General features: G+C 57.7%; 97 protein-coding genes and 2 pseudogenes (1 of these 99 running past the window's edge). 72 read left to right on the forward strand and 27 right to left on the reverse strand.

What is annotated here, in order from left to right; all coding sequences use genetic code 11:
• From dnaA to RSQ48_RS00065, 13 genes and pseudogenes are all read left to right on the forward strand, one after another.
• The gene (gene dnaA / locus RSQ48_RS00005) at positions 1 to 1,398 is read left to right on the forward strand and encodes a chromosomal replication initiator protein DnaA (RefSeq protein ID WP_003800768.1); all 1,398 of its coding nucleotides are present in this window, start codon (positions 1 to 3) and stop codon (positions 1,396 to 1,398) included.
• Positions 1,399 to 1,400: 2 nt separating this feature from the next.
• A complete protein-coding gene (gene dnaN / locus RSQ48_RS00010; RefSeq protein ID WP_003800766.1) occupies positions 1,401 to 2,510 on the forward strand; it encodes a DNA polymerase III subunit beta in 1,110 nt (369 codons plus the stop codon).
• 76 nt (positions 2,511 to 2,586) lie between these two features.
• Positions 2,587 to 5,040, forward strand: a complete 2,454-nt coding sequence (gene gyrB, locus RSQ48_RS00015; protein ID WP_415302014.1) for a DNA topoisomerase (ATP-hydrolyzing) subunit B — start codon at positions 2,587 to 2,589, stop codon at positions 5,038 to 5,040.
• Between the two features lie 365 nt (positions 5,041 to 5,405).
• Complete coding sequence (avs1a, locus tag RSQ48_RS00020; RefSeq protein ID WP_415302015.1) at positions 5,406 to 6,590, forward strand: AVAST type 1 anti-phage system MBL fold metallo-hydrolase Avs1a; 1,185 nt, start codon at positions 5,406 to 5,408, stop codon at positions 6,588 to 6,590.
• Positions 6,583 to 12,417 (forward strand): AVAST type 1 anti-phage system protease Avs1b, encoded by a 5,835-nt coding sequence (gene avs1b, locus RSQ48_RS00025; protein ID WP_415302016.1) that lies wholly within the window; start codon positions 6,583 to 6,585, stop codon positions 12,415 to 12,417. The genes avs1a and avs1b overlap by 8 nt, the downstream gene beginning before the upstream one ends.
• Positions 12,418 to 12,443: 26 nt before the next feature.
• Complete coding sequence (gene avs1c, locus RSQ48_RS00030; protein ID WP_415302363.1) at positions 12,444 to 12,695, forward strand: AVAST type 1 anti-phage system protein Avs1c; 252 nt, start codon at positions 12,444 to 12,446, stop codon at positions 12,693 to 12,695.
• A gap of 711 nt (positions 12,696 to 13,406) precedes the next feature.
• A complete protein-coding gene (locus RSQ48_RS00035) occupies positions 13,407 to 14,255 on the forward strand; it encodes a hypothetical protein (RefSeq protein ID WP_415302017.1) in 849 nt (282 codons plus the stop codon).
• Positions 14,228 to 16,270 (forward strand): Mu transposase C-terminal domain-containing protein, encoded by a 2,043-nt coding sequence (locus RSQ48_RS00040; protein ID WP_415302018.1) that lies wholly within the window; start codon positions 14,228 to 14,230, stop codon positions 16,268 to 16,270. Before RSQ48_RS00035 ends, RSQ48_RS00040 begins: the two co-directional genes overlap by 28 nt.
• Entirely contained in the window at positions 16,267 to 17,274 is a 1,008-nt protein-coding gene (locus tag RSQ48_RS00045; protein ID WP_415302019.1) for a TniB family NTP-binding protein, read from the forward strand. The genes RSQ48_RS00040 and RSQ48_RS00045 overlap by 4 nt, the downstream gene beginning before the upstream one ends.
• Positions 17,274 to 17,627: pseudogene (locus RSQ48_RS00050) on the forward strand (TniQ family protein); the annotation flags it as partial. The gene RSQ48_RS00045 and the pseudogene RSQ48_RS00050, both read left to right, overlap by 1 nt.
• Before the next feature lie 12 nt (positions 17,628 to 17,639).
• Positions 17,640 to 19,136: a hypothetical protein gene (locus RSQ48_RS00055; protein WP_415302365.1), complete on the forward strand. Its 1,497-nt coding sequence runs from the start codon at positions 17,640 to 17,642 to the stop codon at positions 19,134 to 19,136.
• A gap of 46 nt (positions 19,137 to 19,182) precedes the next feature.
• Positions 19,183 to 19,440, forward strand: coding sequence for a hypothetical protein (locus RSQ48_RS00060; RefSeq protein WP_083055128.1), 258 nt, complete (start codon positions 19,183 to 19,185; stop codon positions 19,438 to 19,440).
• A gap of 633 nt (positions 19,441 to 20,073) precedes the next feature.
• Entirely contained in the window at positions 20,074 to 20,775 is a 702-nt protein-coding gene (locus RSQ48_RS00065; protein ID WP_003800762.1) for a pseudouridine synthase, read from the forward strand.
• A gap of 404 nt (positions 20,776 to 21,179) precedes the next feature.
• On the opposite strand, the gene RSQ48_RS00070 is transcribed toward RSQ48_RS00065, so the two are convergent.
• The 7 genes from RSQ48_RS00070 to RSQ48_RS00100 all read right to left on the reverse strand — a co-directional run bounded on the left by RSQ48_RS00070 (position 21,180) and on the right by RSQ48_RS00100 (position 29,096).
• A complete protein-coding gene (locus tag RSQ48_RS00070) occupies positions 21,180 to 21,854 on the reverse strand; it encodes a GntR family transcriptional regulator (protein ID WP_059318429.1) in 675 nt (224 codons plus the stop codon).
• 70 nt (positions 21,855 to 21,924) lie between these two features.
• Complete coding sequence (locus RSQ48_RS00075) at positions 21,925 to 23,694, reverse strand: TRAP transporter large permease (RefSeq protein ID WP_131071109.1); 1,770 nt, start codon at positions 23,692 to 23,694, stop codon at positions 21,925 to 21,927.
• Complete coding sequence (locus tag RSQ48_RS00080) at positions 23,691 to 24,284, reverse strand: TRAP transporter small permease subunit (RefSeq protein WP_003800755.1); 594 nt, start codon at positions 24,282 to 24,284, stop codon at positions 23,691 to 23,693. Before RSQ48_RS00080 ends, RSQ48_RS00075 begins: the two co-directional genes overlap by 4 nt.
• 169 nt (positions 24,285 to 24,453) lie before the next feature.
• On the reverse strand, positions 24,454 to 25,464 hold the full coding sequence (locus tag RSQ48_RS00085; RefSeq protein ID WP_240209149.1) for a PDR/VanB family oxidoreductase: 1,011 nt from the start codon (positions 25,462 to 25,464) through the stop codon (positions 24,454 to 24,456).
• Between the two features lie 51 nt (positions 25,465 to 25,515).
• Complete coding sequence (locus RSQ48_RS00090) at positions 25,516 to 27,021, reverse strand: Rieske 2Fe-2S domain-containing protein (RefSeq protein ID WP_003800752.1); 1,506 nt, start codon at positions 27,019 to 27,021, stop codon at positions 25,516 to 25,518.
• 33 nt (positions 27,022 to 27,054) lie between these two features.
• Complete coding sequence (gene ilvC / locus RSQ48_RS00095) at positions 27,055 to 28,071, reverse strand: ketol-acid reductoisomerase (RefSeq protein WP_003800751.1); 1,017 nt, start codon at positions 28,069 to 28,071, stop codon at positions 27,055 to 27,057.
• Positions 28,072 to 28,190: 119 nt separating this feature from the next.
• Positions 28,191 to 29,096, reverse strand: coding sequence for a LysR substrate-binding domain-containing protein (locus RSQ48_RS00100; protein WP_039943134.1), 906 nt, complete (start codon positions 29,094 to 29,096; stop codon positions 28,191 to 28,193).
• Between the two features lie 170 nt (positions 29,097 to 29,266).
• Between RSQ48_RS00100 and RSQ48_RS00105 the strand changes: the two genes are divergently transcribed.
• The 11 genes from RSQ48_RS00105 (at position 29,267) to RSQ48_RS00155 (ending at position 40,574) form a co-directional block, all read left to right on the forward strand.
• Positions 29,267 to 30,106 carry a class II aldolase/adducin family protein gene (locus RSQ48_RS00105; RefSeq protein WP_003800746.1) on the forward strand — a complete coding sequence of 280 codons (840 nt, stop codon included), beginning with the start codon at positions 29,267 to 29,269 and terminating at the stop codon, positions 30,104 to 30,106.
• Positions 30,107 to 30,180: 74 nt separating this feature from the next.
• Positions 30,181 to 31,263 (forward strand): TRAP transporter substrate-binding protein, encoded by a 1,083-nt coding sequence (locus tag RSQ48_RS00110; protein ID WP_059318425.1) that lies wholly within the window; start codon positions 30,181 to 30,183, stop codon positions 31,261 to 31,263.
• A gap of 325 nt (positions 31,264 to 31,588) precedes the next feature.
• Positions 31,589 to 32,746, forward strand: coding sequence for an ABC transporter substrate-binding protein (locus RSQ48_RS00115; RefSeq protein ID WP_003800741.1), 1,158 nt, complete (start codon positions 31,589 to 31,591; stop codon positions 32,744 to 32,746).
• 64 nt (positions 32,747 to 32,810) lie between these two features.
• On the forward strand, positions 32,811 to 33,671 hold the full coding sequence (locus tag RSQ48_RS00120) for a branched-chain amino acid ABC transporter permease (RefSeq protein ID WP_003800738.1): 861 nt from the start codon (positions 32,811 to 32,813) through the stop codon (positions 33,669 to 33,671).
• Entirely contained in the window at positions 33,668 to 34,648 is a 981-nt protein-coding gene (locus RSQ48_RS00125) for a branched-chain amino acid ABC transporter permease (protein ID WP_131071112.1), read from the forward strand. Before RSQ48_RS00120 ends, RSQ48_RS00125 begins: the two co-directional genes overlap by 4 nt.
• On the forward strand, positions 34,645 to 36,252 hold the full coding sequence (locus RSQ48_RS00130; protein ID WP_415302020.1) for an ATP-binding cassette domain-containing protein: 1,608 nt from the start codon (positions 34,645 to 34,647) through the stop codon (positions 36,250 to 36,252). Before RSQ48_RS00125 ends, RSQ48_RS00130 begins: the two co-directional genes overlap by 4 nt.
• Positions 36,245 to 37,762: a class I adenylate-forming enzyme family protein gene (locus RSQ48_RS00135; RefSeq protein ID WP_003800730.1), complete on the forward strand. Its 1,518-nt coding sequence runs from the start codon at positions 36,245 to 36,247 to the stop codon at positions 37,760 to 37,762. The genes RSQ48_RS00130 and RSQ48_RS00135 overlap by 8 nt, the downstream gene beginning before the upstream one ends.
• Complete coding sequence (locus RSQ48_RS00140) at positions 37,762 to 38,133, forward strand: hypothetical protein (protein WP_003800728.1); 372 nt, start codon at positions 37,762 to 37,764, stop codon at positions 38,131 to 38,133. Before RSQ48_RS00135 ends, RSQ48_RS00140 begins: the two co-directional genes overlap by 1 nt.
• Before the next feature lie 2 nt (positions 38,134 to 38,135).
• Complete coding sequence (locus tag RSQ48_RS00145; RefSeq protein ID WP_003800726.1) at positions 38,136 to 38,936, forward strand: alpha/beta fold hydrolase; 801 nt, start codon at positions 38,136 to 38,138, stop codon at positions 38,934 to 38,936.
• Positions 38,937 to 38,948: 12 nt separating this feature from the next.
• Positions 38,949 to 39,716 carry a GntR family transcriptional regulator gene (locus RSQ48_RS00150; RefSeq protein ID WP_059318421.1) on the forward strand — a complete coding sequence of 256 codons (768 nt, stop codon included), beginning with the start codon at positions 38,949 to 38,951 and terminating at the stop codon, positions 39,714 to 39,716.
• Positions 39,717 to 39,743: 27 nt separating this feature from the next.
• A complete protein-coding gene (locus RSQ48_RS00155) occupies positions 39,744 to 40,574 on the forward strand; it encodes an enoyl-CoA hydratase/isomerase family protein (RefSeq protein WP_003800723.1) in 831 nt (276 codons plus the stop codon).
• 228 nt (positions 40,575 to 40,802) lie between these two features.
• Here the strand turns inward: RSQ48_RS00155 and RSQ48_RS00160 are convergent, their stop codons facing one another.
• From RSQ48_RS00160 to RSQ48_RS00170, 3 genes are read right to left on the reverse strand one after another with little or no spacing between them, the layout of a single operon-like run.
• A complete protein-coding gene (locus RSQ48_RS00160; protein ID WP_003800720.1) occupies positions 40,803 to 41,558 on the reverse strand; it encodes a hypothetical protein in 756 nt (251 codons plus the stop codon).
• 17 nt (positions 41,559 to 41,575) lie between these two features.
• Complete coding sequence (locus RSQ48_RS00165) at positions 41,576 to 42,544, reverse strand: Bug family tripartite tricarboxylate transporter substrate binding protein (RefSeq protein ID WP_003800718.1); 969 nt, start codon at positions 42,542 to 42,544, stop codon at positions 41,576 to 41,578.
• A gap of 46 nt (positions 42,545 to 42,590) precedes the next feature.
• Positions 42,591 to 43,319, reverse strand: coding sequence for a GntR family transcriptional regulator (locus tag RSQ48_RS00170; RefSeq protein WP_003800716.1), 729 nt, complete (start codon positions 43,317 to 43,319; stop codon positions 42,591 to 42,593).
• A 166-nt stretch (positions 43,320 to 43,485) separates the two neighbouring features.
• Here RSQ48_RS00170 and RSQ48_RS00175 point away from each other — a divergent pair, with 166 nt between their 5' ends.
• The gene (locus RSQ48_RS00175) at positions 43,486 to 44,412 is read left to right on the forward strand and encodes a DMT family transporter (protein ID WP_415302021.1); all 927 of its coding nucleotides are present in this window, start codon (positions 43,486 to 43,488) and stop codon (positions 44,410 to 44,412) included.
• A 28-nt stretch (positions 44,413 to 44,440) separates the two neighbouring features.
• Here the strand turns inward: RSQ48_RS00175 and RSQ48_RS00180 are convergent, their stop codons facing one another.
• Entirely contained in the window at positions 44,441 to 45,322 is an 882-nt protein-coding gene (locus RSQ48_RS00180; protein WP_059318420.1) for a LysR family transcriptional regulator, read from the reverse strand.
• A 120-nt stretch (positions 45,323 to 45,442) separates the two neighbouring features.
• On the opposite strand from RSQ48_RS00180, the gene RSQ48_RS00185 reads away from it, so the two are divergent.
• The 6 genes from RSQ48_RS00185 to RSQ48_RS00210 all read left to right on the forward strand — a co-directional run bounded on the left by RSQ48_RS00185 (position 45,443) and on the right by RSQ48_RS00210 (position 52,579).
• Positions 45,443 to 46,426 (forward strand): ABC transporter substrate-binding protein, encoded by a 984-nt coding sequence (locus RSQ48_RS00185; RefSeq protein WP_081050078.1) that lies wholly within the window; start codon positions 45,443 to 45,445, stop codon positions 46,424 to 46,426.
• An 11-nt stretch (positions 46,427 to 46,437) separates the two neighbouring features.
• Positions 46,438 to 47,502 (forward strand): ABC transporter ATP-binding protein, encoded by a 1,065-nt coding sequence (locus tag RSQ48_RS00190; RefSeq protein WP_059318419.1) that lies wholly within the window; start codon positions 46,438 to 46,440, stop codon positions 47,500 to 47,502.
• Positions 47,499 to 49,157 (forward strand): ABC transporter permease, encoded by a 1,659-nt coding sequence (locus tag RSQ48_RS00195; protein WP_059318418.1) that lies wholly within the window; start codon positions 47,499 to 47,501, stop codon positions 49,155 to 49,157. The genes RSQ48_RS00190 and RSQ48_RS00195 overlap by 4 nt, the downstream gene beginning before the upstream one ends.
• Positions 49,154 to 50,380 (forward strand): pyridoxal phosphate-dependent aminotransferase, encoded by a 1,227-nt coding sequence (locus tag RSQ48_RS00200; protein WP_240209151.1) that lies wholly within the window; start codon positions 49,154 to 49,156, stop codon positions 50,378 to 50,380. Before RSQ48_RS00195 ends, RSQ48_RS00200 begins: the two co-directional genes overlap by 4 nt.
• Before the next feature lie 19 nt (positions 50,381 to 50,399).
• Positions 50,400 to 51,278: a phosphonopyruvate hydrolase gene (locus RSQ48_RS00205; RefSeq protein WP_336580048.1), complete on the forward strand. Its 879-nt coding sequence runs from the start codon at positions 50,400 to 50,402 to the stop codon at positions 51,276 to 51,278.
• Between the two features lie 68 nt (positions 51,279 to 51,346).
• The gene (locus RSQ48_RS00210; protein ID WP_415302022.1) at positions 51,347 to 52,579 is read left to right on the forward strand and encodes a CobW family GTP-binding protein; all 1,233 of its coding nucleotides are present in this window, start codon (positions 51,347 to 51,349) and stop codon (positions 52,577 to 52,579) included.
• A 213-nt stretch (positions 52,580 to 52,792) separates the two neighbouring features.
• Here RSQ48_RS00210 and RSQ48_RS00215 read toward each other — a convergent pair whose 3' ends face one another.
• The 4 genes and pseudogenes from RSQ48_RS00215 to RSQ48_RS00230 all read right to left on the reverse strand — a co-directional run bounded on the left by RSQ48_RS00215 (position 52,793) and on the right by RSQ48_RS00230 (position 56,292).
• On the reverse strand, positions 52,793 to 53,770 hold the full coding sequence (locus tag RSQ48_RS00215; RefSeq protein ID WP_003800710.1) for a tripartite tricarboxylate transporter substrate binding protein BugD: 978 nt from the start codon (positions 53,768 to 53,770) through the stop codon (positions 52,793 to 52,795).
• A 221-nt stretch (positions 53,771 to 53,991) separates the two neighbouring features.
• Entirely contained in the window at positions 53,992 to 55,155 is a 1,164-nt protein-coding gene (locus tag RSQ48_RS00220; RefSeq protein WP_039943166.1) for an MFS transporter, read from the reverse strand.
• A 126-nt stretch (positions 55,156 to 55,281) separates the two neighbouring features.
• Positions 55,282 to 55,506: pseudogene (locus RSQ48_RS00225) on the reverse strand (antibiotic biosynthesis monooxygenase); the annotation flags it as partial.
• Positions 55,507 to 55,590: 84 nt separating this feature from the next.
• Positions 55,591 to 56,292 (reverse strand): glutathione S-transferase, encoded by a 702-nt coding sequence (locus RSQ48_RS00230; protein ID WP_059318414.1) that lies wholly within the window; start codon positions 56,290 to 56,292, stop codon positions 55,591 to 55,593.
• 124 nt (positions 56,293 to 56,416) lie between these two features.
• Between RSQ48_RS00230 and RSQ48_RS00235 the strand changes: the two genes are divergently transcribed.
• A complete protein-coding gene (locus tag RSQ48_RS00235; protein ID WP_415302023.1) occupies positions 56,417 to 57,376 on the forward strand; it encodes a 5'-nucleotidase in 960 nt (319 codons plus the stop codon).
• A 32-nt stretch (positions 57,377 to 57,408) separates the two neighbouring features.
• On the opposite strand, the gene RSQ48_RS00240 is transcribed toward RSQ48_RS00235, so the two are convergent.
• Entirely contained in the window at positions 57,409 to 58,149 is a 741-nt protein-coding gene (locus RSQ48_RS00240; RefSeq protein WP_039943129.1) for an IclR family transcriptional regulator, read from the reverse strand.
• Between the two features lie 252 nt (positions 58,150 to 58,401).
• On the opposite strand from RSQ48_RS00240, the gene RSQ48_RS00245 reads away from it, so the two are divergent.
• Together RSQ48_RS00245 and RSQ48_RS00250 are read left to right on the forward strand one after the other, a co-directional pair.
• Entirely contained in the window at positions 58,402 to 59,997 is a 1,596-nt protein-coding gene (locus RSQ48_RS00245; protein ID WP_059318413.1) for a sulfatase-like hydrolase/transferase, read from the forward strand.
• A 64-nt stretch (positions 59,998 to 60,061) separates the two neighbouring features.
• The gene (locus RSQ48_RS00250) at positions 60,062 to 61,045 is read left to right on the forward strand and encodes a Bug family tripartite tricarboxylate transporter substrate binding protein (protein WP_415302024.1); all 984 of its coding nucleotides are present in this window, start codon (positions 60,062 to 60,064) and stop codon (positions 61,043 to 61,045) included.
• A 219-nt stretch (positions 61,046 to 61,264) separates the two neighbouring features.
• On the opposite strand, the gene RSQ48_RS00255 is transcribed toward RSQ48_RS00250, so the two are convergent.
• Positions 61,265 to 61,723 (reverse strand): MarR family winged helix-turn-helix transcriptional regulator, encoded by a 459-nt coding sequence (locus RSQ48_RS00255; protein ID WP_003800695.1) that lies wholly within the window; start codon positions 61,721 to 61,723, stop codon positions 61,265 to 61,267.
• 250 nt (positions 61,724 to 61,973) lie between these two features.
• On the opposite strand from RSQ48_RS00255, the gene RSQ48_RS00260 reads away from it, so the two are divergent.
• From RSQ48_RS00260 to RSQ48_RS00350, 19 genes are all read left to right on the forward strand, one after another.
• On the forward strand, positions 61,974 to 64,184 hold the full coding sequence (locus RSQ48_RS00260; protein WP_003800693.1) for an indolepyruvate ferredoxin oxidoreductase subunit alpha: 2,211 nt from the start codon (positions 61,974 to 61,976) through the stop codon (positions 64,182 to 64,184).
• Between the two features lie 23 nt (positions 64,185 to 64,207).
• Positions 64,208 to 65,713: an indolepyruvate oxidoreductase subunit beta family protein gene (locus RSQ48_RS00265; RefSeq protein ID WP_003800690.1), complete on the forward strand. Its 1,506-nt coding sequence runs from the start codon at positions 64,208 to 64,210 to the stop codon at positions 65,711 to 65,713.
• 242 nt (positions 65,714 to 65,955) lie between these two features.
• A complete protein-coding gene (locus RSQ48_RS00270) occupies positions 65,956 to 66,471 on the forward strand; it encodes a MarR family winged helix-turn-helix transcriptional regulator (protein WP_003800688.1) in 516 nt (171 codons plus the stop codon).
• Between the two features lie 96 nt (positions 66,472 to 66,567).
• Positions 66,568 to 67,011 (forward strand): acyl-CoA thioesterase, encoded by a 444-nt coding sequence (locus RSQ48_RS00275; protein WP_003800684.1) that lies wholly within the window; start codon positions 66,568 to 66,570, stop codon positions 67,009 to 67,011.
• A gap of 130 nt (positions 67,012 to 67,141) precedes the next feature.
• Positions 67,142 to 69,478 carry a bifunctional salicylyl-CoA 5-hydroxylase/oxidoreductase gene (locus RSQ48_RS00280; protein ID WP_003800683.1) on the forward strand — a complete coding sequence of 779 codons (2,337 nt, stop codon included), beginning with the start codon at positions 67,142 to 67,144 and terminating at the stop codon, positions 69,476 to 69,478.
• A 21-nt stretch (positions 69,479 to 69,499) separates the two neighbouring features.
• Positions 69,500 to 70,624 carry a cupin domain-containing protein gene (locus RSQ48_RS00285; protein ID WP_003800681.1) on the forward strand — a complete coding sequence of 375 codons (1,125 nt, stop codon included), beginning with the start codon at positions 69,500 to 69,502 and terminating at the stop codon, positions 70,622 to 70,624.
• Positions 70,625 to 70,719: 95 nt separating this feature from the next.
• Entirely contained in the window at positions 70,720 to 71,643 is a 924-nt protein-coding gene (locus RSQ48_RS00290; RefSeq protein WP_003800679.1) for a fumarylacetoacetate hydrolase family protein, read from the forward strand.
• A 15-nt stretch (positions 71,644 to 71,658) separates the two neighbouring features.
• Entirely contained in the window at positions 71,659 to 72,687 is a 1,029-nt protein-coding gene (locus RSQ48_RS00295; protein WP_003800676.1) for a carbon-nitrogen hydrolase family protein, read from the forward strand.
• A 244-nt stretch (positions 72,688 to 72,931) separates the two neighbouring features.
• Complete coding sequence (locus RSQ48_RS00300; RefSeq protein ID WP_003800674.1) at positions 72,932 to 73,720, forward strand: cyclase family protein; 789 nt, start codon at positions 72,932 to 72,934, stop codon at positions 73,718 to 73,720.
• A 319-nt stretch (positions 73,721 to 74,039) separates the two neighbouring features.
• Positions 74,040 to 75,008, forward strand: a complete 969-nt coding sequence (locus RSQ48_RS00305; RefSeq protein WP_059318411.1) for a PDR/VanB family oxidoreductase — start codon at positions 74,040 to 74,042, stop codon at positions 75,006 to 75,008.
• Between the two features lie 24 nt (positions 75,009 to 75,032).
• Positions 75,033 to 76,367 (forward strand): aromatic ring-hydroxylating dioxygenase subunit alpha, encoded by a 1,335-nt coding sequence (locus tag RSQ48_RS00310; protein ID WP_003800670.1) that lies wholly within the window; start codon positions 75,033 to 75,035, stop codon positions 76,365 to 76,367.
• Positions 76,368 to 76,369: 2 nt separating this feature from the next.
• Positions 76,370 to 76,852, forward strand: coding sequence for an aromatic-ring-hydroxylating dioxygenase subunit beta (locus RSQ48_RS00315; protein WP_003800667.1), 483 nt, complete (start codon positions 76,370 to 76,372; stop codon positions 76,850 to 76,852).
• Positions 76,853 to 76,871: 19 nt separating this feature from the next.
• Positions 76,872 to 78,503 (forward strand): AMP-binding protein, encoded by a 1,632-nt coding sequence (locus tag RSQ48_RS00320; RefSeq protein WP_059318409.1) that lies wholly within the window; start codon positions 76,872 to 76,874, stop codon positions 78,501 to 78,503.
• Between the two features lie 4 nt (positions 78,504 to 78,507).
• Positions 78,508 to 79,689 carry a thiolase family protein gene (locus RSQ48_RS00325; RefSeq protein WP_003800664.1) on the forward strand — a complete coding sequence of 394 codons (1,182 nt, stop codon included), beginning with the start codon at positions 78,508 to 78,510 and terminating at the stop codon, positions 79,687 to 79,689.
• Complete coding sequence (locus tag RSQ48_RS00330) at positions 79,689 to 80,090, forward strand: Zn-ribbon domain-containing OB-fold protein (protein WP_003800661.1); 402 nt, start codon at positions 79,689 to 79,691, stop codon at positions 80,088 to 80,090. Before RSQ48_RS00325 ends, RSQ48_RS00330 begins: the two co-directional genes overlap by 1 nt.
• A gap of 20 nt (positions 80,091 to 80,110) precedes the next feature.
• Entirely contained in the window at positions 80,111 to 80,842 is a 732-nt protein-coding gene (locus tag RSQ48_RS00335; protein WP_003800659.1) for an SDR family NAD(P)-dependent oxidoreductase, read from the forward strand.
• A gap of 536 nt (positions 80,843 to 81,378) precedes the next feature.
• Positions 81,379 to 81,882 (forward strand): TRAP transporter small permease, encoded by a 504-nt coding sequence (locus RSQ48_RS00340; protein WP_003800657.1) that lies wholly within the window; start codon positions 81,379 to 81,381, stop codon positions 81,880 to 81,882.
• Between the two features lie 15 nt (positions 81,883 to 81,897).
• Positions 81,898 to 83,187: a TRAP transporter large permease gene (locus tag RSQ48_RS00345; protein WP_003800654.1), complete on the forward strand. Its 1,290-nt coding sequence runs from the start codon at positions 81,898 to 81,900 to the stop codon at positions 83,185 to 83,187.
• A gap of 89 nt (positions 83,188 to 83,276) precedes the next feature.
• On the forward strand, positions 83,277 to 84,314 hold the full coding sequence (locus tag RSQ48_RS00350) for a TRAP transporter substrate-binding protein (RefSeq protein ID WP_415302025.1): 1,038 nt from the start codon (positions 83,277 to 83,279) through the stop codon (positions 84,312 to 84,314).
• Positions 84,315 to 84,450: 136 nt separating this feature from the next.
• Here the strand turns inward: RSQ48_RS00350 and RSQ48_RS00355 are convergent, their stop codons facing one another.
• Entirely contained in the window at positions 84,451 to 85,836 is a 1,386-nt protein-coding gene (locus RSQ48_RS00355; protein WP_415302026.1) for a DUF6056 family protein, read from the reverse strand.
• Positions 85,837 to 86,165: 329 nt separating this feature from the next.
• Between RSQ48_RS00355 and RSQ48_RS00360 the strand changes: the two genes are divergently transcribed.
• From RSQ48_RS00360 to RSQ48_RS00380, 5 genes are read left to right on the forward strand one after another with little or no spacing between them, the layout of a single operon-like run.
• Positions 86,166 to 87,053 (forward strand): transporter, encoded by an 888-nt coding sequence (locus tag RSQ48_RS00360; protein ID WP_003800647.1) that lies wholly within the window; start codon positions 86,166 to 86,168, stop codon positions 87,051 to 87,053.
• Positions 87,054 to 87,075: 22 nt separating this feature from the next.
• Entirely contained in the window at positions 87,076 to 87,858 is a 783-nt protein-coding gene (locus RSQ48_RS00365; RefSeq protein ID WP_003800645.1) for an SDR family oxidoreductase, read from the forward strand.
• A 56-nt stretch (positions 87,859 to 87,914) separates the two neighbouring features.
• Positions 87,915 to 89,159, forward strand: coding sequence for a styrene monooxygenase/indole monooxygenase family protein (locus RSQ48_RS00370; RefSeq protein WP_003800644.1), 1,245 nt, complete (start codon positions 87,915 to 87,917; stop codon positions 89,157 to 89,159).
• 25 nt (positions 89,160 to 89,184) lie between these two features.
• Positions 89,185 to 89,796: a flavin reductase family protein gene (locus RSQ48_RS00375; protein WP_003800641.1), complete on the forward strand. Its 612-nt coding sequence runs from the start codon at positions 89,185 to 89,187 to the stop codon at positions 89,794 to 89,796.
• Position 89,797: 1 nt separating this feature from the next.
• Entirely contained in the window at positions 89,798 to 91,390 is a 1,593-nt protein-coding gene (locus RSQ48_RS00380) for a phytoene desaturase family protein (protein WP_059318405.1), read from the forward strand.
• Positions 91,391 to 91,399: 9 nt separating this feature from the next.
• Here the strand turns inward: RSQ48_RS00380 and RSQ48_RS00385 are convergent, their stop codons facing one another.
• Positions 91,400 to 92,377 (reverse strand): AraC family transcriptional regulator, encoded by a 978-nt coding sequence (locus tag RSQ48_RS00385; RefSeq protein WP_003800638.1) that lies wholly within the window; start codon positions 92,375 to 92,377, stop codon positions 91,400 to 91,402.
• Positions 92,378 to 92,538: 161 nt separating this feature from the next.
• On the opposite strand from RSQ48_RS00385, the gene RSQ48_RS00390 reads away from it, so the two are divergent.
• Positions 92,539 to 93,156: a flavin reductase family protein gene (locus RSQ48_RS00390; protein ID WP_003800637.1), complete on the forward strand. Its 618-nt coding sequence runs from the start codon at positions 92,539 to 92,541 to the stop codon at positions 93,154 to 93,156.
• Positions 93,157 to 93,488: 332 nt separating this feature from the next.
• Here RSQ48_RS00390 and RSQ48_RS00395 read toward each other — a convergent pair whose 3' ends face one another.
• Positions 93,489 to 94,268: an ABC transporter ATP-binding protein gene (locus RSQ48_RS00395; RefSeq protein WP_003800636.1), complete on the reverse strand. Its 780-nt coding sequence runs from the start codon at positions 94,266 to 94,268 to the stop codon at positions 93,489 to 93,491.
• Positions 94,269 to 94,529: 261 nt separating this feature from the next.
• Between RSQ48_RS00395 and panD the strand changes: the two genes are divergently transcribed.
• On the forward strand, positions 94,530 to 95,093 hold the full coding sequence (panD, locus tag RSQ48_RS00400; RefSeq protein ID WP_003800635.1) for an aspartate 1-decarboxylase: 564 nt from the start codon (positions 94,530 to 94,532) through the stop codon (positions 95,091 to 95,093).
• 135 nt (positions 95,094 to 95,228) lie between these two features.
• On the opposite strand, the gene RSQ48_RS00405 is transcribed toward panD, so the two are convergent.
• The 5 genes from RSQ48_RS00405 to RSQ48_RS00425 form a co-directional block, all read right to left on the reverse strand.
• Complete coding sequence (locus RSQ48_RS00405; RefSeq protein WP_059318404.1) at positions 95,229 to 96,233, reverse strand: ABC transporter ATP-binding protein; 1,005 nt, start codon at positions 96,231 to 96,233, stop codon at positions 95,229 to 95,231.
• Positions 96,230 to 97,204, reverse strand: coding sequence for an ABC transporter ATP-binding protein (locus tag RSQ48_RS00410; RefSeq protein ID WP_003800633.1), 975 nt, complete (start codon positions 97,202 to 97,204; stop codon positions 96,230 to 96,232). Before RSQ48_RS00410 ends, RSQ48_RS00405 begins: the two co-directional genes overlap by 4 nt.
• A gap of 3 nt (positions 97,205 to 97,207) precedes the next feature.
• On the reverse strand, positions 97,208 to 98,122 hold the full coding sequence (locus RSQ48_RS00415; RefSeq protein WP_003800632.1) for an ABC transporter permease: 915 nt from the start codon (positions 98,120 to 98,122) through the stop codon (positions 97,208 to 97,210).
• 1 nt (position 98,123) lies between these two features.
• Positions 98,124 to 99,110, reverse strand: coding sequence for an ABC transporter permease (locus tag RSQ48_RS00420; protein WP_415302027.1), 987 nt, complete (start codon positions 99,108 to 99,110; stop codon positions 98,124 to 98,126).
• A 154-nt stretch (positions 99,111 to 99,264) separates the two neighbouring features.
• Positions 99,265 to 100,836, reverse strand: coding sequence for an ABC transporter substrate-binding protein (locus tag RSQ48_RS00425; RefSeq protein WP_003800630.1), 1,572 nt, complete (start codon positions 100,834 to 100,836; stop codon positions 99,265 to 99,267).
• Between the two features lie 213 nt (positions 100,837 to 101,049).
• Between RSQ48_RS00425 and dinB the strand changes: the two genes are divergently transcribed.
• Entirely contained in the window at positions 101,050 to 102,219 is a 1,170-nt protein-coding gene (gene dinB / locus RSQ48_RS00430) for a DNA polymerase IV (protein ID WP_268885614.1), read from the forward strand.
• A 273-nt stretch (positions 102,220 to 102,492) separates the two neighbouring features.
• A complete protein-coding gene (locus RSQ48_RS00435) occupies positions 102,493 to 103,683 on the forward strand; it encodes an acetylornithine transaminase (RefSeq protein WP_415302028.1) in 1,191 nt (396 codons plus the stop codon).
• 105 nt (positions 103,684 to 103,788) lie between these two features.
• Here the strand turns inward: RSQ48_RS00435 and RSQ48_RS00440 are convergent, their stop codons facing one another.
• Both RSQ48_RS00440 and RSQ48_RS00445 read right to left on the reverse strand, forming a co-directional pair.
• Positions 103,789 to 104,115 (reverse strand): helix-turn-helix domain-containing protein, encoded by a 327-nt coding sequence (locus RSQ48_RS00440; RefSeq protein ID WP_415302029.1) that lies wholly within the window; start codon positions 104,113 to 104,115, stop codon positions 103,789 to 103,791.
• Entirely contained in the window at positions 104,099 to 104,362 is a 264-nt protein-coding gene (locus RSQ48_RS00445) for a type II toxin-antitoxin system RelE family toxin (RefSeq protein ID WP_003800623.1), read from the reverse strand. The genes RSQ48_RS00440 and RSQ48_RS00445 overlap by 17 nt, the downstream gene beginning before the upstream one ends.
• 334 nt (positions 104,363 to 104,696) lie before the next feature.
• Here RSQ48_RS00445 and RSQ48_RS00450 point away from each other — a divergent pair, with 334 nt between their 5' ends.
• From RSQ48_RS00450 to RSQ48_RS00495, 10 genes are all read left to right on the forward strand, one after another.
• The gene (locus tag RSQ48_RS00450) at positions 104,697 to 105,524 is read left to right on the forward strand and encodes a MetQ/NlpA family ABC transporter substrate-binding protein (RefSeq protein ID WP_003800621.1); all 828 of its coding nucleotides are present in this window, start codon (positions 104,697 to 104,699) and stop codon (positions 105,522 to 105,524) included.
• On the forward strand, positions 105,524 to 106,366 hold the full coding sequence (locus RSQ48_RS00455; RefSeq protein ID WP_415302030.1) for a MetQ/NlpA family ABC transporter substrate-binding protein: 843 nt from the start codon (positions 105,524 to 105,526) through the stop codon (positions 106,364 to 106,366). Before RSQ48_RS00450 ends, RSQ48_RS00455 begins: the two co-directional genes overlap by 1 nt.
• Position 106,367: 1 nt before the next feature.
• Positions 106,368 to 107,573, forward strand: coding sequence for a methionine ABC transporter ATP-binding protein (locus tag RSQ48_RS00460; RefSeq protein WP_219235406.1), 1,206 nt, complete (start codon positions 106,368 to 106,370; stop codon positions 107,571 to 107,573).
• Positions 107,545 to 108,207 (forward strand): methionine ABC transporter permease, encoded by a 663-nt coding sequence (locus RSQ48_RS00465; protein WP_003800613.1) that lies wholly within the window; start codon positions 107,545 to 107,547, stop codon positions 108,205 to 108,207. The genes RSQ48_RS00460 and RSQ48_RS00465 overlap by 29 nt, the downstream gene beginning before the upstream one ends.
• A gap of 156 nt (positions 108,208 to 108,363) precedes the next feature.
• Positions 108,364 to 109,629: an SfnB family sulfur acquisition oxidoreductase gene (locus RSQ48_RS00470; RefSeq protein WP_219235408.1), complete on the forward strand. Its 1,266-nt coding sequence runs from the start codon at positions 108,364 to 108,366 to the stop codon at positions 109,627 to 109,629.
• A gap of 4 nt (positions 109,630 to 109,633) precedes the next feature.
• Complete coding sequence (locus RSQ48_RS00475; RefSeq protein ID WP_415302031.1) at positions 109,634 to 110,833, forward strand: SfnB family sulfur acquisition oxidoreductase; 1,200 nt, start codon at positions 109,634 to 109,636, stop codon at positions 110,831 to 110,833.
• A gap of 165 nt (positions 110,834 to 110,998) precedes the next feature.
• Positions 110,999 to 111,823: a MetQ/NlpA family ABC transporter substrate-binding protein gene (locus RSQ48_RS00480; RefSeq protein WP_059318397.1), complete on the forward strand. Its 825-nt coding sequence runs from the start codon at positions 110,999 to 111,001 to the stop codon at positions 111,821 to 111,823.
• Positions 111,824 to 111,838: 15 nt separating this feature from the next.
• Positions 111,839 to 113,206, forward strand: coding sequence for an LLM class flavin-dependent oxidoreductase (locus RSQ48_RS00485; RefSeq protein WP_240209167.1), 1,368 nt, complete (start codon positions 111,839 to 111,841; stop codon positions 113,204 to 113,206).
• A 10-nt stretch (positions 113,207 to 113,216) separates the two neighbouring features.
• Complete coding sequence (locus tag RSQ48_RS00490; protein ID WP_240209168.1) at positions 113,217 to 114,062, forward strand: MetQ/NlpA family ABC transporter substrate-binding protein; 846 nt, start codon at positions 113,217 to 113,219, stop codon at positions 114,060 to 114,062.
• A 12-nt stretch (positions 114,063 to 114,074) separates the two neighbouring features.
• Positions 114,075 to 115,343 carry the 5' portion of an acyl-CoA dehydrogenase family protein gene (locus RSQ48_RS00495; protein ID WP_219235414.1) on the forward strand. Its footprint extends 36 nt past the window's final position, so the window shows 1,269 of its 1,305 coding nt (coding positions 1-1,269); its start codon is at positions 114,075 to 114,077; the stop codon falls past the right edge of the window.

Here is a 115,343-nt window from a genome sequence, read left to right on the forward strand (position 1 = left end):
ATGAATGAATTCTGGCAGTCCTGCGTTCAGAAATTGGAGCAGGAGCTTCCCCCCCAACAAATAAGTGCGTGGATTCGTCCACTGGTTCCCCTGGACTTCGATAGTGAGGCCGGGGTGTTGCGCGTTTCTGCTCCTAACCGTTTCAAGCTGGATTGGGTCCGCAAGAATTTTGCTACGCGCATCGAGGAACTGGCCTCGGATTTCTACGAATGTCCCGTAACGGTTCAGTTCGAGCTGCCTTCGGCCAGCGCGGCGCCTCGTCGCGCCCTGGCTGACCGGGCCGCGCCCGCGCCTGCCGGCAGTCCAGCCGGTGAGAACCTGGCCCCGCCCGGCGCCAATCCGGCCGTGACCGCGGTGGTGGATGCGGTACAGGATCGCTCGCGCCTGAATGCCGAACTGACCTTCGACAATTTCGTAACGGGTAAAGCCAACCAGCTGGCACGCGCTGCGGCCTTGCAGGTGGCCGAGAATCCTGGTGTCTCCTATAACCCGCTCTTTCTGTATGGTGGCGTGGGTTTGGGCAAGACACACCTGATTCACGCGATCGGCAATGCGCTGGTCGCCAATGGCAATGGTGTGCGGGTACGGTATGTCCATGCCGACCAGTACGTGTCAGACGTGGTCAAGGCCTACCAGCGCAAGGCGTTTGACGAGTTCAAGCGTTATTACCATTCGCTGGATTTGCTGCTGATTGACGATATTCAGTTTTTTGCCGGCAAGAACCGCACGCAGGAAGAGTTTTTCTACGCCTTTGAAGCGATGGTGGCCCAGCGCAAGCAGATCATCATCACCTCGGATACGTACCCCAAAGAGCTGGCCAATATTGATAGCCGCCTGATCTCGCGCTTTGACTCCGGTCTGACCGTGGCCATCGAGCCACCCGAGCTGGAAATGCGTGTAGCAATTTTGCTGCGCAAAGCTCAGGCCGAAGGCATCGCCATGCCGGAAGAAGTGGCCTTCTTTATCGCCAAGCATTTGCGCAGCAACGTGCGTGAACTGGAAGGAGCTTTGCGCAAGGTCTCGGCTTATGCCCGTTTTCATGGTCGCGATGTCCTGACGGTGGAAGTGTGCAAGGATGCGCTCAAGGATTTGCTGTCCGTCTCCAATGGGCAGATCACCGTGGAAAATATCCAGAAAACCGTAGCCGATTTTTATAAAATCAAGGTCGCGGATATGTACTCCAAGCGCCGCCCCGCCAATATCGCCATGCCGCGTCAGGTGGCCATGTATCTGGCCAAGGAACTGACCCAAAAGAGTTTGCCGGAAATTGGCGATCTTTTCGGTGGCAGGGACCACACAACGGTGCTGCACGCAGTGCGCAAGATCTCGGACGCACGCACCAAGCAAGCCGAATTGAATCACGCATTACACGTACTGGAACAAACTCTCAAAGGATGACCATGCAACTCGTTCAAGCTACCCGCGACGCATTGCTAAAGCCCTTATCCACAGTTGTTGGCATTGTGGAGCGCCGCCATACTTTGCCGATTCTGGCCAACATCCTGCTGCGTAAAAACGGCTCGGACGTCTCTTTCCTGGCCACAGATCTGGAAGTGCAGATCACCACCAATGCCGGCTTTGGTGTGGGTGAGGACAATGCGGCCACCACGGTGGCAGCCCGCAAGCTGCTGGACATTCTCAAAGCCCTGCCCGATTTTGGTGACGTGCGTCTGGGTCTGGACAGCGGCAAGCTGACCATTCAGTCTGGCAAGAGCCGTTTTCAGTTGCAGACGCTGGAAGCGGCTGATTTTCCAGTGCTTACCCTGCCCGAGCAATGGGATGTGTCGCTGAGCATGCCCCAGCGCACCCTCAAGCACCTGTTCAACACGGTGCACTTTGCCATGGCCCAGCAGGATATCCGCTACTACCTGAACGGCATGTTGCTGGTGTTCGAGCCCGGCATGGTGCGTACGGTGACCACGGACGGGCACCGCCTGGCCCATAATGCCACTGCGATTGACGGTGTGCAGGAGCGCCACGACATTATTGTGCCTCGCAAGACCGTGCTGGAAATGCAGCGTCTGCTGGGCGATACCGACGATCTGGTCAATATTGATGTGTCCAGCCGTCAGATCCGTTTCCGTTTTGGCGATGTGGAGTTGATCTCCAAACTGGTGGAAGGCAAATTCCCCGACTTTGCGCGCGTGATCCCTTCCAACTACACCCGCCACTTTGATGTTAGCCGCGACGTGCTGCAAGGCAGTTTGCAACGTGCGGCCATCCTAACCACCGACAAACTGCGTGGCGTGCGACTGCAACTGTCGCAAAACCAGCTGAAGATTTCCGCTTCCAATGCCGAGCAGGAAGAAGCGGTCGAAGAGCTGGATATTGATTATGAACACGAAAGTCTGGACGTTGGCTTTAACGTCAGCTATCTGCTCGATGTGTTGGCCAGCATCAAGGACGAAACAGTCCGCTGGTCTGTGCAGCCCGATGCCAACGCCTCGGTGTTGATGACGCTGCCCGAGCAAGAACACTTCAAGTACGTGGTCATGCCGATGCGCATTTAATGCGGCATGTTCGACAGGCATGGCCCGCCGGGTCATGCCCGCTTGAAGCAGACAGGCTATTACAAGGTTTTATGCTATGACCGATCAAACCACGACCACCCAGCCAGCCGATTACGGTGCTGATTCCATCAAAATGCTCAAAGGCCTGGAGGCCGTGCGCAAGCGTCCAGGCATGTACATCGGGGATACGTCCGATGGCACCGGCCTGCACCACATGGTTTTCGAGGTGGTGGATAACGCGATTGATGAGGCCTTGGCCGGTCATTGCGACGATATCGTCGTCACCATCCATTCCGATAACAGCATTTCGGTGTGTGATAACGGCCGCGGTATTCCAACCGATATCCACAAGGACGACGAGCATCAGCGCAGCGCCGCTGAAATCGTCATGACCGAACTGCATGCCGGCGGCAAATTTGACCAGAACTCCTACAAGGTGTCTGGCGGCCTGCATGGTGTGGGTGTGTCATGTGTGAATGCCCTGTCCGAATGGCTGTTGCTGACGATCTGGCGCAACGGTAACGAACATCAGGTGGAGTTTCGCCGTGGTGAGCGCACGGCGCCCTTGTCGGTGACCGGCCCCGCAGAAGGCCGCACGGGCACCTGCGTGCGTTACCTGGCCGACGTGGAGATTTTCAGCAATATCGAATACCACCACGAAATTCTGGCCAAGCGCTTGCGCGAGCTGTCTTTCCTGAACAATGGCGTCAAGATCCGTCTGGTTGACGAGATTCAGGGCAAGGAAGAAGACTTTGCCTTCCTGGGCGGGGTCAAAGGCTTTGTTGACTTTATCAACCGCAACAAGACTCCGCTGCACCCAAATGTCTTTAGTGTTGCCACCGAATCCAGCGCCGGCGGCACGACAGTGTCCGTTGAAGTGGCCATGCAGTGGAACGACAGTTATGCCGAGACGGTGCTGTGCTTCACCAACAATATCCCCCAACGTGATGGTGGTTCCCACCTGACCGGTCTGCGTGCGGCCATGACCCGCGTGCTGAACAAATACATTGCCGATAACGAGCTGGCCAAGAAAGCCAAGGTCGACACCTCGGGCGATGACATGCGCGAAGGCCTGGTGTGCGTTTTGTCGGTCAAGGTGCCCGAACCCAAATTCAGCAGCCAGACCAAAGACAAGCTGGTGTCCAGCGAAGTGCGCCCTGCCGTTGAAGAAGCGGTGGGTCGGACCCTGGAAACCTGGTTGCTGGAGAACCCCGGCGACGCCAAGGCGCTGTGTGGCAAGATCGTGGAAGCGGCCCGTGCTCGTGAGGCGGCCCGTAAAGCCCGCGAGATGACACGTCGCAAAAGCGTGCTGGAAGGTGCTGGCCTGCCCGGCAAGCTGGCCGACTGTCAGGAAAAAGATCCCGCCCTGTGCGAACTGTACATTGTGGAGGGTGACTCCGCAGGCGGTTCGGCCAAGCAAGGCCGGGACCGTAAATTCCAGGCTATTCTGCCTTTGCGCGGCAAGGTGCTGAACGTTGAAAAAGCCCGTTTTGATCGTCTGATTTCCAGTGAACAGATCACCACCTTGATCACCGCGCTGGGCACCAGCATTGGCCCGGACTTTGATATCGACAAACTGCGCTACCACCGCATCATCATCATGACTGACGCGGACGTGGACGGTGCTCACATTCGTACGCTGCTGCTGACGCTGCTGTACCGCCAGATGCCTGAGCTGATCGAGCGTGGCTACGTCTACATTGCCCAGCCGCCGCTCTACAGGGTCAAGGTGGGTCGTGAAGAGATTTATCTGAAGGACGACGCCGAGGAAGCCGAATTCATGTTGAGGTTGGCCCTGCGCGATGCTGTGCTGACCCCATCCGAAGGCGCGGCTCCCATCACCGGCGAGGCCCTGTCCGATTATGCTCACCGCTATGTGAAGGCCAAGGGCGTGATAGAGCGTCTGTCGCGCCATATGGACGGTGATGCTTTGTCTGCGCTGGCTGAAGGCGTGAAGCTGAATCTGGATACTCAGGAGCAGGCTGAGCAAAGCGCGCAGGATTTGGAAAAAGCACTGTATAACGAGGCGATGCCTAACGTGGTGAAAGTGTTTGCGGCCTTTGATGAGGCCAGCGAATCCTGGCGCGTAGTGGTGCAGCGTTTGCATCACGGCAATATCCGCGTGACCGTGTTCGACCGCAACTTCATGCGTGGCGCCGACCATCAAACCCTGGCCCGTGCGGGCGAGACCTTTGCCGGCCTGATTGGTGAGGGGGCAAAGGTCGCACGTGGTGAAGGTGACAAACGTCGTGAAACCGAGGTCGATGACTTCCGTGAAGTCATGCAATGGTTGTTGACCGAAGCCGAGCGTGGTATGAGCAAGCAGCGCTACAAAGGTCTGGGTGAGATGAACCCCAGCCAGCTGTGGGAAACCACCATGGACCCCAACGTCCGTCGCCTCTTGCGTGTGCAGATTGCCGATGCCATCGACGCGGATCAAATCTTCACGACCCTGATGGGCGATCACGTGGAGCCACGCCGTGCCTTTATCGAGACTCATGCCTTGCAGGCGGGGAACCTGGATATTTGATGACGTGTTGGTTTAGAGAATAGTTGGCCAGTTGTGATTGGATAAGTTGGCCACTGTTTCTGAGGGTATGAGAAGCGGCTTACTTTTCAGGAGCCGCTTTCTTTATCTGAATCGCACCATGGTGTGAATTCTGCTTGAGTTAACTGACAGAGTTTGGCCAGTTCCGGTCATCGGATGACTGAGCACCGTCGTCCGATATAGGCTAGGAGGCGAAGCTTACCGAGGACTGCTTTTCGGTAACGTAGTGCTGGATATCTCAACAGTGTACGCTGAAAAGCAGCTATCCTTAGTAGTAAGCACAGTTGGCTGTGCGAACAGGGTTAAGTACAACGGATACAGAGGCAACCAACCAATCCCACATTCATATGTTCAGACTGAAGATGTATCCCGCCAAGAACGGCGACTCCTTCCTTGTCAACGCTGACGGTACGTACATCCTTATTGATGCAGGCTTTGCGAGTACCTACCAAGACTTCATTGCGACGGACTTGGAGCTTCTTGCAAAGGAAGGGGGCCGGCTCGACTTGGTTGTATGCACGCACATCGACGCCGACCACATCGGCGGCCTTTTGGAGTTCTTCTCGCTTAATGGCACTCCTGACAAACGTGGTATCGAGGTCGACGCCGTATGGCACAACAGCTTGCGGTCATTGCCGTCAACCCCTACAGCGCAGTCTGACGGCTTGTATGACCAGGTGGTTCTTGAAGCCATTCGGCGGCGTGGCTTTCAAGGAGTCGCAACTTCGTCGCCTAACCCCATCAGCGCTCGACAAGGAAGTTCACTCGCCAAGCTCCTTCGACAGTATGGTTACACCTGGAATTCGGGTGACGGCACGAGTTGTATAAGTGAAAATGATTCTCCTGTTTCTCTGCCAAACAATGTGGGTGTTCAGGTTATTGGGCCAAGGACCGTCCGACTGGAGAAGCTGCGCGACTTTTGGTTGAGGGAGGTCCGAAAGCTAGGCTACAAGGGCTCCTCGCAGCCTAGCGACCTCCTCGACGATGCCTATGAGATGTGGTGCGCTACCTTGCCTCCCCCGCCTATCCCTCAGGTAACGCCTATATCGGCCAACAGCAGTCGACGACTCGTGGACGTCTACGCGCCAGATGCATCTATTCCAAATGGCAGTTCTATCGCACTTCTTATCTTCAATGAAAACACTCGACTGCTCTTCTTAGGAGACGCGTGGGCGGAAGACGTCGTAGACCGCTTAAAGGCGCTCCAGCCAACAGCCGACCCCCTCATTTTTGACGCCATCAAGGTCTCTCACCACGGGAGCCTCCACAACACAAGTGTGGAGCTGCTCTCAATCGCAGACTCGCCATGCTTTCTCATTTCATCTGATGGAAGCCGCCACGGTCATCCAGATTTTGAGGTGCTGACCGAAATCGTGGACCGACCGGCGCCGTTTAAGAGACAACTATTTTTTAACTATGAAACTGCTGCGTCCAGGAAACTTGAATCACATATCTCGAGGTCCGACACAGCCTTTAGCGTACATGTAGCTGAGAACAACTGGATTCAAGTGGGAGGACACAACTATGACTGAAGAGGAAATCAAGCAAGCTACCTGCCAAGTCATGGGCAAGGACGAAACTGGTACCGGATGGCTTATCACTGCGGACCTCATTCTCACGGCTTATCACTGTGTAAAATGCGCAGTGAATGCTGGCGAGCCCGTCGTCGTTCAGTTTGGAGCTGGCTCATCTGCGATTAAGTATACAGTGGCCGTGGGTTCATATGACGATGACCTCGATGTTTGTCTGCTGCAACTACCTCTTCAGCTCAATGTCGAACCCATACCGATTGACGCTGATGGCCTGCGTCCTGGTGAGAGGTGGTTCGCATTCGGTTACCCGGTGGCAAAGCTACTGCTAGGGCACGTTGCCAAGGGCGAGATTCAGCAGACCTTAACCGAGCGGGTGCACGGTGTCGACTTGGACCTTTCGGTGGAGCCAGGCACGCACCTGTCGGACTATCGCGGTCTCTCCGGTGCTGCATTGATGGTCGGTGCCGTCTGCAAAGGCCTGCTGCGGCTCAACATCGACAGCGCCATCGGGGCCTTGAGTCTCGAGATGCTGAAGCCTTTCCTGGTGGCGAACTGCCTGCTAACTGATGAACCGGCTGGTAGTGCAGAGTCCGGACCAATCGGAACGCGGCCAGCCTTTGACGCAATCTTCGAGTCCGCTATTGTCACCAAGCGCGGTGGATACATATTTGTCGAGGGCTCACACGGTATCGGCAAGTCTACGTACTGCCAACAATTCAGGCCAGAATCGCCTGAATTGGAAAGGCTCGGCATCTACCAATTTAATGAATGCGCTCGTGGCTCAACGCCAGCACATCAAGCACAACCGGAGGTCTTTTTCGACTGGGTGAACTCGTTGTTCTCCACATGGACGACGGGCAAGCCTGCTAGGTTGATGGAGCTTTCGTACAGCCAGCTAATTGAAAAGACCAACGAGGTACTTCAATCTTTGGCGAAGCGCTGCGCGAAGGCAGGTAAGATTGGCGTGCTTTTTATCGATGGCATCAATGAGGCTGCCGTTGTGGGCGAAGAAGCCCTAAAGCGATTCGTCAACCTATTGCCGCAAACGGTTCCTGACGGCCTAGTGGTGGTCGTTACTGGCGTTGGGTTGGATTCAATTGCCAGCAGCCTCGGGGCAATCTTTCGAGGTGGGGAGCGTCTTTCCCTCCCAACTCTTGACCGAGACGTCCAATACGGGGTTTGTGTCGAATTTCTGGATAAGGATAAGGCGACCACGGAAATCGTAGCGGCGCTTTGTGACCGAGCGATGGGACACCCGCTCTATCTTCGGTACCTGGCTGACTTGGTAAATGGTGGAGCCACCCCGGATGACATCGCTGAGCTGCCGGTGTTTAGTGGCTCCATTCAAGACTACTATGAGACCATCTGGGCCAGGTTCGCGCTTAACGCTGATGTCGTCAACCTGCTTGGCATCATTGCCCGCCTGCGCTGGGGTGTCCCGACCAATACCCTGACAAGCATGCTTACCTCTGCGGAATTGGGAATATTTCCATCCGCTCTCCTGCGCGTCCGGCACCTACTTGCCAATCCTGAGAACACTGCTATTTATCACCCATCATTCTCAGAGTATGTTGTGCACAAGACGGTAGCCATCGATGAATGGGTACACGCGCGTCTCGCAGCTTTTTGCAGCGTAAGAGAGAGCGGTGACTACGGGGCCTTGAACAAGGTCTACCATGCGCTGAGGGGGGGCCAAGAGCACCAGTTGCAGGCTATTCAGGGTTGCGACCAAGCGTGGGTGGACGATTCTGTGTTGCTCGGCGCAGAGCCAGACGTTTTGCTTGCAGATATTGAAGAAACTCTCGCTGCAGCCACCAGATTCGGGACAGTAACTGATGTCGTTCGCCTGCTGCTGCTCTCTCAGCGTCTGACCTTCCGCTACAACGTGCTCTTCGTGCAGTCGGCTGAGCTCGTGGCTCTAGCACTCATCTCACTCGGAAAAACTGAGAGCGCGCTTCGGCATGTCGTCCGCAACGGTCGTTTAATCGTCTCGGTAGATGAGGCTTTCGCCGTGGCACATGCCCTGACACAACAGGGCAGCCCTGAGCAGGCTATAGAAGTTTTGGAGCTAGCTCAGCGTGAAATAAATACAGTCTTTGAAAAAATGCACTCTGAAAACGGCGTCAGCACTGGAGAGTTGTTCAGGGCCGTGACTCTTCGACTGCATGCTTTTTCACTTGCGCAAGCCGCGGGTGACGACCCACCGTTCACTAGATTCCTTCGCGCCATCGTCGAAGGAATCCTGCGCAGCCCTCATGGCAACTTCTCGAAAGATGAGGGGGATGAAATACTTCGGCAGTTGACCGGCGAGATGATGGGGGCGCGGCTTTGCTTCAAAGGCGATTATCGGCCTTTTCTGAAGCTAGGTCTGCCGGCCGAAGTGGATTTGCGCCACCAATTGCTTTTCTTTCTTCAGACCCTGAAGCATGCCGAAATACACTCAGAATATTACGGATTCGCGCTCAAGCGAAACATGGTTGACCTCGTCCTTTCGGATATTGAAAGAGCTATTGATGCGCCTCTGCGTCCCGAGGACAGGCGATTCGACTTCGCGGATGTTTTGATTGAAACGGGGGCGGCTGCCGGTCTCGTCAAGGCGTACTCCATGGGCGTAGATATGGGCGACGGGAAGCTGCCCTTTTACACTCAGAATCCAGCTGCTCCTGACGAAGCTCTCTTCGAGAGTGCGATGCTGTACCTTCGAGCATCTTCATTCCTTGAGAACGGAAACGCCGTACCTTCAGTGCAAATGCCGACCTCAGAGGATTGGGAATCGTCGCTTGAGGACATCGCACGAGTCGTTGCATGGTGTGACGGCAAAGGCCGAAGGGCAATGGCTACAAAAGACCAAGCAGGTCTGGACGCCGTATGGTCGTTCGTAGCCGACGTGCTTCTTCCGTGCTTCGCCTTCAAGCTTGAATCGCGTATCAGCTGGGAGGCAAGTTACTTGATTCCAGAGACCGTGGTTCCGCGGCTATACCGGCGCATCGCAAAGCTGGTGGTTGATTGTTTTCCGACGAAAGCGGCAGTATTGCTCGACGCGATAGAGGACGGGTTCGACGTACAACTTGGCCTCTACAACGAAGGGTTTCGACAAACGCTCCAAGGAGTGCTGAGCCTCTTCGTCGAACGCAGCCCGGAAGGACAGAACGCGGATAAGGTCTTCACGCTCGTATTACGTTGGAGGGATTACGTCGTAGCGAACTTGGAAAACAGGTTTGAACTTATTCCAGAGCTTCTGCAGATTGTCCAGTTGTTGGCCCGGCAGGGAGCGAACGAGGAGGCGCTTGGAACATATAAATCGGTGCTCTCGTTCTCGATGGGACCTAGCTGGTACAAAGAAGACCAGCTGTCCATGATGACCGGCACACTGGAGACGCTACCCACTGCATTCCCCGTGAAGACGACGTCGCTCGCCCAAATCGCTGGTCTCTTAGAACGTGCAACTGGTGAGATGACGTTTCAGCGTTTTATCCGTGCCGACAAGGGTAATTTCATTGGGCAGCTCTGCCGACGGTCGCTTTTCTCGGATGCTGTTAGATATTTCCAGCATCAGAGCTGTGGAACGCTCGATGAGTTGTTCTTACAGGCGACGAGTGGCAGTCTCGACCGCGTCTCAACTCTTGTAGGCATGAGGTTTCCGGGGGCCGCCCTGGAAGAGCAGGCCGCCCTGCTTGCGCTGCTACGCCACAGCCGTGGGCAAGCGAGCTGGCAGTTGCGTTGGGCACTCCTCGAAGTGTACCAGCACGGTGACGAACGACATCTGACTGACTGGGGGAGGGAATACGCAGCCATCATCACGGAACTGGTAAGTAGCGCAGATGACTTGGCACAGGCAAAGGTCCGGGTCCACTCGATTGTAAACACTTTGAACTCTGAACGAGCTTGGCTGTTGTTAAGGGCCCTTGTCCCTAGCTTGCCGCCCGCCCTTCGTCCCGATTACGCGTATCTCTTGGATGAAGTGAAGTCCAAACTCGATGAGCGCCAGCTTGAACAACTGACATCGAGTTTTGGTCTTCGCTATGAGCAAGAGGAAAGAGACAAGACGCCGAGATTTGACGTTGACACTAAGCAGCCGAACGATGGCGTAGTTGAGGAGGAGGATGCCGAGGATGACCGCTTATTTATGCCCGGGATGTTTGGCAAACGTGCAGCAGTAAAGGACGCCTGTACTCAGATTGAGACCGCGCGCATACTGCTGAAGCGACGCAACTTCTCGGCAGCGACTCAAGAGTGCATCGGGGCGCTACAGACGTTGCAGGCAGGGGGATGGTCGGTTTGGTCGAATAACCATTCCGGCAGCGACGCCGACCGACTCATCAGCGCTCAAGTTCAGAATGCCGATGACCTCGCCAGACTGTATGGACCACTTGCTCTCGAAGAGCGCCATACGCAACGCTGGGTGATTGCATCCCACCTCATATCTTTGGTTGGGGAAAAGGTCGACGCAGCTCAGCAAGCTGCACTGTTGGAGGTAGTTATTGACCATGTCCGGCAAATTGTGGGCGACGCCTCATCGGCGCAGTTTGCATATATTGGTAACTCTGCAACTGGTACTGCATCTGAGTCCCTATTTGAACTCTTGCTTTGGACATTAGACCATCCGGCTTGGGAGCGTCGCGACAGCGGTGCCGCCATGATACTGTGGCTTGCACGCGCTAACGGAGATTGGCTTTCAAGTCTCGCTGGTCTGGCTATCTCGATGGACAGGAGAAATCGCGCTGATATTGCTTCGGCAACGCTGGACATTCTCTCCCGTGAAGACCCTGTCGGATTGTGGCAGCACATCGAGTCGCACATCGAGATTGTTCGGGTTACCGAGCAGTGTCGGCATGTCGGTAGATTCACGACATTCATACGAATCGCTGAGCGCGCGAGCAAGCGTGGTATTGATTCAGCCGTGACGGCCTTCAAAATGTTGCAAGAGAGGTTCCCTGATAACTCTCCAAGCCCCATTCCTGCCACAGACGTGCGGCCACCAAGTTTCGTGCCGGCGACGCTGTATATGCTTTGGCACGATTTGTCCAAGCTCGGTGTACTTACCGAAGACGTCCTTCACGCGTTCACGGCTCAAATGGCCGCCTCTTGTTCCCCGCAGACAGTTGAAATGGCCTGCGAGTTGGAATCGCTGGTCGCGGAGGGTGGTCGAGAAGACCCGAATCTTCCAATCGGCCGTTGGGCTTCAATCGTTCACTATGCCTTAAATACCGCGCTCTTCCAGTCTATTCCTGCCAGCAAGTTAAGAAGTACTGAGGCCTTGCTCAGGGTCTACAATCCCGAGAGTCTCCTAGAACCAGAAAACGGGAGGAACTTGTTGGCAAGTCTCGTTGCATGTTTGGAAAGTCGTAGGGAACGAAACTACCGGCCATCGAATGAAGAGTTGGTCTTCCTTGACTTTCAATGCTTCCTAGAAATGGAACGACGTGTCGTTCATGTAGAACTCACATCGCACCTTGTTCCTCCTGGGCAGTCAAATCACGTGAAGACCATCCCACATACGTTCAAGGCGACCGAGTTGCCCCGACCAGGGCCGGATGAGCCCATTGCTGTCTGTGGCAGAGCCAGGCCGACTATTGCTTATTTTGGCTCCATTAGTCCAGCAATCCCTACGCCTCGATTTCTGCATCTCGTGGGGACACAGGTATCGAGCACTGTTCGGTACCATTGGAGGGACGGCGGTACTATCGAGAGCTTAGGCTCAAATCGTCGATACGAGAACGCCTTGCTTGCAATTGAACGCGATGCATTTTCCCTGCCTTGCGGTTGGAAAATGCTATGGATACTACGAGTCGATGGAGAAGTCCGAGCAGTGTTAGACAGTTTTTAGAGAGGAGCTAAGCAATGTTTACAAAGATGCATACACCCTTCACTAGGGCCGAGTTTGAGGAGCGTGTGAACTATGCACGAGAACAAATGATAGGCGGGAAGATGCATTTCTCCAAAGGTCTCAGGGGGTTGGATAGTCTGCTCAATGTTCGCTACCTTCCAAATCGTCGAATTGACCTTCTCAGTATTGACGAGATGGCACGAGTGCACGTAAATACGATTTATCAGATGCGTAATATAAACTTGGATGGAGGGTTATTAGACGAAAAAGAACAGTGAAGGGCGGCAGAGCGCCGTAATGTCAATACTCCGCGTGTGTACTCATCTTGGCCTAAAGTGCCATGTACTAACAAACGGGGGAAAGGTATTTGACTTTGTAAGAGCCAGCAACTGGTGCACTGCTGAGATTTATATCAACCCTCTCGCCGTTAACTTATAGCTCAATGTGAAGAGCTGTAAGTTTGTTGTATGAAAATGGACCTAGTACGTGCTAAGCAAAGTTATGTGAATAAGCACTAAATTCTTGCCAATTTCGTAATTGTTGGATACCTTAAGCATTAAGTAGTTTAAGCAGGTAATTGATTTTACTGACTATTTTCACAGTGTTTTCCCGCTGTTCTGGGAGGTTGCCCTATTTATGAGAGGGTACTGAACAGGCGGGAGGGACAAAATGCTGTCGAAACATGTCGTTGAGGTAGTCAATTTAGAGGCTTGCGCGATGCCGCAGGCCTTGAAGCTTGCACAGTGCTGTGAATATTCTCAGTGCTCTGTGTCGTCTACTCCCCTGCCCCGTCTATGCTTATCTGACTTGACCCAGATAACGCCCCCAAATCCGCAGTTTCAAAAATCCACCGTCAAAAAAGCGACCTTTTTCACTATACGTGCCTCGAGTCATATTTTTATCGAGGTTAGCGTGTCGTATTCGAGTGGGAAAACTCCCGTCATAGGGAATAAATCAGAGCACAACGTAAATGCCATGGGAAGCACCCCATGGTGAATAAACTACATATCGACCCGTTGGGCGCTACGCGTCAGCTGGGCAAGCGCGGTGCACTGAAGCAAGCTACCTTTCTCCAGCTTAAGAAGAATCCAGAGCTGTTATCTGTAGAGAGCTCCTTTGAGGTTCTGCTGGCTAAGCTGGCAGACCTGTCTAATGCCGTCACACAGATTGATTACCAGCCGTTCACGGTAGATGTCGTGAACGAGCGGATGCTGCTCAATCACGCCCAGCTGCAAACTCACCGTCAGAAACTTAAAGACTCAGGGATGAGCGGTGTGTTCTATACGCCGGATTTGCGCTTTCGGTGGCGAACGCCGAAGGGCAATGTTGATGAGGTGATAGAAGCCAAAGATGTGAATTGGGTGCCTTCGTTGGGGGATGAGTACACCGAAAAGCTGCTGCACACGCGTGCTCTACTGGCGCAGCGCGGCATTCAGTTTGGCTTATATGCGGCAGGCGTCACAGAGCTGTATTTATGGGCTTTGGTGTCGAACGTGAACAAGCTTCATGCACTGATGCTGCGTCGTAAAGATGCGATGAACACCCCAAGCCCTGACTACCTTCAGTATCTCGAGCACCGGGATGCGTTGTTGGCGTGTGTGAAAGCAGAGCCTGCAATCAGTCTTGCACAGCTGGCCAAGCGTTTTGATATGACGCTTTGGGCGACTTGGCATTTGTTGATTGATGAGTTGGTAAGTATAGACCTGTGGTGTGCGCCGTTGGGGCCTCAAACTACGGTGGTGGATGCGGGTAATGCACCAGAGGAGCCGGCGCTCTTTAGGCGCTCTATGCTTGCCTTGAGAAACACGTCTTGGGAGGTTTTATGCCAGGACAACTGACTGAGCTAAAAGAGGGGCAAGTGTTTGTACGGGGCGACGAGCGTTTTTTTGTCGTTGCTATTAACCGTGCTTTGAACCAAGTCCAATTACAAAATGCTCACTCTGAACAGCGTGAGTTTGTGGACTTACCCCAGCTATACACAGCCGTTGCGGAAGGTCGTTTGACCTATCTGCAGAGCAATACGGGCCAGAGCGCAGATGCGCCGATTGTGGCCTTGAGCGATGCGAGCTTGTCCGAACTATCAAAGGCAGAGTTTACGTTTCGATTGCGTGCGGTGAAAGAGATTGAGCGCTTGCTTGAGCAGGGGCATTCCGCTTGTCAGGTATATGAGATGTGCAGTCAGTTGGTACCTGAGCCCTCTTCTGGACCTGTGCGCTGCGTGAGTGCGCGAACGGTTAGACGCTGGTATGCCGTATACCGACGTCGGGGGCAACAAGCCTTACTTCCGGGCCACAGCCGTAAGGGCCGTACGAAGTCAGTCTTGACCCTTACTCAAGAGGAGTTGATACGCAAAGTCGTTTACGACAACAGTGAGAAGCCCTACCTGAGTATTAAGGATTTATGCATTAAAACCAACCAGCGCTTATCGGTACAGGAGGCCGTTGACTGCCCAGCCAAGCCGATTTCTTACGCTCGGGTGCGAGACGTTGTCGTTCGACTGCCCTGGACGGTACGTCATGCGCATAAGTTCAATCCCAAACTACGCCGTGCGATTACCAGCTTTGGTGTGGAGAGCTACAAAGTGCAGTGGCCCTTTGAGCGTGTGGAGATGGATTACTGCAAGCTGCCGATTGTTGCCCTGTTTGGTCAAGGTGGTAAGCCGGTTGAAGTATGGGCTGCAGTAGCGATTGATGTGGCCACCGGCCACCTTCTGGCGGCTGAGGTATTCATGCGCCCGCCTAACGGTACGGATGCACTGCAAACCTTCCAGCGAGCATGTTGTGGGTTGGATGAGACTGAGTTTGAACGCCTAGGCATTAAGAACCGGTTGCAGGTGACAGGCGCTATCAGTGAGGTCGTTGTCGATAACGGCTCGGAGTTTCGTAACAGCGCGTTCACACAACTGACAAACCTGGGGACAAAAGTGACATTCGCCCCCGCGTATTCACCCTACCGAAAGCCCTTCGTGGAGCGTGCGATTGGAGCTCTGAAGTCTTTCGTTAGTAGCTTGCCTGGCTCTACGGTGAACTTAGCAGACCGCAGTGCAGCGGACTTGGAGGAAGGAGCACGCCAGGCATGCATTACCGTCGATACATTACGCGACTACATCAATGGTTTTATTTTTGATGATTACGCTCTGAGAACAATAGGACGCCATGCGCTTACGACGTGCTTGCTCGGTGAGACGACGGGTTTCACCCCTACCGCGCGGATGACGGCGACGCTAGCAAGTTTCACCCCTGCCCCGCCCCCATCAAATGAAGCGTTTCGCTTGGCGCGTATGGTGCGCCATGAGCGAACACTACAGAAATCAGGCATTGAGTATGAAACGCTGCCTTACTCAAGTCCAGAGCTTCATGCGCTCTACAACGAGATTGGTATCAGTACGCGCTCTCGGCTCGTGCCCGATAAGCTGGAGATTTTTGTCGACCCGCTGGATGTACGAACGATTCATGTTGTGCATCCCGTATCGAAACAGCGCTTACAGGCACATTTGAAATACAACTTGCCGTATGCCATGACGCTGGAGCATTTTAAAGATGCTCGTGATTTTGCACGCACCAAATTCAAGTCTGAGACATCAGAGGCTATCACGCAGGCTTTCCGTATTCGCGTGATGGGTGCGGCTGAAGAGCTGGAGCGGACAGTCAAAGTCTCGCGTGCCGATAAAAAGGCGAGACGCTCTCAGGCGACATTTCTCGGAACAGCCCAATCAGCGCTTGAGCAGCCGGCGCTTAGACAGCATCGGTTCGAGTCGACAGCGTCGCAAGAGGTGTTGCCTCAGCCTCCGGAAATGGCTCTGGAACTGGCCGATATTACGCCTGTGAGTCGCCACAGGAGGCCGGGTAAATGAGTGCAGCAGAAAAGCAAGCACGGGTGAATTCTCTGCGCGCATGTGTGCAGGAGGATTTTTATCACCATAGCTATGAGCGGTTTTATACGACGTTAAAGGCGCTGGTCGTTAGTAAGCTTCATGCGGATGCAGGGATGCGTGAGGTCATCATGTTTCTGGGGCCTGCACGTATTGGGAAGACGCGTATTTTGGAGGCGTTGGACTTGGGGTTTGGTCAGACACGTCATACCGGTGCGGGACGCAGTAAAGACTTGGTGTATGTCAGGGTGCCAGAAGGTGGCACGGCAGGTTCAATCTTAAGCGCCATATTGCGTGCTATGGGTGAGCCCTATCAGACAGCGATAAAGTTGAATGAAATGCGAAACCGCGTGCGGCAGCGATTCTTGAGTACAGGCCTCAGAGTGGCGATATTTGATGAAACCCAGCACATGGTTGAGGAAGGCAGAAAAACGGCTGTACGTGCCGCATCCGACTTCATTAAAGGGCTGATAGAAGAAAACCCACAGGTGACGTTCATCTTTTCAGGAATTCCCTTAGCTGCGCGACTGCGAGAGGAGAATCCGCAGCTTCGTGGGCGATGCGATAAGCCCATATATTTCCTGCCTTATGGCTGGCACAGTGCGCCGGAGCGAGAGTGTTTTGCAGCCGGTGTATTAGCGGTTTATCAAACCGTGTGCAGTGTCATGGATGATGAGTCTGTGGATGCGATGCGGTTTATTAAGGCTTGTTATTTGCTGGGTGGCGGATGCTTTGGCTTTGTGATTAATTTTGTACGTAGCCTAGCGAATGCGTTAGAGCAGGATGCTCAAGCCTCTCATCTACAACCGCATCATCTCGCCCTCGCGTTTGCGAAAAACTCTCGTGATACCGAGTACAGCCTGAACCCTTTTGAGTCGGCTGATGAAATTTCCGATGAGATGCTTCTGCAGGCTTGGAAGCTTGTGATGGTGGAGCACGGGTTGCAACGCTTTATCCCCATCGGGGCATTGGTGGGGGCGGCATAATGCAGACGGTTTTTAACGTACTACCCATCCAGACGGATGAGTCGCTAGCCTGCTATTTATTACGCGTTGCGACGTCAGAGTCTGTGCCGGGGATACGCGGTTTAGTCGGACACCTCGACTGTGGGGTGAGTAATGCGGCATTGAATCGGAGTATTGAGCGCTTAGCCGATTTTACGAGGCAACCAGTGGCCGCCTTGCAGGCGGCGCAGGTGTGTCTACATCCGACGCAACGTACGCTACGCGAGAAGTTTGCACGCATGAGCCGTCATGCTTATTGCCCGCACTGTGTTAGCGAGTATGGATACTTTCGTAGCGCATGGCGTCATGGTTTAGTGACGGCCTGTACGCGTCACCGATGCCAGCTTGTGGATACCTGTTCTGCGTGCAGTAAACCGGTTGAGCTGTCACGAGCAAACCTACTGTTCTGTGACTGTGGACAAGAGTTGGCGGCTACACAGGCGCCCCCTGCTGAGTCGGCAGCTCTTTGGGTTGCAGCAGCGATTGGGGGCGAGGTCTCGCAAGAGCAAGACTGGCCAGACTTTGGAAATACGACCACTGAGCAGTGGCGAACCTTTGATGAACTGATTTTCTTGTTTGGCAGCTATAACCAATCTGGTTCGGCAGAGATTACACAGCCTAGAAGAACTGTAAAGTTTAGTTCGGTATCTGAGGCCAGAGACTTTCTAAAAACGGCGTGCGCGAGCTTTGTGAGCTTTCCGCAGGGGTTCGAGAGTGAGGTGAAACACCGCTTGGAGCATGGCGATAAGCGTAAAGCAGGATTGGCCAATCGCCTGGGGGCTTGGTTTCGAGCGTTTCGCAGCCTAACCGATGGGGCCTACCCTGAACTGCGTTCGGCGTTTGCGCGTAGTGTGGCGTCAAACTTTGATGGGCATGACTCAAAGAATGCCTGGATATACGAACTGGCGCCAGCACGCTATCTCAGCCTGACTGACGCGGCGGCAAGGCTTGGTGTGAAAACGTCGAGATTGCGCATGATGCTGATGCACATGCCTAGTGCAGCACCGGTTAAGGAAAACTCGTTCAACACGGTGACTCAAGAGCAGTGTGATGAGCTCAGGCAGCATCTGGATTCAGCGCTTAACTTTTCGCAGGTCATCGACATCACCGGGCTGACAGAGTCCGTGCTTCGGCAATTAATACGTGTTGGACTACTGCCCAAGCGTGAGCGCCAGGCTTGGGATTTAAGTCTCTATAAGCCATTTGACCGAGCAGATGTTCAGGCTATGCAGTGTGCGTTATTTGGCTACATCGAAGCGGATGACAGGACTGATTTACAAACCGTCAGTATCAATGATTTGAACAAGCGTATGGCTACGAATAAAGCCGTATTGGATGAGGTGTTCGAGCAGCTTGCACAAGGCTCTTTAAAGGCGGTGAATGCCAACATACCTACGAAGCTGGGTGATTTGCAGTTTGACCGCGAGCAAGTGAGGCTTATCGTGGGTAATTCGCATGATGTAGCCATGCTAACGGCAGAGCAATTGTCGCGTATGACAGGCTGGAAATCAGAGAGTATTCGCCACTGGGTAAAGAGTGGTTTATTGGTCGGTGAAGAGGGACAACTGCGCGGGCGCCCCGTGTATTGGGTGTCAATGCGAGCGGTGCATCAGTTCATGCGTGACTACAAGGTGGTCAGTGAGTTGGCTGGTCACCTTGGGACAAGTCCAAAAGCGGTGAGCGAGCGCTTGAAAGCACTAGGAGTACCCATTCTTGGGACGATGCAGGTGGCACCGGGAGTGATGCGAGGAGGGCTGGTTGCGGTGAAGGATATTTTGTTCAGTGGGTTAAGCCCTAAGCAGGCACAACTGTTTGATTTGCCATCTAAGCCAACGCGCTCATGATGGTTTAAATAGTGTTTTTTGTTCTGTCCGAACCTCAGGAGGTTTTATGCAAGTAACTCTACAACGTCGTGGTGACGAATGGTTTGTGGTCGTACCCGATGAGTTCGTCAAACAGCAGCAACTGAAGGAAGGTGACTATGTGCATCTGTTGGCACACAGCAAATCAGAAAGTACCGTAGGTCGTGACAGGCCAGCCCGTAGATACACCCTCAAAGAACTACTCGCTGAGATGCCGGATGAAGTACCTCGTGTTGAGGGCTGGGAGGAAATGCCTTCAGTAGGACGAGAGTTATCTCCGGACTAGGCTTTTGCGTGAACGCTGCTCCTGACACATAAGGCCCTCGCTCTAGGCGAGGGCTTTTTTATGTCCCATGCTTTGTGGTTGCCAGGCAAGTGTCTTTGCACGAGCTCTGATAAAGGGGTGGCCAAGTTATCCATACATACTGTCCAACTATTTTTCGCACACACTGGGTAAAATGCTTGTGGGTCAATGAGTCCCTTGGCCAAGTTATGTGGAAACCAACAGACGGTGTTCACAATTCCTGCATTCAGGAATTCGTGAAAAACCTTGTGTTGATGTGGGTACCCAAAATGGGCTCTGGCATTTTTGCTGGGGCTCATTTTTTTGATGATGGCGAATGAGTGCTGAGCCCTGAAGATTCAGGCTCATTGGGCAGGCTCAATTAATCTTTGACAGCAAACACTGGCTGATCAAGTGCCAGGTAGCTTAGTTGTCATGAGGTCGCGCGCTCCAGGAATGTAAAGGCGCACAATCACGCTTATATGGTCTACTTGCAGTGATTCACCCTGCTTCAGAACGAACGAAAAGAAGGGGCGAGTGGGTCTGAAGGTGGCACTTGGCGTCGGCCTTGCAAGGCCTCTTGGTCGATAGCGCTGACGCTATAAATTATTCAATAACTCTTTGTTTGGAAATGGTATGCGACTGGACAAGTTTCTTGGTGAGAGTACGGATCTGAGTCGTTCAGACGCACGTAAAGTGCTTAAAAGCGGGGAGATCACGGTTAACGGGGAGGTGGTGACCAAAGGCACCCACGTTGTGCAAGAGGGCGATGTGGTGTGCTGGGACGATGAGCCGCTTGCCTTGATTGGCCTGCGTTACATCATGCTTAATAAGCCCGCTGGTTACGAGTGCAGCCTTAAAAATAGCGCCTACCCGTCCGTGATGATGCTGATCGATGTAGAAAAGCGCGAACGCTTGCACACCGTCGGTCGATTGGATGTGGATACTACCGGCTTGATTTTGATTACGGATGACGGCCAGTGGACGCATCGTATTATCTCGCCCCGTCATCAGTGCGATAAGGTCTACGTGGCGACATTGGCAGAGCCTTTGCCTGACAATGCAGAAGAACTGTTCAAGGCCGGTATCTTGTTAAATGGCGAGGACAAGCCAACGCTGCCAGCCGTGCTGGAACGCATTGATGAACGCACCGCAAGGCTGACCATCCAGGAAGGGAAATACCATCAGGTGAAACGTATGTTCGCGTCCCTGGGGAATCTGGTTCAGACCTTGCATCGTGAGCGTATTGGCTCCCTTTCCCTGGATGACAGTCTGGAGCCCGGAGAGTCGCGTTATTTGACCCCTGCCGAGGTGCAGCAGTTTGCAGAAGAGGGTTAAACGGTTTACCTGTTCCAGTACGTGGGACGAAGCCTGTTCTTGAAGCAAACTGCCGAAGGCACGGTGCTGCTTGGCGTTTGCTGGCCTTCTAAGCTGCATCACCGTATGGGATCGCGGATCTGGGACGCAAACCCAGCCTGAACCTGGATTCTTTGCCACGTAGCGTGCATACCGCCTGCCGTGTCGTTCCTGAGCTTGCCCCTTTGCCTGTATCGCCAGCTCGCAGGGTTTAACCGTAGCCGTGATGGACGAGCAGCCGCGCTTTGACGGGCAGGTATTCAGGCAGGCGCCCGGGGAGTTTGCGGCGGCGGCTCCGGACTCCCTGCACACCTCTCTTTTTCACACAGCTTGTTTGAACCGGCGCGTGACCTAAGGCTGTGCAGTGGCATTCTTTTGCCGTTTCCTCAGACCGGTTGTTCCAGTATTTCCTGCAGACGGCTCAGCAGTTTGTCGCTGGCGTTGTGCATATGCCGTTCGCAGATGGCGATGGCACCTGCTTCGTCACCCGATGCAATGGCCGCAGCCAGCTCTTCATGCTCGTCCCAGATGGACAGGCGCTGCTCTGAAGATTGCAGTACTGCCCCCATGACACGGCGCAGGTGCACCCAGTGGACTTGGGCGCTTTCAGCGATCATGGGATTGCCGGACGCGTCGTAAATGGCCTTGTGAAAGGCCTCATCGGCTTCGATCATGGCGCGCACATCGTGCCCCCGGGCCACCTTGCGTCCCATGCGGATCAGGTCCGGGTCCAGCACGGCACTTTGGCGTGCCGCCAGCCGGGTCGCCAGGACTTCCAGAGCGCCACGTACTTGATACAAATGCCCGATATGTTCCAGATCCAGTGGCGCGACCATCACGCCCCGCCCTTCGGCATCTTGCAACAGCCCATCTTTTTTCAGTAACTGGATCGCTTGCAGGACCGGCGAGCGCGATACGTTGAGTTGCTCGGCGATGTCTTCTTGCGTGATGCGCGAGCCAGGGGCCAGGGAGCCGTCACTGATCGCATCGAGCAGGATGCGATAAACCTCGTCCACGTAGTGGGGACGGGCCTGCAACTTACCGGAAAGCTTGGCATGCATGAGGTCTGGAACTCCGATACAAACAAAAAAACAGGTGAAGGCCGCAACGGCGTTGCGGCCCCGGGTTTCATCAAGGCGTGGAACGCATGGATTGCAAAAGCATGGCCATGGGGTCCGAGTCCGAGCTCGCCTGTGCGTCAAAGGGGTTGCCAAGCGGGTCATCGGCCTGCCGCGCACCGGGTGTCAGGCTGGGCGAAGGTCGGTTGAGCTGGAGGAGAATTTCTTCTTCGCTCAGGCTGACCGTCTTGTGCAGTCCACCCGTCACCAACTGCGGATAGGCAATCACAATACCGACCACCAGCAATTGTAGTACGACGAAGTAGGCTGAGCCCTTCCAGATCTGCTGGGTACGAACCCGAGGAATAGTTTGGCGACTAATTGAATCCACATAATCTGAACGGGGTGCCACGCTACGCAAATACAGCAGAGCAAAGCCAAAAGGCGGTGTCAGAAAGGAGGTTTGCAGGACCAGGGCGATGACAATGCCGAACCAGATCAGATCAATGCCCAGGCTGTTGGCAACGGGTGCCAGCAGCGGTACCACAATGAAGGCAATCTCAAAGAAGTCCAAAAACATGCCCAGCACAAAGATGATGGCACTGACGGCAATGACAAACCCCAGTTCGCCGCCGGGAATGGCATCAAACAGATGCTCTACCCACAGGTGGCCGTCTGCGGCGCTGAAGGTGAAGCTAAAGACTGTCGAGCCGATCAGGATGAACATGACGAAAATAGCCAGCTTGGCGGTATTTTCCAGGGCCTGGTTCAGCAAGGTCCAGTTAAGGCGTTTGCGGATCAGGGCCAGGATTAGCGCACCAATAGCACCCATGGCACCGCCTTCCGTGGGTGTGGCAATACCCAGGAAAATCGTGCCCAGTACCAGAAAGATCAGGATGACCGGAGGGATCAGGGCGAAGACAAAGCGTTCTGCCAGCTGCGAGAGCAGCCCCCAGCCTGTAACCCGATTGACGGTCGCAAACAGGAGTGCGCTCAGGGAGGCGACAACCAGGGCAGTGATGGCAACTTGATCCGTGGGGGCCTGAGCCGGCTGGGAAAAGACCTGGGCCATGACTTCGTTGTGCAGACCTGCCCAGGTAAAGCCGATGAAAGCGCACAACAGAACCAGCATGCCCAGTGACCGGCGTCCGCTGGCGCCCGCGGCGGTGACCTGGCTTCGGGCCTGCTCAGGCAAGGCGGGCATCCAGCTGGGGCGAAGCAAGGCCAGAATGATGACAAAGCTGATGTAGATCACCAGCAGCAGCAAACCGGGGCCCAGCGCAGCGGCATACATATCACCGACGGACCGGCCCAACTGGTCGGCCATCACAATCAGAACCAGAGACGGTGGCAAGGCTTGCACCAGTGCCCCCGAGGCCGTGATGACGCCGCTGGCGATTTCCGGCTTGTAGCCGTAACGCAGCATGACAGGCAGGGAGATCAGGCCCATGGAGATGACAACCGCCGAGGTGACGCCGGTGGAGGCTGCCAGCAAGGCGCCAACCAGAATCACGGAGACGGCCAGACCGCCGCGGACGGCGCCAAACAACTGCCCCATGGTCTCGAGCAGGTCTTCAGCCATGCCCGAGCGTTCCAGAATGATGCCCATCAAGGTGAAAAAAGGGATGGCCAGCATGGTCTCGTTTTGCATGATGCCAAAGATGCGCAGCGGCAAAACCTGGAACAGGTTGGTGGGAAACAGATCCAGGGCGATGCCCAGAACGCCAAAAATCAGCCCGGTGGCCGCCAGGCCAAACGCGACGGGAAAGCCGGTCAGCAGGAGCACAATCAGGCTCAGGAACATGATGGGGACGAAGTTGTCCGTGATAAAGGAGACAATCATCGCGCGCCCTCCTGGACAGTCGATAGCGCTTGGGCAGGCACATGAATAGGCGTGTCCTGGGCGTTATCTTCGGCAATGCAGTCCGGTCCTTTGCCTGTCAAGAACAGGATACGTTTGACCAGCTCGGCCAAGCCTTGCAGCAACAGCAGACTAAAGCCGGCGGGAATCAGCAGATAGGCGGGCCAGCGCACCAGTCCACCGGCATTGCCGGACATTTCACCTGAATGCCAGGCGGCGGTGAAAAAGCCCCAGCTCAGGTTAATGACAAAAAGACAGAACGGGATCAGGACGACAACAATCCCGGCGATATCGACCCAGTTGCGTCCCCGCGCCCCCAGGCGGGTGGAGATGAAGTCGATGCGAACATGGCTGTTATGCAGAAATGCGTAGCCCCCTCCCAAGAGAAAGACAGCCGCATACAGGTACCACTGAGCTTCCAGCATGCCGTTGGAACTCAGGTCAAAGGCCTTGCGAGTAATGGCGTTGCTGGCGCTCAGAATGGTGGTGGCCAGCAAGAGCCATTTGATGATGAATCCGATACAGCGGTTCAGGTGGTCTATTCCCCCCACCATGGTTTTCAATGCAGTCATTTTTGTCTCCGCGAATATTGTTGTGTTCGTCGTTGTGCTGCCGGGGAGTGTTTGATAGCGGACGTGTGCAAGCCGCGTGGTAGCAGGTGCTGTGGTGACTCCTTGGGCCACGATCGTGCCCGAAGTAAATGGGGTGTGCCCTGGCGGGAGCCAGGACCAGGGGATGGCCTTACAGGTCCAGAACCAGTACGTCCGAGCGTGCGCGTGAAACGCAGGCGGTCAGGCAATGGCTTTGCTCATCGGGACTGAGGATGTAGTCCTGGTGATCAACATCCCCTTGCAGGTAGGTGATGCGACAGGTGCCACACAGGCCCGATACGCAGGAGGTGGCAATAGGCACGCCTGCTTGTGTCAAGGCATCGCTCAGGGATTGATCGGGGGCAACCTCAATGCACTGGCCGGTACTGGCAATTTGCGCCACGAAGGCACCGGGAGGCAGGGTATTGGCATTGGGGGCGGGTTCGGGCGCCTTGAAGTGTTCGCAATGCACGGAACCGGCAGGCCAGTGTGAGCTGGCCTGGGCACAGGCCTGCATGAAACCGGCTGGGCCGCAGTAATACACGTGGGTGCCTTCATCTGTATTGGCCAGCAAGTCCTGCAGGTTCAGACCTTGTGCCGGATTGCCATTGTCCAGATGCAGATGCAGGCGGCCTTGTTCCTGCCACCTGCGCAGTTCAGGGCCGAAGGCTGCCGTGTTGGTGTTGCGGGTGCAGTAGTGCAATTCAAAGGGCTGGCCCTGAGATTCCAGAAAGTGGGCCATCGCCTTGATGGGGGTAATGCCTATCCCCCCGGCCAGCAAGATGGAGCGGCGGGCGTGCGGGTCCAGTCTGAAATGATTGCGGGGTGTGCTGACGGTTACCTGCTGCTGGACCTGCAAGGCGTCGTGCAAGGTGCGTGAACCGCCTCGTCCATTGGCATCGCGCAAGACAGCAATGACGTAGCGGTGACGCTCATGCGGCGGGTTGCACAGCGAGTATTGGCGGATCAGTCCGGCCTGGATATGGACATCAATGTGGGCCCCGGCTTCGAAAGGGGGGAGTTCCCCGCCGTGAGGACAGCAGAGCTCGTAGGAATTGATACCCTGCGCTTCGTAGCGGATCTGCCGGATCTGCAGCGATAGCAGCCCGTCTGGTTGGGTGACCGCCTGGACGGGAGTGGCGGGTTCTGCAATGGCGTTCATGGTGCTCTCCGTAGGGGGCACCCGCTCCGATGGGGCGGGTGCGGCGGGCGATCAGGCCTGGGCAGCGACAGCGCTGAGCGATTGTTGCAATTCCTGCATGCTTTGCTTGACGAAGGCTTCACGTTCGGCGCCTTTCATGCCATCGGCAGAGGTCAGGATGCGCACGATCTCGCGGGTGGCATGGCGGCGGCGGGAGACTTCCTGCGCCACATCGTCGGACTCGGGGATGGACAGCACATTGCCCGAACAGTAGCTGTTGGGCGCGCCACCGCAGTCTTTGAGCCATTGGGCAAAGCCTTCCGGGGTGGCGGCCGGGTTGGCGCCACGCAAGGCATCGCGCAGCATCTTGCGGAACATGTACAAGCCAGCGTCAAACTTGGTCGGGTTCTCCAGCGCATGGACGGCAATCGGACGCTGGCTGATGATGGCCTCGTAATCGCCGGGTGCCTGCTGGCATTCCTTGTAGTTGTGGCGGGCACGGTGATCGGACGGGATGGGCGGCAGGTCTTCCAGCTTGTACTTGCCGAAGCGTTCAGGGCGTCGCATGGCGACCTGCCCTTCCAGAAAGTCGATGGTCTCATAGCCCACCATGTCCTTGTTGCCCACTGCGCGTGTATCAATCCCTGGCCCCATGACGCGCCAGCCGATCATTTTGCTGTTCTGGTCGTCTACCGGCACCGTCCAGCGCACGATGTGAAAGCGGCTGAAGAATTTTTCTTGCGAGCCATCTTCCGAGGTGTAGGCATGCAGGCTCAGGTTGGGAAGTACCTGGTGCTGAACACGGATAAACAGATGATCCTTGCTGGCACGACGCGCGCCGGCGCAAGCCAGACTGCGACCGTTGTGGACAGGGATGAACTGCATGTCGGGCGCCACTTCCATGGAGGCCGCGCCCACCTCATCGAAGGTGGTGCCCTGGTAGTTGCCGCCCACCACGTTTTTGGCGGCGTGCAAGGCCGTGGGATGGAAGTTGTCGGCCGCATTGTCCTGTACTTGCAGCCAGTTGCAGTGCTGGAAGTTGCTGAAAGCCACCAGTTCATCGCCGGGCATGACGGTGAAGTTTTCCTCCCATTCGGGGAAAGGTGGTTCGGCATCGGGTGGGCCCATATAGGCAAAAATCAGGCCATGGCGCTCGAAGGCCTTGTAGGCACCCTGACGGATGGAGCAGGCATATTTTTCGCCTTCGGCCTCTTCGCCTTTGGGGTACGGCACATGCAGACAGGTGCCGTCCACGTCGAACACCATGCCGTGGTAACAGCACATGATGCCCTTTTCCTGAATGGCACCGTATTCCAGCGAGGCACCACGGTGCGCACAATGGGCGTGCAAGACGCCGATCTGGCCGCTTTTGTCGCGAAAGGCGACCAGTTCCTCACCCAGGATCTTCAGAAAGCGGGGCGTGTCTGTCAGCTCTGCCGCCATACAAACGGGGTGCCAGAAACGACGCATGTACTCGCCCATGGGCGTGCCAGGGCCTACTTCGGTCAGTTCAGGGTCATGCTCGGGGATGCGGTTGGTGTAATAGCCGCCGTAGGGAATCAGTTTTTTTTCGGTCATGTCGTCCTCGTGTACAGATCAATGGTGGAAGGGTCAGGCTACTTTTCGGTCGACCAGGGCCTGGGCCTGAATCCAGGGCATCATGGCGCGCAGCTGCTCGCCGACGATTTCAAGGCGGTGGCGCTGGTTCAGGCGTCGATGGGCATTCAAAGAGGGTTGGCCGGCACGGCTTTCCAGGATGAAATTCTTGGCATAGGTGCCGTCCTGAATGTCGCGCAGCAGCGCTTTCATGGCCTGGCGTGTGTCTTCGGTCACGATGCGTGGACCGGCCTGGTATTCGCCAAATTCGGCATTGTTGGAGATGCTGTAGTTCAGGTTGGCGATGCCGCCCTCGTATAGCAGATCCACAATCAGCTTGAGTTCATGCAGGCATTCGAAATAGGCCATTTCTTCGGCATAGCCGGCTTCGACCAAGGTTTCGAAGCCACACTTGACCAGATCCACCATGCCGCCACAGAGCACCGCCTGCTCGCCAAACAAGTCCGTTTCGGTTTCTTCACGAAAATCGGTTTCGATGATGCCGGAGCGCCCGCCGCCATTGGCGATGGCGTAGGACAGGGCCAGGTCACGAGCCTGACCGGAACGGTCGGCATGAATGGCGATCAGGTGGGGAACCCCGCCGCCTTCCACATAGGTGGAGCGCACCGTGTGGCCGGGCGCCTTGGGGGCGACCATGATGACGTCCAGATCGTCGCGGGGCTGGATCTGACCGTAATGGATGTTGAAACCGTGGGCAAAGCCCAGCGTGGCGCCGGGGCGGATGTGGGGAGCGACTTCCTGCTCGTAGACTCGGGCAATGTCCTCGTCAGGCAGCAGCATCATCACGATGTCGGCTTGTTGAACGGCAGACGCGATGTCGGCCACAGCCAGACGGGCAATGGCGGCCTTTGGACGCGAGGTACTGTTGGGGCGCAAACCCACAACCACTTCCACGCCAGAATCGCGCAGATTCAATGCATGTGCATGGCCTTGAGAGCCGTAGCCGATGATGGCAACCCGGCGTTGCTGCACCAGGGCCAGATCGCCGTCCTTGTCATAAAACACCTTCATACTGCCTCCTTTTGGTGGATTCTGTGTTCTGTATACAGAGTCCAGTATTGTGGGGCGATATTCGAGGTGTCAAGGAAAAATTGTCAGGTCGGGGGAAATCCCTAGGGCAGTGTGTTTGCTCAGCGCACGGGGCTGAGGCTGGCCTCGCGCAGTAGCCATTCACGCAGGTGTTCCACGCGTTTGAGCGTGTCGCGGTGATTGCGGTAGTAGAGAAAATGCATCTCGCGCTGCAGGCTGCGACCATTGGGAGCGGGCAGAACGATCAGCTCCCGGTTGTCCAGTTCGCGCTCGGCAAAACGTTGGGTTTCCAGACAGACGCCCAACTGGTCCACGGCAGCGGCTACCGCCATGGCGCCGCGATCAAAGGACAGCCTGGGGCCGGGAGAGACGGCCATGCCATTGCTGCCGAACCAGTCCGCCCAACTGACCGGGCTGATGGTGGAGTCGATCAGGGGCAGGTGCAGGTACCAGGGTTGGTGCAGGGCCAGACTGGCGTAGAGCTTGGGTGAGCACAAGGGCAACAACGGTTCGGGATGCAGCGACTCGACCACCAGTCGGGGGTCGTGGCTTGGTGCGTGTCCGTAACTGATGACGCAGTCAATGTCGGTGGACTGATGCAGATCCGGGGGAGTGGCGTCGGTACGCAGATGGATGGGCAGGCCAGGATGATCGCGCATGAAAGCATGCAGACGTGGTCCCAGCCATTTGACCGCCAGGCTGGGGGCGCAATGCACGGTCAGCGCCGGGTGAATTGCGGTCTTGCCCTGGGTGTCCTCGCACAAGCGGGCCAACTGGTCCAGCAAGGGGCTCAGCTCCCGATAGAACTGCTGACCGTGACTGTTCAGGCTGACACGGCGGTTATGGCGCACAAACAGATTGCGACCCAGATGCGTTTCCAGGCTTTTGACCTGATGGCTGATGGCCGAGGGGGTCAGGTGCAGCTCGTCGCCTGCCAAGCGGAAACTCTCTAAGCGGGCGGCGGATTCAAATGCCCGTAACCAGGCGAAATTTGGAATGGCTCGCATCAGTGGCGCCTTGTTCAGGTGAATATTTTTAATCAATAGCTGAAAAAGCTTCGTTTGTCATTCATGGTTTTCGACCTCTACCATGGTTTTACGTTTTACCCGTACGCTGCGCTCGATGGGCTGGCGTGCGGGCAACGCAACATCTTGCCGAACCCGAAGGAGACCCTCCCATGAACGCTAAACCCGATATCAATGAAATGTTGGCCATGACGGGCCGAAAGTCGATTTACCAGCCCGAACAGCAAGGCCTGATCTACCCGCAAGAGCCTCAATTCGATTCTTTTGAGGAAGCGCGCACGCATTTGAAGCAGCGCCTGGTGGCCGCCTGCCGTGCTTTTGCGCTTCATGGTCTGGACTATGGTTTCGCAGGCCACCTGACCATTCGCGATCCCGAGCACCCCAGCTTGTACTGGACCAATCCCATGGCCGTGCACTTTGCTGACGTGAAGGTATCGAACCTGATCCTGGCAGACCATGAAGGCAAGGTTGTGGAAGGGGATTACGCCCTGAACCGCGCGGGTTTTGTGCTGCATGCCGCTGTGCATGAGGCTCATCCTGACATTGTGGCGATGTGCCATGCGCATACCGTCTATGGCACGGCCTTCGCCTCGTTGGGGCAGGAGATTTTGCCCATTACGCAGGATGCGGCCGCCTTTTTTGAAGACCATGTCGTCATTCGCGAAGAAGCCGGTCAGGTTGCGGTGGAAACCAAAGCGGGTCACAAAGTGGCCAATGCCTTTGCCGGTGTCAAGGCGGCCATCCACCAGAACCATGGTTTGCTGACGGCCAGCCGCCACAGCATTGAAGCGGCTGCTTTCTGGTTTATTGCGCTGGAACGCTGCTGCCAGCAGCAATTGATGATTGCCGCAACCGGCATGACTCCGACGCTGGTGACGCCCGAACGCGCCCGCTACAGCCGTGAGCACGTAGGCAGTGAATACATTGGCTGGCTGCACTTTCAGCCCATCTGGGAAAACCTGTTGCGCACCCAGCCCGATATGTTTGATTGATCCGTCCCGCAGGCAGCTTGGCCGTTGGGGGACAAGCTGCTGATTTCGCATAAATAAAACGAGGAGACACAAGCGTGGAACGACGAGCAATGCTGAAACTGACCGGCCTGGCCGGTATTGTGGCCAGTGGCATGGCCCCTGCCCTTGTCAAGGCGCAAGAGAATCTGCGCTGGCGACTGGCATCGAGCTTCCCCAAGAATCTGGATACGATTTATGGCGGGGGCGAAGTGTTTGCCCAGAAGGTGCGGGAACTGAGCGATGGCAAATTTACTATCTCGGTGCATGCGGGCGGAGAGCTGATGCCGGCGATGGGGGTGGTGGATGCGCTTGAGCAAAACTCGGTGGAAGCGGCCCATACGGCGCCCTACTACTTCTTTGGTAAAAACGAAGCCTTTGCCCTGAGCTGTGCCATCCCCTTTGGCATGAACTCCCGGCAGTTGACGGCCTGGATGTATCACGGCAATGGCTTGAAGCTGACCCGGGATTTTTATGCCAACTACAACATCGTCAATTTCCCCTGTGGCAATAGCGGGGTGCAAATGGGGGGCTGGTTTCGCAAGCAGATCAATACGCCGGATGACATCCGGGGGCTGAAGATCCGCATTGGGGGACTGCCGGGCAAGGTGATTGAAAAGCTGGGTGGCATTCCGCAGAACATCGCCGGTGGCGAGGTGTACCAGGCCCTGGAAAAGGGTGTCATTGATGCCGCTGAGTGGGTGGGGCCGTATGACGATTTGCGACTGGGCTTTCACAAGGTCGCGCCCTATTACTATTACCCCGGTTGGTGGGAAGGTTCAGTAGGGTTGGATCTGCTGGTGAACAAGAAAGCCTATGAGGGCTTGTCCCAGCATTACAAAGACATCGTCGCGGCGGCCAGCACCTATGCACACCTGGATATGCAGGCCAAATACGATGCTCGCAACCCGGGTGCCTTGAAAGAACTGGTTGGGCAGGGAGCCAAGGTGCTGCCGTTCTCCAAAGAGGTGCTGGACGCTTCTTTCAAGGCCAGCGAGCAGTTGTATGCCGAACTGAGTGAAAGCAATCCGCAATGGCGAACAATCTATGCCGACTACCGTGCCTTTCAAAAAGATGAGCTGTTGTGGTTCCGCTTTGCGGAAGCACGCTTTGACCAATATATGCAGTCTGTGAATCTGTAAATGCTGGGTAGAGACATGTTTGGACTGCAAGCCGCTTTCCATGATGGAAAGCGGCTTTTTTGTCAGCCTGCCAGCGGTGTGCTCTGTCTGGCAGGCAGGTGACTGCATTCGTTATGCGTTTTTTTTATAAACATATGAATTAAGGTCCGTACAAATAGCTTGACCGACTGGGTCGGTGTTTTCCCTTAACTTCAGACGAATCGCTCTGTGTGCGCTGGTTATAAGGTCATTATCAATCCATATTTCCGTAGACAAGTATCGCCTCCTTATTATATTGTTCGTATCAAACAATAATTATGTCCGGTCAATTAATAGGAGCAGGTCCATGAAAAACGGGATTCGGAGTGTACTGGCGGTCGCAGGGATGGTGGCCGCGCTGGGCGCGCAGGCTCAAACGCTCAAGCTGGGTGTGGTGGGAGGCATGACGGGACCAGGCGCGCCCTGGGGACTGGCGATTGATGGAGGCGTGAAAATCGCCGTGGATGAAGTCAATCAGGCCGGTGGTCTGCAGGTGGGCGACAAGAAATACAAGGTTGAGGTGTTGACCTACGACGATCATTACAAGGCTGCCGATGCGGTCACGGCCACCAACCGTCTGATCGATCAGGACGAAGTGAAATACATCATCGGCCCGATTGGCTCGGCCTCGGTCATGGCCATGAAGCCCATTACCGAGCGCAACAAGGTCATCATGCTGTCCAACAGCTACTCGACCGAAGTGCTGGATGCAAACACAAAATATATGTTCCGCGTGCTGCCTACGCAGTATGAATACAACCGCCAGTTGATTGGCTGGCTGAAACAGGAACGTCCTGAGCTGAAACGTCTGGCGATTCTCTCGCCCAATGACGCCACCGGCTGGAGCACCCAGAAAATTCAGACGGCTGCTTATAAGGATGCCGGTTACGACGTAGCCGAGACCAAGTTCTTTGAGCGGTCGCAAAATGACTTTCGTACCTTGCTGACCAGCATTCTGGCCAAAAATGTGGACTTTATCGAACTGGATACGGTGCCCCCCGGCCCGGCCGGTATCGTGATTCGCCAGGCGCGAGAGATGGGATTCAAAGGCCAGTTCACCAAATTTGGTGGCAATAATGTGGCTGAAACCGTGAAGTCTGCCGGTGCTGACAACGCACAAGGCACGTTGGTCTATTTATCGGCTGATCCGTCCAGCGAGCCTTATCAGAAGCTGAGCCAGGCCTACGCCAAGATCCACAGCAACAGCATGGATGACTTTGCTTTCTACTTCTACGATGCCACCCGTCTGCTGTTCAAGGCCATCCAGGAAGCCGGCACGGTGGAGGATACCGATGCCGTGCGTGCCCGCATTGAGGCCAATACCAGCTATGACGGCATTCAGGGCGCCATTGTCTGGGGCGGCAAAGATGTTTACGGCGTGAACCACCAGATCGCGACCCCGGCCTATCTGGGCGTGATCGAGGATGGCAAGGCCAAGGTCATCAACAAGTTCGACGCCCGTTAAATATCGGGCTTGTCTCAGTTCGCACTGCGCCACGCGGGTGCAGTGCCCCTTGATACGGTTAGCAATGATGCAGATTGCAATGCAAATCGCCATCATCGCCCTGATGTCCACCTTTGTGTATGCCCTGGTAGCCCTGGGCTTCACATTGGTGTTTGGCATCTTGCGGGTGGTGAACTTCGCCCACGGCGAGTTCTACATGCTGGGCGCGTATGCCATGTATGTGTTTTACGGACAGTTTGGCTGGTCCTATCTGCCTTCTATCGCGGCCGCTGCCGTGCTGGTGGGATTCCTGGGTTTACTGGCTGAACGTGGCCTGTTCCGTCGCTTTGTGGGCGACGAGATGGGCGGCATGATCATGTCCCTGGCGTTGGCGATTACCTTGCAAGCCGGGATTTCGCTGCTGTTCTCGGTGGACGAGCAATCGGTACGCCGTCCGGTGGAAGGCGCCTGGCAGATCGGTCAGGCGTTTTTCGCCAAGGACCAGTTGTTGATCGTCGGCATGAGTGTGCTGGCGCTGGCGGCCTTTTACTTCTTGATTGAGCGCACCCGTATCGGCATGACCATACGTGCGGTGGCGCAGGACCGGGAAGTGGCGCGTCTGCAAGGCGTCAGCTCCTGGAAGATCATGGCCTTCACCTTTGCACTGAGCTGTGGCTTGGCGGGTGTGTCTGGCGCTCTGATGGCACCCGTCTATACCGTGCATCCCTATATGGGCGAAGCCGTAGTGGTGAAGGCTTTCATTATTGTGGTCCTGGGGGGCCTGGGCAGCTTGCCCGGTGCCGTGGTGGCCGCCTTGATTCTGAGCGTCACCGAGGCGGTGGCGTCTACCTTCTATAACGCGACCGTGGCCACCATGCTGTCCTTCCTGATCGTGATGGCTGTGTTGCTGGTCAAGCCCAGCGGCTTGATGGGGAAATCGTCATGAGCGCGATCAAGACAGTGTCTTTTTATCCGCGCGATGGCGTGTTGAACTGGGTTTGGCATGCCGTGGTGGTGACGGTGCTGCTGGGCTGGCCCGTGTGGGCCGGACAGCCTCGCTTTGCCCTGCATCTGGCCATCATGGTGTCCTTGTACGCCTGCCTGGCCATGAGCATGAATCTGGTGCTGCGCATCGGCCAGCTCTCGCTGGCGCATGGTGCCCTGTTCGGGCTGGGGGCGTATGCCTCGGCCATTTTGAGCCGGGATTATGGCTGGTCTTTTCCAGCCGCGTTTTTGGGCGCCGGAGTACTGACGGCAGCATTGGCTGTGATCACCGGCCCTATTTTTATGCGTATCAAGGGTGTGCATTTCGCACTCTTGACCTTCGCCCTGGGCGAAGCCGTGGTGCTGTGCTTTATCGAGTTCCACGAACTGTTTGGCGGCAATAACGGCTTTGGGCAGATTCCGCCTTTGCAGGACAGCCTGCCGATTCCCGAAGGGCGGTATGGCGTGTACCTGATGGTGGTCAGCTTTGCGCTGCTGGTGTATTTCGTGCTGCGGGCCTTGTACCGTCGCGAATGGGGCATGGTGGCCGACTCCTTGCACCAGAACGAACAACTGGTGCGCTCCGGAGGCTTGAATGTGCTGCGTTTCCGGGTCAGTGTGTTTGTTCTTAGCGCCCTGATTGCTGGCTGGACGGGCAGCTTGTACGCCCACTATCAAGGCTATATCTCGCCCGATTCCTTCGGTTTCTGGACAGCGGTGAACGCCGTCATCATGAATGTGCTCGGGGGTGTGGGGGCATTGGCCGGTGCGGTGATTGGCGCAGCCATCTTGATCCCCTTGCCGGAGTTGCTGCGCGACCTGCAGCAGTATCAACGCCTGATCTACGGCCTGACCTTGATTCTGCTGCTGTTGTTCATGCCGCAAGGACTGGCCGGACTGTGGAACAAGTGGCGCGGCGCGCGCAAGGAGGCCGCATGAGCGTGCAATTGAATGTCCAGGGCCTGAGCCGACATTTTGGTGGTATCCGTGCGGTCGATGAGGTGTCCTTTAGCACTGCTCCCGGTCAGATTACCGGGGTGATCGGTCCTAACGGAGCTGGCAAAACCACGCTGTTCAACCTGATCGCCGGTACGACCAAACCCAGTGCGGGTGTGGTCACCCTGGATGGTGCCGCCATTACGGGTCGTCCGGCTGCAGCCTTGGCGCGTCAGGGCGTGGTGCGCACGTTCCAGATGACGCATGTTTTTGCCGGTCATACGGTACTTGAAAACCTGTATCGCGCTGCCCTGTTCCGTCAGTTTCCCTCCCCCTGGTCGCTGTTCAACCCTTGGGGTGTGCGTCGTGGCCGCGAAGAGGCCGCGCGGCAGGCAGAACAGGCCTTGGCCTTGATTGGCCTGGAGTCTGTCGCCAATGAGCAGGCCGATTCACTGGCCTACGGTTTGCAGAAGATTTTGGGTGTGGGCATGGCCCTGACCGCCATGCCGCGCCTTCTTTTAATGGATGAGCCCGCTGCTGGCCTGAACCCGGTGGAAACCGTGGCCATGGCCGACCTGATCGAACGCATCCATGCCAGTGGCATTGATGTGGTGGTGGTTGAGCACGATATGGGCCTGGTGATGCGCCTGTGCCAAAAGCTGGTGGTGCTGGTTAACGGTCGTTTGCTGGCCGAAGGCCCGACCGCGCAAGTGCGTCAGGACCCGCGGGTGATTGAAGCCTATCTGGGTGCGGATCTGGACAAGGAGCCGGGGCTGGAGCCAGCCGTGGAGGCCCACGCGGCGCAAAACGGGACGGGACGCTCGGCTTCGGTCTCTACGGCTGGTCAGGGAGCGCCCAAGGTCAACAAGCCTGTGCCCATGCTGGAAATCAAGGACTTGAGTGTGTCCTATGGCGCGGTACGGGCCTTGGACAAGGTCAGTTTTGCAGTAGAAGAAGCCAGTGTGTGTGCCGTGATCGGAGCCAATGGTGCGGGCAAATCGACCTTGATGAAAGCCATTAGCGGCCTGGTGCCGGTGGCCGAAGGAGAAATCCGGCTCGAAGGCCAGCCCATTCAGGACTTAAGCGCGGAGCGCCGGGTGACTCTGGGCATTGCCTTGTCCCCCGAAGGTCGGCGGCTGTTCCCTGAATTGACGGTACGCGAGAACCTCTTGATGGGAGCCTATCTGCGCAAGGATCAGGCCGACATCACGGTGGATCTGGAGCGTATCTACGCCTATTTCCCGCGTCTGCTGGAACGGGAGCAAAGCCAGGGGCGCCACCTGTCTGGAGGTGAGCAACAGATGTGCGCGATTGGTCGCGCGTTGATGTCCCGACCGCGTTTGCTGTTGCTCGATGAGCCTTCCTTGGGCCTGGCGCCTGCCGTCACGCTGGAGGTGGCGCGCGCCATCCGCCAGATCAGCCAGGACGGCACCACGATTGTGCTGGTGGAGCAAAATGCCCGTCTGGCTCTGAAGCTGTCGCAACATGCCGTGGTGCTGGAAACCGGGCGTTTGAGCCTGTCCGGGCACAGCAGGGACATCATGAACAACCCACAGATTGCGGCGGCCTATCTGGGTCACGCCGGAGAGTCATCGCATCATGCCTAATATTTACCAGGTCGCCATGTTTAACGCCGAGCGCTACCCCGACAAGGTTGCGGTCTCGGACGATCGCCAGGCACTGTCCTTTGCCCAGTTCTGCGCCCGTGCGCGCGCCTTGTCGGCTTATCTGAACGGGCTGGGGGTGAAATCGGGGGACCGGGTGGCGATCATGACACCCAATTCCATCGACTATCTGGCCTTGCTGCATGCCACGGCGGTAGGCGGTTTTTCTCTGGTGCCGGTCAATACCCGTTATGGCGTTGCCGAGTTGCGCTACCTGCTGGATGATGCCCAGCCCACGGTGTGCATTGTGGACCCGGCCTACCGGCCCTTGCGTGAGCAGATCGAGTCTGCGGGTGGTTTGAGCCGTGCTGTACAGTGGCTGGAAAAACTGCCTGAGTCTTTGCCTGATCCCCGCGGGGACGACCCGGTGCAGTATCGCTTTGGTCGTGTGGATGATGAGGATGTGGCCATCATCATGTATACCTCGGGTACGACATCGGCCCCCAAGGGGGCGATGCTGACGCACGGCAATCTGTCGGCCAATGCCGTGAACTACATCATGGAGCTGGGCATTGATGCCACGAGCCGCTCGTTGCTGGCGACACCGCTGTTTCATATCGGGGGCTTCGGGGTCATCAATGGCCCGATCTTGTACGCAGGGGGCAGCTTGCATGTGGTGCCGCGCTTCGACGCCGATGCGGTGATGGATGCATTGCGTTTGTATCAGCCTACGCATGTGTTCTTGCTCTCTGCCATGTGGGTGGGACTTACCGATCATCCGGAATTCAAGGAGCTGTCCCTGCCCGCGGCCCGGTTTGTGCAGACTGCGGCTGCGCCTTTGGGCCAGTGGCGTCAGGACCTGATTCGCACCGTGTTTCCCAATGCCGAGTTCAGCTGGGGCTTTGGCATGACGGAAAGCTGTGTCACCACGATCAAGAATCGCTACACGCAGGAGATTCTGGAGCATCCCGGTTCCATCGGTTACCTGTGGCGGCATGTGCAATATCGACTGGTCGATGCAGACGGCAAGGTGCTGCCCGATCAGCGTGGCCCTGGCGAGATGCAGGTACGCGGCCCCACGGTTTTTAAAGGCTATTGGCGCCAGCCCGAGCTGACCGCTCAGGTGCTGGATGCCGAGGGATGGCTGCACACGGGCGATGTGATTCGTGTGGATGATGAAGGCTTTGCCTATTTCATGGGCCGCAGCAAAGATATGATCAAGACAGGCGGGGAAAATGTGGCCGCGCTGGAAGTGGAAAACTGTCTGGCCAGCCACACCGATGTGCGCGAGGCTGCTGCGTTTGGCCTGCCGCATGAATATTGGGGCGAGGAGCTGGTCGCGGCCATTGTGCCGGCCAAGGGGCGCGAACCGGATGTGGAAGCCTTGCGTGCGTTTTGCCGGGAAAAACTATCGGGCTTTAAAGTACCCAAACGCATCTTTATTGTGGATTCCCTGCCTCAGTCCTCGTCGGGCAAAGTGCAGAAGTTCCTTCTTCGACAAAGGTATGTCTGATGCTGACTTCGTTATCTCTGTTTGATCCTGCGGTGCTGGCTGCCTGGGCGCAACGCGCCAGCGCCGATGAGTTTGTACGGCAGCACAGCGTTTTGGCCGATGTGTGTGTGGCGCTGCGCAATACTGACACCGGCGAGCACATTTGGCTGGCCGTGTCAGAACAGGGGGTGCAGGCAGGCACAGGGCCGCGTGAGGTGCCGTTCTGGCTGGAAGGTGATCGTGCCGCCTTTGCGGATCTGGCCCAGGGCTTTCCATTTAACCGCTTGGTGCGTCAGCACCGATTGGTTGTGGGAGGCGATTTGCGTGCCTGCGTGCAGAACTGGATGTTGTTGTATGCCTTGACCCGTCTGACGGGCGAGCTGGAGGTCTGAGCATGCCTTATGTGACAACCGCGGACGGTATCCGTGCCTATTACGATCTGGCCGGTTCCGGTCCGGCCTTGGTGATGGTGCATGGCGCCAGCCAGGACAGTCTGTCCTGGCAATATGTGCTGGAGCACTTTGCGCCCTTTTACACGGTGTATGCGCTGGATTTGCCCGGCCATGGCAAAAGCGGCATGCCGGCTGGCGGGCCGCATACCGCGACTCCCCAGAACGCGCAGTATCTGCTGCAGTTCCTGGAGGCGGCGGGTATCCGGAATCCGGTCTTGATGGGCCATTCCATGGGCGGGGGCGTTGTCGCCCAGGCCGCTGCCATGGCGCCCGAGCGGATTCGTGGTCTGGTGCTGGTCGATGGCGCGTCAGTCAATGTAGTGAAGTCCTCCGGCTATAACCCGCGCATTCTGGAGATGGCGCGCATCAACCCGGGCGACTGGTTTGAAGTGACCTTCCGAACCCTGATGGGCACCCTGTCCGACCCGACGCGTGCGCTCGAAGTGGTGACGGATGCCCGACGTTGCATTCCGGCGGTGGCCTTTGCGGATATCTGCGCGTTTGGCGGCTTTCGGATGGAGCAGATTTTGAGCGATATTCGCTGCCCGGTGGTGATTGTGGAAGGCAGCGAGGACTGGTCCGTGCCACCAGAGTCCGCCCGAGAGGTTGAACGCTTGCTGCGAGAAGGCAAAGTTCCGGTGGAATATATAGAATGGCCGGGCATCGGGCATTTTCCCCAAAGTGAATGTCCGGAGCAGTTCACCCGCGACACCTTGGCTGCGATGCGCCGCCTGTCTCTTTAAACTGAAAACCGTATGGCAAACAACGAATCCCAGTCCAGTGCCAAGCCAACCCTGTATCAGAACATGAGCGATCGCTTGTTGGAGCTGATCCGTTCGGGGCATTACCCGGTCGGCTCCAAGCTGCCTACCGAGATGGAGCTGTGCGAGATGTACGGGGTCGGTCGGCACACGGCGCGTGAAGCCATACGCAAGCTGACCGATCTGGGTTTGATCGAGCGGCGTCGCCGTGCCGGTACCACCGTGATACGCCAGCATCCCAAGCCGCAGTTCGGCCTGGCGCTAGATACCACGGATCAGTTGCAACGCTATCTGGAATTTACCGATCTGCACGTGCATAAAAAGGCGGCGGGTGTGGACAAGCAGCCGCCGGAGACCGCGCTGGACGGTGAACCGTCCGATTGGGTGAAGGTGGAGACCTATCGCAGCGTGCCGGGCAGCAAGCGCGGTATTTCCTGGACAGATATCTATCTGCGCAAGGAATACCAGGCGGTGGCGGATCTGATTTCCACCCAACCCGGGGGTGTCTATCCGCTGCTGGAGGAGCACTGTGGCGAAGTGGTGGAAACCATCGAGATGGAAATTTCCGCCTCGCGCTTTCCCCCGCATGTCGCCCGCTTTCTGGGTTACGAAGATGCGGACCCCGCCTTGCTGATTATCCGTACCTTCCGCAATCAGGCGGGCAAGGTCATGGAAGTGGCGGTCAGCTTTTACCCGCCTTATGAATTCCGCTACGTCACACGCCTGTCGCGCAGTGACGGAAGCCACCGCTCGCAGAGCTGATTTTTCCGTACCTTTGGGGAGACATTCATGAAACGCAAATATGGCCGCAGTGTGACGGTCAAGGTGACGGGCGACCACGCACTGGTGCGCTTTGATCGCGGCGTGAACCGCAACGCGATCGATCAGGACACCTTGCTGGCCTTGACGCAGGTGGCGCAGGATCTGGCCTTGTCGCTGGAGATTCACACGGTGGTGCTGACGGGGGCCAAGGATATTTTCTCGGCTGGAATCGATCTGAAGGACCCGCAAAAGTGGAATGACGAACAGGCCGGTTTGCTGGAGCGTCGGGATGTGGCCCAGCGGGGCGCGCGTCTGTGCCGCCTGTGGGAAGAGCTGCCGCAGCTGACTATTGCCGCCATTGAAGGCGCGGCGGTGGGAGGCTCGGTCGCCCTGGCGCTGGCTTGCGACTGGCGTGTGGCCTCGCAAGCGTCATTTCTGTATTTGCCCGAGGCCAAGGTGGGGCTGAATATGGGCTGGGGTGCCATTCCGCGCATGGTGAACATGCTGGGAGCGGCCCGTACCAAACGAGCCATCTTGCTGGCCGAACGTTTCGGTGCTGAACAGGCGCTGGAATGGGGCTTGCTGGATGAAGTCTGCGAACCCGGTCAGGCCGTGGCAGTGGCGCAGTCTTTAGCCAAGCGGGCTTCGGAGTCGCCTGCGGCGATTATTCGCATGACCAAGGAATCGGTGAATCAGGTCGCCAATGCGTTGAATCGCTTGGGCATTTATATGGATGCCGATCAGGCGCTGGTATGCCGTGACAGCGTAGAGGGAGTCCAGGCGCGTGCGGGTTTTTTGTCGCCGGGCCGCCCCAAGACAACAAGCTCCTCCTCGGCGGGCAGCACACCGAAGGCGTAGCGTGGGGGCTTTTCGTGTCTATGCACGATGAGCAATTCAAGCTGGATGTGGCTTAGCCTGGGTTACCGCGACGCTGGGAGGCCGGAACCGCCTTTTGCGTTGCGTGGACACCGAACCGGTCACGTCCGACTGTGGGGTGGCACACGCTACGTGGTTGTGGTGTCCAACCATAGCGTCTTATGTGCCCCTTCCCGCGGGTGCGGACAAGGGGCTGTCCATATCGTGGTATCAGGCGGTTTGACGCGTTTGTGCCAGTCGTCCCATCCCCTGTGGGAATAAATCCAGGCCAGCTGTCGCCACCAGATCCCAGAAGCCAGCGGGGGAACTGGACACGACGGTGACGCCCAGTTTGTCCTCGACCTGACGCACGGCTTCCAGCGAGACCAGACCACCGCAAGACAGCAGTAGACCTTGTGCCTGACCGGGAGCCTGCTTTTGGGCGATGTCCCATGTTTTCAGGCACAGATCGACCAGCTCTTGCGTGCTGATTTGCGACATGGCGGTGACGTCATTGACGCCCAAACCATACGCGCACACGGCCTGAATCTGGTTCTGGGCCAGAAAGCGGACCAGACGCTGGTTCACGTCATCAATATAAGAAGACGCGACCGCAACCCGTTCGATGCCGCTGACACGCAGGCCGCGCAAAATGGCGTGGCTCATGGTCGAGCATGGCAGACCGGTGGATTCGCGCAGGCGTGCCACCAGTTCCTCGTTAAAGTCCGAGCCGCGGTAAAAGCTCAGTGAGGTCCCCATCAAGGACACGGCCTGGGCTCCCCGAGCGGCCAGCTTTTGAGCGGCGTCGACGACCTGGTCAATAACCTGGTCATAGCCTTCCTTGTCCACGGAACTGAGCGCCAGGCCTTGGGCGATGAAGTCAATTTCCGGGTACATTTCCGGGCCTTCCGGAGGCACCAGACCGGCGGCTGGTGGCACGATCAGGCCAAGTACGGGGCGCTGGGCGCCAGAGTTGTCAGTCGTCATAACAGTAGCTGCTTGGTTCATTGTTTAAAGTCGAGCTGGGCACTTTCGATGACTTTGGCCCAGCGTTGTGTTTCTTCACCCAGCCATTGTTCGGTGGCTTGGGCATCTTGATAGCCGGCAACGGAGCCTTGGGCCAGGAACGCGTCCTGCACCTGTTGTTGCTGCATGCTGTTTTCCAGGGCTTTGCTGACCGTGGCGATAAAGGCCGGGTCCACGTTCTGGGGTGCCAGCATGAACAGCGACGGCGTCACGCTATAGCCGGCGATGGTTTCCGAGACGCTGGGCAGCTCGGGCATGCCGGGAAAGCGGCGCTCGGACAAGGTGGCCAGCAGACGGATACGGCCAGACTTGGCCAGGCCGATCGAAGAGGCCAGGCTGGCAAAGGACATGGAGACTTCGCCGGCAGCCAGTGCCTGACTGGCCGGGGCGCCACCGCGATATGGGACATGCACCAGTTCTGTCTGGGTTTTCAAGGCGAACAGCTCGCCACCCAGGTGGTGTACCGAGCCCACGCCCACCGAGGCAAAGGTTTCGGTTTGAGGGGGAGATTTGCGGATGGCTTCGACCAGTTCGGCCACGTTCTTGACGGGGCTGTCGCCGGGGACTGCCAAAGCCAGATCGGACTGACCGACCATGCCGATCGGGGCAAAGTCGCGCTGCAGGTCGTAGCGCAAAGCCGGGTAGATATAAGGTGCGACCAGCAAAGAGGTGTCTGCAAACAGCAGCGTATTGCCGTCGGCTTGGGATTTGGACACATAGTCGGCAGAAATTGTGCCGCCTGCGCCGGATTTGTTCTCCACAATGACGGTGCGGTCCAGTTCTTTGCTCAGCGCCTGGGCGGTTACCCGCGCCAGGGTATCGACGCCGCCGCCGGGGGCAAAGCCCACGACCAGACGAATGGGCTCGGCAGCGTGTAAGGCGGCCACAGGGCTGAATGTCAGGACGAGCGCAGCCAGCGCCCGCCGTGTGAAACGGCTTGCAAACATGAGAAAGTCTCCTCGGTATGAGTGGTTGTTTTTAGCTAGTTATGAATTAGTGCCGCATATAAAATCCGGCCAAGGGATTGAGCTGGGCATTGAGCCAGCTGTAGCGCTCGCGCTTGTCGAACTCCCATTTTTCGGGATGGGCTTGGGCGACACGGCGCAGGGATTCAGCACCGGACAGCACATGGCTGGCCGCGGCCTGCATGGCGCTGGGGCCATCGCGCAGGGCCAGTGCCTGGGTCAGTGCCTGATGCTCATGCCAGGACTGTTCCATGCGATTTTCCTGATCCAGATGACGATGACGATAGGGATTGGTCAAACGGCGCAGATGTTCAATCTGCTGCACCATGAAGGAGTTGCCGGCAATGCTGTGAACCAGGGCATGCAGTTCGGCGTTATAGGCGGCGTAATCGCCCAGACTCTTGTCCTGCAAGGCCTTGGCGCCCCGCTTTTGCAAACGCTCCAGCTCACGAATCTGGGCATTGCTGATCCGGTAGGCGGCCAGTTGGGTACAGGCACCTTCGAGCAAAGCCAGGGTTTCCAGCATTTCTTCCAGTTCCTCAATGGTGTGCTGGGTGACAAAAATACCGGCACGCGGGGCGATGCGCACTTGACCGGTGGCGGCCAGTTGCAGCAAGGCCTCACGCACCGGCGTGCGTGACACCCGAAAGAAGGTGCAGAGCAAGGACTCGTCAATGGCGCTGCCCGGCGGCAGATCACCGCTGGCAATGCGGTGCTCCAGTTCGATTCGTACCCGGTCGGTATTGCTGAGCGTCATGGCTGTCTCCCACGCCTGGTGCTGTTTTTTAGGCTTAAATCATTCTAGGTAGAGCTTTTTGATATATCAATTAAGGCTTATCCGAGGGTAAAGAAGCGGGCGGCCCGTTTTGATTCGGCCGTTTTTCGCGGATAATCAATTTTTTCTGTCCGAGTCCCCCTGCCTGATGAGCAATGAACGTAAACCCCTGGATGCCCTGGCCAGTGGTGCCATGCTGGTCCTGTGTATGATCTGGAGTTTTCAGCAGATTCTGCTCAAGGCTACGGCCAATGACATGGCGCCTGTCTTTCAGATTGGCCTGCGCTCGGGCGTGGCCTGCGTGCTGGTGGCCCTGCTGGTTCTGGTGCGCACGCACAAATTGGCTTTTACTGAAGGGGCCTGGAAACCGGGACTGATGGCCGGCCTGTTGTTTGCGCTGGAGTATTTGCTGCTGGGCGAGAGCTTGCGTTTTACTTCGGCCGCGCATGTGGTGGTGTTTCTGTACACGGCACCGGTGTTTGCAGCCCTGGGCCTGCACCTGCTTTTGCCCTCTGAGCGGCTGGCGCGCCTGCAATGGGTGGGGATCGGGCTGGCGGTGGCGGGTATTGCGATTACTTTTCTGGGGCCGGGCAGCCCCGACGGCGCCGATGTGGGGCACATGCTGATAGGCGATTTGATGGCCTTGGCGGCGGGGGCCTTATGGGGCTTTACCACCGTGCTGATCCGTAGCACGCGCCTGTCTGCCGTCCCGCCTTCGGAAGCCTTGCTCTATCAGCTGTTCAGCGCTTTTGTCATTCTGATGGTAGCTGCTGCCGTGACCGGACAAACCGAGATTCAATGGTCAGGCTTGCTGGTCGCCAGCCTGGTGTTTCAGTCCGTCGTGGTGGCGTTCTTGAGCTTTCTGGTCTGGTTCTGGTTGCTGCGTAACTATCAGGCGTCGCGTCTGGGGGTCTTTTCCTTCGCCACCCCTTTGTTCGGTGTTCTGTTCGGGGCGTTTTTGCTGGGTGAGCCCATAGAACCCCGTTTTGTGATGGGCGCTTTACTGGTGTTGATGGGCATTACCTTGGTCAGCGCCTATAGCTGGATCAGTCAGTTGCGACGTCGCAGAGCCTGACCGAATCAGCGACATGACGTGAACGGCCTCAAGGCGCAATGCGTTGTCGCAAGCTGCTTTTCAACCATCGGCAAAACTGGCGGGCCTCACTTTGCTGGGGTGATTGTGCGTTGACATAGGCCATGTAGGTTGCGCCCGTGGCGACTTGGCCAGGGCCGACTTCCCGCAGAACGCCATCGCGTAGATGATCCATCACCAGTAAACGCGGCACAACTAGAAATCCGGAGCCGGCAATGGCCCCGGCAATTGCGAAAAACAGGTGATCGTAGGTGGCGCTCAACAGCAGCCGTGAAGGCTCAATACCCTGATCCAAAGCCCATAAACCCAACATGTCCGGTCGTGAGCGTGCGGTCACCATAGGCCAGTGCTCCCAGGCCTGCCTGCTATGTTGCTGGATTAAGGCGGGCGCTGCCACGCATACCAGTTCTTCGCGTATGAGCTCCCAGCTTTCGCTGTCGGGCAGGCTCAAGTCACGGCTGATCAGCACGTCAAACGCTTCATTAGGACGGGGTGGCGACAGATTGGTGATCAGATCAATCTGCCAATTGTGCTGAGCGGTGAACTGGCCAAGCATGGGCACCAGCACCGTCATTGAAAAGCTGGGCATGGAGGTGCGGACTCTCAGCCGTTCGTGCTGATCCTGCTGATGGGTGATTTGTTGAATGGCCATCTCCAGAGTGGCCATCGCATCTTTGACCGTGTCATACAACTGCAGGCCGGCTGCCGTCAGCTCAATATAGGGGCCGCGTCGAATGAACAGAGCCTGCTTGCTGACTTTTTCCAGGGTGGCGATATGCCGGCTGACTGCGCTTTGGGTGATCCCCAGGCTTTGGGCTGCACGGGTGAAATTACCTTGTCGGCCCACCGCGACAAATACGCGCAGAGGGACCAGAGGAACATTTTCAAGCATGATTAAAACTCATGATAGGGCCACGCTTAACAGGGGGTAGGTGTAGGGTGTAACAGAACGGTCATCTAAGATAAATACCATGATTTTCATGCAATTTTATTGAAATTACAGGAAATAATCATGCAAAACCGTTTCTCTTATCTATCCGCTTTGCTCATGCTTTCCTGCCTGGGTACGGGGGCTGCCAAGGCGGATGAAGTGGTGTTGTACTCCTCCAATAACATCGATGTGGTGAACACGGTGATTGAGCAGTTCCGTCAGGTTCACCCCGAGATATCGGTGTCCGTGGTGCGGGCTGGTTCCGGTGCTCTGATGCAGCGTATCAAGGCCGAAGCAGAGCAACCCCTGGGCGATTTGTTCTGGTCGGGCGGATTTTCTACCTTGTCGCAGTATGCCGAGTACCTGGCGCCCTATTCGTCGCCCGAGGCCAGTGCAGTAGGTGCTCAGTATCAGGGAGCCGGGCAACGCTGGCTGGGTACCAATACCCATGTCACGGTATTGATGCTTAACGAGCGTCAGTTGGGCCAGCTCAAGGCGCCTGCCAGCTGGGCGGATCTGGCTGATCCGGCCTGGAAGGGCAAGATCGTGATTCCAGATCCGGAGCGCAGCAGTTCTTCTTATGTTGCCTTGTATGGCCTGCAGGATTTGATGGGCCAGGAGGTGTTTGAGAAGGTTGTGCGCAATGCAGTTGTGGTCGGAACCACCTCCGGCGCCTACGAGGGCGTTGCTAATGGTGAGTTCGCGGTTGCGGTAACGATGGAATATGCCGCCTATCAATATGTAGCTGGTGGTCTGGATACGATTGACCTGGTCTACCCCAAAGAGGGCACTTTCTTGTCGCCGGAAGGCATGGCCTTGATCAAGGGTGGGCGTAACCCCGAATCCGCTCGCAAGCTGTATGACTTCCTTGCCTCCCGCCCTGCGCAGGAAGAGGTGTTCAAAAGCGCGTTCCGCCGCCCTTTGCGCAGCGATATTGCGGTCAATACGCTGACAAGCTTGCCTGCCATGGATCAGATCCGTGTGCATGCGCTGGATGATGATCGTATGGGTGCGGATCGTGAAGCCTTCCTGGCACGTTGGCGTGCACTGGTTTCCCAGCGCTAGGCGGGACGGGTATGCAGATATATCTATCAGGTATTGAGCAAAGCTACGGCTCACAGACTTTGTTTCACGGTTTGGATCTGGACATCCCTAGTGGCTCCTTGTTTACCCTGCTGGGGCCATCGGGTTGTGGCAAGACGACCTTGCTGCGCATGCTGGCCGGGTTTGTGCGCCCTGATCATGGCAAGGTGCTGTTCGGCCAAACAGACATGACGCGAGTGCCTGTGCACAAACGCAATGTGGGCATGGTGTTTCAGGATTACGCGCTGTTTCCGGATCGCAGCGTGCTGGATAACGTCAGCTACGGTTTGCTGGCGCGTGGTCAGTCTCGCTCCCAGGCTCGTGTCCCCGCTTTGGAAATGCTGGCGCGCGTGGGCTTGAAGGACAAGGCAGATGCTTTGCCGTCCGCCTTGTCTGGTGGGCAGCGACAGCGAGTGGCCATGGCACGCGCTTTGGTGATCAAGCCCGATCTGCTCTTGCTGGATGAGCCTTTGTCTGCCCTGGATGCAAAGCTGCGCACCGATCTGCGCGAGATGCTGCGGGACTTGCAGCAGGAAGCCGGCATTACTACCGTGTTTGTGACGCATGATCAAGAAGAAGCGCTGAGCGTGTCTGATTACATTGCCGTCATGGATCGGGGCTGCGTCCGCCAGGTCGGGACACCTGAGCAGATTTATCGCTGCCCTGACAACAGCTTTGTGGCTGATTTTGTCGGAGGGGCCAATCTGATCGAGCTTCAGGAGGAGATCGGTCAAGCCACAGACGGCTGCCGCCGCTTCCGGACGGCAGGCTGCATTGTGCGTATCCAGTCTGCCGGGCGTTTTTCTGAGCAGACGATGTTGGCTGTGCGGCCTGAAACCCTGAGTGTGGATGCCTTGCGTCCGCTTGACGAGGGGGACATTGCCGCGCGAATTGAGAGCGTGGATTACCGGGGCCCCAGCACGGCATATCAATTGCGCACCGAATTCGGTTTTCTGAAGGCGGTGGTCTGGAATACCGGCGTCAGCCAAAGTTGGGAACGGGGCGATGCGGTGGTATTGCGTGTTCCCGAGTCGGCTCTTTTGGTGGAGCGGACATGATGCTGGGTTCTTTGCGACGCGATCCAGCCTGGTTGATGCTGGCGCTGGGGGCGGTGGCCTTGCTGGGCTACTTTTTACTGTGGCCGGTCTTGTCCATGCTGACCAGTTCCCTGTTCAACAAGGAAGGTCAGTTTGGCTTGCACGGCTACGTGCAGTTCTTCTCTGAGCCCGCTTACCGGGAGAGCCTGTTCAACACCTTGTGGCTAGGAGGCGCGGTTACCCTGCTCAGTCTGGTGCTGGGCGCTGGTTTGGCCCTGGCCGCCGCTCGCTTTTCCTTCCCCTTGGCTGCCTGTCTGGGTGTTTTGCCCCTGCTGACCCTGGTCATTCCAGATGTGGTGGTGGCGGCGGCCTGGATCGTGGTGCTGGGTAAACAAGGTGTGCTCAATAGCTTGCTGGCGCCCTTGGGTCTGGAACTGCCGTCCTTGTATGCCTGGTGGGGTCTGGTTTTTGTGATGACCTTGAACAACTACGTGTACGCCTATGTTGCCGTGCTGGTAGGTTTGAAGTCCATGGATCGCAACCTGGAAGAGGCGGGCCTGAGTCTGGGCAGCTCCCCCGTTCGCACCTTGCGCACGGTGACCTTTCCTTTGATGGTGCCAGCTTTATGTGGTGCCGCGGTGCTGGTTTTCATGCATGTCATCGGGGATTTTGGTGTTCCGGCCATTCTGGGAGCCCGCACCCCCGTGCTGGCGGTCAAGACATATAACGAGTTTGTCAGCGAGATGGGTGGTAATCCGCAAATGCAGACCACCATGGCTTCTTTGCTGGTGTTTTTGGGCCTGGCCTTGCTGCTTATTCAAAAGTGGGTGGTAGCCCGACGCACCTATCAGATGGAGTCCGGACGAGCTCCGGAGCGCGTGCCCCTGCGTGCCTGGCAGGCCGCTGTGTGTGCCACGTTGGTATCGATCCTGATTGTGCTGTCAGTGCTACCCGTGATGGTGGTGATTGTCACTGCATTTACGCCCTCTATCGGGCCGGTGCTGAAGTATGGCGGCTTTACCTTGAGCCATATGCAGCAAGCCTTGGTGCAGGCCCCCGGACCTTTGTACAACTCCTTGCTGCTGGGTGCTGCGGCAACCAGTACTGGTGCCGTGTTTTCCATCGTGGCGGCCTATCTGATCGTGAAACGGCCGTCAGGCCTGAGTGCGGGCCTGGATGTGCTGGTCATGCTGCCCTTGACGATTGCCGGCACGGTACTGGGCATTGCTTTGATCAATGTGTTTAACAGCGGCTGGCTGGTGCTGACGGGCAGTTGGGTGATTATGGCGCTGGCCTACTTTTTACGCCGGGTGCCCACCAGTGTGCGGGCGGCCATGGGGCCTTTGCATAACTTGCGCAATTCTATCGAGGAGGCCTCTATCAGTTTGGGCGTGGCCCCGATGCCCACCTTTGCAAAGGTCGTTCTGCCGGTGGTATGGCCTGCCGTCATTGCGGCCACGGTGCTGATGTGGATCACGACCTTGTCGGAGTTATCCGCCACGGTGGTTCTGTATTTTGGCGGGATGAGCACCCTGCCTATCGAGGTTTTTCAATTGGTGGACAGTGGGCGTTTGGCTCAGGCCAGTGCCTATAGCCTGGTGCTGTTGATGGCGATATTTCTGCCGCTGCTGCTGACCCGTTTCGTTTTCAAAGTAAAAGTAGGATGGACACAATGAGCTTTGTGCAATGTCAGGAAGAGATCGCGCTGGCCCAGCGCGTGTTGGGAGCCAAGGCATCGGCCACCAAAGAGATGACGCGTCTGGCCAATCAAATGCGGCAACAGGGGCAGTCTGTGATTACCCTCAGTCAGGGCGAGCCGGACTTTGCAACCCCCGAGCATGTGCGTCAGGCGGCCAAAGAAGCGATTGATCGCAATGAGTCCCGCTATACCGAAGTAGCCGGCACCCTGGCCTTGCGGGAGGCCGTGGTGCGCAAGTTCGAGTGTGACAATGGCCTGCATTTCAGCCCGGATCAGATCCAGGTGGGTTGCGGGGCCAAACAAGCCTTGTATAACGCCTTGCAGGCCACCGTGCAGGACGGGGATGAGGTCATTATCCCTACCCCTGCCTGGGTGTCTTACCCTGAAATGGTCTTGTTGGCAGGTGGCCAGCCAGTCATTGTGCGTTGCAGTGCACAAGCCGGCTTCAAGCTGCAAGCCGACCAGCTTGAACGTGCCATCACCCCCCGTACCAAATGGCTGATGCTCAATTCTCCCTCCAATCCCAGTGGTGCCGTGTATTCACGGCAGGAACTGGAAGCGCTGGAGCAAGTGCTGTTGCGCCACCCGCATGTCTGGGTGATGGCCGATGATGTATACGAAAAAATCCGCTATAGCGACGAACCCTTCGCGACGCCTGCTGCCTTGTCGCCGAACATGGCGGCGCGCACCTTGACCATCAATGGCGTCTCCAAGGCCTATGCAATGACCGGCTGGCGGGTAGGATTCGCCGCCGGTCCGCTGCCTCTGATCAAGGCCATGAATCTGGTGCAGTCGCAAGCGACGTCCCATACCAGCTCCATCAGCCAGGCAGCGGCCGTGGCCGCACTGGATGGCCCCATGGAATTTTTGCCCGAGTTTGTGGAAGCGTTCCGCCGCCGCCGTGACAATGTGGTAGCCGCGCTCAATGTCATGCCGGGCATTGAATGCGATCTGCCCATGGGGGCGTTTTATGTCTTCCCTAGCTGCCAAGGCGTATTGGGCCTGCGGGACCCGTCGGGCCAGTTGATCAGTACCGACAAGGACCTGTGCATGTATTTCCTGCGCAGTGCAGGGGTGGCCGTGGTGCCCGGTTCGGCGTTTGAACTACCGGGTCACTTTCGGGTGTCTTATGCCTCCAGCGATCAGGAGCTGGAGGAGGCGATGAGCCGCATTGCCCAGGCCATTGCGCGACTGAGCTGATTCCTTACGGAGAAATAGTGTGAATAGCAAAAAAAACCAGGTGTTGAAAGAAGCGTTCTCCCAAGGGCGTTTGATGACGGCAATGGCCGCACATAATCCCCTGTCTGCCCGCCTGGCTCAGGATGCCGGTTTCGGGGCAATTTGGGGTAGCGGTTTTGAGTTGTCAGCCAGTTATGCCGTGCCCGACGCCAATATCCTGTCGATGGGCACCCACCTGGAGATGATGCGGGCGATCGCCTCGACCGTGGACATCCCTTTGATTGCCGATATTGATACCGGCTTTGGCAATGCGGTAAATGTCAGCTACGTCATCCCGCTGTACGAAGCGGCGGGAGCCAGTGCCATTGTGATGGAGGATAAAACCTTTCCTAAAGACACCAGCCTGCGGGCGGATGGGCGTCAGGAACTAGCACGCATTGACGAGTTTCAGGGCAAGATTGAAGCGGCGTGCGCTGCTCGCCGTGACCCTGACTTTCTGATCATTGCGCGGGTCGAGGCCCTGATTGCTGGCCTGGGGCAGGAAGAGGCCCTGAAGCGGGGGCTGGCTTACGAGCAGGCGGGTGCAGATGCCATTTTGATTCACTCCAAACAAGCCACGCCAGACCAGATTCTGTCCTTTGTGCAGGCCTGGACCGGCAAGGTGCCGTTGGTGCTGGTGCCAACGGCCTACCCTCAACTGACCGAGGCGGACATTGCGCGACTGGGCAAGGTGGGCGTGGTGATTTACGGCAATCATGCGATTCGTGCGGCCGTAGGGGCCATGCAAGCTGTATTTGCCCAGATTCGCCAGGATGGTGGCATTCAGAATGTGGATGCCGGCTTGCCTTCCGTCAAAACCATTATTGGTTTGCAAGGTGATGCCCATATGCGTCAGATTGAGGCCCGGTTTCTACGCTAGAAGGAACAGTGTTGGGCTTCGTATAATGGCTGGTGGCCCGACGGCGGGCCCTTAGCCGGATGAATGCGATGCCCAAATCTGCACAAGGCCCTATCCCCGTCACACTGTTGACCGGTTTTCTGGGCAGCGGGAAAACGACTCTGATCAATCGTGCTTTGCAAGAAGCACAGATGGCCGACACCCTGGTCATCATCAATGAGTTTGGGCAGACGGCGCTGGACCATCATCTGGTGGCGCACAGCCAGGAAAACGTGATCGAGGCCATGGGCAGCGGTTGCCTGTGCTGCACCATACGGCGTGATCTGGTGCAGACCTTGCGCGACATTACCTGGCGTTTTTCGCGGGCAGGTCAGCGGCAGTTTCGACGGGTGCTGATTGAGACGACCGGGCTGGCCAATCCCGCACCCATCTTGCACACCTTGTTAAGTGATCCACAATTGGCGGGCAAGTACAGCCTGGCGGGTGTGGCGACGGTGGTGGATTTGGAGCATGGACTGGAAACGCTGGCGCGCCATGCCGAGGCACAGCGACAGGTGGCCGTGGCCGACCTGCTGCTGTTTAGCAAGCGTGACCGGGTGGATGCAGGGACTGAAACGGCGCTGCGTGAATATGTACGTGGCTTGAATCCTTTGGCGCAACAGCAGATCCTGAGGGCCGGGCAGCCTGTTGCTCCCAGCCTGTTGGGCTTGGGCGAGCAAGTCGGACAAGGACGGGCCTGGAGCCTGGAGGCTTTTGAGGTGCTGGGGCAAGATACTGGCGATCACGATCACGATCACGATCACGATCACGATCACGATCACGATCATGTGCATAGCCATAGCCATAGCCATAGCCATAGCCATAGCCATAGCCATAGCCATAGCCATAGCCATGGCCACGGCACGGGCACCCTGGCTGGCAACAGCAACAGTTCTGAGTCTGCTCACCCGCAGGGAGAGCGTCCAGGAACGTCGGCGGTCAGTATGCCGGATACCTCCCGCCATGGAGACTCCATCTATTCGTTAAGCGCTCTGTTCCCCCAGCCTTTGCCTGCCGACACGCTGCAATCCTGGCTGTCGAATCTGTGCCAATGGGCGGGCCCTCGTCTCCTCCGCCTGAAGGCGGTTCTGCCCGTACAAGGCATGGACCAGCCACAGGTGATTCATGCCGTGCAGCATCAGTCCTACCCTTGGCAGACCGTGCCTCACTGGCCTTGGCCGGATCAGCAAGGGCGCATGGTATTGATCACGCAGGATCTGGATTTTCAGGAGCTTTGGGCGCGATTGCAGGAACTGGATGCTGCGGTTCGAAAGACGGATTAAGACTCGATGAGTCCGAGCCTCTCTTGGCCGGATGTCCTTTAGTCGTTAAGTCCGAGCCTTTCTTGATCGGCGTTTCTTGAATCGCCAGGAGCCTGAGGGCGCATTGCCTCTTTCTCATCCGAACAGGCTATCCACCGCTATGATAGACCGTTCCTCAAGCCAAAAAAAAGGACGCCTAAGCGTCCTTTTCAAAAGCCTTTGGGCTAAGCGATTTTATTGGGGCTCCACGCCCACTTTCTTGAACAACTCAGCCCATTGGGGCACTTGTTGCTCTACCTTGGCTTGCAGGGCTGCCGGGTTGGCCTCGTTTTGCATGACGGTGGCACCCAGGGTGGCCATGCGCTTTTTGAAATCCTCGTCGGCCAGACCTGCCTGCAGGGCCTTTACCAAGGTGTCGACTACAGGCTGGGGCGTGTCTTTGGGAGCCCACATGCCGTGCCAGATGCCGACTTCAAAGTCTTTGAAGCCTGACTCCTGCATGGTGGGGACATCGGGGAATGTGGGGACCCGCTCACGGCTGGTGACGGCATATACCTTGACCTTGCCTGACTTGATTTGCTGAGTGGTGTTGGTGGTCTGGTCACACATGATGTCCACCTGCTTGCCCATCAGGTCCGCAATGGCGGGGGCCGTGCCTTTGTAGGGCACGGTCAGCAGATCGATACCCAGTGCTTCGGTGAACATGGTGCCGCACAGGTGGCTGGCTGCGCCAATTCCGGCATTGGCCAGGGAGACCTTGTCCTGGTTGTCCTTCAGGTACTGCACCAGTTCCTGGATGTTATTGGGGGGGAAGTCCTCACGGGCAATGATGGTCATGGGTACGTCCACCACAAGACCAATGGGAGACATGCCGTTGATGGCGTCATAGCCGGGCTTTTTGTAAAGCGACGGTGCGGTGGAAAAGCCGATGTGCATCAACAGGATGTTGTAGCCATCTGGCTTGGCACGGGCAACCTGAGCCGTACCGATGGAGCCGCCCGCCCCGCCCTTGTTCTCGACCACAATGGTCTGGCCCAGTACGGGTCGCATGGACTCGGCCAAGGCGCGGGCCACGTTGTCGGTCGGGCCGCCTGCGGCAAACGGCACCACCATATTGATGGGGTGGTCCGGATAGTCCGCCGCCTGTGCGACGGCCGAGCAGGCCAACGCCGCGCCTAGACTGACCAACAGCTTGTTTAATGCAACAGCCATAATGCCTCCTGGATAAGGATTGCTTATTCTTGTGGGCGATACTTGGATACGTTCGCGAGTTGCTGCCAAACGTTAAGGAGCGGGTTTTATTCTACTGAGGGTCGCCGCGTTTCTTTTTAAGGTCTAACCCTAGGAAAGCGCTGAAATGGACTAGGGGAATATACGGGGGCAGCAGACGCGGCAAGCCGTTCTTAAGGGGGAACGGCTTGCCGGGGGGGCTGTCAGGAGGCCGGTTTGTGCAGAACAGGCGTCAGGTAGGCAATGATGGAGACCGCCGTTGCGGCAAGGGCGATCAGGCTGCAAAAGATCATCAAGCCCTGGTCCAGGCCCAGGTGATCGGCCAGCCAGCCCAGTCCCAGAATGGGCAGGATGGCGCCCAGATAGCCGGTAATCAGGTAAGTGGAGGTCAGACCGGCACGCTGGTGAGGGGGCGAGACGCGCTGCACGATGGACATGCCTCCGTACATGCACAGGCCGTGACCAAAGGCGGTCAGCAGCACGCACAAAATGAACAGCAGCGAGGAGCTGGCCCACAGGTTAATCAGCAGGGCGATACATGCCAGGGTGAAGGACAGCAGGCCCACAATGACGCTGCGCTTGGCGGGCCAGCGGCGGATCAGCAACTGAAAGCCTGAGGACAGAAACAGGATGATCCCGATAGACAGACCGCTGGTGGCCGGGCCATGCCAAGGCACCATTTGTTCCATGAAGCTGGGTGCCAGGGAAGCAAACAGGCTGAACATGGCAAAGGCGCAGCAGGCCGACAAACAGCCAATCAGATAGGGACGACGCAAATGAGTGGCGGGCAGTGTCAGCCGCGGCATCCAGGTGCGCCAGCTGCTTTTTTCCTGCACAACGGGCTGCTTGCTGGCAAGGGGTTTGATCTGGAACAGCGCATAGATGGCCAGGATGCCCAGCACCATGGAGGGAAGATAGCTTGAGAACAGCGGATTGGGTATCCATTGTGCAATCAGGCCGCCCACAACCGGGCCCAGACCAAAACCAAAAGCCAGCATCAGCGAGGTGGTGGCGGCGGCGCGTTGTACATCCCCACCCCGGTTAAATTGCCCCAGGCCGATGGAGGCCGAGGTCACAATCATGCTCGATGCCATCCCGATCATGATGCGGCTGAACAGGAAACTGCCCACGTCCCAGGCAAAGGCAGACAAGGTCACACCGCTGGTGACCAGAATCAGCCCGGTGCGCAGCACCGGCATAAAGCCTTTCAGGTCGCTCAGACGGCCCAGAAACAGCAGGCCTGTCAGACCGGCGGCCATATAAGCCACGTACAACTGGGTGATGTGGCTGGCATTCAGGTCCCACCGGTCCTGATACAGCGGGTAAAGCGGACTGGCCAGAGCGGTGCCCATCACGCCGATACACATGGCGATACTGATCCACACATAGGGGTCCCATTGGCGTTTCTTGCGGGCGGGGCGCGCGGCCAGGGAAGGGTCAGCCGGTGCCGCGGCGGGGTTCAGCATCGGCTCGATCCGGGCTTTCTGCAGAGTCTGGGCCGCAGCACTGGCGTGAAAGTCCCGGCAGCTTTGGCTGTCTTGCCAGCTTTCATACAACACCCATTGTCCCGGCGGCTGGTCCTTGCGTACGACATCAAAGCGCAGGCAGGCCGCCTTGGCCCGTGCCTGTTGAGACAGCGAGTCCGTATAGGCGTCCTGCGCCTGAGGGTCCAGCTCGGTGAAATGGTAGTGTGTCGTGCGAAAGTACGTGTCGCCCATGCAGCGTAATCCTTGCCAGCGAAATCATTCGGGACCATCAAGGATACTCTTTCAGGCCTGCGCTGACATGGCTATTCGCTGACACTAGGCTGGCTGGCGTAAATCCAGATGTATATCGGCCACATGCAACACTTCGGCCTCATGATCCGGGTCGCGCCAGCTGTCCTCACAGGCCATCTGGTGCCAGTGCTGCATGGCTGGCAGGGCGAGCAGGCTGTCCGCATAGCGTTGGCAGGCGGGGTCCAGTTTCAGACCATAGGTTTGCAGACGGAACACCACAGGGGCATAAAAGGCATCGACGGCGCTGAATCGTTCGCCGGCCAGGAAAGGCCCCCCAAAGCGGTTCAGACCTTCTTGCCAGAGGGTTTGCAGGCGTTCAAGCTCGCCGTGCAGACGCATGTCCTGTCGGTGATGCTGGGCGCGCAGTGCCACGGCAAAGGGGCATAGGGTGCGCAGGGAAGAAAAGTTGGCATGCATTTCCGCACTGGCACTGCGTGCCCAGGCCCGGGCAATCGGGTCAATGGGCCAGACGCCGGGATGCTGTTCGGCCAGATACTCGACAATAGCCAGGCTGTCCCAAATGATTTGCCCGCGCGTGTGCAGCACGGGTACGTGTCCGGCAGGGGCCATTTCGTGAAAGGCCAGGGTACTGAAGGCGGGCCCGAAATTGAACCAGCGCACATCAAAGTCCATGCCCAGGTAGCTCATCAGCAGCCAGGGACGCAGGGACCAGGATGAGTAGTGGGGATTGCCCAGGACAAGGGTGTAGTGTTTGGTGGTTGGCATGGTGGCACAGTGTCGCAAAGCGGATAGTGCTTGCACTTTAGTAGGCTTTGTTCTGCTTGGGTAGTGCCAGATCCTGCCTCGTGTTTTGGTATGCTGGTTTTTTTGCGCACTTGCGGAGCAAACCATGGCTTATGACCTGGAAAAACGGCTGGTGATCGGGCTGGCCTCCAGCGCCCTGTTTGATCTGAGCCAGTCCCATCAGGTCTTTCAGGAACAGGGCGAGGCGGCCTATCGCGACTATCAGCTGGCACGCGAGCACGAACCCCTGAAACCGGGCGTGGCCTTCTCCTTTATCCGGCGTTTGCTGGCCTTGAATGACCTGTCCCCCGACGATCCCTTGGTCGAGGTGGTGCTGCTGTCTCGAAACGATCCCAATACCGGCCTGCGGGTGATGAATTCGATTCGACACCATGGTCTGGACATTACGCGAGCCGTTTTTTTGCAAGGAGGCGATCCCAGCCCGTATATCCAACCCTTGTCGATCAGCCTGTTTCTGTCCGCCAATCAGCAGGACGTGCATCGCGCGGTGCAGCAAGGGTATCCGGCTGGACAGGTCCTGAACTCCTCTTACGAGGATGCCTATGACGATCAGCCGATTCGTGTGGCCTTTGATTTTGATGGCGTGATTGCCGATGACGAGTCCGAGCGCGTCTACCAACAGCAGGGGGGCTTGCCTGCTTTTTTCGAGCATGAAATGCGTTTGGTGCAGCAACCGCATAATCCCGGCCTTTTGCAGGCTTTTTTGCTGAAACTGGCGCATATTCAGGAAGTGGAGCAGCAGCATCAGCAACACCATGCCGACTATGTGCCGCGTCTGCGTATTGCCATTGTGACGGCGCGCAACGCACCCGCTCACGAGCGTGTGATCAACACCATACGCAGCTGGGGCATCGAGGTGAATGAGGCCTTCTTTCTGGGCGGCATTGAAAAGCGGCGGGTGCTGGAGGTCTTGCAGCCTCATATTTTCTTTGATGACCAGACTACCCACCTGATTCCTACTGCGCAGGCTCTGCCCTCCGTGCATATCCCGTTCGGGTTTGTTAATCACCCAGCGGCCAGCGGGGTGGAGCAGGAAAAAGAGTGAAAACAGCTTAAACCACGGTGGACAGGGAGGCCTTAGGCCTGTGCCAGAGAACGGCTGACGGCGCGTGCAGCAGGCTGGATCAGGGTGGCCAGTGCCTCGGGGCTGATTGCCTCAAAGCGTTCCAGGCTTCCCAGCAAGGTCAGGCTGCCAAAGATACGCTTGGCATCATCGAAAATGGGTGCAGAAATCCCGCCTATGCCCGGATTGATCTGTTCTTTGGTGATGCAGTAGCCGGCGCGACGCAGCTCCTGCATATGCGCGGAAAAAGCCGGCCAGTCCTTGCCCAGGCGTTGTACATAATCCAGGTGCTGGTTTTTCTCGTACAAACGGCGAAGATGACGGGTAGGCAGGTACGCGGTGATGATGCGCGCCGTGGAGCTGCGGAACATGTCCATCGTGCGGCCTCGCCCAAACAGCAGCTCGAAGCGCTCGGGCCCTGTTTCCTGGTGGGTGGTCAGAATGCGTTCGCCATATTGCTGGCCAATCAGGACATCCAGCCCGGTTTGCTCAACCAGAGATCGCAACAGAGGGCGACAGCGGCTGACCAGCGGATCAAATTCGCGGATCAGCAAATCCATTTCAATAAACCGTGGCCCAGGTGCGTAGCCTTCTGGGCTGCGAATCAACAGGCCGCTATTGCATAGCTCTTTCAGATAGCGATAGGTGGTGGCGGGAGGATAGCTCAGGCGGGTGCAGATGGTCTCCACATCCAGCACCGGCGTGTGTGCACCGTACAAGTCCAGAATTTGCAACATGCGTCTTAGACTATTCATGTGCCCTCGTCAAAATGGAGTTGTTGGTTCTCTATTCTAACCACGCGGCGGCCTGTCAGTGGGGCGCAACATCGGGCAAGTCCCCCTTCTACTGGTTTATACCTAAACCATCACATTATTCGGAAATTTTTCTCAGACTGCGGTAATAATCTGGAGAACAAGCGGGTCTGTTATGCATTTGCTTACACATGGCCTACCCTTTTTGTGACGCTGGGCACGACACGGGCCCGGCATCGGTTTTTAGAGGCGGACATGGATCAGGCTCAGCCCAGTCAGGTGTCGTTGGAAATCAAGAATGTACTGTTCATCATGTGTGACCAGTTACGCGCGGATCACCTGTCCTGTTATGCCCCCGGCGGTGCATTAAAGACGCCCAATCTGGATCGTTTGGCGGCGATGGGGATGCGCTTTGATCGCGCCTATGTGAACTCGGCCGTCTGTGGCCCCGCACGGGCTTCGTATTACACCGGCCGCTACCCCTTGTCGCACCGGGTTACCTGGAATCGCGTTCCTCACCCTATCGATGAGCTGTATCTGGGCGATTATCTGGCCCAGTCCGGACGGGATTGCCATCTGCTGGGCAAGACCCATCATGTGCCGGACCCGGCTGGCGCCCGTGCCGGGCGCTTTCAGGTCCAGCCCGAGGGAGCCGAGCGCTTCTGGCAAGGGGGGTTTACGGCCATCGAGCGCTATGACGGTCACTTCGAGATGGGCCCCGATAGTGAGTACCGCCAGTATTTGCACAGCAAGGGCTATGACAGCGAGCGGCCCTGGGAAGATTATGTGATCGGCAGCCAGGACGCCCAGGGGCAGTTTGCCTCTGGCTGGTACATGCGCAATGCCAGCCTGCCGGCACGGGTCAAGGCGCAGGACTCTGAAACCGCCTACTTTACCCAGCGCGCCATGGATTTCATCACCGCCAAAGGTGAAGAGCCCTGGGCCTTGCACCTGTCTTTCATCAAACCGCATTGGCCGTACAAGGCGCCAGCGCCCTACCACGACCGCTTTGGCGCGCACGATGCCTGTGCGCCAGTGCGGGCCGAGCACGAGCGCCAGCAGGCCCATCCGGTCCATGCCGCCTATCAGCAGCATGAAGAGTCCCGGTCTTTCGCTCAGGACGAGGTCTGGCGCACGATCAAGCCCGTGTATATGGGCCTGGTCCAGCAGATCGACGATGAGGTCGGCCGTTTGCTGGACCAGCTCGAACAGCAGGATCGCCTGAAAGACACGCTGATTATTTTCAGCTCGGATCATGGTGATTTGCTGGGCGATCACTGGCTGGGCGAGAAAGAATATTTTTTTGAAAACGCTATTCGCGTGCCGCTGATCGTGGTTGATCCCCGGGCGTCGGCGAACGCCACACGCGGACAAGGCAGTGATGCCTTTGTGGAGTGTGTGGACGTGACGCCCACGATTCTGGATGCCTTGCAACTGCCCGCCCAGGAGCATCGCGTGGAAGGCCGCTCCCTGATTCCCCTATTACACGGTCAATCCGCTTGGGCTCGTGAGTATACCGTCGCCAGTCTGGACTACGCGTATCGGGAAGCCCGTCAGATCCTGGGCCGCGGGGTGGAGGAGTGCCGGGGGCTGATGCTGCGCGATGGTGACTATAAATACATACATTGGCAGGGCTATCGGCCCCAGCTGTTCGATTTGAAACAAGACCCTGACGAGCTGCACGACCTGGGCGCGGACCCGGCGTACGCGGCGGTTTGTCGGCGTATGAAAGAAGGCCTGCTGGACTGGCATGACACCCTGAAAGGGCGTGCCAGCGAAAGCTGGGCTGCAGTAGAAGATCGTACCAATGCGCATGAGCGCATGATGAACATCTTGATTGGACGATGGTAAATACGCTGCGGGGGGCTGCCAGTGTGGGTGGCGGGCCGCAATTAATAACGATAAGGAGTGGACAATGAAACAGCTTAAAAATACGACGCTGGCCCTGTTGCTGGCCGGAGTAGGCGCTCTGGCGCCGATGATGGCTCAGGCGGCCTGGCCGAGCACGGAGCAGGTACGTATTGTGGTCCCCTACCCGCCCGGCACCGAGCCTGACATTCTGGCCCGCGATCTGGGTGTGCATTTGAACAAGGCCACAGGCAAAGTCTTTGTGATTGAAAACCGCCCGGGCGCCAATGCCATTATTGGCACCGATAATGTGGTCAAGGCCAAAGGCGATGGTTCGGCCTTGCTGATGGTGGACAGTCTGGCGGTATCGACCAACCCTCTGCTCTACAGCAACCTGCCCTACAAATGGGAAAAAGACTTGAAGCCGGTCACCACGGTAGCAGGTGTGAACCTGTATCTGCTGGTGCGCAATGACTTTCCGGCCAAGGATTACAAGGAATTCATTGCCCAGGCCAAGAAGGCCAACGGAGATACCAATGTGGGCACAGGCGGACGTGGGCATGTCACGCACCTGGGCATGGGCCTGCTGGGCCGTGAGGAAGGCGTGAACTTCACTTACATTCCCTACAAAGGCATGGCCCCGGCGACCAATGCAATTCTGGGTGGCGAGACGGATGCCATGCTGGTCGGTGGCATTCTGGCATCCCAGCATGTGAATGGCGGTAAAGTCCGGATCCTGGCCGTCGGTGCAGACAAACGGACCGAGCTGCTGCCAAACGTGCCGACTGTCGAGGAAGCAGGCGGCCACGCCAACAGCATCCCTACCACTACGTTTGCACTGTTTGCTCCCGGCACCACGTCCGATGAGACGGTAAAGGAAATTCAGGAAAAAGTGGATGCGGCACTGAAAACTCCCGAGATGCAGGCGGCTTTCAAGAACCGTGGTCTGGCCCAGTTCTACACCACCCCAGCCCAGACGCTGGAGCGTGTGCAGAACGACTCCAAAGTTTATTCCGAGCTGATCCCTACCCTGGGCATTCAGCCTGAATAAACGGCGGGTCGGGTAGCGCCCTGTGCCGGCCAGCGGTCGGCCGGGGGCGTTGGAACCGGCAGGACTGCGTCAACAAAAAACACCACCCACACATCGCCTGAGCGGTGTGTGGGTGGTGTTTCTGAATGCTGGCCGTCTCTCTCTCCCACTCCTGGCTGGACCATCCAGATCCCCAGGCAGCAGGGTTAGAACCGATAGTGTGCGCGGTCGTGCTGCGTTTTACTGCTCGTTATAGTCGTGCTGCTCGGAAATCAGGCGTCGCAAGGTGGCCTTGAGGGCATTGACGTCCAGGGGTTGCAGGCGCTGGACGACCTCCTGCTCGTGCAGGCGGGCCTTGGCAATCAGGCCGGAGATCAGGGTCTGCCCTTCTTCGGTAATGCGCACCAGCGTGATGCGACGATCCACATCGTGGGCTACGCGGCGCAATAAACCTTGTTTTTCCAGTCGATCCAGCAAACGGGTGACAGTTGGTTGCTTGGTGGTCGCAATGCGCGCCAGGTGCCCAATACTGACCTCGCCCGCGCCGGACAGGGTGGACAGGACACGCCATTCGGAAATGGACAAACCGTTGCTCAGCACCACTTCGTGGAATTCGGCAGAGATCAGCTGGCTGGCCTGGGCCAACAGGGCGGGCAGGTAATTTTCGACAAAGACGGTGTCGTGTTCGGTGGGGCTCATGGTGCTTATTGTCATTACAGGCTAGTGGGTGCCGCGAATCTGCAGGGGCGTGGGCCCGAGCAGATGGTCAGGCCTGAAGACCCCGCGCGGCGGCAACAGGGCTCACTATAACCAAGCTGTCCGTTCGCGTGTCGCAAATAATTTGGCGTCTTTACTAGGGAAAACCATGAGAATGGATATGTTGAGATATAAACATATTCCGATGAAAATAAATACCATGTTCACAATACGCGGTAAGTAAGGAAAGAAAATGGCTGAGCGATCATTTGTCGAAGAAGTCAAAAAGCTGCGCCTGGGGGATGGAGACGTATTCAGTGGCGAAGGCATCTTGGCGGTGACCAAGGCCCTGCTGGAATCGGGCGTGTCCTATGTGGCCGGTTACCAGGGTGCGCCTATCTCGCACTTGATGGACGTGCTGGCCGATGCCCAGGACATCTTGCAAGAGAACGGAATCCGTTTTGAAAACAGCGCCAGCGAGGCGACCGCGGCGGCCACACTGGCTGCGTCGGTCAACTACCCGCTGCGTGGCGCCATCACCTTCAAGGCGACGGTAGGCACCAACGTGGCCTCTGACGCGTTGGCCAACCTGGCCTCGGGTGGGGTCAAGGGCGGTGCGCTGATCATCGTGGGCGAAGACTACGGCGAAGGCTCGTCCATCATGCAAGAGCGCAGTCACGCTTTTGCCATGAAGTCGCAAATGTGGATGCTGGACCCGCGTCCTAACCTGCCCTGTATTGTGCAAGCGGTCAAAGACGGTTTTGATTTGTCCGAAGCGTCCAACACCCCTGTCATGTTGCAGCTGCGCATTCGCGCCTGCCACGTGCATGGTCAGTTTGTGGCCTCGGACAACCGCCGCGCCAAATTCACCATTAAAGAAGCCATGGAGCAGCCCACACGCGACATCAATCGCATTGTGTTGCCGCCTGCCAGCTTCCTGCATGAAAAAGAAAAGATCGAACAGCGCTGGCCGAACGCCGTCAAGTTCATCGAAGAGCGTCAGCTCAATGAATTCTTTGCTGATGGCACCGACGATGTGGGTCTGATCGTTCAGGGCGGTGGCTACAACACCGTGATCCGCGCTTTGGAACACCTGGATCTGGCCGATGTGTTTGGCGAATCCAAAGTGCCCATGTACGTGATGAACGTGGCCTACCCGCTGATCGAGTCCGAAATCGTCCGTTTCTGCGAAGGCAAACGTGCGGTGCTGGTGCTGGAAGAGGGTCAGCCCAACTTTGTGGAACAGAACATTTCCGACATCGTGCGTCGCCACAATGTGGACGTCACCCTGCACGGCAAGGACCTGCTGCCACTGGCCGGTGAATACAACACCGCCACCATGCTCAAAGGCCTGCGCGCTTTCATGGAAAAATATGGCCGCGTCGAGCCTCTGGCTCCTCGCAAACCACGTGTGATCCCGATGAAAGTCGAGACGGTGGAGCGTCCAAAAGCGGAACAAGCCAGCCTGGTGGACGTGGAAGCCGCCGAAGTCAAACCGTTGGGCAGCCTGGACGAAAACGTTCATGCCCGTCCTCCCGGGTTTTGTACTGGCTGTCCCGAGCGTCCTATCTTTACCGCGTTGAAACTGGTGGAGCGCGAACTGGGCGAACACCACGTCTCTGCCGACATTGGCTGTCACCTGTTCTCCATTTTGCCGCCCTTCAATCTGGGTAACACCACCATGGGCTACGGTCTGGGCGGCGCCGGTTCGGCAGCCTTGAACGTGGAGTCCGACAAGCGCGCCATCTCGGTCATGGGTGACGGCGGTTTCTGGCACAACGGTCTGACCAGTGGTATTGCCAATGCGGTATTTAACCGCAGTGACAACCTGACCATTGTGATCGACAACAGCTACACCGCCGCCACGGGCGGTCAGGACATCCTGTCCTCCAAGGCCAAGAACGAAACGCGCAGTACCGGTCACCTGATCGAGAAAGCCGCGCGTGGCGTGGGTGTGGAATGGCTGCGCATGATCCGTCGCACCTACGATCTGAAGACCATGACGGCCACTTTGCGTGAGGCCCTGACGACCAAGGAAAAAGGTCCCAAGGTGCTGGTGGCGCAAAGCGAATGTATGTTGAACCGTCAGCGTCGCGAAAAAGGCCAGGTCCGCAAGGCAGTGGCGGCAGGTGAGCGCGTGGTGCGCGAGCGCTTTGGCGTGGACCCGGACACCTGTACCGGCGATCACTCCTGCATCCGTCTGTCCGGTTGTCCGTCGCTGTCGATTCGCCCCAACCCGGACGCTCTGCGTCAGGACCCGGTGGCCAATGTGATGAACAGCTGTGTGGGTTGCGGTCTGTGTGGTGAGGTTTCCCACGCGGCGATTCTGTGCCCCTCGTTCTACCGGGCTCAAGTCGTCAGCAACCCGACTGGCTGGGACAAGTTCCGCGAAAAAACCCGCCGTGGCTTTATTGGCTGGTTGCAGCGTCGTGACGCTGCCCGTCGTGATCGTCTGGCCTTCTAAGCACACCCGTAGAGATTCTTATCATGCAGATCAAACCAATCAAGATTGCTATTTTGGCCATGGGTGGCGAAGGCGGCGGCGTGCTGGCCGACTGGATCGTCAACCTGGGCGAACAAAACGGCTACTTTGCACAAACCACCTCGGTGCCGGGCGTGGCCCAGCGTACCGGTGCCACGATTTATTATGTGGAGCTGTTTCCGCACTCGGCCGCACCTGATGGCAAGAGGCCGGTGCTGGCCTTGATGCCCATGCCCGGCGATGTGGACGTGGTCCTGGCATCCGAGCTGATGGAAGCGGGTCGCGCCGTGCAGCGCGGCCTGGTCACCGAAGACCGCACCACATTGATTGCCTCTACGCACCGTGTCTACTCCATTGCCGAAAAATCGGCCATGGGCGATGGCCGGGTGGATGACAATGCGCTGATTGCGCACGCCACGCAGGCTGCCAAGCGTTTTGTGTATTTCAATATGGAAAAAGCGGCCGAGGACTCGGGCAGCGTGATTTCCGCCGTGCTGTTTGGTGCCTTGGCCAGTACGGGTGTGCTGCCCTTTAGCCGCACCCAGTTCGAGCAGACAATTGAGCGCGGTGGCGTGGGCGTCAAGCCCAGCCTGAAGGCTTTTGGCGCTGCTTACGCTCGTGTGGCCGAAGGTGATGCCGGCAAGGCCGAGTCGGATAACAAACCGGTTGATATGGCAACGCTGGCTCCGCGTGACCCAGCTGTTGCCAAGCTGATTGACCGTGTTCGTGCCGAAGTGCCTGAGCAGGCCCAGCCCATCGTGGTGGAAGGGGTGCGCCGTGTTCTGGATTTCCAGGATGTGGATTACGCCAATTTGTACCTGGACCGCCTGAAAAAGATCAGCCGCTTCGCACGTCCGGATGACGTGGCCCTGGTGCGTGAAACGGGTCGGTATCTGGCCTTGTGGATGTCTTACGAAGATGCCATTCGCGTGGCCGAGCTGAAAACCCGTGCCAGTCGTTTTGACCGCGTCCACAAGGAAGTGCGTGCTGCCGATGGCCAGATCGTGGCGATCAATGAATACATGCATCCGCGTGTGGAAGAGATCAGCGAAATCCTGCCGTTTGCCAGTGTTGGCCGCTGGCTGATGCGTCCTACTTGGGGCAACAAACTGGTGAAATCGCTGACCAAGTCCGGACGTGTTATTCAAACCAGCTCGGTGCGCGGCTTTATTCCTTTGTATCTGTTGTCGGGCTTTAAACGCTGGCGTCGTCGCACGCTGCGTTACCAGGCCGAGCAACAGCGCATTGAAAGCTGGTTAAAGCAGATTGAGCAGGCGGCCGATGCTCACCCGGCCCTGGCTTTGGAAATTGCCCAATGTCAGCGTCTGGTCAAGGGCTACGGCGATACGCATGCTCGCGGGCTGCGCAACTACCAGACCGTGATGTCGGCACTGGAGCGCAACCCCAGCACCTTGTCGCCAGCCATGCTGGGCGCCTTGCGCGATGCGGCCTTGGCCGACGAGCATGGCTCCAAGCTAGAGGCCACATTGCGCCAGTACGCCCTGGTGTAAAGGGTTCACCAGGCCGCTGGACAGCGGCCTTGGTGAAAACCCTTGAAGGCACGGATTTAACCCCCTAAATACTTTATTTCTAAAATATTCATAGTAGAATATAAATTCGGATTGGCACGGTGACCGCGGCATGGAGAGCCAGACGTTCCGTGTCTATTTGGCCACTTGTTCACACTTGTTCAAGCACGAGTATCCCGCCTGTTGGTCAAACTGAAATTAGCCAAAGTTTGGGGGGCAAGAATATGAATCAAAGCGAAGCAGCACAGGATTTACTGGTAGAGCCAGCCGATGCTGGATTTGAAGGCCGCGTCGGTCCCAAGGACCCTGCCAGCCTGAAATTGTGGTTGCGCATGCTGACCTGCACCAAGCAGATCGAGGACGAGATCCGTCGTCGCCTGCGCCAGAATCATGGTATTTCGCTGGCCCGTTTTGATTACATGGCCCAGTTGTACCGCTACCCGCAGGGCCTGAAGATGGGCGAGTTGTCACGCTATCTGATGGTGACCGGCGGCAATATTACCGGACTGACTGACGAGCTGGCCCGAGAAGGCATGGTGTCTCGCCAGAGCAGTCCAACAGACCGACGTGCTTGGGTGTTGCGTCTCACCCCCAAGGGCAAAAGCAGTTTCGAGGCGATGGCCCAGGCCCACAGTGACTGGATTGCAGAAATGTTTGAAGGACTGGCGACAGACGAAGTTGTGCATATCCATCAGCATCTGGGCTTGCTGCGGGTGCATCTGCAAAGCACGGCCAGCTAGCATAAGGTGCATTCTGCCCGGTCTGTGAGGCCAGACAGAATGCGGATAGCGTCACAGACAGGCGCACAAAACACTTGCTAAAAAGGTGTCTACAACATGGTTTCCAAGCTGTACGAACAAGAACATCGCATCCGTTTTTCGGAATGCGATCCAGCGGGTATCGTTTTTTATCCGCAGTACTTTGTGATGTTTAACGACCTGATGGAAGCATGGATCGATTCCATGGTACCCGAGGGTTTTCACAACATGATCGCCAGCAAACGGGTAGGCATGCCCTCGGTACATATTGAAGCCGAGTTCAAGTCCATCAGCCGTATGGGTGATGATGTGGTGATGAGCCTGGGAGTGGAACGCATTGGCAACAGCTCCTTGACGTTGCTGTTGCGTTGCGTCGGCAAGGACGGCGTGCTGCGTATGCAAGTGCGCCAGACTGTGGTGACCACCTCGCTGGAGACCCACCTGGGTATTCCTATCCCTGATTTCCTGCGCAACCCCATGCAAGCGTATGTGATTGCCCAGCCAGAAAGCAGCCAGGCTTGATCTAGTTTGAAGTAGTAGCAGGCAGTGTGCAGGTCAGGTATTTTTTTTGATTTAAATAGTTGACTTGTATAATATTTATTAATAAATATACTATGCTCGAAAGCATGTATTCAGACCATACGGACATATCATGAATATCGTATGTATTGGCGGAGGCCCAGCCGGCTTGTATTTCGGTTTGCTGATGAAGTTGCAAAACCCTCAGAACGAGGTTTTTGTGATCGAGCGTAACCGACCGTACGACACCTTTGGCTGGGGCGTGGTGTTCTCGGATGCCACCATGGAAAACCTGCGTGAAGCTGACCCTGTGTCCGCGCAGACCATCGGTGACGCCTTCAACCACTGGGACGACATCGAGTGCCATTTCAAAGGTAGCGCCGTGCGCTCCAGCGGTCATGGTTTCATCGGGATTGGTCGCAAAAAGCTGCTGAACATCCTGCAGGCTCGCTGCGAGGAAGTGGGCGTTAACCTGGTGTTTGAGACCGTGGTGTCGGACGACGCTGAGCTGGCCCGCAAGTACAACGCCGATATCCTGATTGCCTCTGACGGTATCAACAGCGCCATTCGTACTCGTTACCAAGACGTGTACCAGCCCGATATCGACACCCGCAACTGCCGTTTTGTCTGGCTGGGTACGGAAAAGGTGTTTGACGCCTTTAATTTCATTTTTGTGGAAACCGAGCACGGCTGGTTCCAGGCTCACGCCTACCGTTTCCAGGAAGGCCTGTCCACGTTCATCGTGGAAACGCCCGAGGAAACCTGGCAAAAAGCCGGTATTGGTGAAATGTCGCAGGAAGAGGCCATTGCCTACTGCGAGAAGCTGTTTGCCGATCACCTCGATGGCAACAAGCTCATCAGCAATGCCACGCACCTGCGCGGTTCGGCCATCTGGATTCGTTTCCCCCGCGTGATCTGCAACAAGTGGGTGCACTGGAAAGATTACGGCACCGGCAAGAAAGTACCTGTGGTATTGATGGGCGATGCCGCTCACACCGCTCACTTCTCGATCGGTTCGGGCACCAAGCTGGCCCTGGAAGATGCCATCACGCTGGCCCAGCATATGGACCACGAGTCGATGGAAGAGGCGCTGAAAGATTACGAAGCCGCTCGTAGCGTGGACGTATTGCGCATTCAGAACGCTGCCCGCAACTCGACCGAATGGTTCGAAAACGTGGCCCGTTACGCCAATATGAAGCCCGAGCAGTTCACCTACTCCATGCTGACCCGTTCGCAGCGTATCTCGCACGAGAACATGCGGGTGCGTGATGCCGCCTGGCTGGAAAAATACGAGCGTTGGATGGCGACGGAAGCGGGCATGGAGCTGGCTGAGGGTGAAAAGGCCCCCTCGCCCATGTTCACCCCTTTCAAGCTGCGCGACATGCAGTTGAAGAACCGTATCGTGTTCTCGCCCACCCTGATGTACAGCGCCAAGGACGGCATGCCCAATGCCACGCATCACGTTCACTATGGCAGCCGTGCCATGGGTGGCGCTGGCCTGATCCTGGCTGAAATGACCGCCGTGACGCCGGAAGCTCGTGTCACCCCCGGTTGTACCGGTCTGTGGAACGACGAGCAGGCCGAGGCCTGGAAGCCTGTCGTGGCATTTGCCCACGAACAAGGCGCCAAGATCGGTGTGCAACTGGGTCATGCGGGTCGTCGTGGTTCGACGCAGCTGGGCTGGGAAAAAGCCAATCAGCCGCTGGCTGAAGGCAACTGGCCTTTGGTGTCGGCCTCCGCCCTGCCTTATCAGGCTGGTGTGACGGCTGTCCCTACCGAGATCACCCGTGCCCAGATGGACGAGATTCGTGACGCCTTTGTGGCCGCTGCCAAGCGCGCTGACCAGGCCGGTTTTGATTGCATTGAGCTGCAAGCCGCTCATGGTTACCTGCTGTCCAGCTTTATCTCGCCGCTGACCAATCAGCGTAGTGATGAGTTTGGTGGTAGTCTGGAAAATCGCATGGCTTACCCGCTGGAAGTGTTTGCAGCCATCCGCGCCGTCTGGCCAGAGAACAAGCCCATCATGGTGCGTATCTCGGCAACAGACTGGGCCGAAGGCGGCAACACGGCGGACGACGGTGTGGAAATTGCCCGCTTGTTCAAGCAAGCCGGTGCCGATCTGATCGACGTGTCCTCGGGTGAAGTGGTGCTGGAGCAGCAGCCAATTTACGGCCGCATGTACCAGACTCCATTCTCCGACCGTATCCGTAACGAAGCCGGTATCGCCACCATGGCGGTGGGCTCGATCATGGAAGCGGATCATGCCAACAGCATTATTGCCGCAGGCCGTGCTGACCTGTGCGCCTTGTCGCGCGGCTTCCTGGCCGATGCGAACTGGCCGCAACGTCAGGCTGCGGAGTTGGGCTACACCGACCTGGCCTGGCCGGTTCAGTATGAGTGGGGCAAAGACTGGTTGCAGCGTCAGATCAAGCGTGCGCCAGTCGCCCAGGATGGCCCAGCCAAGTCATAAAACACAAAAGGAGACAGCATCATGTCGGAAGAACGTTTTGACACCCATCGCGAAAGCGTGATCGGTCGTGCTGATGTTGAGGACACGCCCGAACTGGTGAAGTACTACCAGGATTTGACTCAATTTGAGGCCGGTGCCTTGTGGACCGTGGCCAACAAGATTGAGCCCTGGGAGCCCAAGTCCGAGTCCGTGCCGGTGGTGTGGCGCTACCGCGACCTGCGCGACTATGTGTTGCGCTCGGTGGATCTGGTCAGCCCTGAAAAAGCCGGTCGTCGCGTGATTTACCTGAACAACCCCGGTCGCCAGGAAGTGTCGGCGGCGGTGGGTTGGCTGTACTCCGGTTTGCAGGTCATGAAACCGGGTGAAGCGGCTTCCGCACATGCTCACTCCTCCTCGGCCCTGCGTTTTATTATGGAAGGCCGTGGCGCCTACACCATCGTGGACGGGCACAAGATGACGCTGGGTGCCAACGACTTTGTGTTGACCCCCAACGGCTGCTGGCACGAGCACGGCGTGGAAGCCGACGGCCTGCCTTGCATCTGGCAGGACGGTCTGGACATTCCCCTGGTCAATGCGTTGGAAGCCGGTTTTTACGCCGTTCACCCGGATCTGGCCCAGGCCATTACGCATCCCGTCAACGACGCGGTGGGAATCTGGGGTGGCCGTGGTTTGAAGCCCACTTTGCACGACTGGCAAAAACCCTACTCGCCGCTGCTCAAGTACGAGTGGGAGCCGACGTACGAAGCCTTGTCAGCCTACGCCAAGGTAACGGACGGCAGCCCCTTTGATGGCGTCATCATGGACTACATCAACCCGCTGACCGGCGGCCCTGTCATGTCCACCATCGGCGCCAGCATGCAGATGCTGCGCCCCGGTGAGCACACCAAGGCCCACCGTCACACGGGCAGCATCATTTATCAGTGTGCCAAGGGTGAAGGGTATTCCATCATCAATGGCAAACGCTTTGACTGGCGCGAACGCGACATTTTCTGCGTCCCTTCCTGGATGTTCCATGAGCACGTGAATGGTTCCTCGTCGCAAGACGCCTGCCTGTTCTCGTTCCACGACCTGCCTGTGATGCGTGCCCTGAATCTGTACCGCGAAGAAGCGTTGGCAGAGAACGGCGGCCACCAGGTGCTGCTGTAAGACTACTTGTTTAACTTATTTGGACGGCCTGCCAAGGCGGGCCGACCCGATTTATTCAAGCCATCTGCGCAAGATGGCCCAATCTGGAGATAGAAATGCGTCTTGTAACGTACCGTAGTGAAGTTGCTGCCGCTGGCCGCTTGGGCGCCATTGTGGGCGATCTGGTGGTTGACCTGGGTTACCTGGGCGACGCCACAGGCCACATGCTGCCTGACAATATGCTCGATTTCATCGACCTGGGCCCAGCCGCTGTGACTTCCACGGCTCGCTTGCTGGAAACCTACGCCGACGATATGCCTTTTGGCGTGGCACTGCCCTTGGCCAACGTCAAACTGTTGGCTCCTATCCCCCGTCCACGCAAGAACATCTTTGGTATCGGCCTGAACTACGTGGAACACGTAGCCGAATCCAGCCGTACCCTGGACACCTCCAAAGAGCTGCCTAAGCAGCCCGTGATTTTCTCCAAGCCGCCTACCACCGTGATTGGCCCCGGCGATGCCATCGAGCACAACAAGAACATCACGCAGCAAATGGACTGGGAAGTGGAACTGGCCGTGATCATGGGCACCCGTGCCCAGCGCGTGGCCAAGGAAGACGCCCTGAAGTACGTGTTCGGCTACTCCGTCATGATCGACGTGAGCGCTCGCGACTGCCGTCGTGCCGGTCAGTGGATCTACTCCAAAGGCCAGGACACCTACGCGCCATTCGGTCCTGTGATCGTGACGGCCGATGAGCTGACCGATCCTCACAACCTGAACCTGAGCCTGACTCTGAACGGTGTGACCAAGCAAAGCTCCAACACCAAGCACATGCTGTTCAACGTGAATGACCTGATCGCTGACATCAGCGCCGGCATCACGCTGGAACCCGGTGACATCATCGCCACCGGTACACCAGAAGGCGTGGGCGCTGGCCGTGATCCTCAAGAGTGGATGTGGCCTGGCGACGTGGTGCATGCTGTGGTGGAAGGCATCGGCGAATTGCGTCACCCCATCGTGGACGTGACCCCCCAAAACTAAGTAAAGGAGAGCATGATGCTGGAATTGCGTCAGTTCAAGGCCGCCGCCGTTCAGGCAGCGCCTGTGTTCCTGGACACGAATGCGACCATCGAAAAAGTATGTCGTCTGATCAATGAAGCAGCCGACAACGGTGCCGAGCTGATCGCCTTCCCCGAGGTGTTCGTCTCCGGTTACCCCTACTGGAGCTGGGTGATGAACCCGATCGAGGGCAGCCCATGGTTCGAGCGCCTGTGCAAATCGGCCATCGAAGTCCCAGGTCCCGAGATCCAGAAGGTTGCGCAGGTTTGTCGTCAGCGCAAGGTCAATGTGGTGTTGGGTGTGAACGAGCGCAGTCCCGTTGGCATCGGCACTCTCTACAACACGCTGGTCACCATCGGCGCTGACGGTCGCATTTTGGGCCGTCACCGCAAACTGGTGCCCACCTGGGCAGAAAAACTGACCTGGGCTAACGGCGACGCCTCCTCGATGCGTGTGCATGACACCACCATCGGCCCTCTGGGCGCCTTGGCGTGCGGCGAAAACACCAACACGCTGGCTCGTTTCAGCCTGTTGTCGCAAGGCGAGCTGGTCCACGTTGCCAGCTACATCGCCTTGCCCGTGGCACCGAAGGACTACGACATGGCTGAAGCCATTCGCCTGCGTGCTGCTGCACACTGCTTTGAAGGCAAGGTGTTTACGGTGGTGGCCTGCTCGACGGTTTCCGAGGAAATTGTCGAGGCCATGTCCGCCACTCATCCCGAAGCGCGTGATCTGCTGGCTCGTCCCAACAGTGCGTTCTCGGGCATTATTGGCCCCGATGGCCGCGTGCAGGGCGAAGCCCTGATCGACAAGGAAGGCATTGCCTACGCCGACATCGATCTGTCGCGCTGCATCCAGCCGCGTCAAATGCACGACATTACGGGTCATTACAACCGTTTTGACGTGTTTGACCTGCGTGTGAACCGCAAGGCTTTGACGCCTGCCCGCTTTTACGAAGGCGATGCCGCGTCCCAGCCCGACCTGAACCCTGCCGAGTTCTCCGTTCTGGACGACAAGGAAGCGTAAGCAGGTTCAAGACGGTCCCCTTCCTGTGTTGGATCGGGACCGTTTTTTGACGGGGCGCTTTGCTCAAGCACCCGGTCAAAAACCGCTGTGGCCTGGCCGCAGTGGTCAAAGATGCACACTGCCCGTTTTTGAAAAAGGGGCAGCGCCAGCCTGGAGGAGTGGGCTGTTTTAACGGCTGCTTCCCTTCCTGCATGGGCAGGACAGGCACTTATAACGATGACATAAGATCCCCGTAGGAGATGAAATGAGCGACAAGAACCCATTGGCAGCCTTTATCCAGGCAATCGACAGCAAACAGGTCCGTTTCGTGGATCTGACCCAGACCCTGTCTCCCAGCTTCCCCGCCTTGCAGCTGCCCCCCCAGTTTGGTCAGACTGCTGGTTTCTCGATTGAGCGCATTAGCCAATACGACGAGAATGGCCCAGGCTGGTACTGGAACAACTTCACCTGTGGCGAACACACCGGTACCCACTTTGACGCGCCCGCTCACTGGATCTCCGGCAAGGATCATCCGGACAACACCGTCGACACCATTCCTGTCGACAACTTTCTGCGTCCCGCCGTTGTGGTGGACGCCTCGGCCGAAGTGGCCCAGAACGAAGACTTCATCCTGACCTCCGAGTTCTTGCAGAACTGGGAAGCCCAGCATGGCCGCATCCCTGAAGGTGCCTGGGTGCTGTTTCGCACCGATTGGTCCAAGCGTGTCAACGATGCCGCCGCGTTTCTGAACATGCGTGAAGACGGCGCTCATACGCCTGGCCCAGCTCAGGAAGCGGTGGAGTGGATGATTCACGAGCGCAAGGTGCACGGCTTTGGCGTTGAAACCATCAATACCGATGCGGGCCAATCCTACGCCTGGCCAGTGGCTTACCCTTGCCACACCCTGATGCACGGCGCCAACCGTTACGGTTTGCAGTGCCTGTGCAACCTGGATCAGTTGCCCCCTCAGGGCGCACTGATCATGTCGGCCCCTCTGAAGATTGAAGGCGGCTCCGGCAGCCCGCTGCGCGTGGTCGCACTGGTAGCTCAGTAAACGCAAAACGGGGAGAAAATGGCAGAATTGTGTACGACACGGTTCTGCTGTTTTCTCACCTAGTGGTTTTCCATTATATTCGGCAGTATATATTTATCCGTAAACTATTCATCAATAAAACAAATTCACGAAAGAATGAATAGAGATCCAGCCGTACAGCCAGTGTCGGTGTCAGGCAGCCGGTTTTAGCGGAGACAGTAGACGAGCCTTACGCAGCCTTTTTGGGCCGTCCCCTTGCCCCCTGCGGCGCTACATGATGCCATGGCTTGGCTGTGTTGGCTGGGTAATTGATGTAGTCATGCTCAATGGTAGGCACACGATGGATACTTTTGAACTCGTCATCCGGGATATCCAGAACGCATCCCCGCTGATTCGCAGTTTTACGCTAGAGCCTGCCCAGGCCGGTTCCCTGCCCGCATTTGCGCCGGGTTCGCACCTGCAGGTACAGATTCCTGATCTGAACGATCACCGCTGCTATTCCCTGATTTCCCTGGACGCTGACATGGCGCAGGGACCCCGCTGCTACCGTCTGGGCGTACGTCTGGAGGACAACAGCTCGGGTGGTTCACGGTACATGCACAGCCTGAAAGTGGGCGATACCTTGCGTGTGGCTGGCCCCAAGAATGATTTCCCTTTGCATGAGGGCGTCGAGGGTGAAACCGAGACCGTGTTGATTGCCGGTGGCATCGGCATCACCCCGATTGCCAGCATGGCCGCGGCCCTGCATCACCAGGGTCGCCCCTATCAGCTGCACTATGCAGGGCGCAGCGTGGAACAGTTGGCTTTCCTGGATGAGCTGAGCGCCTTGTCCGGCCCGGCTCTGCGTCATTACGCGGACGACAGCGAAGGCCGGTTCTGCCTCAATACCCTGCTCGATGGTTTGTCCAAAGATCAGCATATCTACGTTTGCGGTCCCAAAGGCATGATTGATGCCGTGATCGAAGCCTGCAAGCAGCGTGGCTGGCCCAGTGAGCATGTGCATTTTGAGCTGTTCGCGACCGCGGCTGCGCAGGAAGGGGACCAGCCTTTCGAGGTGGAACTGCGCCAGACCGGCGTCACGTTGCAGATCCCCGCCGACAAGACCATTGTTGATGTCATGGAAGAGCAGGGCCTGGACCCCATGATCGATTGCAAGCGCGGCGAATGCGGCGTCTGTACCTGTGATGTGATCGAAGGCGAGGTTGACCACCGCGACTATTTCCTGAGCGATTCGGAAAAAGCCAGCAACAAGGTTATCCAGATCTGTATTTCTCGTGCCAAGACCCCGCGTCTGGTGCTGGATCTATAAAGCCCAACGGCGACGGAGAACATGATGGAAAAGTATCGTGATAATCCCCAGGCCATCCGCGAATTGGTACGCGAGGCCGAGGTCCACAAGGATTTGTACATCAGCCAGGAGCTGTTTGAGCTGGAGATGGAACAGTTGTTCGCCAATACCTGGGTCTACGTTGGCCATGCCAGCCAGGTGCCCAATAAAGGTGACTTCTACACCACGACGGTCGGTACCGAGTCCGTCATTATGGTGCGCCATACAGACGACAGCATCCGTGTGCTGTACAACCGCTGCCCGCATAAAGGCGTGCAAGTGGCCGGTGAAACCTGTGGCAACACGGGCAAATTCTTCCGTTGCCCTTACCATGCCTGGACCTTCAAGACCGATGGCTCCCTGCTGTCCATCCCTTTGAAGAAAGGTTACGAAAATACCGGCTTTGAATGCACCGAAGCCAGCCAGGGCATGGCGGCGGTCAAGAATGTGCGGGTGTACCGCGATTTTGTGTTCTGCCGTCTGGCCGATGAAGGCATTGGCTTTGAAGAGTTCTTTGGCCAGTCCCTGAGCACCATCGACAATATGGTCGATCGCTCCCCCGAAGGCCGCCTGGAAGTGGCCGGTGGCGTGATGCGCTACATGCACCAGTGCAACTGGAAAATGCTGGTCGATAACCAGACCGATACCTGTCACCCCATGGTGGCGCACGAGTCCTCGGCGGGCACCGCCGTAAAAGCCTGGGAAGCGGCCCCTCCAGGTACGCCCAAGCCCATGGCGGTTGAGCTGTTTGCCCCGTTCATGTCGCCGTACGAGTTCTATGAAGGCATGGGTATTCGCGTGTGGGAAAACGGTCACGGCCATACCGGCGTGAGCAACTCCATCCACGCGGATTACTCCGAAATCCCCGGTTACTGGGACCAGATGGTCGAAGCCTACGGTGAAGAGCGTGCCAAAGCCATTTTGGGTGACACGCGTCACAACACCTGTTACTTCCCCAACATCATGGTCAAGGGCCCGATCCAGACCCTGCGTTTGTTCAAGCCCATTGCCGCGGATAAAACCCTGGTGGAGTCCTGGACTTTCCGCCTGGTGGGCGCGCCGGACACACTCCTGGAACGGACCTTGATGTACAACCGCCTGATCAACGCGCCTACTTCGATGGTCGGCCACGACGATCTGGAAATGTATGAACGCGCGCAGCAGGGCTTGCAGTCGCGGGGACGCGACTGGATGAACCTGGCGCGTCTGGTGGAAAAAGACGAAGACCAGCAAAAGAACGTGGTGATCAACGGCACCAGCGAAATGCAGATGCGCGCCCAGTTCCGTGCCTGGCTCAAGTTCATGCTGCCCGAGCAGCAGGCTAAACAAGAAGAGGAATAACCATGAGCGAAATCAGCCGTCAGGCCCTTATCGATTTTGTGTATGCGGAAGCCCGCCTGCTCGATGAACAGCATTATGAGCAATGGCTCGATCTGTTTACCGAAGATGGTTACTACTGGATGCCGTTGGCACACGATCAGCAAGACGCCCGATTGCATGCCTCCCTGATGCACGAGGACAAGCTTTTGCTGCGTATTCGTGTTGAGCGTCTGGCTGGCCGTCGCACTTTTTCCCAGCAGCCCAAAAGCCGCAGTCATCACCTGCTCCAGCTACCCACGGTGGAAAGCATGGACGAGGAAAAAGGCGAATACACGGTACGTTGCGCCTTCCATTACACGGAAACGCGCGGCGACAAGCAGGATATCTATGTAGGTTGGAGTACCTACACCCTGGTGCGCCAGGACGACGCGTTGAAAATCCGGCTCAAACGGGTGGATCTGCTCAATTGCGACGCGCCCTTTGGCAATATCCAGTTGTTTATGTGACAGGACAGGAGAATTTTTGATGGCCAACACCACGGTCTACCAGGCTTTTCGAGACACCGCCCAGAAATGGGGCGACAAGCCCTTTGTATGTACCCTGCCTGAGACCGCCCAGATCTACGGTATTGAAGCGGGTGAGCTGACCTACGGTCAGGCGCTGGAACGCATTGACGCCCTGCGCGGGGCTTACGCCGCCGCGGGCTATGGCCACGGCCATCGCGTCGGCATTTTGCTGGAGAATCGCCCCGTATTTTTCCTGCACTGGTTTGCCTTGAACAGCCTGGGCGTGTCGATTGTGCCGATCAATCCGGACCTGCGCGCTGCCGAGCTGGAGTACCTGATTGGCCATTCCGAAATGATCATGGCCATTGCACTGCCCAGCCGTCACCAGGATCTTGTGGAAGCGGCCCAGCGTGCAGGCCAGCCCTTTGCCATCATGGCCGACGGCGATGTGCCGCCCATGGTGGAGCGTGCCGCCGCCCGCTCCTGTGACATTCCCGATGAGCACAGCGAATGTGCCCTGTTGTACACCTCTGGTACGACAGGTCGCCCCAAGGGCTGCATGCTGTCGAACCAGTACTTTCATTATGCCGGTGAGTGGTACCGCGATATTGGTGGTCTGGCCTCGCTGGAGCATGGCAAGGAGCGCATGCTGACCCCGTTGCCCCTGTTTCACATGAACGCCATGGCCTGCTCGACCATGGCCATGGTCAAGACCGGCGGCTGCCTGATCTCCCTGGATCGTTTCCATCCACGCAGCTGGTGGGATTCGGTGCGCGAGTCGGGTGCTACCGTAGTGCATTACCTGGGGGTAATGCCCGCCATTCTGATGAAGGCCGAACCCAGCGAAAAAGACCGTCAACACCACGTGCGCTTTGGTTTTGGCGCCGGTGTGGACCGTGGTCTGCATCCTATTTTTGAAGAACGCTTCGGTTTCCCCTTGCTGGAAGCCTGGGCCATGACGGAAACCGGCGCCGGTGCCAGCATCATCGCCAATCACGAGCCACGCTTTATCGGCACCTCCTGCTTTGGCAAGGAAATGCCGGTGGTGGAAGTGCTGTTGCGCAAGGACGATGGCGAACCGGCCCAAGCCGGTGAAAACGGCGAGCTGCTGGTGCGCTCGGCTGGGGACAACCCACGTTACGGATTTTTCTCCGGCTACTGGAAAGACCCGGCAGCCACCGACGAGGCCTGGGAAGGCGGCTGGTTTCACACCGGCGATATTGTGTGCCGTGACGAGCAAGGCTACCTGCATTTTGTGGACCGCAAAAAGAACGTGATCCGCCGAAGTGGCGAGAACATCGCTGCCGTGGAAGTGGAAAACATCATGCAACAGCATCCGCTGGTGCGCTCCATTGCGGTGGCTGCCGTGCCTGATGCCATTCGTGGCGACGAAGTGATGGCGCTGGTGGTGCCCCACCAACCGATTGAAACCCAGGAGCAGCGTGAACAGGCCGCCCAGGAAATGGTGCGCTGGGGTCTGACCCAACTGGCCTACTTCAAGGTGCCCGGTTACGTCCTGTTTGTGGATGCCCTGCCGCTGACCTCGACCAACAAGATCCAGCGCGGTGAATTGAAAACCGTGGCGCTGGCAGCTTTGGACAACCCGGCCTGCGTGAACACGAATCACCTGAAAAAACGTCAGGAGGCCTGAGCCCATGGCCTTGCCGCAAGCAGCCCGCCAGGGCTATGACGATGTAGTGCTGGTCGCTCCGGTGACCATCCCCTACGAGCGCCATTCCGAGCAAACCGCCCATTGGTGGCTGGGTGCGGCATTGGGCCAGTTGCTGGCCCAATCCGGCCTGCAGAAAGCCGATGTGGACGGCGTGTGCGTGTCCAGCTTCACGCTGGGCAGCGACACCGCCGTGGGCGTGATGCAGCATTTTCAAATGAGCCCACGGTGGCTGGACCATATTCCGATGGGCGGTGCCAGCGGCGTGGTTGCCATGCGTCGTGCGGCGCGTGCCGTGCAATGTGGCGATGCGTCGATCGTGGCGTGCATTGCGGGCGATACCAATCACCGGGAATCGTTTAAGAACACGGTGGCAGGCTTCTCACGTTTCTCGCAGGATGCCGTCTATCCTTACGGTGCCGGTGGCCCCAATGCCAGCTTTGCGCTGCTGACGGACTACTACATGCGTCACTACGGTGCCACGCGTGAAGATTTCGGCAAGCTGTGTGTGGCCCAGCGTGACAATGCGCTGCGCAACCCGCACGCCCTGATGAAAAAGCCGTTGACGCTGGAGCAGTACATGGAGGCGCGCGTCATTGCCGACCCCATTCATCTGTTCGATTGCGTGATGCCTTGCGCGGGTGCCGAAGGCTATCTGGTGATGCGTCGGGAACAGGCTGAAGCACTGGGTCTGTCTTACGTTCGTATCCGCTCCACCATCGAACGTCACAACGCCTTTCCTCAAGACCCTGTTCAGTACCGCGGTGGCTGGGCCATGGACAAGGATGCCTTCTACGAACACGCGGGCCTTAGCCCGGCTGACGTGGACTTTATGGAAACCTACGATGACTACCCCGTCATCAACGTCCTGCAGTTTGAGGACCTGGGTTTTTGCGCCAAGGGCGAAGGTCCGGCATTCATCCGCAAGAACACCTTTACCGTGGATGGCAGCTTCCCCTTTAACACCAGCGGCGGCCAGTTGTCGGTAGGCCAGGCAGGCGCAGCCGGTGGTTATCTGGGGCTGGTTCAGGCCTTGCGCCAATTGACGGGTACCGCGGGTGATATGCAAGTGGCCAATGCCCGCATCGGTCTGGTGTCCGGCTTTGGCATGATCAATTATGACCGTGGCATCTGTACTGCCGCGGCCTTGCTGGAACGGGGGCAGTGATGAGCGATACCCAAATCTTGCCACCGGGCGCACGCAGCGCCACGGCAGTTGGCCTTACCGACGCCGCACGGCGTGGTGAGTTTGCCCTGCAAGTGTGCCCGTCCTGCGGCACGGTGCAGTATCCCGCCCGCGATGTGTGCGGCCATTGTTTGCACACCACGCTGAACTGGCAGGCCGTGCCCGATACGGGCGTGCTGCAGGCCACCACCACCTTGCATCACAGCAACGAGCCCTACTTTCAGGCACGACTGCCCTGGCGTATCGGTACCGTTGCGCTGGATTGCGGCCCGTTCGCCATCGCCCACTTGCCTGAAGGTGGGCAGGCGGACGAGAAAGTGCGCCTGAGTCTGGAACTGGATGCGGGTGGCGTAGCCGTGCTGGTAGCGCGCCCTGCACCCTGAATTTGCCTGGAGACAACAAGATGACACAAGCTCAATACACCGCCATTGTGACGGGCGGCAGCACCGGTATTGGTGAAGACATTTGTCGCAAGATGCTCGATCAGGGTTACACCGTGATCAGCATGGCGCGCAATGTGTTGCCCTGGACGCACGAACGTCTGCACTGCGTGCAGGTGGATCTGCTGGATGCAGCAGCAACCGAGAAGGCGGCAAAAGACATTGCCGAGCGCTTTGATGTGACCCACTTCATTCATAACGCCGGCGTGATCTGGCCGGCCTTGCTCGATGAGGTCAAACTGGAAGATTTGCAGGGTCTGACCCAGATCCACCTGGGCGCTGCCTTGCAGATTACCCAGGCGGTGGTGCCCGGTATGCGCGAGCGCCACTTTGGCCGGATCGTGCTGATGTCCTCGCGCGGCGCGCTGGGTCTGCAAACCCGGACTGCCTATGCAGCGACCAAGGCCGGCATGTTGGGCATGGCTCGCACCTGGGCGCTGGAACTGGCTGACCAGGGCATTACGGTCAACGTGATTGCCCCCGGCCCGATCACCACCAATATGTTTTACGACGTGGTGGAAGCCGGAAGCGAGCGCGAAGCCAAGCTGGCCGCCTCCATTCCGGTCAAACGCCTGGGCCGCGCGGACGATATCAGCCGCGCCACGATGTTCTTTTCAGACCCTGAGAACAGCTTCATCACCGGTCAGACTCTGTATGTCTGCGGTGGTGCCAGTGTGGGCACGTTGATCATCTGACCTGTTTGCGGCTGGGTTGACGATGATCGCGCCCTACGTGCGCGTGAGGCGCAGCCCATTTGCCGGCTTGCCTCTGAAAACCCCCTTGCCGGCTCAAGGGGGTTTTTATTTGGGTGGATTGGATTGGGGCGCAGACCTAGGGCCGCTTGCCTGTTTTTGGTGCCTGGCTCTGCGGTGACGTTCAGCTGATGGCACATGTGGGACGTCAGCGCGCGGGTCTGCTTTGTTTTCGGCCCGTCTCAAGCCAATGTTGTCGGGTCCGTGCGCTCGCCCGGCGAGGTTTGAAGGCCGTGTGAAGGGCTGGCTTTTGTCCATGCATCGGCTCAGCCGGACGTCTTGGGACACCAATTCTTGCCATGTGAGATGGAAACCACGAATTCATGATTTTGGATGGAATTAAGGGTTTCTTTCTATTTACCTGGATTTGTTCATCTATAAACTATTTAGAACAGAAATATAACAATGTGACCCCGTTTTACGGGGCGCATGATGACCCAAAAAACAGGCCTTGTCGGGCCAAAATAAGTGGAGCTGTAATGAACGACGATCTGCCAGGAATGGAGCTGGTGCGTTCACGTGGAGTAGTACGGGTTGTTGAGACAATTCTGGATACTGCCTGTGTGGTCATCTTGATTCTGATGACAGGGATCACTACCGTGGACGTGATAGGCCGCTACGTGTTTCACGCCCCTTTACTGGGTGCGTATGAGGCCAGCGAACTGTTGCTGGGGGTGCTGATTTTTTCGGCGTTGCCGCGTGTCACCTGGCACCAGCAACACCTGACCGTCAGTTTGATTGATGCGTGGTTGGGTCCGGCGGCTCGTCGTGTCCAGCAGTTTGTGATCAATCTGATCTCTACCTTCATGCTGGCAGTGCTCACTTTCTATTTGTGGAAGCACGCCACCGAATTGAACGAGTACGGGGATATGAGCAACGCCTTGCAAGTGCCTATTGCCCCCTTTGCCTACATCATCGCCATCATGACCGGCATTGCCACTTTGGCTGCCTTGCTCAAGATTTTTAGCTCTCCACGCCGATAAAGACGGAGTTTTTTCATGTTGATTTCTATTATCGGACTGCTTGTTCTGCTCGGTAGCCTGTTTCTGGGTCTGCCCATTGCCTGGGGCATGTTGCTGGTTGGCACATTGGGTTTTGCCTTTTTTACAGGCATGGAAGCGGCCCTGATCATGGCGGCACAAACCAGCTATGACACGGCCATGAGCTATAGCTTTACAGTGTTGCCGCTGTTTATCTTGATGGGCAATCTGGTCAACGCTTCGGGTCTGTCCAAAGACCTGTACAAGGCCGCTCACGCCTTTATCGGTCACCTGCGCGGTGGTCTTGCCATGGCAACCATTGTTGCCTGTGGTGCCTTTAGTGCGCTCTGTGGTTCCAGCATGGCCACTACAGCGGCCATGGGCCGGGTGGCCATGCCCAATATGCGCAAGTACAACTATGACGATCGTCTGGCTACCGGCAGTATCGCTGCGGGCGGCACGCTGGGCATTCTGATTCCGCCCAGCGTGATGATGGTGGTGTACGGGATCTTGACCGAAACCGATATCGGCAAGCTGTTCGCGGCGGGTTTCCTGCCCGGCATGGTGGCCATGCTGATGTACCTGATCACGGTCATGATTATTACCGCGATCAACCCCAGTCTGGGCCGTCCCGGTGAGAAAGCCAGCTGGCGCGAACGCTTTGAGGCAACCAAAGGCGTGATGGCCATTACCGTGCTGTTCATTGTCATCATGGGGGGGATTTACGGCGGTGTGTTCACACCGACCGAGGCCGCCGGCATTGGTGCTGCGGCCACCTTCTTGCTGACCCTCAAGCGTCGTGGCTGGCAGCCCCGCATGTACCTGACGGTGCTGATCGAAGCGGCGCAGACCACCGCCATCATGTTTGCGCTGGTCATTGGTGCGCTGGTCTTTACCAACTTCCTGTCCGTTGCGGGCTTGCCCAATCAGTTGCTCAGCTTCATCGAAGGCATTGATGTCTCGCCCATCATGGTGATCCTGATCATTTGTGCCATCTACCTGGTTCTGGGTTGTTTCCTGGAAACCATGTCCATGGTCATGTTGACGGTGCCTATTTTTTACCCGATCGTCGCCTCTCTGGGCTTTGATCTGGTGTGGTTTGGCGTGATCGTGGTGGTCGCGGCTGAAATCAGCCTGATAACCCCACCCTTGGGTCTGAACATTTTCATGATCAAGAACGTGATGCCCGATGTTCCCCTGGGCACCATCATCCGCGGGGTTGCACCCTTTGTCATGATGGACATTCTGCGTTTGCTCTTGCTGGTGTTTGTTCCCTGGATTGTTCTGGTCATTCCAAACAGTATGTAAAACCCGGCCCGGATGCAGTGGTGATCCGGGCAGCAGTACACCGCCGGGCCGTAACGACCCGGCAGCAAAACAATTTACGAGGAGTCGAGATGCGTGTTTTCAAGAAATTGGCCTTGAGCCTGGGCCTGGCGGCGGCAGCGCTGGCACCGACGATGCCGTCGGTGGCTGCTGAAGTGACCACTTTGCGTTTTTCCCAGTGGATGCCACCTGGCCACTTCATTGTGACCAATATGTTCGAGCCCTGGGCCCAGGAAGTGGAAAAAGCCACCGAAGGCCGTGTGAAGGTCGAGTTCATCAATGCGCTGGGCAAGCCGCAGGCGCACGTGGATCTGGTGCGCAATGGCATTGCCGATCTGGGCATGTCGGTTCATAGCTACACCGCCAACCGCTTTCCCTTGATCGAGTTTGCTGAGCTGCCGTTCACCACTGATGACGGCGGTGTGAACTCGGTCGCCTACTGGCGCACCTATGAAAAATTCATGATGGATGCGAATGAGCACAAAGGCGTGAAATTGCTGGGCATGTGGACCAGTCCGGCCACGGTGATCTTCACCAGCCAGGACAATGTGCAAAGCATTGACGATCTGAAAGGCAAGAAGCTGCGCTCGCCCAGCCCTCTGTTTGATGCCATCGGCAAAGCACTGGGCATCGTGACCGTGAACGCACCGGCTTCTGACAGCTACGAAATGCTGTCGCGTGGCGTGATCGACGGCATGTACTTCCAGTACGACCAGCTGGATAACTGGAAACTGGACAAATTGGTCAAGACCGCTGTGTCGGTCCCAGGTGGTTTCGGTAAATCCAGCCAGTACCTGTTCATGAACGAGCGCAAGTGGAAGAGCTTGTCCGAGGCCGACCGCGCGGCTATTGAGAAGATCAGTGGCGAGTGGATTGCCAATGATTTCGGTTCCAAATGGCAAGCCGCCGAGCAAAAGGCGATTGAAAAGCACACGGCTGCCGGCTTGAAAACGCTGCGTCTGGAAGGTGAGGCGGCCGATCAATTGAAAGAGCGTCTGGCCTTTGTTGAAGAGGACTGGATCAAGGCGGCTGAAAAGAAAGGCGTGGATGGCAAAGCAGCGCTGGCTTATTTCCGTGAGCAGATCAAAGAGCTGAGCGCGGCCAAGTAAAGCAGCCCGCACAGCGCCCTGCCAGGGACCTGACCCCGCTGTCCAAGAGGACGGCGGGTTTTTTTCGCGTGCTGACAGGTCCTTGCTTGTGTGGCGTGCTGGCATCGGTACGGTCATGTCGCCCTGGAGCTGGGCATCAGGGCTTGGGTGGTGCTCCTGAACCCAGGTCGTAATGCTGTCTGACTGCGTATTCAGCGATACTGGCCTCGATACCGTAGTACCTGGCCATGGCCTCGCCATTGAAGTAGGTATCGAATCGATCCCTTGAGCGCAGCGTGGTTCTGAAGTGATATCCAGGCAGGTCGATATGGGTGTGACCCTGTTCGATAGCCCGGGCAATAAGGGCTTGCCGTACATGATTTTGTTGCCAGGTGCCGTAATAACTGCGCAGTATCAGAGCAGTGGACACCAGCCAGAGTACGGCGCACACGCCCAGCGTCAAGGTCAGCGCGCGCTGGATGTTTGCGCGATGGGCGGATCGAGCCAGCAGATCATGTCCGTAGATCGACAGGGCCACCAGCAGATACATGAAAGAACCATTCAAGGCCCGTTTGGGGATATTGGGGGCCAGCATCAAGATGGCGTTGGCCAGCAGCGAGGCGGCGACCAGCAGCCAGATCAGGCGTCTTGCCGGCGCGCTGGTGGTGGGTCCGCTCCAGACACGCCAGACCAGCATGACCAGGATCACTCCCCAGTAGCGCAACATGGCATCAGGAAAGCGGCGGCTGAAGTGCTCCCAGAGGCGCCAGGTCAGAGGCTGGTCGTACCAGGCGGTAAAGAATTCGGCGCGCACCTGATTGCCGGGCGCCAATACCAGCAGGCTGACTCCGATCCCCATGCATACCAGCCAGATCAGGGGCCAGGTTCCGAGGGATCGCGTGCGCCGGTAACGTTGAATACTCAGGCCGGCCAGCAGGCACCAGCTGATGATACCGGTGTTCTCGTTGGAGCAGCCTGCCAATACGGCAAGCGCACACAGGCCCAGACCGATTGCCGGCGATGTCGTCCCTTTTTGCAGACGCCAGACATAGGCCAGAGCAAAACCAAAATTGAACAGATTGGGCCATAAGTAATTGGCTGACCCCACCAGCCAAAAGGTGGTCTGCCCCAGATCCGGGTTCATGAGCCAATACAGCATGAAAACCAGCAGCACGATGGAAGGACGCAGTGTCTGTCCGGCCAGCCTGGCCCCCAGGGCTGACAGGATCAGGATCACGCCTGCGAGGGCGGCGGTGCCCAGGCTGGCCTTTAACCAGGGTGGCGCCAGACTGAGCAGGGCGCTGGAAAGGGTATCCGAGACCAGCCGGCCGCTCCAGTTCAGGTAGTGGCGCGCGATTGCGTCCCAGGCAATGCCTTTGTTGGCATAGCTGAAGTCGTCCGAAATCATGGGCGTGAGTCGGTAGATGGACCAGGTCGCCGTCAGCGCCAGCATCACAAAGAAAATGAAGGTCCAGATAGCAAAACGGGGGCCGAGCAAAGGCAGGCTGAGTCGCGACTCAGCGTAAGGGAGGCTGGAGCTCATTGAAAGGAACAGCGGTACGTGTGAGCAGACCCCGGCCTTGGCATGACACCGTATCCGCGGCCCTGCGTGTTGAAGCCTTGGTAAACAGGAATATCGACCAGGCGGAAAGACAGGAAATTATCGCAGACATTCGTTGAAACGTAGCGTTTAACAGCTTTACCGAATGTCATTCTTTAAATCTAAACCAAATCGGGGTTTTCCCTGCTTTTGCGGCTTCTTGCGCTTATTGGCCAGGCGCTGCGCAAAGTGGATATACCGGCGCAAACGGCACTTCTACCATTAGCTCCATCGTCATATCTAAAAACAAAAGGAGAACGGACGTGGGGGACATGACAAAGAAAATAGCCGCCGTGGCATTGGGAGTGGGTGTTGTGGCTGCAGGCCCGGCCTATGCCATTGAGGGAAACGGTTTGCCGATTTACCCGGACGGTCTGGAAAACTTCATGAGCGGGGCCTTGCCTCCGCCCGGCGTGCATATGCTGATGTATGGCGGTGCCATGCGCTATGACTCGGTGCGCGACAAAAACGGCGACAAGCTGCCTATTCCCGATTTCAAGGTGGATGTGGCCATGGTGGCCCCTCGCCTGGTGTGGGTGACCGATCAGCAAGTCTTGGGTGGGCAACTGGCGTTCCACGCTCTGGCTCCCCTGCTGACCGTCAAGGCGCAAGCGGCTGGTCAGTCCCAGCGCCGCAGCGGTCTGGGCGATGTGGTGTTCGGTCCTGCGCTGGGCTTTCATCCCAGCGAGAAGATGCACTACATCCTGGGCGTGGACTTTGTCGCGCCTACCGGTCGTTACAAGGTGGGCGATAGCGCCAATCTGGGTCGTAACTACTGGGCCATCCAGCCGGCCGCCGCCTTTAGCTACATGCAGCCCAGTGGCATCAACTGGGATGTGAAGTTGATGGTGGACTTCAACATGCGCAACAGCGATACCGAGACCCGCACGGGTAAAGCCATTCATGCGGACTACGCCTTGGGCTGGGGCTTCGGGAACGGTCTGGTGCTGGGTGTGGGTGGTTACGCCTATCAACAGATTGAACGCGACCATGGCCCCATGGCTGGTGATGGCAAGGCCCGTTCCTTTGCCATTGGCCCGAGCCTGCGTTACGCCAACGATAAAGGGCTGCTGATTACGGCCAAGTATCAGCAGGATCTGGGTGTGCGGGGTCGTCCTGAAGGTAAACAGTTTTTTGTAAAAGTAGCGGTTCCGTTCTAAGGGCCCGCGGCAGGAGAGCGACATGAAAGGACTGAAGGATAAGGTAGTCATCGTGACCGGCGGCGCCACGCGTGTGGGCGCCGGCGTGGTCGAGGTGCTGATGGGCTACGGCGCCCGAGTGGCTGTGTTTGACATTGATGCCGCAGGCGGGCAGATCGCCGTTGGCAACGACGTTGCCAAGGCCAGATTCTGGGAAGTGGACATTACCAGCGATGACAGCCTGAATGCCGCCATTGAACAGGTGAAAGCGCACTTTGGTCGTGTGGATGGTCTGGTCAATCTGGCCTGCTCCTATCTGGATGAAGGCATGGCGTCCAGCCGTGCGGACTGGCTCAAGGCGCTGGACATTAATCTGGTCAGCGCGGTGCAGGCGGCCAAGGCGGTGCGCCCCTTGTTGCCGCGAGGGGGCTCCATCGTCAACTTCACCTCCATCTCCTCGTCAATTGCGCAAACCGGACGCTGGCTCTATCCGGTCTCCAAGGCCGCCCTGCTCCAACTGACACGCAGCATGGCCCTGGACTTTGCCCCTGACGGTATTCGCGTCAACTCGGTCTCGCCCGGCTGGATCTGGTCGCGCGTGATGGATGAGCTGACCGGCGGTGACCGCGCCAAAACTGATCGTGTGGCTTCAGCCTTTCACATGCTGGGCCGCGTGGGTGACCCCCAGGAAGTGGGTGAAGTCGTGGCCTTCCTGCTCTCGGATTCGGCCAGTTTCGTCACCGGGGCGGATTACGCCGTGGATGGCGGTTACTCGGCCATGGGCCCTGAGCAAGGGGTACCGGCCATCCCCAAGCTGGCTGAATAAGAAAAACCGGGATGCCGCGTCGATGGCATCCCTCGCTCCCTCAGAAGGAAAAAATCATGCGTAAAGTTGCTATTGTGGGCGCTGGCCAGGCTGGCATGCCCGTTGCATTCGGTCTTTTGGCCAAGGGCTACGACGTAGCCGTTTTCACCAACCGCAGTCCCGACGATATTCGTGGTGGCCGCGTGATGTCCAGCCAGTGCATGTTTGCCGAGGCGCTGGATGTAGAGCGCCGTCTGGGCCTGAACTTCTGGGACGACGAATGTCCACCCGTGCAGGGCATCGGTTTTGCCCTGCCCAACCCTGAACAGCCTGACACCAAGGCCGTCGATTGGAGTGGCCGTCTGGATCGTGAAGCCCAGGCAACTGACCAGCGCGTAAAGATGCCTTACTGGCTGGAAGTGTTCGAGCAGCGCGGCGGCAAGCTGATCATGGAAGATGTGGGCGTGGCTGAACTGGAGCGCATCACCCAGGAATACGATCTGACCATGTTGGCTGCCGGCAAGGGCGAAGTGGTCAAACTGTTCGAGCGTGACGATGAGCGCTCCATGTACGACAAACCCCAGCGCGCTCTGGCCCTGACCTACGTACACGGTCTGGAGCCTACGCCTGAGTACTCGCGTGTGTCGTTTAACTTCATTCCGGGTGTGGGCGAATACTTTGTGTTTCCTTCGCTGACGCTGTCGGGTCCGTGCGACATCATGGTGTTTGAAGGGGTGCCCGGTGGTCCGCTGGATCGGTTCCGCGAGGCCAAGACGCCAGAGGCGCATCTGGAACAAAGCCTGTCATTCTTGCGTGAATTTCTGCCTTGGGAAGCAGATCGTGCCCGTAATGTTGAACTGACCGATGCCCAGGGTTACCTGTCTGGCGCGTTCCCTCCCACCGTACGCAAACCTGTGCTGACCCTGCCGTCGGGCCGCATGGTGCTGGGCTTGGGTGATGCCGTCGTCGTGAACGATCCCATTACTGGCCAAGGCTCCAATAATGCTGCCAAAGCCGCCCAGGTATATCTGGACAGCATCCTGCAACGCGGTGAAGGCGCGTTTGACCGTGACTGGATGCAGGCCACGTTTGAGCGTTACTGGGATTACGCCAATCTGGTGGTGCGCTGGACCAACTCCATGTTGAAGCCGCCAACCGATTCTTCGTTCGCCTTGCTGACTTCGGCCCAGCAATCGCCTGCTCTGGCCCACTTCCTGGCCAACAGTTTTAACCACCCGCCGGTGCTGTTCCCGGCCTGGGAAGATTTGACCGCCGCTCAGGATTTGATTGAGAAAACGCGCAGTCAGTCTGTGGCTGCCTGATAGACCGTATTCAAGGAGACGTACCATGACCCCCACCGCAACGCTGCAAGACTCCTCGTCCCCCACCGCTGCCCAGCGGCAGGCCGTGTCTGCCCAAGCGTTGGCAGCCGCTGACGCCAAACCCACACCGTCCAATCTGAATGTGGTCGATAGCCGTGCGTTTCGCCAGGCACTGGGCCATTTTCCAACGGGGGTGGCCATTGTCACCACACGTTGTCCTGATGGCCGGGCGGTGGGGCTGACGATCAACTCCTTTACATCCTTGTCGCTGGAGCCGCCATTGGTGATGTGGAGTCTGGTGAATCATTCTCCCAATCTGGCGGTGTTTGAGAACTGCAGCCACTTTGCCATCAACGTGATCAGCCAGGAGCAGGTGCCTGTGGCCCTGGGCTTTGCCAATTCCCAGGTCAAGGACAAGTTTGCGCTGGTCTCGCATGTGGATGGCGAGGAAGGCGTGCCCTTGCTGGACGATTGTGTCGCGACCTTTGTATGCGAGAACTACCGTCAGCACGAAGGGGGTGACCATACCTTGTTCATTGGCCGTGTGGTGCGTCACACCACCTTGACCGAGCACGAGCCCGCGGTATTTCACCGGGGTCGTTTCGCCAGCCTGACCACGCCGGACGGAGAGCGTTGAAATGAGTGACGCGCATAGCGCTGATGTCGTTATTGTCGGCAGCGGGATGAACTCCCTGACCTGCGCCGCCCTATTGGCCCAGCGCGGCCTGTCGGTGACCGTCCTGGAGCGCAATGCGGTGGCGGGAGGCTGTATCCGTACCGAGGAGCTGTTTCCCGGCTTTACCCACGATGTTCTGTCGAGCTGGTATCCCCTCTTTATGGGGGGAGCGTCTTATGCCGCGCTGGCCGAACCCCTGGCCAAGGCGGGACTGGAGTTCGTCAAGGGTGAATACAGCACGGGACTGGCCATTCCGGGGGGACCGGCGCTGGCCTTGCGTCAGGATATGGACGATACGGTACGCCGTTTCAATGCCGTGATGCCGGGTGAAGGCGATGCATTGGGAGCCATGGCGGCCCGCATGTTTGGCCCGGATGCCGGCCTGGTGTTTGGCCTGCTCGGGGGTGAGCCTTACCGCTGGCCGATGGCCAAGCTGGCTTTTGGGGCCTGGCGTGAACGCGGGCTGGATGGCTTGATGTCCTTCGGTTCGCAGGCCCTGGAAAGTTTCCGACGCTGGGCCATGCGCGATCTGCGCAGCGATCTGGCCCGCGCCATGATTGCGCCCTGGGTGCTGCACAGTGGCCTGGGCCCGGACGAGGCCAGCTCGGCCCTGATCGGCAAGCTGACCTTCAGTGCCGTGGTCAGCGGCGGCATGCCCGTGGTCAAAGGTGGCAGTGACCAGATTGTGAAAGCGTTTACCCGCATTATTGAACAAGCAGGGGGGGCGGTTCTGACCAACTCGCATGTGGATCGGGTGCTGGTCGAGGGGAACAAGGCGAGCGGCGTGTGTGTCGGCGCCCAGCGCTATCTGGCGCGTCGTGCCGTGGTATGCAATGTCACGCCCGGCCAGCTGTATGGTGATCTGGTGCCGGATGCACCACCCGCTCTGGTGAAGTCTGCCCAGGATTATCACTATGGCCGGGGCGGCATGCAGATTCATTTTGCCTTGAATGCGCCGCCCGACTGGGTGGACCCGGAATTGCGCCATGTTCCCATGGTGCATGTCACCGAAAGCATGGAGCAGGTTTGCTCCTCGGTGGTGACGGCCAGTAATGGCTATCTGCCCGCCAAACCGACGCTGGCCGTCGGTCAGCCGGTGGCCGTGGATGTGAGCCGCGCGCCGGAAGGACACTGGATTTTGTGGGTTCAAATGCAGGAGTTGCCCCGTCATATCAAAGGTGACGAGGCAGGCGAAATTGCCGTGCCCGCTGATGGGCGCTGGAACGAGGCAGTGCGCGAGGCCATGGCCGACCGTGTGCAGGCCCGACTGGAAACGGTCATGCCCGGCTTGGCCGCCAAGATTATCGGGCGTCGCAGCGTCAGCCCGGCGGACCTGGAAGCCTTGAACATGAATCTGGTCGGGGGCGACCCCTACAGCGGTGTGTGCTCGCCCGATCAGTTCTTTTTCATGCGTCCTTTTGCGGGACACAAGAACGCGCGCAGTGGCGCCACCCCCTGGCGCAATCTGCACCATATTGGTGCGTCGGTGCATCCGGGTCCAGGCCTGGGCGGGCAGTCCGGCTATCTGGCGGCCCAGCGCATCCTGAAAGGGTGAGGCGCTGCTTCAGTGCTGACCGCCGCGCACCCGCTGCAAAGTTTCGCTGGGCGTTTCGCCAAAGCGGTTGCGGTATTCGGCACTGAAACGGCCCTGGTGGGCAAAGCCCCAGCGCATGGCCAGATCGGCCAGTGTCAGATGCGGTTCGTTGGAGTGAATCAGTTCGTGGCGCAGACGATCCAGCCGAACCTGGCGCAGATACTGCATGGGGCTGACCCCGTAGTGATCCCGGAAAGCCTGTTGCAACGTGCGCGAACTGACGCCCGCAATGGCGCTGAGCTCGTCCACCGTGACAGGCAGGTGAGCCTGTTCATGCAAATGGCTGGCGACTTTTTTCAGATGGCGCGGCAGGATGCGGGTCGGGTTGACCGGCTGAATCTGGGCAGGCGGGTGCAGGTCCAGCAGGGTCGTCACGGCCAATTGCTCCAGCTGGTTGATAATCAGCGGAGAGCGTCGGATGTCCTCGTAGTTGCGCGCGCAGTCCAGCACATAACGCAGCATGATTTGCCAGGAAGGCTGGGTATGCGCCTGAAGGCGCACCGGAAACAGCAAACCTTGCGGGCCCACATCCAGGCCCATGCCGCGTGCGGCCTGCTCGACCAGATTGCGATCGATCTTGAGCATTAATTGCTCATTATTGGCGTGCCAGATCATATCCACATCCTCGTTGGGGTTGAGGATGGTGGCCGCATAGGGGCTGGAGTCCACGGTCTGATTGCCGCAGCGCACCTTGGCGGTGCCGTACTGAGGCATCTGGATCAGGTAAAAACCGGCCAGATGATCGGGTTGAATGTGGACGTCGGCGCCATAGCCCAGGCGGCTCAAGGCGACCTGACCAAACTGGGCGTGGCGCAGCCGGGTTTGCAGGGTCTGGTCGGCACGTAACTGCTTGAGCTGGTGCGACTTGATCATGTCGCTGACAGATTTGCGCACCTGTTCCAGGTCAGCAGAAGCTACACGTGCCCAGTGATCGGGCTTATTTTCCATGTTTCATGCGCCTAGATGGTTCTGAAAGACAGGAAGGAGACGTAAAACCTTGAGTTTCAACGGTTTGCAGCGGCTTTATTTTAGTTGTAAAGTATATCAGTGGGCCATCGGGATTTCCCGCAGTCCCGTTTAGTTTCTTGTGTTTATTAATCGAGAGAACCGTGCAGAAAGACTTTCACTTTTATGAACCCACCCAAGGCCATGGACTGCGCCACGACCCCATCAGCTCGATTGTGGGTCCTCGTGTCATTGGTTGGATCGGCACTAAAAGCAAGGATGGCGTGCTGAATCTGGCCCCATACAGTTTCTGCAATGTGTTTAACTACCGCCCTCCCGTCATCGCTTTTTCCAGCGTGGGCTACAAGGATAGCGTGCGCAACGCCATTGAAACCGGCGTTTTTACCTGGAACCTGGCCACGCGTGATCTGGCCGAGCCCATGAACATGACCAGCCTGGAACAGGACGTGCGCGAATTTGAAGTTGCTGGCCTGACACCTGCGGACTCCCGCCTGATCGATGCCCCCCGTGTGGGCGAGAGCCCTGCCTCGCTGGAGTGCAAGGTGACGACCCATTTTCAGTTGAAAGACTCGGAAGGCAAGGACCTGAATACCTGGATGGTTCTGGGTGAAGTGGTGGGTGTGCATGTGTCGCCCAACAGCATTGTGGACGGCATTTACCGCACCGCCATCCCCCGCCCGATTCTGCGTGGCGGCGGCCCCGGCGATTATTTTGAGATTACAGACCTGACCTTGTTTGATATGCCACGCCCCAAGTCCTGAGCGGCATGAAGCAACAGGCGTCAGAAGCGCTGCTGGGCCGCTATTGAGCAGGCTTGCAGGCAAGGATGCCCAGGATGACAAACCAACGGCGCCGCAAGGCGCCGTTGGTTTTATGTGGGCTCAGGGGGAGCCGGAGTGTTTAGGCGGTTTGGCCTGTCGAGGCACATCCGGCGGCCCGGCGCTCCGGCTATCAGGTGTTTCGGTAATGTCGCAGTCGGGCAGGCTCAGCGAACTTGCTGCTTCTCACTAGCCCGATGACCTGTCGATCTGAGCGACCTGAAAGAGGCCGTCAAAGACCCGTCAAGCCGCACTGCGCACCGTAGGCGCAGATCTTAGCCCTTGGACGAACCACCCGCCGCCAGGAATTGTGCCAATCGAGGGCTGCGTGGCGACACCAGCACTTCTTCCGGTGGGCCTTCTTCTTCGATCAGGCCCTCGTGCAGGTACACCACTTTGCTGGACACATTGCGGGCAAAGCTCATTTCGTGAGTGACCACCACCATCGTGCGCCCTTCTTCGGCCAGATTCTGCATAACGCGCAATACCTCACCGACCCGCTCCGGGTCCAGTGCCGAGGTAGGCTCGTCAAACAGCATGACTTCGGGCTCCAGGGCCAGGGCTCGGGCAATGGCCACACGTTGTTGCTGGCCGCCGGATAAAAAGGCCGGGTACTGCTTGGCCAGATCGCGCGACAGCCCCACTTTGTCCAGATACTGTTCGGCTTTGGCAATGGCCTGGGCCTTGTCCATGCCCTGTACATGAATGGGCGTGGCCGTAATGTTCTCCAGCACGGTCATGTGAGACCACAGGTTGAAGTGCTGAAAAACCATGGCCAGACTGGTACGCAAGCGTTTGAGTTGTTGCTTGTCGACCGCAACCAGCTCGTCCGTTTTGGGGTCCAGACGGGTTTTCAGCTCCTCGCCCTTGATGACGATACGGCCGGAGTTGGGTGTTTCCAGGAAATTGATGCAACGCAGGAAAGTACTTTTGCCCGAACCGCTGGAACCGATCAGGCTGATGACGTCACCGGGTTCCGCGCTGAGAGAGACTCCCTTGAGGACCTCCAGGGAGCCGTAGCGTTTGTGAATATTCTCGATGAGCAGGTTGGGCATGGAAAGCGGTATCGTATTGAAAATAAAAAAGACCGGTGCGAGGCGGCAGAGGGGATTACAGCACAGACTGGCCGCCAGGAAAATCATTGGACCTGTGGTTTTCCCGTACAAATCTGTGGGTCTAAACGGATTTGCGCGCATTTCTGGGTTTATGATGCAGTCTTTCCCCCAGCCCTGATCGGGCTAAGGGCGCGGTGCAAACCGCGTGTTAGCCAAGCTTAGGTGTCCGTATTCGGGGACCTGTTTCTAGAGAGTGTTGTCATGAAAAAAGTGGTCCGTGCCAAGCTGCATGGTATCAAGGTGACCGGTGCCGACTTGAACTATCACGGCTCGATCACCCTGGATCCGGAAATCTGCGAACAAGCGGGCATTTTACCCATGGAGTTTGTGGAAATCTGGAATAAGGACAGCGGAGCCCGTATTTCTACATATGTGATTTTCGGTGAACCCGGCTCGCGCTGCGTGGTGTTGAACGGCGCGGCAGCCCGCACCTGTCAAAAAGGCGACACCGTCATCATTTGCGCCACTGAATACGTGATGAACTCCGAAGATCTGTATTCCCTGCGCCCTACCGTGCTGACGTTTACGCCTGAAAATGAAGTGGACGAAGTCATGCATTATGAAGTGGCCAAAACGGCCCAGCGTGATTACGACTTCCGTGTGGTACGCGACGAGCGTCCTCGCGGTGCCGAGCGCCCACTGGCCCGGGTCGACGTGGATGCCCTGTCCGCGGATCTGCGTTCGCGTGGCCTGGATGATCGTGCCATTGCCGATATCCTGTCCTGCCATCTGGCTGATTTCGCGCCTGCCGCTGCACAAAACTGATCTGGCAGTGCCGGGCCGTCATGGCCCGGCTGTTCATCAGGACATCCTCACCCTGCGCATTCAGGCGTGGTTGTCGACAAGAATAAAAGAAACGCTGCACCCACTGCCTTTGACAGTGACCGCAGCGTTTTTACATCAAGCCTGATCGCGCCCTTCTTCTACGGCATGACAAGCCACTTCCTGCGGCCCGGCTTTCAGCAAGGCCGGGGCTTCGCGGCGACAGCGATCATTGGCCAGCGGGCAGCGCGGGTGAAATGTACAGCCCGAAGGTGGGTTTAGCGGGTTGGGGACTTCGCCCGCTACCGGAATGCGGCTTTTACCCGCCCCGCTCATGTCGGGAATGGCTCCCAGCAACATGCGCGTGTAGGGGTGACGGGGCTGTGCGAACAAGTCGTCGCGTGGCGCAATTTCCACAATTCGGCCCAAATACATGACGCCCACCCGGTCGGCTACGTGGTGCACCACGGCCAGGTTGTGCGAGATGAACAGATAGGTCAGCCCCAGCTCGCGCTGCAAATCCTTCATCAGGTTCAGGACCTGTGCCTGCACCGACACGTCCAGCGCCGAGGTCGGTTCGTCGCAGACGATGAACTCGGGCTGCAAAGCCAGAGCACGGGCAATCGAGATGCGCTGACGCTGACCGCCGGAGAACTGGTGCGGATAGCGCTGGGCATCACTGGCGTTCAGGCCTACCTGGGTGAGCAGCTCGGCCACTTTGGCCTGCTGCTGGGCAGGGCTCATGTCCGTGTGGGTAACCAGCGGCTCGGCAATAATGCGGCCCACGCGCCAGCGTGGATTCAGACTGGCATAGGGGTCCTGAAAAATCATCTGACGGCGCTTGCGCATGGCTTTCTGGCTGGCCTTGTCCATGGATTGCAGGGACTGACCATCAAACAGAATGTCGCCGCGTGTCAGCGAATACAGGCCCGTCAGCAAACGGGCTACCGTGGATTTGCCGCAGCCCGATTCGCCCACCAGCGCCAGGGTTTCACCCTTGTTCAAGGTGAAGCTGACACCATCGACCGCGCGCAGATTGACTTTGGGTTTGCGGTAGACCAGACGTTCCAGCAAGGGCGGGGACACATCAAACCAGCAGGCGGCGTCCTTGACCTGGACCAGGGCTTGTTTTGGGGCGCTCATGCGGACTCCTGTGCATGCAGCCAGCAGGCTGCCTGTGTCTGAGGGGGAACGGGCATCAGCTCGGGGCGTTCGACCAGGCAGCGATCAAAACGTCGGTCGCAGCGTGGATTGAACGCACAGCCGGGCGGAATGGCATTTAGCCGCGGCATGCTGCCGGGGATTTGTTCCAGACGTTCCAGCCCACCGTGCAGATTGGGGATGGAACGCATCAGACCACGGGTATAGGGGTGGCTGGGCTGTTGAATGACATCTTGCACCGGGCCCACTTCGATGATGCGACCGGCGTACATCACCGCCACGCGGTCGGCGGTTTCGGCAATCACCCCCATATCGTGGGTAATCAGCATGACCGAAGTGCCTTGCGAGCGACAGAGTGTTTTGAGCAGGTCGATAATCTGCGCCTGAATGGACACGTCCAGGGCGGTGGTAGGTTCGTCGGCCACGATCAGCTTGGGCTCGGCCGCCAGGGCCAGCGCAATCACCACCCGTTGGCGCATGCCGCCGGAGAACTGGTGCGGATAGTGGTCGATACGCTCACGCGCGGCCGGGATGCCGGTGGCTTCCAGCAATTCGATGGCGCGCTCCCGTGCCTGTTTCCAGGACAGGGGCAGGTGCGTGACGATGGTCTCGGCTAACTGATGGCCTACGGTATAGAGCGGGTTCAGCGACGTGAGCGGGTCCTGGAAAATCGCGCCAATCTTGCGGCCACGAATCTTGCGCATCTGGTCCTGATTCAGATTGTCGATGCGCTCGCCTTCCAGCAGGATCTGGCCACCGCTGATGCGGCCGGGGGCATCGAGCAAACCAATAATGGAGGAACCCGTCAGGGATTTGCCGGCGCCGGACTCGCCCACCACGCCCAGCACCTCGCCGGGAGCGATGGAAAAGGACACATGATCCAGGGCTTGGAGCACGCCGCGCCGGGTCGGAAATTCGACACACAGGTCTTGGACAGTTAAGAGTGCAGTCATGGCTCAGCTCAATTTGGGGTTCAGGGCGTCACGCAACCAGTCGCCCAGGAGGTTGACCGACAGCACCAGCAGTACCAGCATCAGGCCGGGGAAGATCGTGATCCACCATTCGCCCGAGAACAGGAAGTCGTTACCGATGCGGATCAGGGTGCCCAGCGACGGCGAGGTGGCTGGAACGCCCACGCCCAGAAAGGACAGGGTGGCCTCGGTAATGATGGCGGTGGCCAGATGCACGGTAGCCAGGACCAGAACCGGACCCATGACGTTGGGCAGTACATGGCTGAACATGATGCGTGGCGAGGACACGCCAATGACACGAGCAGCCTGCACGTATTCACGGTTCTTTTCCACCAGCGTGGAACCGCGCACGGTACGGGCATATTGTGGCCAGCCGGCCAGCGCGATGGCCCCGATCAGCACAGGAAAGGCCACAACATCGTGCATGCTCAAGGGGAAGACGGCACGGGCCACGCCGTCGATCAGCAAGGCAATCAGGATGGCCGGGAAAGACAGCTGTACATCGGCCACCCGCATGATGAAGGCATCGACACGGCCACCGGAGTAACCGGCCAGAAGCCCCAGCACGATGCCCACGATCATGGACAGGGCCACCGAGGCCAGTCCGATCAGCAAGGAGGTACGCGTCCCGTACAGCAGCGCCGAAAACAGATCGCGGCCCTGGCTGTCAGTCCCCAACCAGTATTGGGGGGAACCGTTTTCCGACCAGGCCGGGGCCAGCAAGGCATCCATGAGGTCGATGGAGGTCAGATCGAATGGGTCGTAAGGAGCCACCCAGCGGGCACCCAGTGCGCCGATAAACAGCAGCAGGGCCATGATGGTGGCCGCAATGGCCACGGGGGAGTGACGCCAGGACCAGACCAGATCGCTATCCCAGGCATTTTTCAATTTAGCGAACATATTAATGCCCCTTGGCGCCCGACAATTGGGTGCGCAGACGTGGATCGACCAGGAAATACAGCAAGTCCACCAGCAGGTTGATCACCACAAAGACCAGGGCAATCAGACAGAGGTAGGCGGCCATCACGGGGATGTCGGCAAACTGCACGGCCTGGATAAACAGCAGACCCATGCCTGGCCATTGGAAAACGGTTTCTGTCACGATGGCAAAAGCGATAATGCCGCCCAGTTGCAGACCCGTAATGGTGATGACCGGCACCATGGTGTTTTTCAGGGCGTGACCAAAGTGGATGGCGCGTTGTGACAAGCCACGGGCACGAGCAAATTTAATGTAGTCGGCGCGCAGCACTTCCAGCATCTCCGAGCGCACCAGACGCAGGATCAAGGTGAGCTGGAACAAACAGAGCGTGATGGCGGGCAGGATTAAATGCTTGATCCCGTCCCAGCTAAGCAGGCCGGTACTCCACCAGCCAAACTTCAGAACTTCCCCGCGACCATAGCTGGGCAGCCAGCCCAGCTGTACCGAGAAGATCAGGATCAGCAAGATACCGATCAGGAAGGTGGGCAGAGAGATCCCCAGCAGGGAAAAGGCCAGAATGCTCTGTGCCATGAACCCATTGCGCTTCAAGGCGGTGTAGACGCCCAGTGGCAGGCCAATGAGCAGGGCCAGTATGGCGGCCACCACGGACAGCTCTACCGTGGCAGGCAGGCGGTCTTTCAGGAGCGTGGAAACAGGTTGGGCTTGCCGCAGGGACAGACCAAATTCGCCTTGTACGGCCTGGGAGACAAAGCGGGCGAATTGCACGGGGGCGGGTTGGTCCAGCCCCAGGCTGGCACGCAGTTCCACGCGATCTTGTCCGGTGGCGTCCTGTCCGAGCATGATGGTGACCGGGTCACCAATGTAGCGGAACAGCACAAAAGCCAGAAGGCTGACCGTCAGCATCACCAGAACAGCCTGGATGAGACGGCGAATAATAAATACCAGCATAGGCGGTCTCCTGGTAGAGCGCGAGGATCACTCGCGACCAGTGTCGTCCTTAATGTGTAGAAAGGGCCCGGCAAGGGGGCTGGTGTAGAAACGGATGACTACAAGGTAATGGGAACCAGCCCCGCACGAAGGCGGGGCTGGGGTGGGGAAAAACTTAGTCGATAGTGGTCCATTGAGCCAGCAGGCGGTTGTCCGCACGGTGGATCACGTTGACCTTCTTGGCCATGGCCCAGGGAATGATCTGGTCATGCAAGGGGATGTGGCCCACTTCCTTGGCATGGATTTCCAGAACCTTGTGGATGGCAGCATCGCGTTTGGCCACGTCGGTTTCGGTCTTGATCTGATCAATCAAGGCGTCCACTTCGGCGTTTTCGTAGTTACCGAAGTTAAAGGAGCCGTCAGCGCCCTCGCCCTTGCTGTGCATCAGGCTTTGCAGGGTGTAGAGCGCATCAAAGGTCGGCACGCCCCAGCCAAACATGTAGGCGCTGCTGTCGTAGCTCTGAACTTTGGGGAAGTAGGTGGCGCGTGGCATGGCGTTCAGGTTGGCTTTCACGCCGACCTTGGCCCACATGCCCACGATGGCCTGGCAGATGGCTTCATCGTTGATGTAGCGATCGTTCGGGCAATCCAGGGTAAAGGTCAGGGAATTGTCGTAACCGGCTTCTTTCAGCAGTTCCTTGGCGCGATCCTGGCTGTAAGGCAGGCGCTGGGCCAGCTCTTTGGTGTAGCCGTGAACCTGAGGGGCCACCATGGTGCCGGTGGGGGCGGAGGAACCGCGCATCACGGCTTTCTTGATGGCTTCAATGTCGATGGCCACATACAGGGCTTCACGGACACGCTGGTCGGCAAACGGGTTCTTGCCCTTGATGCTGCTGTATTTCAGCTCGGGGCTCTTTTGATCCAGACCCAGGTAGATGGTGCGGTATTCGTTGCCTTCCACAATCTTGGACTGTTGGCGCAGGCGTTGCAAATCCTGTGCCGGTGGGTCCAGAACCAGGTCCACTTCGCCGGACAGCAAGGCGGCGGTGCGGGTGGCGTTCTGCTTGATCGGCACATAGACCACTTCGGTGATGTTGCCTACCTTGTTGCCCTTGTTCCACCATTCTTCGTTTTCGACAAAGACGGTGCGCACGTCCACTTCACGCGACTTCAGCTTGTAAGGACCAGTACCGTTGGTGTTGCGAGCCGAAAAGGTTTCTTCGTTCTTGTTGAAGTCCTGGGGCTGGGTGACCTTGTTCTTTTCAGCCCAGTCCTTGTTCATCATGAACACGCTGGTCAACTGGCGCAGCAGTACGGGGTTGGGGGCGGCGGTGATGATATCCACCGTCTTGTCGTCCACCTTTTCTGCTTTGACGATACCGTTGACGTAGGCCTTGAAGTTGGACGTTGGCGCCATGGCGCGCTGGATGGAAAACACCACGTCGTCAGCCGTAAAAGGTTCGCCATTGTGGAACTTCACACCCTCGCGCAAGGTAAAGCGCCAGACGGTGGGTTCACGCTGCTCCCAGGCGGTAGCCAGGCTGGGCACGATCTGGAAGTCTTTGTCGTAGTCCACCAGGGGCTCATAGACATACATGCTGCCCGTGATGGTGAGGTTTTCGTTCTGAGCATGGGGGTCCAGGGTCATGAAGTCACCCTGGCTGGACCAGGTAAGCGTCTTGCTGTGGCCTACCAGGGGCAGGGAGACCAGAGCTGCCAGCGCAGCAGCCAATACTGTTTTTTTCATGAAAACCTCCTGTTGGGGTGCTTGGTGTCGCTGATAGAGAGGCTGCATAGTAACCGGGCGCTTGGCACAGGTTCAATACGTAGTTTCAGCTCGCCGTCAGCGTAACGATAATTAGTGATTTATATCATCTTGCCGCTTATTCAGTAGCCCCCAGCGTCCAGCCCGCTTGTCGCTATAATGGTGTACGTATATACAGTTAACAGGCTGACCGTGGTGACGGGACAAGAAGAAACCCCTCTGGAGCGACGCATCGCTCATGTGGATATGGATGCGTTTTATGCCTCGGTAGAGCTGCTGCGCTACCCGCATTTGCGTGGCCGCCCCGTGGTGATCGGCGGGCGCAGTGCTGATGCGCCGCGTCAGTTGCCTGACGGCAGCTGGCAACATGCCCGTCTGGCCGATTACGTGGGGCGCGGGGTGGCCACGACTTCTACCTATGAAGCACGCCAGTTGGGCGTGTTCTCGGCCATGGGTTTAATGAAGGCGGCTCAACTGGCTCCCGACGCCATCTTGCTGCCTGCAGATTTTCAAGCCTATCGCCATTATTCGCGTCTGTTTAAACAGGCCGTGGCCACGGTCTCGGACCATATCGAGGACCGGGGCATCGACGAGATCTATGTAGACCTCAGTCATAAGACCGAAGACAGCCACGCACTGGCCGAGCAGATCCGCCAAGCGGTGAACCAGGCCACGGGCCTGACCTGCTCCGTGGGCATTACTCCCAACAAGCTGCTCTCCAAGATTGCCTCGGAGCTGAACAAGCCCAATGGGGCCTGCGTGCTGACCATGGACGATGTGCCTACCCGCATCTGGCCGCTGGCGGTGGGCAAGATCAATGGGATTGGACCCAAGTCGGTACTCAAGCTGACAGAGCTGGGCATTGGGCAGATTGGAGAGCTGGCGGCCACCCCGGCGGAGAAGCTGCAGGAGCATTTTGGCCTGCGGTATGCACAGTGGCTGATGGCCGTGGCCCACGGCCAGGACGACCGTCCCCTGACGACGGATCGCACCCCCAAGTCCATCAGCCGTGAAACCACGTTTGAGCGTGATCTGCACGTGCGCATGGATCGCTCCCGCCTGTCCTCGGTGCTGGAGTCCTTGTGTGAAAAGCTGGAGCAGGATCTGCGCAAATCTGCCATGTGCGCCCAAACCATAGGCATCAAGCTGAAGTTCGAGGACTTCAAAATCGTGACGCGCGACCTGTCCCTGCCCACTCCGGTGCTGGCGGCCGATGCCATTCTGGCCGCCGCCCGCCAGAATTTGAAACGCGCCGTGCTGGACAGACGTTTGCGCTTGCTGGGTGTGAAAGCCAGCGCTTTGCTGCCTATCAGTGAAATGCCGCAGGAGCAGCCTCGGCAACTGGATCTGGACGGTTTGTTTTAGGCAGGCAGCGCTTTGCCAGGCTGCTGCCTGGATGACAGGTTTTAGACAGACGTGCCTTAGCCACCTCCACCCCGTTACTGCGTAAAGACTTCAGGCTTAAAACGCTTTGGCGCCTGCCAGGGCGCGGATGTGTACCAGAAAAGGGACAATCCGCGGCCAGATGACCATTGTCCCAGGCATAAGCGTCCTGCCGGGGGTGGGCTGCGTTAGAATAAATTGTCCAGCCGCCGGGCTGGTTTATTTTTTTTTTCATTTTCATCAAGGTTTGCCGTTATGGAATTCGATCGGGCCGGTGTACGTGCATTAATGGAAATTACCCAGCGTCCGGAGTTGGTCTTTGTGCGAGGAGAAGGTTCCTGGCTGCAAGATCACAACGGCAAGCGATACCTGGATACGGTCCAGGGCTGGGCCGTGAACGCGCTGGGCCACAGCCCTGCCAACGTGATCAAGGCGATCACCGAACAAGCGTCCAAATTGATCAATCCTTCGCCTGCGTTCTACAACGAGCCCTCTATTGAGCTGGCCAAACGCATCGTGGAGCACTCCTGCTTTGACCGCGTGTTCTTTGCCAACAGCGGTGGTGAAGCCAACGAGGGTGCCATCAAGCTGGCGCGCAAATGGGGTCAGATCAACAAGAACAACGCTTACAAGATCATTTCTTTTGAGCACTCCTTCCATGGCCGTACCCTGGCTACCATGTCCCTGTCCGGCAAACCCGGTTGGGATCGCATGTTTGCTCCTCAGGTTGAAGGCTTTCCGAAAGCCAAGCTGAACGATCTGGAATCCGTGCGCGCGCTGATCGACGATCAAACCGTGGGCATCATGCTCGAACCCGTGCAGGGCGAGGCCGGTGTCATTCCCGCTACCGTGGAATTCATGAAGGGTCTGCGCGCCTTGGCCGAAGAGCACAAGCTGCTGCTGATCGTGGACGAAGTGCAAACCGGCATGGGCCGCACCGGTACCCTGTTTGCCTACGAGCACTCGGGCGTCCGTCCGGACATCATGACGCTGGGTAAAGGCATTGGTGGTGGCGTGCCGCTGTCGGCACTGTGCGCCCGCGAAGAAGTGTCCTGCTTCCAGCCTGGTGACCAGGGCGGCACCTACAATGGCAACCCCTTGATGACCGCGGCTGGCGTGGCTGTGTTCGATGAATTGACGGCTCCCGGCTTTCTGGAGTCGGTCAATGCCCGCGCCAAGCAGTTGTCCGAAGGCTTGCTGGCCATCAGCGCCAAGTGGGGCATGAACGGCGAGCGTGGCGAAGGCTTGCTGCGTGCCCTGATCCTGGATCAGGACGACGGCCCGGAAATCGTGGCTGCTGCCCGCGACCGCGCTCCAGAAGGCATGCTGCTGAATTCGCCACGTCCGAACCTGCTGCGTTTCATGCCAGCGCTGAACATCACAGCTGACGAAATCGACCTGATGCTGGCCTGGCTGGATGAAATCCTGGTCAAGGTTCGCGGCTAAGCTGTGTTGCTGCCATAAAGAATCCGCCTTCGGGCGGATTTTTTATGGTCTTTGGATTTTTGTAGCCCTGCGGGTCTGGTGGGCTTGCAAACCGCCGTTCCTGGCTTAGAAGTCGAGTTGCTCAGGTGTAATCCCAAGCGCGGCGGCAATGCGCTCCAGGCTGCTTTTGCGTAGCCGCTCGCTGCTCTCTTGCTGAGCATAGGCAGATTGGCTGATACCCAGGCGAGCGGCCAGCTCTGCCTGTGTCAGCCCAAGGTGTTCACGCCATGCCCGAACCGGCGTTGCACCGTCGATCGTGCTGCTGACGACGGCGTGGGGGATTAGCCCGCCGTCCTGGGCCTGGCTGGCGATGTAGTCCTGGTAGGGAATCACGACAAAAGCGGGATTGCCGTCCGGGCCATTGATGATCTGAATGTTAGTACGTACGTTCATCGCGCTTTCTCACTTCCTGGATGTCGATAATTCTTATTTCTGCGTCCCAATCAAACAGGACGCGATAGTTTCCGATGCGCAGGCGATAGCCATACGGGTGATTCGTCAGCGCTTTGATGTTTTGCGATCCGGAGCAATTGGGCATATCAGCCAAGTTGCCGACACCGTCGCGGATAGCGCCTTGGTGTTGCCTGTCGATCTTGCGCAGTTGTTTGGCGGCTTTGGGTGTCCAGAATATCGAGTTCATGGACAGAATATAAGTTAATTATAAGTTAAGTTTCTTGATATAAGTTTGGAAAAATTGCGCGGAGGCCGACAAAAACCATTTGTGACCTTTGTCCTTGCTCTCCCACGACTAACTTGAAACGCGCATGAAATAGCACATACCTCATCGTTGCCAGTGTTTAGTTTATTTAAAAAAATAATATAAATATCAATAACTTGAAGTAATTTTATCCAGCCATTAGCCAGCATAAGTAAATGATTGTTCTGTTGTGGTGCCAGGGGAAGGGAGTCGATGTAATAGAAGCTTCCAAGATTTGCCTGCAAGCGCAGGCCCACCCTTTGAGGCACTGTTTACCATGCTCCAGCATCTGTCCAAACTCATCGTAGCTAGTGCCCTTGTGCTGGCTGTTTCTCCGGCCATCGCCGCCGACTCCTTACGCATTGGCGTGGTACCCGGTGCCTATGCCGATTCCATCAATGCGGCGGCTCAGGATGCCAAGGCCCAAGGCATCAATGTCGAGGTGATTGAGTTCACCGACTGGACCACGCCCAATGTGGCAGTGGATAACGGCGATATTGATATCAACTATTTCCAGCACCAGCCTTTTCTGAAAAACGCCATTGAGAAAAACGGCTACAAGCTGGCCAGCGCGGGCACGGGCATTCTGGCCAATGTGGGGCTGTATTCGCTCAAGCATCAGGCGGTAGAACAGGTTCCCCAAGGCGGCAAGGTAGGCATCGCCAACGATCCCGTGAACCAGGGCCGTGGCCTGCTATTGCTGCAGAAGGTCGGGCTGATCACGCTCAAACCGGAGGTCGGTTACCTGGGCAGTCTGAATGACATTGTCGAGAACCCCAAAAAGCTCAGCTTTGTGGAAGTGGAAGGCCCGCAACTGGTGCGTATTACGGGGGATGTGGACATTGCCCAGGGCTATCCGCATTTTATCGTGGCGGCCAAGGCCTTTGATCCTTCCAGTGGGCTGGCCTACTCGGGTATTGAAGATGCGCAGTTTGCGATCCAGTTCGTGGTGAAAGCAGACCGTACTCGCGACCCCGTCATTCAAAAGTTCATTTCCATCTATCAAAACGCCCAGTCCGTGCGTGATGTGTCGCGAGCCGCGTTCAATAACGACGAACGACTCTACACCCTGGCCTGGTTGAACAAGCAAGAAGGAGCGAAGTAATGACTGCGATTTTTTCTGCTCGCCTGCCGCGCTGGGCGCTGGGCATGGTGTTGGCTGCCGTCCTTCCTTGGAACAGTGTTGCAGCGGTAATCAAAGTGGGCTCCATTCCCGGTGCAACCTCGGATGCGGTGCAAGCGCTGATCCCGGAAGGCAAAAAGCAGGGTCTGGATATTCAGTTGGTGGAATTTACGGATTGGACGCTGCCCAACGAGGCCGTCAACAACCGCGATATTGATGTGAATTTCTTCCAGCACGAAGCCTTTTTGAACAATGCCATCAAAGAGCGTGGCTACGACCTGGAATTGATTGGTCTGGGCTTGCTGCAAAACATTGGCCTGTACTCGAACAAGTATCAGTCTCTGGACCAGGTTCCCAAGGGCGCAACCGTGTCCTTGCCGAATGATCCGGTCAATCAGGGCCGTGGCCTGTTGCTGCTGCAAAAAGCGGGCCTGATTACCTTGCGCCATGGTCTGGATACCGGGGCTACGGTCAATGATGTGGTGGACAACCCCAAGCAGCTCAAGCTGGTGGAAATTGAAGGCCCGCAACTGATTCATTCCCTGCCAGATGTAGATCTGGCCGTGGTCTGGCCCAGCTATTTTGTCAGCGCAGGTCGCAAGGCGGATGCGGGCAAGGCCCTGGTCTATTCCGGTATTGCCGACACCTTTTACGCCATGGGTTTTGCCACGCGCAAAGACCGCGTCAATGACCCGGCACTGAAACAGTTTGTCGAACTGTTTCAGCAGTCGCAGGCGGTGCGCAACACGATTGCAGACCGTTTTGATCACAACCCCAATCTGTACACCTTGCCCTGGCAAGGTGGCAGCGCAGCGAGCAAGTGATATGGCCTACACATCCGTATTACGGCGTCATGCCGATCTAGTGCGCGACACCGCCGAACAGGCCGCCGGCCAGCGTGAGCTTCACAAGGCCAGTGCGTCTGTCAAAGCGGAACGGGAACCGCGGTCCAGTGCCGTGAAGGCAGGCAGCGTGGCCTTTCGTAATCTGTCCAAAATCTATCAGTCCTCGGCAGGCGCTGTGCCTGCTTTGCAGGACATTGATCTGGACATCGAGCCGGGCAGCATTTTCGGCATTATTGGTCGCAGTGGTGCGGGTAAATCCAGCTTGCTGCGGACCATTAATCGGCTGGAGCGCCCAAGCAGCGGCCAGGTGTTGGTCGATGGCGTGGACATTGCCCGTCTGAATGAATCGGAGCTGGTGCAGCTGCGTCGCCGCATCGGCATGATTTTTCAGCATTTCAATTTGCTGTCAGCCAAGACGGTGTACGAGAACGTGGCCCTGCCCTTGAAGGTGGCGGGTGTGTCCGCGCAGCACATCGCCCAGCGCGTTCAGGAACTGCTGCAACTGGTCGGCTTGCAAGACAAGGCCGATACCTATCCCAGTCGTTTGTCGGGTGGGCAAAAGCAGCGTGTGGGCATTGCTCGCGCCTTGGCCACCGGCCCGGAGATTTTGCTGTGCGATGAAGCGACTTCGGCCCTGGACCCGGAAACCACACAGTCCATCCTGAGCCTGCTCAAGGACATTAACCGCCGTCTGGGCATCACCGTCGTGCTGATTACGCACGAGATGAGCGTGATCCGTGAAATTGCCGACCGCGTGCTGGTGCTGGAAAAAGGCCGCATTGCCGAGCTGGGCGAGGTCTGGCGTGTATTTGGCAAACCGCAGCATGACGCCACCAAGGCGCTGTTGGCACCTTTGCAACATAGCTTGCCGGAGGATTTGCAGGCACGACTGGTGCAAGAGCCGCCTAAAACCGGAACATACAGCCGCATTTTGCAACTGAGCTACAGCGGCGAAGGCGGCTGGGAGCCCGACTTGTTGCACATTGCCCGCAGCCTGCCCGGCCAGCCCCAACTGGTTCATGGCGGCGTGGACCGTATTCAAGGCCATGCACACGGACGTTTGCTGGTCGCCATTGAAGGGCATGTAAGCCTGCCCGATTTGACATCCCTGACGCAAGGCCCGGCGGCCATCGCGCATCACATTGAGGACATTGGATATGTTGTGGAATCTGAGTATCCCCGTTGAGCGATACGGGCAGGCTTTTCTGGACACACTGATGATGGTGGGCGTGTCGGGGGCGATCGCCTTTCTGGCCGGCATTCCGCTGGCGGTGCTTTTGATCGTGACGGCTCCTCATGGCTTTTGGGAGTCGCCCAAGATCAACCGGGCGGTGGGTAGCGTAGTGAATGGTTTTCGGGCCACGCCCTTTATTGTTTTGCTGGTCGCCTTGATCCCCTTCACGCGTTTGCTGGCCGGCACCACGATTGGCGTGTGGGCGGCCATTGTGCCCCTGGCAATCAGCGCGACTCCTTTTTTCGCCCGTATTGCGGAAGTCAGTCTGCGTGAGGTGGACTCGGGCCTGATTGAAGCGGCTCAAGCCATGGGCTGCAAGAAGTGGGACATCGTGCGCCATGTCTATTTGCCCGAGGCGCTGCCCGGCATTGTGGGTGGCTTCACCATCACCATCGTGGCCTTGATCAGTTCCTCGGCCATGGCCGGTGCGGTCGGTGCCGGTGGCCTGGGGGACTTGGCGATCCGCTATGGCTATCAGCGCTTTGACACGCAGGTGATGCTGATTGTCATTGCGGTGCTGATTGCCCTGGTCACAGCGGTGCAGTTTGCGGGAGACCGTTACGTGCAAAGGCTGCGTGCCCGTTGATCCGAACTCAGCCAAGGGCTGGCGCACGTAGTGGCGACGCCTTTGCAGCGAATGTTGATCTTCTTTGTTTGCTCGGACGCGCTGTCCTGAGCCGGGACGCAGGTGCTGGAGGCTGCGTCTATCCCTACCGTTTTTAGTCATTGAAAAGAGTGCCGTATGAATGATCGGATTACTCAGGGCGTAGCGTTGCCCGAAGCATCTGCAAAGCAGCGTCTGCCCTTGCCTCCCCAACAGCCTCATGTGATTGGCAGCGAGGCCGAAGCCATCGCCGTTGCCCGACAATTGGCCACTGAATTTGCTCAAACCGCTGCCGAGCGCGACCGCCTGCGCCAGCTCCCCTGGGACGAGATAGAGCGCTATACCGCCAGTGGCCTGGGTGCCATCACTATCCCCAAAGCCTATGGCGGTCTGGAAGCTTCCAACGAAACGCTGGTGCAGGTGTTTGCCATCATCAGCGCGGCTGATCCTTCCCTGGGTCAGATCCCGCAAAACCATTTCGCGCTGATCCAGAACCTGAAAGACACCGGCACCGAATCTCAAAAGCAGCGCTGGTTCCAGGCGGTGCTGCACGGCGCACGTTTAGGCAACGGCGGACCGGAGAAAAAGGGTAAGGCAGCGGTGATGACGGACGTCACTGCCCATCTTGCTCGGGCAGCAGATGGCAGCTTGCGCGTTAGCGGCACACGTTTTTACTCCACTGGCGCTTTGTTCGCGCATTGGATTCCGTTCCGAGCCGCGGATGAGCAAGGCCGGGGTGTGCAGGTCTGGGTACGCCGCGATGCACCCGGTGTGCAGGTGATTGATGATTGGAATGCCTTTGGGCAACGCACCACCGCCAGTGGCAGTGTGGTGTTCGACCGGGTTCTGGTCGAGGAAGACCATGTGCTGGAAAGCTGGCGTTTCGTAGACAAACCGTCCTTGTCGGGCCCGATTTCTCAATTGATTCAAGCCAGCATTGACGCCGGTATCGCCCAGGCTGCCCTGCAGGATGCGCTGGAATTTGTGCGCAATCGCGCGCGCCCCTGGACCGACTCGGGTGTGACCAGCGCCACGCAGGACCCTCACATCATTCAGGAAGTGGGTGCCTTGCAGATTGAGGTGGATGCCGCTCAGGAAGTTTTACTGGAGGCAGCGCGTTTGCTGGATGAATTGGCTGCCAAACCCGTCGATGCGGATAGCAGCGCCCGTGCGTCGGTGGCTGTTGCCGAGGCAAAAATCCTGACGACGGAAGCCGCCCTGAACGCCAGCGAACAGCTCTTTGCCTTGGCGGGCTCATCGTCCACCCGTGCTGCTCATAACCTGGATCGCCACTGGCGCAACGCCCGCGTACACACCTTGCATGATCCGGTGCGCTGGAAATACCACCTGTTGGGCAATTACTTGCTCAATGGTATTGCTCCCTCTTATCACCAATGGAATTGAGGCTATGACGATCCCGTTTTCTACGTCCGCACACCTCATCCAGTCCGAGGCCGAAGCGCTGCAGGCAGCTGAGCAGTTTGCACAATTCATTGCCCAACAGGCGCTGGAGCGCGACCGCGACCGCATTTTGCCGCATCAAGAGGTGGAGCAATTCAGTCAAAGTGGCTTATGGGGCATCACGGTCCCCAAAGAATACGGCGGCGCGGGCGTTTCCGCCGATGTGCTCACCCGTGTCGTGCAGCGCATTGCCAAGGCCGATGGCAACTTTGGCCATATCCCGCAAAACCACTATTACGCGTTGGAAGTGTTGCGCGTGGGGGCGACGCACGAGCAAAAGGCCTTTTTCTACGATCAAGTGCTGCAAGGCAAACGCTTTGGCAATGCATTGGCAGAGATCGGCAAGAAGGACTTTGTCCGTCGCACGCAATTGCTGAAAGAACCCGATGGCTGGTTTGTGGATGGCCGTAAATTCTATTGCACGGGTTCGCTGTTTGCACACTGGATTCCCACGCTGACGACCTCGCCTGATGATGGCCGCCTGTATCTGGTTTTTGTACCGCGTGGGGCTGCAGGCGTCACGCTGACAGACGATTGGGACGGCTTTGGCCAACGTGTGACAGGCAGCGGCTCGGTGGAGTTCACACGTGTTCCTGTGCAGCCGCAATGGGTCGTGCCGTTCACGGACTCCTTCGAGCGTCCGACCACTATTGGTCCCTATGCCCAGATCATCCATGCAGCACTGGATTTGGGCATAGGCCAAGGGGCTTTCGAGGCCACCTTGCCCTTTATCCGCGAGCACAGCCGCCCCTGGATTACCGCTGGCGTGGATACCGCCGCACAGGACCCCTTGCTGCTGCAGGAGGTGGGCAATGTGCATGTGCGTTTGCGTGCCGCGCAAGCGCTACTGGCCCGCGCCGCCCGCTTTGTGGACGCCGCCCAGCAAGCACCGGATGAGGACAGCGTGGCTCAGGCCTCCATTGCCGTTGCGCAGGCCAAGGCTTTGGCGACCAGTGCCAGTGTGCTGGCAGGCAGCAAGCTGTTTGAGCTGGGAGGCGCCAGCGCTACGCAGGCTCAGCATGGGCTGGATCGCTATTGGCGCAATGCCCGTGTCCATACCCTGCATGACCCGGTGCGCTGGAAGTACCACGCCATTGGTAATTACGCCCTGAATGGAGTGCGCCCGCCGCGTCATGGTGCTTTGTGATGCCACCTGGAAAACCGCGTTTTGGCCCGGCTGCAAGGATACAGGACAGATGCTCCACATGGCTCAAGGCGAGCCAATAAATATGTTTTAGCAAGGCATACATACGCTTCGATATGGCCTGTGTTCCAGGCCACGAGCCTTTCTCTTTTATCTGGATTTTGATTGATGACTATCTCGAAAATTTTGAAAAAACTGACGGCATTCAGCCTTGTCTCGACCGCCGTCTTGTTGAGTAGCACAGCGACCGCAGCTCCTTTGAAAATCGGTGTTGTGCCCGGCATTTTTGCGGACTCGGTGGTCGTTGCCGCTCAGGAGGCCAAGCAGCAGGGTGTGGATGTGCAGGTGATCGAATTTACCGATTGGGCTACGCCGAATGTGGCGCTGGACGCGGGCGATATTGATCTGAACTACTACCAGAACAGCAACTACCTGGCCAATGCGGTGCGCGACAAGGGCTTCAAGCTGGTCAGCGTGCAGCCGGGCATTTTGTCTTACCTGGGTCTGTATTCCCTCAAGCACGCCACCCTGGCCGACTTGCCCGATGGTGCATCAGTGGCAATTGCCAGTGATGCCGTCAACGTAGGCCGTGGGCTGCGCTTGTTGCAGCATGCGGGCTTGATCACGCTGCGCCCTGAAACCGGCTTGCTGGGCACGCCCGATGACATTGTTTCCAATCCCAAAAATTTGAAGTTTGTGGAAGTGGAAGGCCCGCAACTGGCACGTGCCACGCAGGACGTGGATCTGGCCCAGGGCTTTCCGTATTTCATCCTGGCGTCCAACGCGTTTGACGCCACCAAGGCCTTGTCCTTGACCAGTTACGAGGACGATTCCTGGGCGATTCAGTTTGTGGCCCGTGGCGATAAGGCGCAGGACCCGCGCATTGCCCAGTTCCTGGAGGTCTACAAGACATCGCCCGCTGTGCGCGAGGCAATCGATCAGTTCTACCAAGGCGAGCAAAAGCTGTATCGCCTGACCTGGTTGCCGCATTAAGCAAGGAGAATGCCCATGACGCAGCCTAGGAAACACATCCATATCAACGCCTTCAATATGAATTGCGTGGGCCATATTCATCATGGTTTGTGGACGCATCCGCGGGATCAATCCACGCGGTATCACACGCTGAAGTACTGGACGGATCTGGCTAAAACTCTGGAAAAAGGTTTGTTCGACGGCATTTTTCTGGCTGATGTGGTCGGCTATTACGACGTCTACCAGCAAGGAGTGGACTTGACGCTGCGCGAGGGTATTCAACTGCCCGTGAACAATCCCTGGCTGCTGGTATCGGCCATGGCGGCGGTCACACAGCATATTGGCTTTGGCCTGACGGCCTCGGTGGCGGCGCATCACCCCTACACCTTCGCACGGGATGTCAGCACGCTGGATCAGCTAAGCAATGGCCGCATAGGCTGGAACATCGTGACCGGCTATGTGGATAGTGGAGCGCGGGGTTTGGGGCAGGAGGGCCTGGATGCGCACGACAGTCGCTACGACCGGGCCGAGGACTTTCTGCAATTGGCCTACAAACTGTGGGAAGGCAGCTGGGAAGATGGCGCCCTGATTGCCGACAAGCAGCGTCGCATTCATGCGCTGCCCGAGAAAGTGCATACCGTGCACCACGAAGGGCCGTTTTATCGCAGCAATGCCATTCATATGAGCGCGCCTTCTCCCCAGCGCACCCCCTTGCTGTTCCAGGCGGGAACCTCGGCGCGGGGGCTGCAGTTTGCCGGACAACATGCCGAAGGCGTATTCATCGGTGCGCGGGACCCGGAAGCGGCCAGGGACTCGTCCCGCAAGCTGCGTCAGGCAGCGATCAATGCGGGACGGCAAGCGCAGGATCTGAAAATTTATGCGGGCGTAGCGGTCGTCACGGGTGCCACGGAAGCCGAGGCTAAAGAAAAATACGCCGACTATCTGGCCCATGCCAGCTCCGAAGGCGGCCTGGCGCACTTTGCGGCCAGTACGGGTGTGGATTTTGCCCAGTATGACCTGGACGAACCCATCCACTTTGGCTCCAGCAACGCGATTCAGTCCGCAGCGGCAGCGGCCCAGAAACAAGGCTGGACGACACGCCGTAAGCTGCTGGAGCAATTCACGCTGGGCAGCCGCTACAAAACCATTGTGGGCGACCCGCAGCAAGTGGCGGATGCGCTCAGCACCTGGATCGATGAGGGCGAGATCGATGGCTTCAACCTGACCCGCATCGTCGTGCCTGAAACCTGGGAGGACTTTGCTCACTACATCGTGCCTGAGCTGCAAAACCGGGGCCGCTATCGAACCGCTTATGAAGGAGGAACCCTGCGCCAGCAACTGTTTGGGCAAGGTAATCGGGTATCTGCCACTCACCCTGCTGCGCAGTGGCGGCATTTTTTATAAGGACAGGACCATGTTGTTTGCCCGTTTTTCTATTCGTGCCATGTTTGCCTTCGCAGCCCTGGGCTTTGCGGGCCATGTGTCTGCTGCTGCACTGAAAATTGGCGTCACACCCGGCTCTTTGGCTGATTCTGTCGCCGTGGCGGCCAAGGAAGCCAAACAGATTGGGCTGGAGGTCGACGTCATCGAGTTCACTGACTGGACCACGCCCAATACAGCCTTGGCATCCGGCGATCTGGATCTGAATTACTTCCAGCATCAGGCTTTTTTGGAAAATGCCGTCAAGGAAGGCGGCTATGCGATTGAAAGTGTGGCTTACGGCTTGCTGCCCAATATTGGCTTGTATTCCAAGCAGTACCCGTCTTTGGACGCCATACCTGAAGGCGCTTCTGTTGGAGTTGCCAATGATCCGGTGAATCAGGCGCGTGGCCTGCTGCTTTTGCAGACGGCTGGCCTGATTCAGTTGAAAGACGGTGTGGCGGCACGCGCTTCGATCCACGATGTCGCCGCCAACCCCAGAAAGCTGCGGATTGTGGAAATTGAGGGGCCGCAATTGGTGCGCGCAGCCGATGACCTGCCACTGGTCCAAGGCTATCCGGCCCACTTTGTGAACGCCGGGCAGGCCGAGCTGGCCAGCAAGGCCTTGCAGTATTCCACGGTGGATGACCTGTACTACGCGATTCGCTTTGTGGCTCGAAGCAGCCATAAAGATGATCCCCGTATACGCCAGTTTGTGGATCTTTATCAACACTCTCCGGCTGTAGCCGCGCAGATTGACCGGTCTTTTGCGGGTGACAGGAAGCTGTATTCCTTGCCGTGGCAAACGGCCGGCCATGCCTCCATTACGCAGGCTCCTTGAGGGCTGAACATCATGATTACTGACACTGCCGTTTTTGCCTCGGATACTGCGCCAGCGTCGTCTTTTGCAAGAAAGGCGCAGGCAGCGCCTGACCGTGTGCGTGTTTCCGATCTGAGCACCTTGCGTGCCCGTTTCAGCGCCCTCTTTCAGCGCATTGCCGATACCGCTGCGGAGCGCGAGCACACCCGTACCCTGGCCTACGCCCCCATTCTTTGGCTGAAAGATAGCGGTTTCACGGCTCTGCGTGTACCGCCCCAATGGGGTGGCAGTGGGGTTTCCATCCCGGTGTTCTTTGAGCTGTTTCAGGAACTGGCCGCGGCGGATTCAAACGTCGCTCAAATTCTGCGGCCTCATTTTGGCTTCATCGATCGACTGTTGATTGATCGGGATGAGACTACGCAAGCGCAATGGCTGCCGCTGGCAGGCCAAGGAGCGATTTTTGGCAATGCCACCACCGAGACTGGCCTGGGTGCTGTCGGGCAACTGCACACCACGCTGGAACCTGATCCTGAGCAGGCCGGACAGTGGCGTTTGAATGGCCGCAAGTTCTATAGCACAGGCACCTTGTACGCAGATTGGGTCACGGTGGTGGCCCGCAGTACCGGGACGGAGCAGGAGGATGAAACGGTACATGCCGTGGTGGCCACCAATCAGGAAGGGGTGGAGCGTCTGGATGACTGGCATGGTTTTGGGCAAAGGCTGACGGGGTCCGGTACAACGGTACTGACCGATGTGCTCGTGCCCGAGAGCGCCATCATCCGTTTCCCGCATCAGGGACCCACCCCCTTGGTGGCCTATTTTCAGCTGGTGCATTTGGCGACCTTGGCGGGTATTGCCCAAGCCTTGCAGCGGGATGCGGTGGCTTATGTACAGGCGCGCAAACGTGTCTTTAGCCACGGCAGTGCGGCGTTGCCCAAGGATGATCCTTTGGTGCAGCATATCGTGGGCGAGCTGGCCAGCACGGCTTATATTGCCCAGCTGGCGGTGCGTGATGTGGCGGCTCATTTGCAGAATATTGCGGATCAGCGGCGGGCGGATGTGGCGGTTCCCCGCGAGACTTTGGATGCCCTGGAGCTGCGAACGGCACAGGCGCAAGTGGCGGTGGTGGAGCCGGTTTTGCGGGCGGCCACGCGTCTATTCGACGTGGGTGGTTCCACGGCCCTGGAGGAATCCCGTCGTCTGGATAGACACTGGCGTAATGCGCGGGCTCTGGCCTCGCACAATCCGGTGATCTACAAGGCCCGTTCGGTGGGGGATATTTTGTTGAACGAGGCCGAGCCA

The organism is Alcaligenes sp. SJTW-7, from assembly GCF_047716895.1.
GTDB classification, from domain to species: Bacteria; Pseudomonadota; Gammaproteobacteria; order Burkholderiales; family Burkholderiaceae_B; genus Alcaligenes; species Alcaligenes ammonioxydans.

Coding starts and splice junctions, on each gene's coding strand:
- RSQ48_RS00140 (WP_003800728.1), top strand. CDS start 37,762: ATGCTGACTTCGTTATCTCTGTTTGATCCTGCGGTGCTGGCTGCCTGG.
- RSQ48_RS00240 (WP_039943129.1), bottom strand. CDS start 58,149: ATGAATAGTCTAAGACGCATGTTGCAAATTCTGGACTTGTACGGTGCA.
- RSQ48_RS00415 (WP_003800632.1), bottom strand. CDS start 98,122: ATGTTCGCTAAATTGAAAAATGCCTGGGATAGCGATCTGGTCTGGTCC.
- RSQ48_RS00045 (WP_415302019.1), top strand. CDS start 16,267: ATGAGTGCAGCAGAAAAGCAAGCACGGGTGAATTCTCTGCGCGCATGT.
- RSQ48_RS00065 (WP_003800762.1), top strand. CDS start 20,074: ATGCGACTGGACAAGTTTCTTGGTGAGAGTACGGATCTGAGTCGTTCA.
- RSQ48_RS00265 (WP_003800690.1), top strand. CDS start 64,208: ATGCAGATCAAACCAATCAAGATTGCTATTTTGGCCATGGGTGGCGAA.
- RSQ48_RS00360 (WP_003800647.1), top strand. CDS start 86,166: ATGACAAAGAAAATAGCCGCCGTGGCATTGGGAGTGGGTGTTGTGGCT.
- RSQ48_RS00395 (WP_003800636.1), bottom strand. CDS start 94,268: ATGCCCAACCTGCTCATCGAGAATATTCACAAACGCTACGGCTCCCTG.
- RSQ48_RS00090 (WP_003800752.1), bottom strand. CDS start 27,021: ATGACCGAAAAAAAACTGATTCCCTACGGCGGCTATTACACCAACCGC.
- RSQ48_RS00200 (WP_240209151.1), top strand. CDS start 49,154: ATGAGCTTTGTGCAATGTCAGGAAGAGATCGCGCTGGCCCAGCGCGTG.
- RSQ48_RS00075 (WP_131071109.1), bottom strand. CDS start 23,694: ATGATTGTCTCCTTTATCACGGACAACTTCGTCCCCATCATGTTCCTG.
- RSQ48_RS00185 (WP_081050078.1), top strand. CDS start 45,443: ATGCAAAACCGTTTCTCTTATCTATCCGCTTTGCTCATGCTTTCCTGC.
- RSQ48_RS00160 (WP_003800720.1), bottom strand. CDS start 41,558: ATGACGACTGACAACTCTGGCGCCCAGCGCCCCGTACTTGGCCTGATC.
- RSQ48_RS00080 (WP_003800755.1), bottom strand. CDS start 24,284: ATGACTGCATTGAAAACCATGGTGGGGGGAATAGACCACCTGAACCGC.
- RSQ48_RS00250 (WP_415302024.1), top strand. CDS start 60,062: ATGAAACAGCTTAAAAATACGACGCTGGCCCTGTTGCTGGCCGGAGTA.
- RSQ48_RS00260 (WP_003800693.1), top strand. CDS start 61,974: ATGGCTGAGCGATCATTTGTCGAAGAAGTCAAAAAGCTGCGCCTGGGG.
- RSQ48_RS00190 (WP_059318419.1), top strand. CDS start 46,438: ATGCAGATATATCTATCAGGTATTGAGCAAAGCTACGGCTCACAGACT.
- avs1c (WP_415302363.1), top strand. CDS start 12,444: ATGCATACACCCTTCACTAGGGCCGAGTTTGAGGAGCGTGTGAACTAT.
- dnaN (WP_003800766.1), top strand. CDS start 1,401: ATGCAACTCGTTCAAGCTACCCGCGACGCATTGCTAAAGCCCTTATCC.
- RSQ48_RS00170 (WP_003800716.1), bottom strand. CDS start 43,319: ATGACGCTCAGCAATACCGACCGGGTACGAATCGAACTGGAGCACCGC.
- RSQ48_RS00345 (WP_003800654.1), top strand. CDS start 81,898: ATGTTGATTTCTATTATCGGACTGCTTGTTCTGCTCGGTAGCCTGTTT.
- RSQ48_RS00125 (WP_131071112.1), top strand. CDS start 33,668: ATGAGCGCGATCAAGACAGTGTCTTTTTATCCGCGCGATGGCGTGTTG.
- RSQ48_RS00100 (WP_039943134.1), bottom strand. CDS start 29,096: ATGCGAGCCATTCCAAATTTCGCCTGGTTACGGGCATTTGAATCCGCC.
- RSQ48_RS00255 (WP_003800695.1), bottom strand. CDS start 61,723: ATGAGCCCCACCGAACACGACACCGTCTTTGTCGAAAATTACCTGCCC.
- RSQ48_RS00435 (WP_415302028.1), top strand. CDS start 102,493: ATGGAATTCGATCGGGCCGGTGTACGTGCATTAATGGAAATTACCCAG.
- RSQ48_RS00410 (WP_003800633.1), bottom strand. CDS start 97,204: ATGACTGCACTCTTAACTGTCCAAGACCTGTGTGTCGAATTTCCGACC.
- RSQ48_RS00230 (WP_059318414.1), bottom strand. CDS start 56,292: ATGCCAACCACCAAACACTACACCCTTGTCCTGGGCAATCCCCACTAC.
- RSQ48_RS00290 (WP_003800679.1), top strand. CDS start 70,720: ATGCGTCTTGTAACGTACCGTAGTGAAGTTGCTGCCGCTGGCCGCTTG.
- RSQ48_RS00285 (WP_003800681.1), top strand. CDS start 69,500: ATGTCGGAAGAACGTTTTGACACCCATCGCGAAAGCGTGATCGGTCGT.
- RSQ48_RS00335 (WP_003800659.1), top strand. CDS start 80,111: ATGACACAAGCTCAATACACCGCCATTGTGACGGGCGGCAGCACCGGT.
- RSQ48_RS00135 (WP_003800730.1), top strand. CDS start 36,245: ATGCCTAATATTTACCAGGTCGCCATGTTTAACGCCGAGCGCTACCCC.
- RSQ48_RS00300 (WP_003800674.1), top strand. CDS start 72,932: ATGAGCGACAAGAACCCATTGGCAGCCTTTATCCAGGCAATCGACAGC.
- RSQ48_RS00370 (WP_003800644.1), top strand. CDS start 87,915: ATGCGTAAAGTTGCTATTGTGGGCGCTGGCCAGGCTGGCATGCCCGTT.
- avs1b (WP_415302016.1), top strand. CDS start 6,583: ATGACTGAAGAGGAAATCAAGCAAGCTACCTGCCAAGTCATGGGCAAG.
- RSQ48_RS00245 (WP_059318413.1), top strand. CDS start 58,402: ATGGATCAGGCTCAGCCCAGTCAGGTGTCGTTGGAAATCAAGAATGTA.
- RSQ48_RS00175 (WP_415302021.1), top strand. CDS start 43,486: ATGAGCAATGAACGTAAACCCCTGGATGCCCTGGCCAGTGGTGCCATG.
- RSQ48_RS00215 (WP_003800710.1), bottom strand. CDS start 53,770: ATGGCTGTTGCATTAAACAAGCTGTTGGTCAGTCTAGGCGCGGCGTTG.
- ilvC (WP_003800751.1), bottom strand. CDS start 28,071: ATGAAGGTGTTTTATGACAAGGACGGCGATCTGGCCCTGGTGCAGCAA.
- RSQ48_RS00480 (WP_059318397.1), top strand. CDS start 110,999: ATGACTATCTCGAAAATTTTGAAAAAACTGACGGCATTCAGCCTTGTC.
- RSQ48_RS00320 (WP_059318409.1), top strand. CDS start 76,872: ATGGCCAACACCACGGTCTACCAGGCTTTTCGAGACACCGCCCAGAAA.
- RSQ48_RS00270 (WP_003800688.1), top strand. CDS start 65,956: ATGAATCAAAGCGAAGCAGCACAGGATTTACTGGTAGAGCCAGCCGAT.
- gyrB (WP_415302014.1), top strand. CDS start 2,587: ATGACCGATCAAACCACGACCACCCAGCCAGCCGATTACGGTGCTGAT.
- RSQ48_RS00180 (WP_059318420.1), bottom strand. CDS start 45,322: ATGCTTGAAAATGTTCCTCTGGTCCCTCTGCGCGTATTTGTCGCGGTG.
- RSQ48_RS00305 (WP_059318411.1), top strand. CDS start 74,040: ATGGATACTTTTGAACTCGTCATCCGGGATATCCAGAACGCATCCCCG.
- RSQ48_RS00425 (WP_003800630.1), bottom strand. CDS start 100,836: ATGAAAAAAACAGTATTGGCTGCTGCGCTGGCAGCTCTGGTCTCCCTG.
- dnaA (WP_003800768.1), top strand. CDS start 1: ATGAATGAATTCTGGCAGTCCTGCGTTCAGAAATTGGAGCAGGAGCTT.
- RSQ48_RS00460 (WP_219235406.1), top strand. CDS start 106,368: ATGGCCTACACATCCGTATTACGGCGTCATGCCGATCTAGTGCGCGAC.
- panD (WP_003800635.1), top strand. CDS start 94,530: ATGAAAAAAGTGGTCCGTGCCAAGCTGCATGGTATCAAGGTGACCGGT.
- RSQ48_RS00220 (WP_039943166.1), bottom strand. CDS start 55,155: ATGTGTATCGGCGTGATGGGCACCGCTCTGGCCAGTCCGCTTTACCCG.
- RSQ48_RS00485 (WP_240209167.1), top strand. CDS start 111,839: ATGACGCAGCCTAGGAAACACATCCATATCAACGCCTTCAATATGAAT.
- RSQ48_RS00325 (WP_003800664.1), top strand. CDS start 78,508: ATGGCCTTGCCGCAAGCAGCCCGCCAGGGCTATGACGATGTAGTGCTG.
- RSQ48_RS00070 (WP_059318429.1), bottom strand. CDS start 21,854: ATGCATGCCAAGCTTTCCGGTAAGTTGCAGGCCCGTCCCCACTACGTG.
- RSQ48_RS00210 (WP_415302022.1), top strand. CDS start 51,347: ATGCCCAAATCTGCACAAGGCCCTATCCCCGTCACACTGTTGACCGGT.
- RSQ48_RS00330 (WP_003800661.1), top strand. CDS start 79,689: ATGAGCGATACCCAAATCTTGCCACCGGGCGCACGCAGCGCCACGGCA.
- RSQ48_RS00455 (WP_415302030.1), top strand. CDS start 105,524: ATGACTGCGATTTTTTCTGCTCGCCTGCCGCGCTGGGCGCTGGGCATG.
- RSQ48_RS00445 (WP_003800623.1), bottom strand. CDS start 104,362: ATGAACTCGATATTCTGGACACCCAAAGCCGCCAAACAACTGCGCAAG.
- RSQ48_RS00280 (WP_003800683.1), top strand. CDS start 67,142: ATGAATATCGTATGTATTGGCGGAGGCCCAGCCGGCTTGTATTTCGGT.
- RSQ48_RS00120 (WP_003800738.1), top strand. CDS start 32,811: ATGATGCAGATTGCAATGCAAATCGCCATCATCGCCCTGATGTCCACC.
- RSQ48_RS00385 (WP_003800638.1), bottom strand. CDS start 92,377: ATGGAAAATAAGCCCGATCACTGGGCACGTGTAGCTTCTGCTGACCTG.
- RSQ48_RS00490 (WP_240209168.1), top strand. CDS start 113,217: ATGTTGTTTGCCCGTTTTTCTATTCGTGCCATGTTTGCCTTCGCAGCC.
- RSQ48_RS00035 (WP_415302017.1), top strand. CDS start 13,407: ATGGTGAATAAACTACATATCGACCCGTTGGGCGCTACGCGTCAGCTG.
- RSQ48_RS00440 (WP_415302029.1), bottom strand. CDS start 104,115: ATGAACGTACGTACTAACATTCAGATCATCAATGGCCCGGACGGCAAT.
- RSQ48_RS00350 (WP_415302025.1), top strand. CDS start 83,277: ATGCGTGTTTTCAAGAAATTGGCCTTGAGCCTGGGCCTGGCGGCGGCA.
- RSQ48_RS00465 (WP_003800613.1), top strand. CDS start 107,545: ATGTTGTGGAATCTGAGTATCCCCGTTGAGCGATACGGGCAGGCTTTT.
- RSQ48_RS00085 (WP_240209149.1), bottom strand. CDS start 25,464: ATGAACGCCATTGCAGAACCCGCCACTCCCGTCCAGGCGGTCACCCAA.
- RSQ48_RS00295 (WP_003800676.1), top strand. CDS start 71,659: ATGCTGGAATTGCGTCAGTTCAAGGCCGCCGCCGTTCAGGCAGCGCCT.
- RSQ48_RS00365 (WP_003800645.1), top strand. CDS start 87,076: ATGAAAGGACTGAAGGATAAGGTAGTCATCGTGACCGGCGGCGCCACG.
- RSQ48_RS00315 (WP_003800667.1), top strand. CDS start 76,370: ATGAGCGAAATCAGCCGTCAGGCCCTTATCGATTTTGTGTATGCGGAA.
- RSQ48_RS00115 (WP_003800741.1), top strand. CDS start 31,589: ATGAAAAACGGGATTCGGAGTGTACTGGCGGTCGCAGGGATGGTGGCC.
- RSQ48_RS00380 (WP_059318405.1), top strand. CDS start 89,798: ATGAGTGACGCGCATAGCGCTGATGTCGTTATTGTCGGCAGCGGGATG.
- RSQ48_RS00150 (WP_059318421.1), top strand. CDS start 38,949: ATGGCAAACAACGAATCCCAGTCCAGTGCCAAGCCAACCCTGTATCAG.
- RSQ48_RS00310 (WP_003800670.1), top strand. CDS start 75,033: ATGGAAAAGTATCGTGATAATCCCCAGGCCATCCGCGAATTGGTACGC.
- RSQ48_RS00375 (WP_003800641.1), top strand. CDS start 89,185: ATGACCCCCACCGCAACGCTGCAAGACTCCTCGTCCCCCACCGCTGCC.
- RSQ48_RS00060 (WP_083055128.1), top strand. CDS start 19,183: ATGCAAGTAACTCTACAACGTCGTGGTGACGAATGGTTTGTGGTCGTA.
- RSQ48_RS00470 (WP_219235408.1), top strand. CDS start 108,364: ATGAATGATCGGATTACTCAGGGCGTAGCGTTGCCCGAAGCATCTGCA.
- RSQ48_RS00405 (WP_059318404.1), bottom strand. CDS start 96,233: ATGAGCGCCCCAAAACAAGCCCTGGTCCAGGTCAAGGACGCCGCCTGC.
- RSQ48_RS00275 (WP_003800684.1), top strand. CDS start 66,568: ATGGTTTCCAAGCTGTACGAACAAGAACATCGCATCCGTTTTTCGGAA.
- RSQ48_RS00105 (WP_003800746.1), top strand. CDS start 29,267: ATGAACGCTAAACCCGATATCAATGAAATGTTGGCCATGACGGGCCGA.
- RSQ48_RS00130 (WP_415302020.1), top strand. CDS start 34,645: ATGAGCGTGCAATTGAATGTCCAGGGCCTGAGCCGACATTTTGGTGGT.
- RSQ48_RS00145 (WP_003800726.1), top strand. CDS start 38,136: ATGCCTTATGTGACAACCGCGGACGGTATCCGTGCCTATTACGATCTG.
- RSQ48_RS00155 (WP_003800723.1), top strand. CDS start 39,744: ATGAAACGCAAATATGGCCGCAGTGTGACGGTCAAGGTGACGGGCGAC.
- avs1a (WP_415302015.1), top strand. CDS start 5,406: ATGTTCAGACTGAAGATGTATCCCGCCAAGAACGGCGACTCCTTCCTT.
- RSQ48_RS00340 (WP_003800657.1), top strand. CDS start 81,379: ATGAACGACGATCTGCCAGGAATGGAGCTGGTGCGTTCACGTGGAGTA.
- RSQ48_RS00195 (WP_059318418.1), top strand. CDS start 47,499: ATGATGCTGGGTTCTTTGCGACGCGATCCAGCCTGGTTGATGCTGGCG.
- RSQ48_RS00355 (WP_415302026.1), bottom strand. CDS start 85,836: ATGAGCTCCAGCCTCCCTTACGCTGAGTCGCGACTCAGCCTGCCTTTG.
- RSQ48_RS00475 (WP_415302031.1), top strand. CDS start 109,634: ATGACGATCCCGTTTTCTACGTCCGCACACCTCATCCAGTCCGAGGCC.
- RSQ48_RS00420 (WP_415302027.1), bottom strand. CDS start 99,110: ATGCTGGTATTTATTATTCGCCGTCTCATCCAGGCTGTTCTGGTGATG.
- RSQ48_RS00165 (WP_003800718.1), bottom strand. CDS start 42,544: ATGTTTGCAAGCCGTTTCACACGGCGGGCGCTGGCTGCGCTCGTCCTG.
- RSQ48_RS00450 (WP_003800621.1), top strand. CDS start 104,697: ATGCTCCAGCATCTGTCCAAACTCATCGTAGCTAGTGCCCTTGTGCTG.
- RSQ48_RS00235 (WP_415302023.1), top strand. CDS start 56,417: ATGGCTTATGACCTGGAAAAACGGCTGGTGATCGGGCTGGCCTCCAGC.